The 108,020-nt window shown below is 69.8% G+C and carries 106 protein-coding genes and 1 pseudogene (1 of these 107 running past the window's edge); 39 read left to right on the top strand and 68 right to left on the bottom strand.

The features are described 5' to 3' along the window. A protein-coding gene (locus AC1Q9M_RS05565; RefSeq protein ID WP_492432824.1) for a GNAT family N-acetyltransferase crosses the window boundary here: on the bottom strand, window positions 1–253 show its 5' end (the start). 254 nt of this gene lie to the left of the window's left edge; 253 of the gene's 507 nt are visible here — the first part of the coding sequence; the start codon lies at window positions 251–253; its stop codon lies beyond the left edge, outside the window. Between the two features lie 36 nt (window positions 254–289). Continuing rightward, entirely contained in the window at window positions 290–1,264 is a 975-nt protein-coding gene (locus AC1Q9M_RS05560; RefSeq protein WP_492432822.1) for a GlxA family transcriptional regulator, read from the bottom strand. Between the two features lie 95 nt (window positions 1,265–1,359). Between AC1Q9M_RS05560 and AC1Q9M_RS05555 the strand changes: the two genes are divergently transcribed. Beyond that, window positions 1,360–2,244, top strand: coding sequence for a dienelactone hydrolase family protein (locus AC1Q9M_RS05555; RefSeq protein WP_492432820.1), 885 nt, complete (start codon window positions 1,360–1,362; stop codon window positions 2,242–2,244). Here AC1Q9M_RS05555 and AC1Q9M_RS05550 read toward each other — a convergent pair. From AC1Q9M_RS05550 to AC1Q9M_RS05530, 5 genes are read right to left on the bottom strand one after another with little or no spacing between them, the layout of a single operon-like run. Then, on the bottom strand, window positions 2,183–2,608 hold the full coding sequence (locus tag AC1Q9M_RS05550) for a hypothetical protein (RefSeq protein ID WP_492432818.1): 426 nt from the start codon (window positions 2,606–2,608) through the stop codon (window positions 2,183–2,185). The two genes, AC1Q9M_RS05555 and AC1Q9M_RS05550, sit on opposite strands and share 62 nt — an antisense overlap. Window positions 2,609–2,634: 26 nt before the next feature. After that, window positions 2,635–4,209 carry an MFS transporter gene (locus AC1Q9M_RS05545; RefSeq protein ID WP_382161866.1) on the bottom strand — a complete coding sequence of 525 codons (1,575 nt, stop codon included), beginning with the start codon at window positions 4,207–4,209 and terminating at the stop codon, window positions 2,635–2,637. A 51-nt stretch (window positions 4,210–4,260) separates the two neighbouring features. Further along, window positions 4,261–4,647: a DUF2845 domain-containing protein gene (locus AC1Q9M_RS05540; RefSeq protein ID WP_382323216.1), complete on the bottom strand. Its 387-nt coding sequence runs from the start codon at window positions 4,645–4,647 to the stop codon at window positions 4,261–4,263. 10 nt (window positions 4,648–4,657) lie between these two features. After that, a complete protein-coding gene (locus tag AC1Q9M_RS05535; RefSeq protein ID WP_382161880.1) occupies window positions 4,658–5,287 on the bottom strand; it encodes a response regulator in 630 nt (209 codons plus the stop codon). Then, on the bottom strand, window positions 5,265–6,413 hold the full coding sequence (locus AC1Q9M_RS05530; protein ID WP_382161883.1) for a hybrid sensor histidine kinase/response regulator: 1,149 nt from the start codon (window positions 6,411–6,413) through the stop codon (window positions 5,265–5,267). Before AC1Q9M_RS05530 ends, AC1Q9M_RS05535 begins: the two co-directional genes overlap by 23 nt. Before the next feature lie 159 nt (window positions 6,414–6,572). Here AC1Q9M_RS05530 and AC1Q9M_RS05525 point away from each other — a divergent pair, with 159 nt between their 5' ends. The 6 genes from AC1Q9M_RS05525 (at window position 6,573) to AC1Q9M_RS05500 (ending at window position 12,315) form a co-directional block, all read left to right on the top strand. Next, entirely contained in the window at window positions 6,573–7,016 is a 444-nt protein-coding gene (locus AC1Q9M_RS05525; protein WP_444688506.1) for a hypothetical protein, read from the top strand. 61 nt (window positions 7,017–7,077) lie between these two features. Then, window positions 7,078–7,440 carry a response regulator gene (locus AC1Q9M_RS05520; protein ID WP_291113599.1) on the top strand — a complete coding sequence of 121 codons (363 nt, stop codon included), beginning with the start codon at window positions 7,078–7,080 and terminating at the stop codon, window positions 7,438–7,440. A 40-nt stretch (window positions 7,441–7,480) separates the two neighbouring features. After that, window positions 7,481–9,610, top strand: a complete 2,130-nt coding sequence (locus AC1Q9M_RS05515) for a chemotaxis protein CheA (RefSeq protein ID WP_382323214.1) — start codon at window positions 7,481–7,483, stop codon at window positions 9,608–9,610. Window positions 9,611–9,667: 57 nt separating this feature from the next. Further along, on the top strand, window positions 9,668–10,558 hold the full coding sequence (locus tag AC1Q9M_RS05510) for a CheR family methyltransferase (protein ID WP_382323213.1): 891 nt from the start codon (window positions 9,668–9,670) through the stop codon (window positions 10,556–10,558). Continuing rightward, window positions 10,545–11,204, top strand: a complete 660-nt coding sequence (gene cheD / locus AC1Q9M_RS05505) for a chemoreceptor glutamine deamidase CheD (protein ID WP_382161895.1) — start codon at window positions 10,545–10,547, stop codon at window positions 11,202–11,204. Before AC1Q9M_RS05510 ends, cheD begins: the two co-directional genes overlap by 14 nt. A gap of 13 nt (window positions 11,205–11,217) precedes the next feature. Continuing rightward, window positions 11,218–12,315, top strand: a complete 1,098-nt coding sequence (locus tag AC1Q9M_RS05500) for a protein-glutamate methylesterase/protein-glutamine glutaminase (RefSeq protein ID WP_444688508.1) — start codon at window positions 11,218–11,220, stop codon at window positions 12,313–12,315. Window positions 12,316–12,319: 4 nt separating this feature from the next. Here the strand turns inward: AC1Q9M_RS05500 and AC1Q9M_RS05495 are convergent, their stop codons facing one another. Further along, on the bottom strand, window positions 12,320–13,057 hold the full coding sequence (locus AC1Q9M_RS05495) for a hypothetical protein (RefSeq protein WP_382323212.1): 738 nt from the start codon (window positions 13,055–13,057) through the stop codon (window positions 12,320–12,322). A 142-nt stretch (window positions 13,058–13,199) separates the two neighbouring features. Beyond that, window positions 13,200–13,712 carry a cupin domain-containing protein gene (locus AC1Q9M_RS05490; protein WP_382323211.1) on the bottom strand — a complete coding sequence of 171 codons (513 nt, stop codon included), beginning with the start codon at window positions 13,710–13,712 and terminating at the stop codon, window positions 13,200–13,202. A 104-nt stretch (window positions 13,713–13,816) separates the two neighbouring features. Here AC1Q9M_RS05490 and AC1Q9M_RS05485 point away from each other — a divergent pair, with 104 nt between their 5' ends. Together AC1Q9M_RS05485 and AC1Q9M_RS05480 are read left to right on the top strand one after the other, a co-directional pair. After that, a complete protein-coding gene (locus AC1Q9M_RS05485; protein ID WP_382323210.1) occupies window positions 13,817–14,386 on the top strand; it encodes a DUF2889 domain-containing protein in 570 nt (189 codons plus the stop codon). A gap of 339 nt (window positions 14,387–14,725) precedes the next feature. Continuing rightward, a complete protein-coding gene (locus tag AC1Q9M_RS05480) occupies window positions 14,726–15,427 on the top strand; it encodes an ArsR/SmtB family transcription factor (RefSeq protein WP_382323209.1) in 702 nt (233 codons plus the stop codon). Window positions 15,428–15,433: 6 nt separating this feature from the next. On the opposite strand, the gene AC1Q9M_RS05475 is transcribed toward AC1Q9M_RS05480, so the two are convergent. From AC1Q9M_RS05475 to AC1Q9M_RS05455, 5 genes are all read right to left on the bottom strand, one after another. Beyond that, window positions 15,434–16,519, bottom strand: coding sequence for a hypothetical protein (locus AC1Q9M_RS05475; protein WP_382323208.1), 1,086 nt, complete (start codon window positions 16,517–16,519; stop codon window positions 15,434–15,436). 99 nt (window positions 16,520–16,618) lie between these two features. Then, complete coding sequence (locus tag AC1Q9M_RS05470; protein ID WP_291118152.1) at window positions 16,619–17,065, bottom strand: universal stress protein; 447 nt, start codon at window positions 17,063–17,065, stop codon at window positions 16,619–16,621. A gap of 25 nt (window positions 17,066–17,090) precedes the next feature. Continuing rightward, a complete protein-coding gene (locus tag AC1Q9M_RS05465; RefSeq protein ID WP_492432809.1) occupies window positions 17,091–17,522 on the bottom strand; it encodes a response regulator in 432 nt (143 codons plus the stop codon). Then, entirely contained in the window at window positions 17,519–20,170 is a 2,652-nt protein-coding gene (locus AC1Q9M_RS05460; protein ID WP_492432807.1) for a PAS domain S-box protein, read from the bottom strand. Before AC1Q9M_RS05460 ends, AC1Q9M_RS05465 begins: the two co-directional genes overlap by 4 nt. Continuing rightward, on the bottom strand, window positions 20,167–21,132 hold the full coding sequence (locus tag AC1Q9M_RS05455) for an ABC transporter substrate-binding protein (protein WP_382323206.1): 966 nt from the start codon (window positions 21,130–21,132) through the stop codon (window positions 20,167–20,169). Before AC1Q9M_RS05455 ends, AC1Q9M_RS05460 begins: the two co-directional genes overlap by 4 nt. A 336-nt stretch (window positions 21,133–21,468) precedes the next feature. Between AC1Q9M_RS05455 and AC1Q9M_RS05450 the strand changes: the two genes are divergently transcribed. The 4 genes from AC1Q9M_RS05450 to AC1Q9M_RS05435 all read left to right on the top strand — a co-directional run bounded on the left by AC1Q9M_RS05450 (window position 21,469) and on the right by AC1Q9M_RS05435 (window position 25,913). Continuing rightward, window positions 21,469–22,515, top strand: a complete 1,047-nt coding sequence (locus tag AC1Q9M_RS05450; protein ID WP_492432805.1) for an extracellular catalytic domain type 1 short-chain-length polyhydroxyalkanoate depolymerase — start codon at window positions 21,469–21,471, stop codon at window positions 22,513–22,515. Continuing rightward, entirely contained in the window at window positions 22,512–23,324 is an 813-nt protein-coding gene (locus AC1Q9M_RS05445; protein ID WP_382161927.1) for a trypsin-like peptidase domain-containing protein, read from the top strand. The genes AC1Q9M_RS05450 and AC1Q9M_RS05445 overlap by 4 nt, the downstream gene beginning before the upstream one ends. Continuing rightward, window positions 23,321–24,397: a pyridoxal phosphate-dependent aminotransferase gene (locus AC1Q9M_RS05440; protein ID WP_492432803.1), complete on the top strand. Its 1,077-nt coding sequence runs from the start codon at window positions 23,321–23,323 to the stop codon at window positions 24,395–24,397. Before AC1Q9M_RS05445 ends, AC1Q9M_RS05440 begins: the two co-directional genes overlap by 4 nt. A gap of 262 nt (window positions 24,398–24,659) precedes the next feature. After that, window positions 24,660–25,913, top strand: a complete 1,254-nt coding sequence (locus AC1Q9M_RS05435) for a hypothetical protein (protein WP_444688513.1) — start codon at window positions 24,660–24,662, stop codon at window positions 25,911–25,913. Window positions 25,914–25,919: 6 nt separating this feature from the next. On the opposite strand, the gene argP is transcribed toward AC1Q9M_RS05435, so the two are convergent. Then, window positions 25,920–26,825 (bottom strand): HTH-type transcriptional regulator ArgP, encoded by a 906-nt coding sequence (gene argP, locus AC1Q9M_RS05430; RefSeq protein WP_444688514.1) that lies wholly within the window; start codon window positions 26,823–26,825, stop codon window positions 25,920–25,922. Window positions 26,826–26,866: 41 nt separating this feature from the next. Here argP and AC1Q9M_RS05425 point away from each other — a divergent pair, with 41 nt between their 5' ends. Then, window positions 26,867–27,310, top strand: coding sequence for an ACT domain-containing protein (locus AC1Q9M_RS05425; protein WP_492432801.1), 444 nt, complete (start codon window positions 26,867–26,869; stop codon window positions 27,308–27,310). Here the strand turns inward: AC1Q9M_RS05425 and AC1Q9M_RS05420 are convergent. Then, complete coding sequence (locus AC1Q9M_RS05420) at window positions 27,307–28,566, bottom strand: LysR family transcriptional regulator (RefSeq protein ID WP_492432799.1); 1,260 nt, start codon at window positions 28,564–28,566, stop codon at window positions 27,307–27,309. The genes AC1Q9M_RS05425 and AC1Q9M_RS05420 overlap by 4 nt on opposite strands. 110 nt (window positions 28,567–28,676) lie before the next feature. Here AC1Q9M_RS05420 and AC1Q9M_RS05415 point away from each other — a divergent pair, with 110 nt between their 5' ends. Next, on the top strand, window positions 28,677–29,663 hold the full coding sequence (locus AC1Q9M_RS05415) for a Bug family tripartite tricarboxylate transporter substrate binding protein (RefSeq protein WP_492432798.1): 987 nt from the start codon (window positions 28,677–28,679) through the stop codon (window positions 29,661–29,663). A gap of 2 nt (window positions 29,664–29,665) precedes the next feature. Further along, the gene (locus tag AC1Q9M_RS05410; protein WP_492432796.1) at window positions 29,666–30,631 is read left to right on the top strand and encodes an MBL fold metallo-hydrolase; all 966 of its coding nucleotides are present in this window, start codon (window positions 29,666–29,668) and stop codon (window positions 30,629–30,631) included. Window positions 30,632–30,646: 15 nt separating this feature from the next. Here AC1Q9M_RS05410 and glxR read toward each other — a convergent pair whose 3' ends face one another. The 5 genes from glxR to AC1Q9M_RS05385 form a co-directional block, all read right to left on the bottom strand. Further along, on the bottom strand, window positions 30,647–31,531 hold the full coding sequence (gene glxR / locus AC1Q9M_RS05405; protein WP_444688518.1) for a 2-hydroxy-3-oxopropionate reductase: 885 nt from the start codon (window positions 31,529–31,531) through the stop codon (window positions 30,647–30,649). Between the two features lie 34 nt (window positions 31,532–31,565). Further along, the gene (locus AC1Q9M_RS05400) at window positions 31,566–32,354 is read right to left on the bottom strand and encodes an HpcH/HpaI aldolase family protein (protein ID WP_382327441.1); all 789 of its coding nucleotides are present in this window, start codon (window positions 32,352–32,354) and stop codon (window positions 31,566–31,568) included. Window positions 32,355–32,391: 37 nt separating this feature from the next. Then, entirely contained in the window at window positions 32,392–33,738 is a 1,347-nt protein-coding gene (gudD, locus tag AC1Q9M_RS05395) for a glucarate dehydratase (protein ID WP_492432793.1), read from the bottom strand. A gap of 7 nt (window positions 33,739–33,745) precedes the next feature. Next, window positions 33,746–34,696: a Bug family tripartite tricarboxylate transporter substrate binding protein gene (locus AC1Q9M_RS05390; protein WP_382323194.1), complete on the bottom strand. Its 951-nt coding sequence runs from the start codon at window positions 34,694–34,696 to the stop codon at window positions 33,746–33,748. 425 nt (window positions 34,697–35,121) lie between these two features. Beyond that, the gene (locus AC1Q9M_RS05385; RefSeq protein ID WP_382323193.1) at window positions 35,122–36,156 is read right to left on the bottom strand and encodes a LacI family DNA-binding transcriptional regulator; all 1,035 of its coding nucleotides are present in this window, start codon (window positions 36,154–36,156) and stop codon (window positions 35,122–35,124) included. Between the two features lie 87 nt (window positions 36,157–36,243). On the opposite strand from AC1Q9M_RS05385, the gene garD reads away from it, so the two are divergent. Next, window positions 36,244–37,884: a galactarate dehydratase gene (garD, locus tag AC1Q9M_RS05380; RefSeq protein ID WP_444688521.1), complete on the top strand. Its 1,641-nt coding sequence runs from the start codon at window positions 36,244–36,246 to the stop codon at window positions 37,882–37,884. Between the two features lie 17 nt (window positions 37,885–37,901). Here garD and AC1Q9M_RS05375 read toward each other — a convergent pair whose 3' ends face one another. After that, window positions 37,902–38,780: a hypothetical protein gene (locus AC1Q9M_RS05375; protein ID WP_444688522.1), complete on the bottom strand. Its 879-nt coding sequence runs from the start codon at window positions 38,778–38,780 to the stop codon at window positions 37,902–37,904. A gap of 259 nt (window positions 38,781–39,039) precedes the next feature. Here AC1Q9M_RS05375 and cls point away from each other — a divergent pair, with 259 nt between their 5' ends. Next, window positions 39,040–40,467 (top strand): cardiolipin synthase, encoded by a 1,428-nt coding sequence (cls, locus tag AC1Q9M_RS05370; protein WP_382323190.1) that lies wholly within the window; start codon window positions 39,040–39,042, stop codon window positions 40,465–40,467. Between the two features lie 8 nt (window positions 40,468–40,475). Here cls and AC1Q9M_RS05365 read toward each other — a convergent pair whose 3' ends face one another. From AC1Q9M_RS05365 to AC1Q9M_RS05350, 4 genes are all read right to left on the bottom strand, one after another. Further along, entirely contained in the window at window positions 40,476–41,021 is a 546-nt protein-coding gene (locus AC1Q9M_RS05365) for a hypothetical protein (protein WP_382323189.1), read from the bottom strand. A 114-nt stretch (window positions 41,022–41,135) separates the two neighbouring features. Then, on the bottom strand, window positions 41,136–41,567 hold the full coding sequence (locus AC1Q9M_RS05360; protein ID WP_382323188.1) for a hypothetical protein: 432 nt from the start codon (window positions 41,565–41,567) through the stop codon (window positions 41,136–41,138). A 109-nt stretch (window positions 41,568–41,676) separates the two neighbouring features. Continuing rightward, window positions 41,677–42,720 carry a TRAP transporter substrate-binding protein gene (locus tag AC1Q9M_RS05355; protein WP_382323187.1) on the bottom strand — a complete coding sequence of 348 codons (1,044 nt, stop codon included), beginning with the start codon at window positions 42,718–42,720 and terminating at the stop codon, window positions 41,677–41,679. A 54-nt stretch (window positions 42,721–42,774) separates the two neighbouring features. Continuing rightward, window positions 42,775–44,385, bottom strand: a complete 1,611-nt coding sequence (locus AC1Q9M_RS05350; protein ID WP_444688524.1) for a flavin-containing monooxygenase — start codon at window positions 44,383–44,385, stop codon at window positions 42,775–42,777. A gap of 142 nt (window positions 44,386–44,527) precedes the next feature. On the opposite strand from AC1Q9M_RS05350, the gene AC1Q9M_RS05345 reads away from it, so the two are divergent. From AC1Q9M_RS05345 to AC1Q9M_RS05335, 3 genes are read left to right on the top strand one after another with little or no spacing between them, the layout of a single operon-like run. Beyond that, the gene (locus AC1Q9M_RS05345; protein WP_444688525.1) at window positions 44,528–45,286 is read left to right on the top strand and encodes an SDR family NAD(P)-dependent oxidoreductase; all 759 of its coding nucleotides are present in this window, start codon (window positions 44,528–44,530) and stop codon (window positions 45,284–45,286) included. Between the two features lie 26 nt (window positions 45,287–45,312). Next, complete coding sequence (locus AC1Q9M_RS05340; RefSeq protein WP_444688526.1) at window positions 45,313–46,260, top strand: alpha/beta hydrolase; 948 nt, start codon at window positions 45,313–45,315, stop codon at window positions 46,258–46,260. A 6-nt stretch (window positions 46,261–46,266) separates the two neighbouring features. Then, on the top strand, window positions 46,267–46,710 hold the full coding sequence (locus AC1Q9M_RS05335; RefSeq protein ID WP_382161992.1) for a MarR family winged helix-turn-helix transcriptional regulator: 444 nt from the start codon (window positions 46,267–46,269) through the stop codon (window positions 46,708–46,710). 18 nt (window positions 46,711–46,728) lie between these two features. Here the strand turns inward: AC1Q9M_RS05335 and AC1Q9M_RS05330 are convergent, their stop codons facing one another. Further along, window positions 46,729–48,147: a sensor histidine kinase gene (locus AC1Q9M_RS05330; RefSeq protein ID WP_382161995.1), complete on the bottom strand. Its 1,419-nt coding sequence runs from the start codon at window positions 48,145–48,147 to the stop codon at window positions 46,729–46,731. Between the two features lie 259 nt (window positions 48,148–48,406). Here AC1Q9M_RS05330 and atpE point away from each other — a divergent pair, with 259 nt between their 5' ends. Both atpE and AC1Q9M_RS05320 read left to right on the top strand, forming a co-directional pair. Beyond that, on the top strand, window positions 48,407–48,646 hold the full coding sequence (atpE, locus tag AC1Q9M_RS05325; protein ID WP_291119650.1) for a F0F1 ATP synthase subunit C: 240 nt from the start codon (window positions 48,407–48,409) through the stop codon (window positions 48,644–48,646). Continuing rightward, window positions 48,646–49,194 carry a hypothetical protein gene (locus AC1Q9M_RS05320; protein ID WP_492432787.1) on the top strand — a complete coding sequence of 183 codons (549 nt, stop codon included), beginning with the start codon at window positions 48,646–48,648 and terminating at the stop codon, window positions 49,192–49,194. Before atpE ends, AC1Q9M_RS05320 begins: the two co-directional genes overlap by 1 nt. A gap of 21 nt (window positions 49,195–49,215) precedes the next feature. On the opposite strand, the gene AC1Q9M_RS05315 is transcribed toward AC1Q9M_RS05320, so the two are convergent. Continuing rightward, a complete protein-coding gene (locus AC1Q9M_RS05315; protein WP_382162000.1) occupies window positions 49,216–50,253 on the bottom strand; it encodes a Rieske 2Fe-2S domain-containing protein in 1,038 nt (345 codons plus the stop codon). Between the two features lie 67 nt (window positions 50,254–50,320). Continuing rightward, a complete protein-coding gene (locus tag AC1Q9M_RS05310; RefSeq protein WP_492432785.1) occupies window positions 50,321–50,800 on the bottom strand; it encodes a MarR family winged helix-turn-helix transcriptional regulator in 480 nt (159 codons plus the stop codon). Between the two features lie 179 nt (window positions 50,801–50,979). Between AC1Q9M_RS05310 and AC1Q9M_RS05305 the strand changes: the two genes are divergently transcribed. Then, window positions 50,980–51,636: a hypothetical protein gene (locus AC1Q9M_RS05305; RefSeq protein WP_382323180.1), complete on the top strand. Its 657-nt coding sequence runs from the start codon at window positions 50,980–50,982 to the stop codon at window positions 51,634–51,636. Here the strand turns inward: AC1Q9M_RS05305 and AC1Q9M_RS05300 are convergent. From AC1Q9M_RS05300 to AC1Q9M_RS05250, 11 genes are all read right to left on the bottom strand, one after another. After that, window positions 51,623–52,690: a Kelch repeat-containing protein gene (locus AC1Q9M_RS05300; protein ID WP_492432784.1), complete on the bottom strand. Its 1,068-nt coding sequence runs from the start codon at window positions 52,688–52,690 to the stop codon at window positions 51,623–51,625. The two genes, AC1Q9M_RS05305 and AC1Q9M_RS05300, sit on opposite strands and share 14 nt — an antisense overlap. A 41-nt stretch (window positions 52,691–52,731) precedes the next feature. Then, window positions 52,732–53,100 carry a YciI family protein gene (locus AC1Q9M_RS05295; RefSeq protein WP_382323178.1) on the bottom strand — a complete coding sequence of 123 codons (369 nt, stop codon included), beginning with the start codon at window positions 53,098–53,100 and terminating at the stop codon, window positions 52,732–52,734. Between the two features lie 203 nt (window positions 53,101–53,303). After that, window positions 53,304–53,750 carry an NYN domain-containing protein gene (locus AC1Q9M_RS05290; protein ID WP_492432782.1) on the bottom strand — a complete coding sequence of 149 codons (447 nt, stop codon included), beginning with the start codon at window positions 53,748–53,750 and terminating at the stop codon, window positions 53,304–53,306. Between the two features lie 252 nt (window positions 53,751–54,002). Then, window positions 54,003–55,646, bottom strand: coding sequence for an FAD-dependent oxidoreductase (locus AC1Q9M_RS05285; RefSeq protein WP_492432780.1), 1,644 nt, complete (start codon window positions 55,644–55,646; stop codon window positions 54,003–54,005). Next, window positions 55,643–56,782, bottom strand: a complete 1,140-nt coding sequence (locus tag AC1Q9M_RS05280) for an alpha-hydroxy acid oxidase (RefSeq protein WP_492432778.1) — start codon at window positions 56,780–56,782, stop codon at window positions 55,643–55,645. Before AC1Q9M_RS05280 ends, AC1Q9M_RS05285 begins: the two co-directional genes overlap by 4 nt. A 4-nt stretch (window positions 56,783–56,786) precedes the next feature. Beyond that, window positions 56,787–57,911 carry a mandelate racemase/muconate lactonizing enzyme family protein gene (locus AC1Q9M_RS05275; RefSeq protein WP_492432777.1) on the bottom strand — a complete coding sequence of 375 codons (1,125 nt, stop codon included), beginning with the start codon at window positions 57,909–57,911 and terminating at the stop codon, window positions 56,787–56,789. A 16-nt stretch (window positions 57,912–57,927) separates the two neighbouring features. After that, window positions 57,928–58,650, bottom strand: coding sequence for an arylmalonate decarboxylase (locus AC1Q9M_RS05270; RefSeq protein ID WP_492432775.1), 723 nt, complete (start codon window positions 58,648–58,650; stop codon window positions 57,928–57,930). Continuing rightward, window positions 58,647–59,627: a Bug family tripartite tricarboxylate transporter substrate binding protein gene (locus AC1Q9M_RS05265; RefSeq protein ID WP_444688536.1), complete on the bottom strand. Its 981-nt coding sequence runs from the start codon at window positions 59,625–59,627 to the stop codon at window positions 58,647–58,649. Before AC1Q9M_RS05265 ends, AC1Q9M_RS05270 begins: the two co-directional genes overlap by 4 nt. Window positions 59,628–59,652: 25 nt before the next feature. After that, window positions 59,653–61,242 (bottom strand): benzoylformate decarboxylase, encoded by a 1,590-nt coding sequence (gene mdlC, locus AC1Q9M_RS05260; protein ID WP_382323172.1) that lies wholly within the window; start codon window positions 61,240–61,242, stop codon window positions 59,653–59,655. Next, window positions 61,239–62,684 (bottom strand): NAD-dependent succinate-semialdehyde dehydrogenase, encoded by a 1,446-nt coding sequence (locus AC1Q9M_RS05255; RefSeq protein WP_492432772.1) that lies wholly within the window; start codon window positions 62,682–62,684, stop codon window positions 61,239–61,241. The genes mdlC and AC1Q9M_RS05255 overlap by 4 nt, the downstream gene beginning before the upstream one ends. Window positions 62,685–62,686: 2 nt before the next feature. Then, on the bottom strand, window positions 62,687–63,649 hold the full coding sequence (locus AC1Q9M_RS05250; RefSeq protein WP_492432770.1) for a Bug family tripartite tricarboxylate transporter substrate binding protein: 963 nt from the start codon (window positions 63,647–63,649) through the stop codon (window positions 62,687–62,689). A gap of 107 nt (window positions 63,650–63,756) precedes the next feature. Between AC1Q9M_RS05250 and AC1Q9M_RS05245 the strand changes: the two genes are divergently transcribed. After that, a complete protein-coding gene (locus tag AC1Q9M_RS05245; RefSeq protein ID WP_382323168.1) occupies window positions 63,757–64,698 on the top strand; it encodes a LysR family transcriptional regulator in 942 nt (313 codons plus the stop codon). Here the strand turns inward: AC1Q9M_RS05245 and AC1Q9M_RS05240 are convergent. Further along, on the bottom strand, window positions 64,695–65,591 hold the full coding sequence (locus tag AC1Q9M_RS05240; RefSeq protein ID WP_382325871.1) for a LysR family transcriptional regulator: 897 nt from the start codon (window positions 65,589–65,591) through the stop codon (window positions 64,695–64,697). The two genes, AC1Q9M_RS05245 and AC1Q9M_RS05240, sit on opposite strands and share 4 nt — an antisense overlap. A gap of 95 nt (window positions 65,592–65,686) precedes the next feature. Between AC1Q9M_RS05240 and AC1Q9M_RS05235 the strand changes: the two genes are divergently transcribed. Further along, the gene (locus AC1Q9M_RS05235) at window positions 65,687–66,682 is read left to right on the top strand and encodes a tripartite tricarboxylate transporter substrate binding protein (RefSeq protein ID WP_444688538.1); all 996 of its coding nucleotides are present in this window, start codon (window positions 65,687–65,689) and stop codon (window positions 66,680–66,682) included. Window positions 66,683–66,707: 25 nt separating this feature from the next. After that, window positions 66,708–68,330 carry an FAD-dependent monooxygenase gene (locus tag AC1Q9M_RS05230; RefSeq protein WP_492432767.1) on the top strand — a complete coding sequence of 541 codons (1,623 nt, stop codon included), beginning with the start codon at window positions 66,708–66,710 and terminating at the stop codon, window positions 68,328–68,330. Window position 68,331: 1 nt separating this feature from the next. Here AC1Q9M_RS05230 and AC1Q9M_RS05225 read toward each other — a convergent pair whose 3' ends face one another. Genes AC1Q9M_RS05225 through AC1Q9M_RS05215 form a run of 3 tightly spaced genes read right to left on the bottom strand, consistent with a single transcriptional unit; the run spans window position 68,332 to window position 71,529 of the window. Next, window positions 68,332–69,960, bottom strand: a complete 1,629-nt coding sequence (locus AC1Q9M_RS05225) for a CocE/NonD family hydrolase (RefSeq protein WP_492432765.1) — start codon at window positions 69,958–69,960, stop codon at window positions 68,332–68,334. Then, on the bottom strand, window positions 69,957–70,466 hold the full coding sequence (locus AC1Q9M_RS05220; protein ID WP_382162057.1) for a VOC family protein: 510 nt from the start codon (window positions 70,464–70,466) through the stop codon (window positions 69,957–69,959). Before AC1Q9M_RS05220 ends, AC1Q9M_RS05225 begins: the two co-directional genes overlap by 4 nt. A 28-nt stretch (window positions 70,467–70,494) precedes the next feature. Beyond that, a complete protein-coding gene (locus tag AC1Q9M_RS05215; protein ID WP_492432762.1) occupies window positions 70,495–71,529 on the bottom strand; it encodes a CDP-6-deoxy-delta-3,4-glucoseen reductase in 1,035 nt (344 codons plus the stop codon). 141 nt (window positions 71,530–71,670) lie between these two features. Here AC1Q9M_RS05215 and AC1Q9M_RS05210 point away from each other — a divergent pair, with 141 nt between their 5' ends. Further along, window positions 71,671–72,615: a LysR family transcriptional regulator gene (locus tag AC1Q9M_RS05210; RefSeq protein WP_492432760.1), complete on the top strand. Its 945-nt coding sequence runs from the start codon at window positions 71,671–71,673 to the stop codon at window positions 72,613–72,615. Window positions 72,616–72,625: 10 nt separating this feature from the next. Here AC1Q9M_RS05210 and AC1Q9M_RS05205 read toward each other — a convergent pair whose 3' ends face one another. Both AC1Q9M_RS05205 and AC1Q9M_RS05200 read right to left on the bottom strand, forming a co-directional pair. Beyond that, on the bottom strand, window positions 72,626–73,585 hold the full coding sequence (locus tag AC1Q9M_RS05205; protein WP_492432758.1) for a fumarylacetoacetate hydrolase family protein: 960 nt from the start codon (window positions 73,583–73,585) through the stop codon (window positions 72,626–72,628). A gap of 7 nt (window positions 73,586–73,592) precedes the next feature. Beyond that, window positions 73,593–74,672 carry a porin gene (locus AC1Q9M_RS05200; RefSeq protein ID WP_492432756.1) on the bottom strand — a complete coding sequence of 360 codons (1,080 nt, stop codon included), beginning with the start codon at window positions 74,670–74,672 and terminating at the stop codon, window positions 73,593–73,595. A 213-nt stretch (window positions 74,673–74,885) separates the two neighbouring features. Here AC1Q9M_RS05200 and AC1Q9M_RS05195 point away from each other — a divergent pair, with 213 nt between their 5' ends. Next, window positions 74,886–75,860, top strand: a complete 975-nt coding sequence (locus AC1Q9M_RS05195; protein ID WP_492432754.1) for a Bug family tripartite tricarboxylate transporter substrate binding protein — start codon at window positions 74,886–74,888, stop codon at window positions 75,858–75,860. A 12-nt stretch (window positions 75,861–75,872) separates the two neighbouring features. Here AC1Q9M_RS05195 and AC1Q9M_RS05190 read toward each other — a convergent pair whose 3' ends face one another. From AC1Q9M_RS05190 to AC1Q9M_RS05155, 8 genes are all read right to left on the bottom strand, one after another. Continuing rightward, window positions 75,873–76,331: a hypothetical protein gene (locus AC1Q9M_RS05190; protein ID WP_492432752.1), complete on the bottom strand. Its 459-nt coding sequence runs from the start codon at window positions 76,329–76,331 to the stop codon at window positions 75,873–75,875. Window positions 76,332–76,476: 145 nt separating this feature from the next. After that, window positions 76,477–76,731 (bottom strand): DUF3325 domain-containing protein, encoded by a 255-nt coding sequence (locus AC1Q9M_RS05185; RefSeq protein ID WP_492433393.1) that lies wholly within the window; start codon window positions 76,729–76,731, stop codon window positions 76,477–76,479. Next, the gene (locus AC1Q9M_RS05180; RefSeq protein WP_492432751.1) at window positions 76,731–78,275 is read right to left on the bottom strand and encodes a PepSY-associated TM helix domain-containing protein; all 1,545 of its coding nucleotides are present in this window, start codon (window positions 78,273–78,275) and stop codon (window positions 76,731–76,733) included. Before AC1Q9M_RS05180 ends, AC1Q9M_RS05185 begins: the two co-directional genes overlap by 1 nt. Continuing rightward, window positions 78,272–78,535 carry a DUF3649 domain-containing protein gene (locus tag AC1Q9M_RS05175; RefSeq protein ID WP_382162083.1) on the bottom strand — a complete coding sequence of 88 codons (264 nt, stop codon included), beginning with the start codon at window positions 78,533–78,535 and terminating at the stop codon, window positions 78,272–78,274. Before AC1Q9M_RS05175 ends, AC1Q9M_RS05180 begins: the two co-directional genes overlap by 4 nt. Then, window positions 78,535–80,988 carry a TonB-dependent receptor gene (locus AC1Q9M_RS05170; protein ID WP_492432748.1) on the bottom strand — a complete coding sequence of 818 codons (2,454 nt, stop codon included), beginning with the start codon at window positions 80,986–80,988 and terminating at the stop codon, window positions 78,535–78,537. Before AC1Q9M_RS05170 ends, AC1Q9M_RS05175 begins: the two co-directional genes overlap by 1 nt. 93 nt (window positions 80,989–81,081) lie before the next feature. Next, window positions 81,082–82,035 (bottom strand): FecR domain-containing protein, encoded by a 954-nt coding sequence (locus AC1Q9M_RS05165; protein ID WP_492432746.1) that lies wholly within the window; start codon window positions 82,033–82,035, stop codon window positions 81,082–81,084. Between the two features lie 6 nt (window positions 82,036–82,041). After that, entirely contained in the window at window positions 82,042–82,554 is a 513-nt protein-coding gene (locus AC1Q9M_RS05160) for a sigma-70 family RNA polymerase sigma factor (RefSeq protein ID WP_492432744.1), read from the bottom strand. A gap of 119 nt (window positions 82,555–82,673) precedes the next feature. Further along, window positions 82,674–83,474 (bottom strand): IclR family transcriptional regulator, encoded by an 801-nt coding sequence (locus tag AC1Q9M_RS05155; protein ID WP_444688550.1) that lies wholly within the window; start codon window positions 83,472–83,474, stop codon window positions 82,674–82,676. Window positions 83,475–83,584: 110 nt separating this feature from the next. Between AC1Q9M_RS05155 and AC1Q9M_RS05150 the strand changes: the two genes are divergently transcribed. Genes AC1Q9M_RS05150 through AC1Q9M_RS05135 form a run of 4 tightly spaced genes read left to right on the top strand, consistent with a single transcriptional unit; the run spans window position 83,585 to window position 88,303 of the window. Beyond that, window positions 83,585–84,562 carry a tripartite tricarboxylate transporter substrate binding protein gene (locus AC1Q9M_RS05150; protein ID WP_492432742.1) on the top strand — a complete coding sequence of 326 codons (978 nt, stop codon included), beginning with the start codon at window positions 83,585–83,587 and terminating at the stop codon, window positions 84,560–84,562. A gap of 24 nt (window positions 84,563–84,586) precedes the next feature. Next, on the top strand, window positions 84,587–85,381 hold the full coding sequence (locus AC1Q9M_RS05145; RefSeq protein ID WP_492432740.1) for an enoyl-CoA hydratase/isomerase family protein: 795 nt from the start codon (window positions 84,587–84,589) through the stop codon (window positions 85,379–85,381). Next, window positions 85,378–87,477: an acetate--CoA ligase family protein gene (locus AC1Q9M_RS05140; RefSeq protein WP_492432738.1), complete on the top strand. Its 2,100-nt coding sequence runs from the start codon at window positions 85,378–85,380 to the stop codon at window positions 87,475–87,477. The genes AC1Q9M_RS05145 and AC1Q9M_RS05140 overlap by 4 nt, the downstream gene beginning before the upstream one ends. Then, window positions 87,467–88,303, top strand: coding sequence for an alpha/beta fold hydrolase (locus tag AC1Q9M_RS05135; RefSeq protein ID WP_492432736.1), 837 nt, complete (start codon window positions 87,467–87,469; stop codon window positions 88,301–88,303). Before AC1Q9M_RS05140 ends, AC1Q9M_RS05135 begins: the two co-directional genes overlap by 11 nt. Here the strand turns inward: AC1Q9M_RS05135 and AC1Q9M_RS05130 are convergent. The 4 genes from AC1Q9M_RS05130 to AC1Q9M_RS05115 all read right to left on the bottom strand — a co-directional run bounded on the left by AC1Q9M_RS05130 (window position 88,269) and on the right by AC1Q9M_RS05115 (window position 92,433). Next, on the bottom strand, window positions 88,269–89,246 hold the full coding sequence (locus tag AC1Q9M_RS05130) for a D-2-hydroxyacid dehydrogenase family protein (RefSeq protein ID WP_492432734.1): 978 nt from the start codon (window positions 89,244–89,246) through the stop codon (window positions 88,269–88,271). The two genes, AC1Q9M_RS05135 and AC1Q9M_RS05130, sit on opposite strands and share 35 nt — an antisense overlap. Before the next feature lie 4 nt (window positions 89,247–89,250). After that, a complete protein-coding gene (locus AC1Q9M_RS05125) occupies window positions 89,251–90,246 on the bottom strand; it encodes a Bug family tripartite tricarboxylate transporter substrate binding protein (protein WP_492432732.1) in 996 nt (331 codons plus the stop codon). Between the two features lie 116 nt (window positions 90,247–90,362). Continuing rightward, window positions 90,363–91,592: a nicotinate phosphoribosyltransferase gene (gene pncB, locus AC1Q9M_RS05120; RefSeq protein WP_492432730.1), complete on the bottom strand. Its 1,230-nt coding sequence runs from the start codon at window positions 91,590–91,592 to the stop codon at window positions 90,363–90,365. 25 nt (window positions 91,593–91,617) lie between these two features. Beyond that, window positions 91,618–92,433: a cysteine hydrolase family protein gene (locus tag AC1Q9M_RS05115; protein WP_492432728.1), complete on the bottom strand. Its 816-nt coding sequence runs from the start codon at window positions 92,431–92,433 to the stop codon at window positions 91,618–91,620. A gap of 162 nt (window positions 92,434–92,595) precedes the next feature. Between AC1Q9M_RS05115 and AC1Q9M_RS05110 the strand changes: the two genes are divergently transcribed. Beyond that, window positions 92,596–93,246: an NUDIX hydrolase gene (locus AC1Q9M_RS05110; protein WP_382323150.1), complete on the top strand. Its 651-nt coding sequence runs from the start codon at window positions 92,596–92,598 to the stop codon at window positions 93,244–93,246. A 19-nt stretch (window positions 93,247–93,265) separates the two neighbouring features. Beyond that, entirely contained in the window at window positions 93,266–94,279 is a 1,014-nt protein-coding gene (locus AC1Q9M_RS05105) for a fumarylacetoacetate hydrolase family protein (RefSeq protein ID WP_492432726.1), read from the top strand. Window positions 94,280–94,374: 95 nt separating this feature from the next. Here AC1Q9M_RS05105 and AC1Q9M_RS05100 read toward each other — a convergent pair whose 3' ends face one another. The 4 genes from AC1Q9M_RS05100 to AC1Q9M_RS05085 form a co-directional block, all read right to left on the bottom strand. Continuing rightward, on the bottom strand, window positions 94,375–94,932 hold the full coding sequence (locus tag AC1Q9M_RS05100) for a YceI family protein (protein WP_382323147.1): 558 nt from the start codon (window positions 94,930–94,932) through the stop codon (window positions 94,375–94,377). A 16-nt stretch (window positions 94,933–94,948) separates the two neighbouring features. Next, window positions 94,949–95,512 (bottom strand): YceI family protein, encoded by a 564-nt coding sequence (locus AC1Q9M_RS05095; RefSeq protein WP_492432724.1) that lies wholly within the window; start codon window positions 95,510–95,512, stop codon window positions 94,949–94,951. Then, window positions 95,509–96,060, bottom strand: a complete 552-nt coding sequence (locus tag AC1Q9M_RS05090; protein WP_492432722.1) for a cytochrome b — start codon at window positions 96,058–96,060, stop codon at window positions 95,509–95,511. Before AC1Q9M_RS05090 ends, AC1Q9M_RS05095 begins: the two co-directional genes overlap by 4 nt. Window positions 96,061–96,146: 86 nt before the next feature. Beyond that, window positions 96,147–97,229 (bottom strand): substrate-binding domain-containing protein, encoded by a 1,083-nt coding sequence (locus AC1Q9M_RS05085; protein ID WP_382323144.1) that lies wholly within the window; start codon window positions 97,227–97,229, stop codon window positions 96,147–96,149. Between the two features lie 132 nt (window positions 97,230–97,361). On the opposite strand from AC1Q9M_RS05085, the gene AC1Q9M_RS05080 reads away from it, so the two are divergent. After that, window positions 97,362–99,665: an FdhF/YdeP family oxidoreductase gene (locus AC1Q9M_RS05080; RefSeq protein WP_492432720.1), complete on the top strand. Its 2,304-nt coding sequence runs from the start codon at window positions 97,362–97,364 to the stop codon at window positions 99,663–99,665. 245 nt (window positions 99,666–99,910) lie between these two features. Further along, complete coding sequence (fdhD, locus tag AC1Q9M_RS05075; RefSeq protein ID WP_444688578.1) at window positions 99,911–100,726, top strand: formate dehydrogenase accessory sulfurtransferase FdhD; 816 nt, start codon at window positions 99,911–99,913, stop codon at window positions 100,724–100,726. Window positions 100,727–100,738: 12 nt separating this feature from the next. Here the strand turns inward: fdhD and AC1Q9M_RS05070 are convergent, their stop codons facing one another. Genes AC1Q9M_RS05070 through wrbA form a run of 3 tightly spaced genes read right to left on the bottom strand, consistent with a single transcriptional unit; the run spans window position 100,739 to window position 103,034 of the window. Continuing rightward, window positions 100,739–101,200 (bottom strand): carboxymuconolactone decarboxylase family protein, encoded by a 462-nt coding sequence (locus tag AC1Q9M_RS05070; RefSeq protein WP_382162147.1) that lies wholly within the window; start codon window positions 101,198–101,200, stop codon window positions 100,739–100,741. Between the two features lie 38 nt (window positions 101,201–101,238). Continuing rightward, window positions 101,239–102,411, bottom strand: a complete 1,173-nt coding sequence (locus AC1Q9M_RS05065) for an MFS transporter (RefSeq protein ID WP_382323143.1) — start codon at window positions 102,409–102,411, stop codon at window positions 101,239–101,241. Then, window positions 102,408–103,034 (bottom strand): NAD(P)H:quinone oxidoreductase, encoded by a 627-nt coding sequence (wrbA, locus tag AC1Q9M_RS05060; protein ID WP_492432717.1) that lies wholly within the window; start codon window positions 103,032–103,034, stop codon window positions 102,408–102,410. The genes AC1Q9M_RS05065 and wrbA overlap by 4 nt, the downstream gene beginning before the upstream one ends. A gap of 101 nt (window positions 103,035–103,135) precedes the next feature. Here wrbA and AC1Q9M_RS05055 point away from each other — a divergent pair, with 101 nt between their 5' ends. Continuing rightward, window positions 103,136–104,095, top strand: a complete 960-nt coding sequence (locus AC1Q9M_RS05055) for a LysR family transcriptional regulator (RefSeq protein WP_492432715.1) — start codon at window positions 103,136–103,138, stop codon at window positions 104,093–104,095. 9 nt (window positions 104,096–104,104) lie between these two features. On the opposite strand, the gene AC1Q9M_RS05050 is transcribed toward AC1Q9M_RS05055, so the two are convergent. Further along, entirely contained in the window at window positions 104,105–105,361 is a 1,257-nt protein-coding gene (locus AC1Q9M_RS05050; RefSeq protein WP_492432713.1) for an MFS transporter, read from the bottom strand. Window positions 105,362–105,438: 77 nt separating this feature from the next. Here AC1Q9M_RS05050 and AC1Q9M_RS05045 point away from each other — a divergent pair, with 77 nt between their 5' ends. After that, window positions 105,439–106,518, top strand: a complete 1,080-nt coding sequence (locus tag AC1Q9M_RS05045; protein ID WP_444688563.1) for an AraC family transcriptional regulator — start codon at window positions 105,439–105,441, stop codon at window positions 106,516–106,518. A gap of 29 nt (window positions 106,519–106,547) precedes the next feature. On the opposite strand, the gene AC1Q9M_RS05040 is transcribed toward AC1Q9M_RS05045, so the two are convergent. Together AC1Q9M_RS05040 and AC1Q9M_RS05035 are read right to left on the bottom strand one after the other, a co-directional pair. Beyond that, complete coding sequence (locus tag AC1Q9M_RS05040) at window positions 106,548–107,801, bottom strand: phenylacetate--CoA ligase family protein (protein ID WP_492432711.1); 1,254 nt, start codon at window positions 107,799–107,801, stop codon at window positions 106,548–106,550. Between the two features lie 120 nt (window positions 107,802–107,921). After that, window positions 107,922–108,020: pseudogene (locus AC1Q9M_RS05035) on the bottom strand (ABC transporter ATP-binding protein); the annotation flags it as partial.

Here is a 108,020-nt window from a genome sequence, read left to right as displayed (position 1 = left end):
TCATCCCCTTGTGCCGCAGCTTGCGCTTGTCTTCACGCCGCAGCGTCACGATGCCGATCAGCCGGTCTCCCTCGAAGGCGCCGAACGCGCCCTGGTCGGGATGCACCGCGAGGCGGGCCGCCGTCGTTTCGGGAGGGAAAACCACCTCTTCCTCATGGCTGGAACCAAACGCGGTGGGTTCCTCCTGCAAGGCGGACAGGCGCAACGCGCGAAACGGGCTCGCGTCTTGAGGGGTGAGGCGGCGGATGTGCATGCGTGATGTGAGGTGGCGTTGGAGGTGTGGGGGAGTTCAATGCGGGCCCGAACGGAAGCGGCTGGGCGAGGCCCCGGCCGACTTTCGCATGAGGCGCCGCAGGGCGGTCGCGTCTTCGTAGCCCACCTGGGCCGCCACCTGCTCGATCGTCAGGCGGCTGCGCTCGATCAGCATGCGCGCGCGGTTGAGCCGCACGCTCTGCACGAGCGCCAGCGCGCCGCGGCCGGTGGCGGCTTTGACGTGCCGCGCCAGGGTGCGCGGCGACATGGCGAAGGCCTCGGCCAGCGCCGCCACGTCAGGCGGGTGGGGCAAGGCGGATTCGATGTGTTGCGTCAGGCGGCCGATCAGCTCGTTGCCGTTGGACTGCATGGCGGGCAGCACGAAGGGCGCCTGCGCCTGGCGGCCGTCGATGAGCAGCACGCGGCTCACCGCGTCCGCCAGCGCCGGGCCGAAGCGGGTGCGCAGCAGGTGGAGCATGAGGTCGGTCTGCGCCAGCGCGGCACCGGCCGTGGTGACGGGGCCGTCGGCGCAGACCATGCGGTCCGCGTCCACGCGGCACAGGGGTGCCAGGCCTTGCAGGCGCGGCGCCAGCCACCACGAGGTGGTGGCCCGCCGGCCATCCAGCAGACCCGCCGCCTGCAGCAGGAACACAGCGGAACAGGACGCGGCCACCTCGCCGCCCCGCGCCGAGTGCCGCCGCAGGCCCTCGCTGGCGGCCCGCGCGTCGTCGCGCGCCAGGCGGTCGGCCAGCGCCGAGGCCTGGTCCACCCCCAGGCCAGGCACGATCCAGGTCGAGCTGTCGCGACCCGCTCGGGCCGGCAGGGCGTGCGTCTGCAATTGCAGGCCGTGGCCGAGCGCCACCGGGCCACCGTCGGGCGAGCACACGCGCCAGGTGGGCTGCGGCAAGGCGAGCCGGGGCGCGATGGCCGCCGCCGCGCTCAACACGTCCAGCGTGACGGCCACCCCACTCCCCCAGGCCCCGGGCAGCACGAGAACGGTGAAATCACGCATGGCAGGAATGGCTTGAAAGATGTCGAAACAGACACTGGCAGTGTAGCGCCGGCCTTGGTGCAATCAAGGCCCTTCCATCTCCAGAGAGCCAGGACATGCCTCACCCGAATCTGACCGAACACGACACCCTCGACGATTTCGAGGCGCGCGAGATCATGCTGGATGGCGTCACCAAGCGCGTGCATGTGGCCGGCCATGGGCCGGCGGTGATCGTCATGACCGAGATGCCGGGCATCAGCCCGCACGTGGCCCGCTTCGCGCGCTGGGTGCGCGACGCGGGTTTCACGGTTTACATGCCGTCGCTGTTCGGGGTGGACGGCGCGGTGCCCGAGGCCGAAGCGGGCATGGCCGTGATGCAGCGCGCCTGTGTGAGCGCGGAGTTCCGCGCGTTCGCCAACCGCAAGGGGCCCAACCAGGCCAGCCCGGTGACGCGCTGGCTGAGGCTGCTGGCCCGGCACGCGCACGCGGCTTGCGGCGGCCCTGGCGTGGGCGCCATCGGCATGTGCTTCACCGGCAATTTCGCGCTCACGATGATGCTGGAGCCGTCGATGCTGGCGCCCGTGCTGTCGCAGCCTTCGCTGCCGCTGGACGACCCAGCCGGCCTGGAGATCGGGCCCGAGGACCTGGCCGAGGTGCGCTCGCGCCTGGAGCGCGAGGACCTCACGGTGATGGCCTACCGCTTCGCGGGCGACAAGTTCTGCAAGGCCGAGCGCTTCAAGGCCTACGAAGCCGCGCTGGGCCCGCGCTTCGTGGCGCGGGTGCTGCCCGACAGCGCCGCCAACCGGACGGCCCTGCCCCCGTTCTTCGAGCAGGTGGTGAACAGCCCGCACAGCGTGGTGACGGCGCACCTGATCGATGAGGCCGGCCAGCCCACCCTCGCGGCGCGCGACGAGATCCTGGCCTTCTTCACGCAGCGGCTCAGGAATCCCGGCAGTAGCCCTCGCCCGCTCGAACCGTCAGGCAGTTCTTCTTCTCGCTGAGCCACTTCATCCCGGTCTCGGCGCCGTTGGTGGCGCGCAGGGATTCCTTCACGCCGTCGCGCTCGAACTCGATGCGCGCATCACCCGCCGCCTTGCCCGGGAACGTGCGGGGGCCGTCGAGGTTGCGGATGGTCACCTCGTACTGGCCACCGCTGCCCGCGATCTGGAGGTAGGTGCCTTCAGGCCCGTTCCATTGGCCCAACCAGGCATCGGTGGCCGGGGCGGGCGCAGCAGGTGTGGGCGCAGGTGCCGGCGCGGCCGGGGCACTCGCGCCGGCTGCTGGCGCGGCTGCGGGCGTGCGGTCCTGGCAGGCGGCCAGGGCGACGGCGATCGCGGCCATGCAGGCGAGGTGTGGGAACTTCATGGTGTGCCTTTCGGTGGGGCGCCGGATCAACGTTCGGCGATGTAGTGCGACATGCGTGCGCTCTCGCCCTCGGCCAGGAAGGCGCGCACCTCGGTCTCGATCGCGCGGTCGGCTACGGTGGCGCGCGCGCGCTGGTGCAGGTAGTCGGCCCAGGAGGTGACGATGAAGCGCTCCACATAACGCGAGGGTTCACCCAGGTCCTTGTAGACCCGCCAGAACGTGGCGCCGTCGCGGCGGCGCGGCGCTTTCATCTGGGCGATGGTGTCGAGAAAAGCCTCGTCCACACCGGGGCGGATGCGGTAGCCCACCTCCACCGCGATCGGTCCGGACTCGGGGCTGGGCTCGGCCTCCACGAAGAGCTCGTCCCACGGCGTGCCCTGGGTCACTTCGTGGTCCGCGCCCACGCGCAAGGGGAAGGGGCGCGCCAGCAGCAGGCCCGCGGCCATGAGCACGCCGGCCGCGGCGAGCGCGGCGGTGAGGCCCGCGATGTCGGACACCGCGCCCCAGAAGGCCGAACCGATGGCGAACGCACCGAGCGCGGAGACGATGTGCAGCGCCACCGCGCGCGAGCGCACCCAGGGCGGCGCGCTGGCCTGGGTGGCGGTGTTGAAGGTGGACATGGTGGCCATCCAGGCCGCGCCGCCGAACGCCATGGCCACGTACACCACCGCCGGCACACGCACCCAGGCGGCCACCAGCATCACGGCGGCGAACACCACGCAGGCCACGGCCACGATGGCGTCGAGCGAGAAACGCGCGCGCAGCCGACCGATGACAAGGCCCGAAGCCACCGCCCCGGTGCCCAGGCAGCCCATGAGCAGGCCGAAGCCTTCGGCGCCGGTGCCCAGCTGGCGCTGCGCGATCACGGGCAGCAGGGCCCAGAGCGCCGAACCGGCCGCGCTGAACGCCATCACCCGCACCAGCTGCGCCAGGATGATGCGCGAGTGCCAGGCGAAACGCAGGCCGCTGAGCGTGCCGCCCCACAGGCGCTCGGCCGGCAGGCTGGACGGCGGGTGCGCGCGCGGCGGCCAGCGGCGGATCGACTCCCACATCACCACCGTGGTGAACACCGTGACCACGAACACCCAGCCCGCGCCCAGGCGCGCGAACAGCAGGCCGGCCAGCGTGGGGCCGATGGCGCGCGCGGCGTTGTAGGCGATGCCGATGGCGGTGATGGCCTGCGGCCACTCGGGGCGCGGCACCGGGTCGACCACCGAGGAATTCCAGGCCGGCGTGAGCACCGCCGTGCAGCAGCCGCAGACGAAGACCAGGAACAGCACCGAGGCCGGCCCACCCCAGCCCGCCAGCACCAGAGCGGCCAGCAGCACGCTCGCGCCCACCTGGGCGATCAGCGCGCCCGAGATCAGGCGGCGGCGATCGGTGGTGTCGGCCAACACCCCGGCGGGCAACGCCAGCAGGAACATGGGCAGGAACACCGCCGTCTGCACCAGCGCGGCCAAGAAGGAGGAGCCGGTGAGCTCGACCATGAGCCAGGCGGCGGCCATGGTCTGCATGCCACTGCCGATGAAGAACACCGCGCCGCAGATCCAGAGCCCCCGGAAAGCGGGTTGGCGAAGCGGGCTCCAGATGGATGTGGACATGGCCCATTATTCCGCACACCCCCCGGGGTACGCGGGAGCGCGCCCCAAGCCTCAGCGCGGCGTGTGGCCGTAGGTAATGGAGAGCACCACGCCCGAGCGCAGGCGCACCGTGGCGAACAGGTTGCCGGGGCCCCGGTCGTACAGCCATTCCTCGGTGACCTGGCAGGGCAGGATGCGGCTGGCGTAGGGTTCGGGCACCGGGTAGTAGTGGGGGTTCTGGTAGAGCGGCGCGCAGTAGGTGTCGGTCAGCACGGGTTGGCCGCACTTGGCCATCAGCGAGAGTTTCGAATCGCCTTCGGCCGCGATGCCGCCGGCGCAGCGCAACGATTCCGCGCGTGCCGGGGTCGCACCAACCAGCAAGGCCACGAGCAGCCCCAGGCCCGCCAGCCACCGCCAGCCCGGCAGGGTCGAGGGCGGTCGAGCAGCTGGGGCGAACATGGCGGGCGGGCTACACGATGCCGTTGCGGATCGCGTAGACGGTGAGTTCGGCGTTGTTCGCCAGGTGCAGCTTTTCCAGCACGCGCGCGCGGTACACGCTCACGGTCTTGGGGCTGAGCATGAGTTCTTCGGCGATGTCCGAGAGCTTCTTGCCCGAGGCGATCTTCTGCAGGGTCTGCAGTTCGCGCTCGGACAGGCTGGCGTGCAGCTCCTCGCTTTCGGGGGCGTTGAGCGTGTCCACCAGCATCTGCGCCACGTCGGGCGTCACGTACTTGCGGCCCTGCATCACGGTGCGGATGGCGGCCACCAGCTCGGCCGGCTCGCCGGCCTTGTTCAGGTAGCCGCGCGCGCCCGCGCGCAGGCAGCGGATGGCGTACTGGTCTTCCGGGTACATGGAGACCACCAGGGTCTTGACGGTGGAGCCCTCTTCCTTGAGCGTGCCCAGCACCTCCAGGCCACCGCGCCCGGGCATGTTCAGATCGAGCACGAGCACGTCGCACTCGACCTTGCGCATCAGGTCGCGCAGTTCGGGGTAGCTGCCGGCCTCGCCGACCACCTGGATGTCGGTGGCTTCCGAAATGGTGTCGCGGATGCCGCGCCGCACCATGGCGTGGTCGTCACACAAAATCACCTTGATCATGGGGTTCCTCGTCGGCCTGCGCCGCATTGTCCGGGTTGCTGGAAGTCTGCAAGGGTATCGACAGAATGACCGAGGTGCCGCGGGGCGAGGAACTCACGTCGAGCCAGCCGCCCACCTTGACGGCACGCTCGCGCAGGCCCAGCAGGCCGAAGGACTTGGCCTTGCGCAGGGCCTGGGCGTCCAGGCCCTTGCCGTTGTCGGTCACTTCGAGGGTGAGCACGCCTTCGCGGTCGCTCAGGTCGATGTCGACCGAGCTGGCCTCGGCGTGCTTCTGCACGTTGGTCATGGCCTCCTGCGCGGTGCGGTAGGCCACCAGCTGGAATTCGCGCGGCACGTCCAGCGTCTCGGACGAGCGCCGCACCACCACCCGCAGGCCGGTGCGCCGCTCGAAGCCCGAGGCCAGCCAGAGCACGGCGGCGACCAGGCCCTGGTCGAGGATGGGCGGGCGCAGGTTCATCATGATGCGCTGGCTCGCGCCCAGGGCGTGCTGCAGCATCTCCATGGCCGAGCCCAGGTGGCGCTGCACGTCGCCCTGCTCCACGTGCCGGCCGACCCAGGCCAGGTCGAGCTTGACGGCGGCGAGCGCGCCGCCGATGTCGTCGTGGATCTCGCGCGCGATGTCGGCGCGTTCCTGTTCGATGCTGGTCTGCAGGTGCTCGGCCAGTTCGGCCAGGCGGCGGCGCGATTCGGCCAGTTCGGCGTCGGCCGCGGCCTTGGCGCGGCGGGTTTCGCTGATCTCGATGGCGCGCTCGATCACGTGCGACAGGCGGTGCATGCTGTCCTTGAGCAGGTAATCGCTCACGCCCCGGTGCATCACGTCGACCGCCGCCGTTTCACCAATGGCACCGGAGAGGATGACGAACGGGATCTCCAGCTTCATCGCCCGCACCTCGTCCCAGGCGTCCATGCCGGTGAAGCCGGGCAGGTGGTAGTCGGCCAGCACGATGTCGTAGTGGGCGCTCTGCAGCTCGCGGCGGAAGTCCTCCAGCGTGTCCACCAGCACCACCTCGCTGGCGAGCTGGCTGCGCTGCAGGGCGAATTTCACGAGCGCGTGGTCCACCCGCGAATCCTCCAGGTGAAGGATGCGGACAAAGCGCTTGTCCGGGGTTGGAGACGGTCCGCTCATTCTGGTGTTCTCGGGGGATGAATGCCACTTTGCACCCAGGGCTGGGCCGGCAACGCGGAAATTGGTGCTGAATTCGGCCCGTTATCTGTCGATACAGGGTCGGACAGCTGTCGAAAATTGTAATACCCACCCCAGTAGCCGAGCGCCTCACCACCCACCATGGAACTACCGACGATGCAGCAGACCCCGCCGTCTGTCTCCCTGCCCGTGAATCTGGTGGCCGACCTCCAGGATTCGCTGCTCATGGCCATGACGGACCTGCAGCGGCTCGAAGGCCTGCTCGACCACGCCACCAGCAACCTGCTGGAGCGTTTCGGTTCGGCCAACCAGGCCCTGGGCCACCTCAGCGCCGAACGGGGCGAGGAGTTCGGCCCGATCCGCCAGAGCCTGCACCAGGCCGTGACCGAATTGCAGTTCCACGACATGGCCACCCAGCTGATCGTGCACACCGGCAAGGTGCTGCAGAGCTGCGCCTGGCGCCTGGCCGACCAGACCATGGAGCCCGAGGAAGGCGAGGTGCCGATGGACATCGACCCCATGCCCGAGCGCCCCAGCCCGGTGACCCAAAGCGAGATGGACGCCGGGTCCATCGACTTGTTCTGAGCACAGGCCGATTCAAGCCTTTGCCCCAATTGCCGATATTTGATTCCAAACGGAGTAAGCCATGCGATCGATTCTTGCCGTAGACGACTCGGCGTCCATGCGAAAAATGGTGTCCTTCACCCTCACCGGGGCGGGCTACCACGTGGTCGAGGCCGTGGACGGTCAGGACGCCTGGGAAAAAGCCCAGACGCACAGCATCGACCTGGTGCTGACCGACCAGAACATGCCCAACATGGACGGGCTGGGCCTCACGCGCAAGCTGCGTGAGCACCCCAAGTTCAAGTCCGTGCCCATCCTGATCCTGACCACCGAGTCCAGCGACCAGATGAAGCAGCTCGGCCGCGCGGCCGGTGCCACCGGGTGGTTGGTCAAGCCTTTCGATCCGGGCCGCCTGATCGAAGTGATCCAGAAAGTCATCCGCTGATTGAAACGCGCTGCCCAAGAAGCGGCCAAGGAGAACCCCGATGGGTGAAATGATGAACGAAGGCCAGAACCTCGGTAACGACATCGATCTGAGCCAGTTCTATTCGATCTTTTTCGAAGAAGCCGGCGAGAACCTCGACCAGATGGAGCAGATGCTGCTCGCGCTCGACCTGGAGAAGGCCGACGACGAGGAGCTCAACGCCATCTTCCGCTGCGCGCACTCGATCAAGGGCGGTGCCGCCACCTTCGGCTTTGCCGACGTGGCCGAACTCACGCACCAGATGGAGTCGCTGCTGGACAAGCTGCGCCGCCATGAACTGACGCCCACGGCCGCCATGGTGGACGTGCTGCTGGAATCCTCCGACGCGCTGCGCGGCCTGCTGGGCGCCCACCAGGGCCGGGGCGTCGAGCCCCCCGCCACGGCCGACCTGGTCGCGCGCATCAGCGTGCTGGCCCACGGCGAGGACGCCGAAGTCGAAGAAGAAGCCCCCGCGCCGGCCCCCGTGGTGGTCGCGGCGCCCGCTCCCGTGGCCGCCCCGGCGCCGGCCCCCGCACGCAAGGCCGCCAAGGTCGAGCGCGAGCTGGAAATCCACATCGGCCCGCTGGAGAACCCGGCCTCGGCCGACGGCATCGCCGAGCTGTTCCGCGACATTCCGGGCCTGGGCACGGTCGAGGCCCTGCCCTGCGACCTGAGCACGCGCCGCGTCTGGCGCGCCCGCACCTCGGCCAGCGACAGCGACCTGATGGACCTGTTCACCTTCCACGTGGGCAAGGACGACATCCGCATCGTCGAGCAACAGGCCCAACCGGCCGCACCGAACATCACCATCGGCGAAGACGGCGAGCCCATGGGCACCGGCCACCCGAACCCGACCACCGAAGGCCGCGACTACGGCTTCTTCGAAGGCGCTCCCGGCGTGCCGGTGCGCGCCGCCGCCACCGCCGAGGGTGCCACCCCGAAGGCCACCCCCAAGGTGGAGGCCCGCGCCGCCGCCGGTGCCGGCCTCGAATCGAGCACGCTGCGCGTCTCGGTGAGCAAGGTGGACCAGCTCATCAACCTGGTGGGCGAACTCGTCATCACCCAGGCCATGCTCGCGCAGAAGAGCCGCGAACTCGACGACAAGGACAACCAGCCCCTGCTGGCCGGCCTGGCCGACCTGGACCGCAACACCCGCGACCTGCAGGAAGCGGTGATGTCGATCCGCATGATCCCCATGTCCGTGGTGTTCAACCGCTTCCCGCGCATGCTGCGCGACCTCGCCACCAAGCTGGGCAAGAAGGTCGAGCTGGTCACGCAGGGCGAATCGACCGAACTCGACAAGGGCCTGGTGGAGAAGATCACCGACCCGCTGACCCACCTGATCCGCAACAGCTGCGACCACGGCATCGAGATGCCGGAGGAGCGCCGCGCCAAGGGCAAGAGCGAAAACGGCACGATCACGCTGTCGGCCACGCACGAAGGCGGCTCGATCCTGATCGAGGTGCGCGACGACGGCAAGGGCCTCTCGCGCGAGAAGCTGCTGCGCAAGGCGCGCGAGAAGGGCATCGACGCACCCGACACGCTGACCGACACCGAGGTCTGGAACCTGATCTTCGCGCCCGGTTTCTCCACCGCCGAGGAAGTAACCGACGTGTCCGGCCGAGGTGTGGGGATGGACGTGGTCAAGAAGAACATCGCCGCGCTCAACGGCACGGTGGAGATCGATTCGGCCGAAGGCTTCGGCATGCGCGTCTCGGTGCGCCTGCCGCTCACGCTGGCCATCATGGACGGCATGTCGGTGCGCGTGAGCGACGAGGTGTACATCCTGCCGCTGTCCAACGTGATCGAGTCTTTCCAGATCAAGCCGAGCGACATCAACACCATGGCGCAGGGCGCCCAGGTGGTGAAGGTGCGCGACGAATACATGCCCGTGGTCGAACTCGAGCGCGTGTTCCAGGTGCCGCGTTTCGAGTTCAACGGCACCAGCCCCATCATGGTGGTGGTGGAGGCCGAAGGCTCGCGCGTGGCGCTGATGGTCGACGAACTGCTGGGCCAGCAACAGGTGGTGATCAAGAACCTGGAGTCCAACTACCGCAAGGTGCCCAACGTCTCGGGCGCCACCATCCTGGGCGACGGCAAGGTCGCGCTGATCCTGGACACCTCCGGCCTGGTGCGCCGCTCACGCCACTGACCTGAGTCCTTTCGCCCCGCTGCCTGGCGCCCCCCGCTTTTCCTCAGTCAGGACCCCATGCTGCTGCAGACCACGCCCCCGAAGCGCTCCCCCTTGCCCACGGGCCGGGCGAGCGCGCCCGCACCCGAAGACGGCCCCCTGACCGAAGGCCGAGAATTCGTCTGGTCCAACGACGACTTCACGCGCATCAAGGCCCTGATCTACAAGAAGGCCGGCATCAGCCTGCACGACGGCAAACACGCCATGGTCTACAGCCGCGTCTCGCGCCGCCTGCGCGAGACCGGTCACGACAGTTTCAAGACCTACCTTGACTGGCTGGAGCAGCACGACGGCGCCGAGTGGCAGGAGTTCATCAACGCGCTGACCACCAACCTCACCGCGTTCTTTCGCGAATCGCACCACTTCGGCATCCTGAACGACCTGCTGGCCGCCAAACGCACGCAGGCCTGGCGCATCTGGTGCTCGGCCGCCTCCACCGGCGAGGAGCCCTACTCCATCGCCATGACGGCCACCGAGGCGCTGGGGGCTTCAGGCTCATTCCAGATCGTCAACAGCGACATCGACACCAAGGTGCTGGCCACCGCGCAGCGCGGCATCTACAAGGCCGACGGCGTCAAGGGCCTGAGCCCCGAGCGCCTGCAGCGCTTCTTCATGCGCGGCAAGGCGGGCAACGCCGGCCTGATGCGCGTGAAGCCCGAGCTGCAGAAGCACATGGAATTCCTGAGCGTCAACCTGATCGAGAACCTGCCGTTCCGCGAACCCTTCGACGTGGTGTTCTGCCGCAACGTGATGATCTACTTCGACGCCGCCACGCAGCGCGCCGTGCTCGAGCGCATCCACCGCGTGATGAAGCCCGGCGGCATGCTGTTCGTGGGCCACGCGGAGAACTTCAGCGACGCCCGCAACCTCTTCGCCCTGCGCGGAAAGACCGTGTATGAGCGCATTTGACGCCGTGGCCACGCGCCCGTCCGCGGGCACGACATCCCGGCTGGACGCCCTCAGAGGGCGCCCCACCAAGCCGGGCGAGGCCAGCTTCTTCTACCAGGACCACCACTTCAAGCACGACGCGGTGAAGGTCCTGCCGGGCGAGTACTACGTGACCGCCGACGACCTGGTGGTGATGACGGTGCTGGGCTCCTGCATCGCCGCCTGCATCTGGGACCCGCGCGTGCGCGTGGGCGGCATGAACCACTTCATGCTGCCCGACGGCGGCAACGATTCGAGCGGGCGCTACGGCTCCTACGCGATGGAACTGCTGATCAACGAGATGATCAAGCTCGGCGCCCGGCGCGAGAGCATGCAGGCCAAGGTATTCGGCGGCGGGCAGGTGATGCACACCTTCACCACCATGAACGTGGGTGAGCGCAACACCGCCTTCGTGCTCGACTACCTGCAGACCGAGCGCATCGCCGTGGTCTCCAAGGACGTGCTCGACATCTACCCGCGCAAGGTGTGTTACTTCCCGGCTACGGGCAAGGCCATGGTCAAGCGCCTGGCGCACTCGCACCCCGAAACCATCGAGACCCAGGAACGCAAGGGCAGCGCGGCCGTCGTGGCCAAGGCCACGGCCGGCGGCTCGGTGGATCTGTTCTAAGGGAGAAAACAACATGGCAAAAATCAAGGTCATCGTGGTCGACGACTCGGCCCTGGTGCGCAGCCTGCTCACCGAAATCATCAACCGCCAGCCCGACATGGCCTGCATCGGCGCGGCCAGCGACCCGCTGGTGGCGCGCGAGATGATCCGCGAACTCAACCCCGACGTGATCACGCTCGACGTGGAAATGCCGCGCATGGACGGCCTGGAGTTCCTCTCGCGGCTGATGCGCCTGCGCCCGATGCCGGTGGTGATGGTCTCCACCCTGACCGAGCAGGGAGCCGAGATCACGCTGCGCGCGCTGGAGATGGGCGCGGTCGATTTCGTGGCCAAGCCGCGCATCGGCGTGAGCAGCGGCCTGAACGAACTGGCCGGCGACATCGTCGACAAGATCCGCGTGGCCGCCAAGGCCCATGTGAAGCGCCTGGCCGCCGCCCCGGGAACCGCCCAGGCCACGCCCACCGCTGCCGGCCACGCCGCCGAGCCGCCGCGCGCGCCGCTGCCGCGCCTGTCCACCGAAAAGATCATCTGCATCGGTTCGTCCACCGGCGGCACCGAGGCCATCCGCGAGGTGCTGGTGCCCATGCCGGCCGACGCACCGGGCATCGTGATCACCCAGCACATGCCGCCGGGTTTCACCACCAGTTTTGCCAACCGCCTCAACACGCTGTGCCGCATCCGCGTGGCCGAAGCGCGCGACGGCGAGCGCATCCTGCCCGGCCACGCCTACATCGCCCCGGGTGGCCGCCACCTGCGCATCGACCGCAGCGGCTCCAACTACGTGGCCGTGCTGGAAGACACCGAACCCGTGAACCGCCACCGCCCTTCGGTGGAGGTGCTGTTCAAGTCGGCCGCGCGCGTGCTCGGCCCCAACGCCCTGGGCATCATGCTCACCGGCATGGGGGGCGACGGCGCCGCCGCGATGCGCGAGATGAAGGACGCCGGCAGCTACAACTACGTGCAGGACGAGGCCAGCTGCGTGGTGTTCGGCATGCCGCGCATGGCCATCCAGCACGGCGCGGCGCACGAGGTGCTGCCGCTCAACCAGATCGCCAATGCGGTGTTGAACCGGCTGGCCAGCTCGCCCTCGGGCGTGCGGCACCGGATTTGATCGTTCAGACCCGCTCGCTGAGAAGCGTGCCGGCTTCCACCGGCGCGGCGCTGCCGTGGCCGTGTTCGTCGTAGGCCACCAGCTCGGCCATGGCCTCGGGGCCCACGCCATCACCGACCACGTCCAGTTCCACCGCCTCGGCGACCTCGCCGCCTTCGGGCATCACCGGCCAGGGCAGTTGCTCCATCGCCGGCCGGTCCGGGCGGTCCGCTGTCAGGGGCTTGCGCGGGATCATCGAGGCCGTCACCGCCGACAGGTCGGGCGCGGTATCGCTCTGGTTGCCGGGCAGTTCGCTGCCCTTCGCGGGCTCGATGCCCAGCGCGCGGTCCACCACGGCGGCGCTGGCCTCCCACATGCGGGAGAGCACGTTCTGCAGGTGCTCCACCGCCTTCTTGTCCTTGGCCTGGCGCTGTTCGGCCACCTGGGCGGCTTCCTGCTGGGCCTGCCGCTGGGCGGCCACGTCCTGCGGCGCCGCTGGCACACCGGAGGCGCTGCGCGAAGCCGGCAGCGCGGCGGCGTCATCGTCGGTCGCCGCGGCGCGCCCGTCCACGGCCGCGCGGGCGGCGGCAGCGGCCTGCGACGGCGTGGCGGTGCGGCCTTCGCGGCCAAAACCGGTCTGGGCCTTGCCGTCGTTGCCGCCCGCCTGCACGGGCTGCACGGCGGCGACCGGCGACACCGGCGCGACGGCGGTGGACACCGGCGTCGGCCAGGACACGGCAGTGGTGCTCGAAATGTTCAGCATGGGCTTCCCCTCACGGCGGCCACCGGGCGAGACAAGCCCGGTGTTCTTGCCGGGTTTTCGGCCGGGAACACACGAACTTGAGAACTTTCTTCGCCTCCCGGCGCGCGGGGCCGACAGACGGACGGGCCGATGGGCGGCCGCCTCAGACGCCGCCGGTCGGGTGCGTCGGGTCCACCCAGAGCACCTGCTCGGGTTTTTCCACCGGTTCGATGTCCAGGTTGACCGCCACCGCCTGCCCATCGCTGCGGCAGAGCACGCACTCCAGCGCCTCGGTGGGGCTGGCGTTGATTTCCTGGTGCGGCACGTAGGGTGGCACGTAGATGAAGTCGCCCGGGCCCGCCTCGGCGGTGAACTCCAGCTGTTCGCCCCAGCGCATGCGCGCCCGGCCGCGCACCACGTAGATCACGCTCTCCAGCGGGCCGTGGTGGTGGGCGCCGGTCTTGGCATCGGGGTGGATGGTGACGGTGCCGGCCCAGAGTTTCTGTGCGCCCACGCGCGCGAAGTTGATCGCGGCCTTGCGGTCCATGCCCGGGGTGGAGGGCACGTTGCCGTCGAGCTGGTTGCCCGGGATCACGCGCACGCCGTCGTGTTTCCAGTCCGGGTCGGCAGGGTGATCGGGGTCATGGGGCGCGTGGGGATGGTGCTCGTGGGCCATGGCGGGTGTCTCCGAATCGCGGGTCTTGAGTGTGCCAGTCTGCGCGCAAGGGCGCATGGCGGGAAAATGCGGGGTTCGACCCCACGTTGTCCGGAGAAACTGCCTTGCCCTTGCCCACCCCCGCTCCCCGCACGCCCATGCACACCCGGCGCGTCACCTACCAGGGCTTCCGGCGCGACGACGGCCTGTGGGAGGTGGAAGGCGAACTGCACGACAGCAAGCCGCACGACATCGAGATCCACGACGAAGGCCGTTGGCTGGCGGGCGAGCCCATCCACCACATGCGCCTGCGCGTCACCTTCGACGAGGGCATGGTGATCCGCGCGGTCGAGGTCGCGATGGACGCTTTTCCGCACGGTCCGTGTCCCGAGGCCATGCCCAACCTGCAGCGCATGGTGGGTGAGGTGCTGGGGCGCGGTTGGCGCCAGACCATCCAGCGCCACCTGGGCGACGTGCAGGGCTGCACGCATTTGCGGGAGTTGCTGTTCAACCTCGCCACGGCGGCCTTCCAGACCTGCGCGGGCGCGGGTGCGTTCGCGCCCAAGGGCGATGGCCGCCCACCCGCGCACCTGGGCCAGTGCGTGGGCTGGGATTTCAATGGACCGGTGGTGGAGCGGGTGTATCCGATGTTCTTTCGCTGGCAACCGCCGGTCTCGTCGTCTGTGACTTCCTAGCCGCTTCATTCGACTGCATCGCGGGCGCATGGGCCTTTGGCGCTCTGCTCCGCGGGTGTCCCCCGGCGGCTGGTGCCGCCTCCTCCTTTACCCCGCTGCGCAGAACGCCAAAGGCCCATGCGCCAGAAGGGATGCTGGATCGCCCATTCGCCGTGTGCCAATGAGGTCGTCGGTGCCCAGGGGGCGCGGCGCAGCGAAGTGAAGGAGGAGACCCGGCGAAGCCGGGTCGGGGACATTCGCGGAGCCGCTCCCCCTGGGCGCCGATGACCGGTGCAACGCTTTGGCCCCCACCGAAACAAGGCGTGTCACATGGCGCCCTGACTGCGTTACGCTGACCCCATGAAAGCCGCTCACGAACCCCGCCTCGCCCGCGTGGCCGCCATGGTGGCCGACCCGGCGCGCTCGCGCATGCTGTCCTACCTCATGAGCGGCGAGTTCGCCAGCGCGGGCGAGCTGGCCAAGGCGGCCTCGGTGACCCCCGCCACCGCCAGCGGCCACCTCGCCCAGCTGCTGGACGCGCGTTTCGTGGTCTGCGAGCCACGCGGGCGGCACCGCTACTACCGGCTGGCCGACGCCGACGTGGCGCACGCGCTCGAAGCGCTGGCCCTGGTGGCCGAACGCGACGTGCACGACCAGGCCTGGGCCCATCCCGAGCGCCAACGCCTGCGCTACGCCCGCTGCTGCTACGGCCACATGGCGGGGCGCCTGGGCATCCTGCTGCACGACGCCCTGCAGACCCGGGGCGCGCTGGCGGCCCAGGCCGGCGGCTACGCCCTCACCGAGGCCGGGCACACGTGGCTGTCCGACCACCTGGACCTGCAGCCCGCGCCACCCCGCGCCAGCCGGCGCTTTGCCTACCCCTGTCTGGATTGGTCGGAACGGCGCGACCACCTGGCCGGCCAGCTGGCCGACGACATCCTCCAGCACCTCACCACCCAAGGCTGGCTGCGGCGCGGCGGCGGTCGGGTGCTGGACCTCACGCCCAAGGGGCAGCGCGAACTGCTGCCCCGGCTGGAGCAGGCGGCCGGCCGCGCGGCCTGATGGGCCTCACACGCCCTGGAAAGCCATCGGGTCGCGGCCGCTGCGCGTGAGTTGCGAGCGGCGCGAGAGGTAGGTGACCGCGTTCAGAAAACCCGTGCAGCGCACGATGCCCACATCCAGGTCGGCCACACCCACGCTGAGCGGCAAGGCCTGAGCCCAGCCTTCGAAAGGGCCCGGGTACGGCGCCAGCGCGTAGAACTTCTCCGTGGCGGTGCGCCAGTCGAGCGGGCCCACGCGTTCGAGCAGGTAGAGCAACCAGGCTTCGGTGGGCGACAAGCGGTAGAGCGTGAAGCTCACGTTCGGCGCATGCGCGGGCGCGCAGGCATACCGCGGCGCCTCCTTGGGTTCGGTGCGTGTGCTGGGCCCATAGAACAGCGGCGGCGGGCGGGTGTCGACGACGGTGGCCGGGCCACCGGCGGCATCGGCCATGGCCAGCCAGTTGGCATAGATCTGGCGGCCGCGCGCTTCCAGCCGCGCCTGCGCGGCCGCGACCAGGCCCAGCGTGTCCGGGTGGTGGACCCAGGCCAGTTCCCCGTGCTGCGCCAGGTGTTGCTCGGCCGCGTGGCGATCGCGCAGCACCGAGGCCGGCGGCAGGCGGCAGCGAAACACCAGCTGCGCGCAGCCCGTGTCGGGGGGTGGCGGTTCGGCCTCGCCGACCGTCACGAACAGGTGCAGGTCCGCGCCGGTGTCGAGCCGCGCGCGCGCCACCGGTTCGTGCAGCGCCGCCTCGGACAGCCATTGCAGCGCGCCCATCGCCTGGGCGCCCCATTGCACGTCTTCGTGCACGTTGATCAGGGCGCGCACGATCGCCACCCGCTGCTGGTACGGCGGAAGCGAGAGCGCGCCGGCCTCGCCCCGGGCCTGCAGGTGTTCGAGCATGAAGCGGCGCAGCATGCTGGCCGCCGCCGCCGCGCATTCGGGCCGCTCCTGCGAGGCCTCGTGCGCGAAATGCCATTCGTTGGCGGCCCCCTGGCGCGCCACCAGGGCGCTGCCACACACCGGGCACCGGCAGCCGCAGTCGGCCCCGCGCTCGACTTCGCCGATGAAGCGAAGCGCGCCGGAGGCATCGGGGGCGGCAAAGAGCAGGGTCACGGGCAGGGGTGTGGAACGGGAAGTAAAGCCGAAGGGGGATCGGTGAACGAGCGAAGAGCCGGCCTGGGCCGGCTCCTCGGTGCGGCGGTGCCGCCGGCGTCAGTCGGGTGCCGCGTCTTCGGGCACCTTCACCAGGGTCACGGGCACGGGCGAGCGCTGCACCATGTCCTGCGACACCGAGCCCAGCACGGCCGAGCGCAGGCCGCCGCCGCGCGTGCTCATGATGACGGCGTCGCAGGCATGGCCTTCCAGGATCTCGGCCAGCCGGTGGGCCGGGTCGCCGCTGGCCACGGCCGACTCGACCTGCAGGCCCGCGGCGCTGAGCAAGGCGACGGCCGGGCGCACGAGGTCGCGCCCGGCGGCCTCGCTCACCTGCTGCAGGACCGCCGGGTCGTGCGCCACCACGAGCTCGTAGAGGTTGGCCGACTCCTGCACGTTGGCCACCACGAAGCGCGCCTTCAGACCGGCGCCCACGAGCCGCAGCGCGTGGTGCACGGCCAGCAGGGCGTGCGAGGAACCATCGACGGGGATGAGGATTTTCAGCATGGTCTTTCCATTCCTTGTCTTGTGGTCAGTAGGGCCGCTCGTTGAGCACGCACCAGTACAGCTCGATGCGCTCGGCCACCTCGATGAACTTGCTGAAGCTCACCGGTTTCTCGATGTACGAGCTCACCCCCAGATCGTAGGCGGACTTGAGGTCGCTGTCCTCCCGCGACGATGTCAATATCACCACGGGGATGCTGCGAAAGCGCGGATGGGTCTTGAGCTGCTGCAACACCTCCAGGCCGTTGACGCGCGGCAGGTTGAGGTCGAGCAGGATCACGGCGGGCAGGGCCTCGCCGGCTTCCCAGCGGGGCAACCAGGCCAGCGCCTCCTCGCCGTCGCGCGCGACATGGATGGTGTTGGAGAACTTCTTCTTGTTGAAAGCCCGCAGGGTAAGGTCCATGTCCATCGGGTTGTCCTCCACCAGCAGGATGGACGGCAGCGGTTTGGCGGCGCTCATGACGGGAACTCCAGATAGAACGTGGCGCCCTGGTCCGGTGCGCTCTCGGCCCACACGCGGCCGCCCATGCGCTGCACCGCCTTGGCCACCAGCGCCAGGCCCACGCCGGTGCCGGCGTAGTCCTCGGCGCGCTGCAGGCGCTGGAAGATGCCGAAGATGCGGTCGTGGTACTTCATGTCGAAGCCCACGCCGTTGTCGCGCACCCAGAGGATGCGCCGCCCCGCTTCGCTGCGCGAGCCGATCTCCACCCGGGGCGGCTGGCGCCCCTGGCTGAACTTGATGGCGTTGCCGACCAGGTTGCGCAGCACCACCGCGAGCCCCTCGCGGTCCAGCTGCAGGGTCATGGGCTCGAGCTGCAGGCGCAGCTCGGTGCGGGCGGCCGCGATGTCGGCCGCGTGGCCTTCGAGCACGAGGTCCAGCAGCGGGCGCAATTCCACCGCCTGGTGTTCCATGGTGCGGCGCTCCATGCGAGAGTAGTCCAGCAGGTCCGAGATCAGGGCGCCCATCTGCTGCACGCCGCGCCGGATGCGGCCAATGAACTGCCGGCCTTCGTCGTCCAGCCGCTCGCTGTGCTCTTCCTGCAGCAGCTGGCTGTAGCCGTCGATGCCACGCAGCGGCGCCTTCAGGTCGTGCGAGACGGTGTACGAGAAGGCTTCGAGTTCGCGGTTGGCGGCGCTGAGCTGCTCGGTGCGCTCGGCCACGCGCTGCTCCAGCCGGGCGTTGATGCGCTCCAGGTTCATCTGCGCCTGCTTGATCTGCGTGATGTCGAGCAGGGTGCCGCTGTAGTGGTGGCCGGCGTTTTCCGCCAGCGCGCGGCATTCGACGCCGCCCCGGAACCAGCGCTCGGGCCCGAGCGAGGGGTGGCGGCGGAACTCGGCGTGCAGGCGGCCCCGGTTGCTCGGCAGGGCGCGCATGAAACGCGCCACGCGCTCGCGGTCGTCCGGGTGCAGGCAGTCGAGGTAGTCCTTGAGGGTGGGCGGCGGGCCCTGCGCGATGTCGCGGCCGATGTTGCGGTACATCTGGCGCGACCACCAGATGTGTTTGGTATGCGAGTCGTACAGCCAGCTGCCCAGGCCGGCCATGGCCTCGGCCTGCTCCAGCAGGCCTTTCTGGTCGCTCAGGGCCTGGCTGGTCTGCAGCCGCTCGGTGATGTCCTGCACGATGGAGAACAGGTGCTTGAGCGCGCCGTCGGGCTCGCGCACCGCGCGCACGTGGATCTCGGTGTGCACGAAGCTGCCGTCCCGGCGCACGAAGCGCTTGTGCATCTGGTAGCTGTCGGTCAGGCCGGCCTTCATGCGGTCGAGCAGCGCGAGGTTGCGCTCCAGATCGGGCGCCGGGGTCATCTCGGACCAGGTCCGCTGCAGCAGCTCCTCGCGCGGATAGCCCAGGATCTGGCACAGCCGGTCGTTGACCTGCAGCCAGCTGGTGCTGTGGGGCGAGGAAATCGCCATGCCGATCAGGGGCAGCTCGTAGAACAGGCGCTGGAACTCGGCCTGCTCGCGCTGCGCGATCTGCGCTTCCTTCTGCACCGTGATGTCCAGCAGCACGCCACTGATGGCCGTGACCTGGCCTTCGGCATTGCGGGTGAGCGCGCTGCGGTCGTCGATCCAGATCCAGCGGCCATCGGCGCAGCGCAGGCGGTATTCCTGGCGGTAGGTGTCCGGCCCGTGCTTCAGGTAGCCGTCGATCTCGGCGTTGACCTGGCCCACGTCGTCGGGGTGGATCAGGTCGTCGTAGGTCATGCGGCCCTGCAGCAGCGGCTCGGGCGCGTAGCCCCACTGGGCGATCGAGGGACTCACGTAGCGGATCGGGCAGCCGATCACGTTGTCCCACTCGATCACCACCAGCGGCGAGCGGTCCACCACGTCGTTCATGCGCTGCAGCTGCGCGTGGCTGGCCTGCAGGCGCTCGGCCATGCGGTCGGCGGCGGCGCCGATCAGCGCGAGTTCGTCGCGCCCCTGCAGCCCGGTGCGCGCCTGCAACTGGCCTTCGCCCATGGAGGTCAGGGCACGGGCCAGCTGCTCGGCGCGCCGGAACCAGACCCAGTGCAGGAGCAGCGCGAGCAGGGCCACCAGCACGAGCAGGACCAGGCTCTCGCGCAGCACCTGCGAGCGCATGCCCACGAAGCGCACGGCCATGGGCTGGCTCAGGTCGACGACGGTGAGCAACTCGTGCCCCGGCTCCAGCGCCGCCCGGCCAAACAGGAGGGATGAACCGGCCGCGCGCCCCACCTGCAGGGTGGCGCCGGCCATGGGCTCGGCCAACAGGGGTTTCACGCCCTCGAGCTCGGGGTAGAGACCCTGCAGATCGGCGAACGGCAGGCCGATGTCGGTGCGCATCAGCGACGCCAGCACCACGCCGCGCGCATCGATCAGGTAGGCGTGCTGCATGCCGCTGTACAGGCCCAGCCCGCCCACGAGCCGGCGCACCAGCAGCGTGTTGGCGTTGCCGGTCTCGGCGCTCAGCCGGCTCTGCTCCACACCCAGGCGTTCGCGCAGGCGCCGGGTCTCACTGTCGGTCACCTGCTGATCGACCTCGCGCCACTGCATCGCCAGGTTGACGCCCGTGGTCGTGAGGGCGAAGGCGGCCAGCAGAAAAGGCGCGAGCCAGCGCGCGGGAAGGGAGAGCAGGCGGGTCACCGGCTTCATGGCAAGGGCCCCGCGGTCGGTGCGCGCAGCGCCGGTGTGGTGTCGATCAGCGCGGCCCAGTTGGGGGCCGAGCGCAGCACCCCGAGTTCCACCAGCAGGCGGGCCACGCCCTCGCCCTGCTGCGCCAGCGGGGGTGGGTTGCCGGTGAGCATGGCCAGCGACTCCTCGGGTGAATAGAAGCGCAGCCCCCGCTGCACCGCCTGGTATTGCGCGGGTGTCAGGTCGGCGCCGGGCGCCAGCGAGGTGGCCGCGCCACCCGGGTCCAGCCGCATCACGTTGAGGCCGGCGGCCCAGGCCGCCATCAGCGCGTCCACCGCCTCGGGGCGCTGGCGCAACACCTCGCCCCGCACCACCAGCACGTCGACGATCTCGCCCGGCATCTGGCGGCTGTCGAAGATGGCGCGGTAGCCCAGGGCCTGGATCGGCCCGTCGATCGGCGCGTAGCTCACCGCCGCGGCCACGCGGTCGCTCAGCAGCGCCGTCTTGTGCTGCGTGGCGTCCATGCGCAACACGGTCACGTCCTCGCGCCGCAGGTTCGCCTTGCGCAGCAGGCGTTCGAGCATCAGCGTGCCCACGGTGGCGTCTTCCACCGCGATGTGTTCACCGCGCAGTTTCTGCAGACTCGTGATGCGCGGCGCGGCCACCACCACGTCGGCACCGGCCGAGGTGTCGAGCAGCGCGACGATGCGCACGTCGAAGCCGCCGTCGACCAGGCGCAGGGCCTCGTCCATGGTGAGGCCCGCCGCGTCCAGCAAACCGTTGCGCAGATGGCGCAGGGCCTCCGCGCTGGAGATGAGCTCCACCACCTTCACCTGCTTCGCATCGGCCAGGCCCCGGTCGCGCGCGAGCACCAGCGGGTCGTAGCCGACCCAGGTGTTGAGACCGACCACCAGCGGTGGCTGGGGCGGCTCGCTGCAGGCCATCAGACCCGCCAGCGCGCCCACACAGGCCAGCCAGCCCAAGGCCGCGCGGGCGCGCAGCCACCACCCGAGGACAGCACCCTGTCCAGCGAGCCTCCCTTCGAGTCCCGAATTGCCCCGCATCCCATCTGCCATCAAAACATTCTGTCACCATCAAGGGCGGTTTCGGACCATCCCTTGGCCACGACAGGCCGCAAAACTGAACTTTTGCCCGCTTTGCCACCCCCACTGCGCATGATCGACCTCCACGGCCTGTCCCTGCACGACCTCCTGGGGCCCGCGCGCATCGACGTGCTGCGCCCGGTGAACCTGTCCGTTGCCTGGGCGCCCAGATGCGCCTGAGCCCGGCGCCACTGCCGCACCGCAGGGGCTGACGCCGTGGCACGCCGGCGCGCCACGTCCACCTGGGTCAAGGCCTTCAACCGCAACCTGCGCGCGATGGCGCGCGCGGCCCGACAACTGCCGCGCGCCCCCCGGGTGGCGCGGGCCAAGGCGACGCGCGGCGTGGCCACCGGCCCGGGCGACTGGCTGCCCGGCCTGGCCCTGGGCCCCGGCGGCGCGCGGCGCTACCGGCTCTACCGCCCGCCCGACCTGCCTGCCCAAGGGAAGGTGCCGCTGCTGGTGATGCTGCACGGCTGCGGCCAGGACAGTGCGGGCTTCGCGGCCAGCACGCGCATGAACGCCCTGGCGCGCCGCGAAGGTTTTCTGGTGCTCTACCCCGAGCAGGACCGCCTGGCCCACCCCCAGCGCTGCTGGAACTGGTACGACACGCGCAGCGGCCGCGCCCAGGCCGAGGCCTCGCTCATCCTCGCGATGATCGACCAGGCCACCCTGCTCTACCCGGTGGACCCCGCGCGCATCGCGCTGGCCGGCCTCTCGGCCGGCGCTGGCATGGCGGCGCTGCTGGCCACGCGCGAGCCCGCGCGCTTCCAGGCCGTGGTGATGCACTCGGGCGTGGCGCCCGGGGTGGCCGAATCCACCGCCACCGCGCTCGCCGCCATGCGCGGGCGCCGCCTGCCAGCGCCGCCAGGCGAAGCGCCCGCCGCCCCCGCGGCCGAGCGCTGGCCACCGCTGCTGGTCATCCAGGGCGGCAGCGACGCCGTGGTCTCGCCCAGCAACGGCGCGGCCGTGGCGCGGCTGTGGGCCGGGCAACTCGGCGCCACCGCCGGCGCGCCCCGCGAACTGCGGCGCGGCCAGCGCCACCCCATGACGGTGACCGATTTCAAGCAGCGCGGCCGCGCCCTGGTCAGCCTGGTGGAGGTGCCCCGGCTGGGCCATGCGTGGAGCGGCGGCACGGCCAGCCAGCCCTACAGCGACGCCCGGGGGCCCGATGCCTCGCGCATGGCCTGGGCCTTCGTCTCGCGCCAGTTCCGCCGGATGCCCGGCACGGAAACGCCCACGAAACCTGCCACACTGGACCGATGAGCAAACACACCCGCCACGCGCCCAAGGCCGTCGCCAAGGCCCCGGCCCCCGCCACCGCCCCCGTGCTGGTGGACCCGCTGTTCCTGGCCGCGCCCCAGGTCTCCACCTTCGTGGGCACCCAGCCGCTGACCAACGCCAGCGGCTTCTTCTTCGAGCGCGACGCGCGCCTGTACCTCGTCACCAGCCGCCACGTGCTGATCGACGAGGCCACCGACCACCGGCCCGACCGCATCGAGATCGGCCTGCACATGGACGCGGTCAACCTCACGGTCTCCACCGGCTTTTCGGTGCCCTTGTACGTGGACGGCCTCGCCGTCTGGCACCAGGGCGAGGACAGCGGTGGTGAGATCGACGTGGCGGTGATCGAACTCGACCGTGGCGCCTTCCCCGCCGAGGCCGTGGTGCGCGCCTTCACACCGGCCCACCTGCAGACCGCCTTCGACGCCGTGCCCGCCGACACCTCGCTGATGGTGGTGGGTTTTCCGCTCGGCTTCCACGACGTGGTGCACCACCTGCCGGTGCTGCGCCACGCGGCCATCGCCTCGCCCTTCGGCATCCGCTTCCAGGCCCAGGGCTTCTTCCTGACCGACGCGCGCACCCACCGGGGCACCAGCGGCGCGGCCGTGGTCATGCGCGACACCCAACCCACACCCGCCACCGCCGCCCTGCCCTGGAAGCTGCTGGGCGTGCACTCCTCGCGCATGGACATGGGCAACCGCGACCTCGTGCTCGACGAGTCGCTGGGCCTGAACTGCGCCTGGTACGCCGACATCCTGCTCACCCTGACCGAACCCGCCACCGCCGAATGAACCCGCTGCCTCCTGTCCGCCCCGCCGTCCTCGCCAGCCCCGACTACCCCTTCTCCCCGATCACGGCGCCCATCAAGCTCGACCAGAACGAATCCTTCGCCGACTTCCCCGACGAACTGAAAGGCCTCGCGCTCGAGCGCCTGCGCCAGCTGCCCTGGCACCGCTACACCGACCTCAACGCCGAAGCCCTGTGCGAAGCGATGGCGCGGCACGAAGGCTGGTCGCCCGAAGGCACCGTGGTCACCACCGGCAGCAACGTGCTGATCGCCCTGCTGATCCAGCTCAGCGCGCTGGGCGGCGGGCGCGTCGTCACCGTCAAACCCAACTTCGCGCTCTACGGCCTGGACGCGGAACTGCTCGGCGCCACCCTCACCGAAGTGCCGCTGCGCGACGACACCTCGATCAACATCGATGCCGTGATCGCCGCCCTGGGCACCTCACCGGGCCCCGCGCCGCAGGGCGTGATCTACCTGCCCCGCCCGCACGCGCCCACCGGCTCGCTGTGCGAACTCGACGAACTGGAGCGGCTCGCGCAGGCCAGCGGCCACGGCTGGCTGCTCGTCATCGACGAGGCCTACCACCACTTCACCGAACACGATGCGCGCGAACTCGCGCGCCGACACCCGCACGTGGTGCTGCTGCGCACGCTCTCCAAGGCCTGGGGCCTGGCCGGCCTGCGCATGGGCTACGCGCTGGCCTCCGACGGCGTGGCGCGCCAGTTGCGCAAGCTGGTGCCGCCGTTTGGCGTGTCGGTGCTGCAGACGGTGTGCGCGCAAGTGGCGCTGGAGCACCCCGGCTACGTGAAAGAGCGCGTGGCGCAAACCCTGCGCGAACGCGAGCGCCTGTTCACCGCCTTGCAAGGCCACCCGAGCTGGCGGCCCCTGCCCTCGCACGCCAACTTCCTGCTCGTGCGCACACACGACGCGGCCCAAGCGCATGCGCAACTGCTCGCCGGCGGCGTGCTGGTGCGCCGGCAGGACCGCCTGCACGGCCTGCAGGGCTGCTTCCGCGTGACCGTGGGCACGGTGGAAGAGAACGATGCGTTCCTGCGCGCGGCTGGGTTGATGGCCTAGGAAGAGACTCACTTCCCTTGGTTGAACGTGAGAAGGCAGGCGTGTTCAATTCTTTTGCCTCTTTCTCAAATTTTCTAAACCGATGAGAAAAAAGGCCTCGTAGACCACCGGCACCGAGAGAATGCGCGCACCCCGAAAGGCCCATCCAGGGCCAAGGGATCTCTCGGAGAAGCCCATGATTCAGAGAAGCGCCATTCTGGAAGAACTGCAACGGAGCACAGCTCTGTACCGGCCCTCGTGCGCATGAGGAGGGGCATCCAGCGTGCGCCGGACATTGAGCGCTTTTCAAGTCGCTGCATTGCTCGTGTCGGCGAGCTACGGCATCGGATTCCTGTTGGGCTCAGGCGAAATGGCGATGACCTATGGCATGGGCGGCAGCATCTACGGCCTGGCCACCGCCTTCGGCATGCTCTTGCTCACTTTTTTTGCGGCCCGGTTGTGGCGATCCGGCATGTCCATCTGGGACTTCTTCGGGGCAGCCTTTGGGGAACGCTCCAGACAGGCTGTGGCCCTCTTGTCGGTGATCTGGATGGCCGGGGTGCTGGCGGCACAAATCCATGGTGGCGTTGCCATCCTCAACCTGCTGGGATTGAGCGCGATCGCAGCCTACGCGCTTGTGTTGCTATGCATCCTGGTTGCATCCCGGCTGGATTTGAGGACCGCCTCTGCCGTGCTCTCTGTCTTCTTGTTGGCAAGTGGCGTGGTTCTCGTCCTCGCATTGATCAATGGCAACGGTGGCGCCATCTACCTGAAAAGCCCACAGAGGTTCATCGCTGACGCGCCCTTGCTGGGCGTTGGCGCCATGGTGTCCATCTCGGTCGCGGTTGCCGCGCTGGTGTGCACGGGCGCCGACTACCACCAGTTCCTTCTGGCGGCCAGGCGAGCCTCTGGCGCCGTGTGGGGTTGCCTCATTGCTGCGGGGTGTCTGATCGCCGTGAGCTTTCTTCCCGCGTCGGTCGTGCTCGGGTTCAAGGAAGGCGGCCATCTCACGAACCTCTCCGATGCGAAACAGATCATCCCGTTCATCTTGGCTCAAGAGGTCGGCCATCTCGGTGCGGCCATCGGCAGCACGCTGTTGTTGGGTTTGTCTGCCGCCGCACTGGGATCGGGGGCCGCCATCACGCGAGCCATGACCGAAGCGTTGGACTCGGCAACTCAAGGCATCGCGTTCGTCAGCGGCATCCGGGCGAGTCTTGTCGCACTGGGAATGGCAACAGCGCTGGCCACACGCGGGCAAGGGATCGTCGCCACGATGGTTTCAGTGAACGTGATTTACATCGGCAGCATCGCGATCGTCTTCGTCGCTCTGCTTGCGAACTGGAAGCTGACCGCATCACAAGCCTCCCTCATCATGGGGACTGGCTTCGTGGCTTCTGCTGGTGTCTACCTGTTGGCGTGGGCGGGGGCTCATTTCACGGACGGGGATCTCGCTTCGCTGCTGGCTGGATTGGTTGCATCCGCCTCCGTTTTTTGCATTGTCGCCATCGCGGGGAAGCTCAGAAAACTGCCATCCTGAGTGCCTCTATTTCGACGGTTCCTGCGCCAGCGTGGCGCGCGCGGCGTTGACAACAACGCGCGTCATCTCCTGAAAGACAGGCGGCTCGACTTCCCATCGATGCCAATAGAGAACGACCTTCATGACTTGACCCGGGGTCAGCTCGATCAACGTGGACGTCTCGACATCACCCTTCGCCTGCTCTGCCGGCAGGAGGCCATAGCCCGCCCCCCTCAGGATCGCTTCGCGCAAAGTGTTCGGAGCCGGAAGATAGTGCTTCACATACCGTGCGACCTGAAAGCCGAACACCTTCTCCAGAAAGTCGTCGTGCAGCGAGTCCTTCCTGTTGAAGAGGACGGCGGGTGCATCCAGCACGGCCTGAAGGCCAAGCCCATTCGGAAAGTGTCGGGCCGAGAACTGCGGCGTGGCGTAACACCGGTACTCCATGTGTCCCAGCGGCTCGGCAACGAACCCGGGCATGGCATCCGACTTGGTGGAGATGCACCCGATCACCTCCCCCTTGATGAGCCGTTCCATGGTGTGATCCTGGTCATCGATCACCAACTCCAGCGCGATGCGTTTCGTCTCAAGAATCCGCCAAAGCGCTTGAGAGAACCACGTCGCCAAAGAATCGGCATTGACGGCGATCGCAACCGGGACCGCCTTCTTCTCGCAGCTCGTGGGCACCAGATCGGTCAACACGGCTTCCTCAATCAGTCGAAGCATCTTGACGTGGCGCATCAGTGTTTCACCGGACGACGTGGGAACCACGGGCTTGGCGCGCACCAGGAGCACGTTAGAAAGCGAGTCCTCCAGCGCCTTGATGCGCTGTGACACTGCACCCTTGGTCACGTTGAGCACCGCGGCAGCACGATCAAAGCTCCCATGCTCGACGACCGACGCAAACGTCTCCAATTGCTCTCTGTTCAGCATCAACCTCTCTCCTCGCCTGTACAGTCAACGGTCTCGCACCGGTGAAGTTTTCCATCACACAACACTTTGAACTCCCCATGGCAGGCGAAAGCGATCTCGACAAACTGCTGCAACAGATGGCGCCACAGGTTCAGCCCGGCACCTTCGTCTATTGCACCCTCCGCGATGCCTCGCTACTCGACCGACTCGAACCGGTTTGCACCATGCAGGAAGCGGAAGGCCTGACGGCCATCGTGCCCAAGGAGCAGGCCCAGGCGCTGGGCATCGCCTTTCAATTCGAGTCCGTTTTGATCACCCTGTCCGTGCACTCCTCGCTGGCAGCCGTGGGCTTTCTCGCGCGAGTCTGCAGCGTGCTGGCGGCGGCATCGATCCCCTGCAACGTGGTCTCCGGCTTTTATCACGACCATCTTTTCGTGCCGTCCGACAAGTTGTCCGAAACGCTCGCCGCGCTGGGCCAGCTCTCGCGAAAAACAGCGCAGACCTAAGTGCCTGCGTCGCCCACCTGGGTTCGCTCGAACGGCGTCAGCGCGTTGAGCTGCTTCCACAGGTAGACGCAGGACGGTGGCCAGGCGAAGGCCCGCCGCACGGTGATGCCGATGCGGCGGTCCACTTCGTGCAACGTCACCGGCACGCGCACCAGCGCGCCACTCGCCAGGTCTTCCTGCACCTGCAATGGCGACATCAGCGCGATGTGGTCGCTCTTCATCAGCAGCGCGCGCACCAGCGGCGGGCTGTTGGCGTGGAACGAGGCCTGGGGCAAGGGCGCGCCGGCGGCGCGGAACGCACGCTCGAAGGCGGCATGGGCCGGCGTGTTTTCCAGCGGCGCGATCCAGGCCTGGTGGCGCAACTGGCGCAGGGAGCGCAGCCGCCCCGCCGAGGCCAGCGCATGGCCCTGGCGCACCACCGCGATCAGCGACTCCCGGAACAGCTCGCGCTCTTCCAGCTCGGGCGCCACGAGCTCGCCGCGCAGGGGGCCGAGGATCATGTCGAGGTCACCGGTCTTGAGCTGCCGGGCCATGGCGTCGTAGGTGCCGTCGCTCACGGTCACCACCACCTTGGGCATGCGCTGCAGCAGCCCGGCCAGGGCGCGCGGCGCCAGCGAGGTGCTGGCCATGGGCAGCACGCCCAGGTGCAGGCGCCCCGTGGCCTCGCCCCGGTAGGCGGACATCTGTTCCTGGAGCACGCGCAGGATGTTGAGCACGCGCTTGAGCGGCGCCAACACCCGCTCGCCGTCGCGTGTCAGGCGCAGGCCCCGCTGGGTGCGCTGCATCAAGGCGCGGCCATAGGCCTGGTGCAGGGACCGCAGCTGCTGGCTGACCGCCGGCTGCGACAGGCCGAGCGAGCGCGCGGCCAGCGTTTCGTTGGCCAGTTCGGCGCAGACCACGAAGCAGCGCAGCATGGGCACCGTGAGCACGCGGAACAGGCTCTCCACCTGGCGCCGCAGGGGCTCCGGCCGAGGATCCTGCGGGGTGCTTTCCGAGGCGCTCAGCACCAGCTCGGCGCGCATGGCCGCGCAGCCGCGCACCACCGCCAGCCCGGCGGTCGTGCACACCATGCCCCGGGTGCCGCGCTCGAACAGGGCCACCCGCAAGGCCTGCTCGGTCTGCTGGATGGTGCGCGAGACGGTGGAGGTGGAGCAGTGCAGGGTCTGCGCGGCCACGGCCGCGCTGCCACCTTCGTGCGTGGCTTCCACGGTGCGCAGCGCGCGCAACCGGGTCAGCGGGTCGTCGTGTGGGTCCATGCTGTCATAAGCAGATTGCAATTCGGGCCAAGCATATTGCAGTTGTGGCGCCGGCGGCCAGCCGCGACACTGGGTGGCGTTTCAACCCGTTCTCCTATAAACAGAATCTCATGACCTTTTCAGTCCCCCGGATCACCCGGCGCCAACTGGTGCTGGCCACCGCCGCCGGCCTGGCCGTCGGCCACGCTCAGGCTCAGGCCTCCTTGCCCAAGACCATCAAGCTGGTGGTGCCCTTCCCCCCGGGCGGCTCCACCGACATCCTGGGGCGCGCGATCGGCGCGCGGCTGGCCACGCAACTGGGCATCACGGTGGTGATCGAGAACAAGGGCGGCGCGGCCGGCTCGGTGGGCGCGGGCGAGGTGGCCCGCATGGCACCGGACGGCGCCACGATCATGATGGGCCACATCGGCACGCTGGCGATCAACCCCTCGATCTACCCCAAGCTGCCCTACGACCCGGTCAAGAGCTTCGCCCCGCTGGCGCTGGTGGCCCGCGTGCCCAACGTGCTGGTGGTCAACGAGAAGTTTCCCGCCACCGACTTCAAGGCCTTCATCGCCAAGGCCAAGGCCGAGCCGGGCCGGCTCAACTACTCGTCGGGCGGCAATGGCAGCGCGGCCCACATCACTTTCGAGTACCTCAAGCAGGAAGCCGGCATCTTCATGCCGCACATCCCCTACCGGGGCGCGGCGCCGGCCGTGAGCGATGTGCTGGGCGGCCAGGTGGAGGCGATCTTCACCGGCTCGCCGGCCCTGATCGCCCACATTCGCAGCGGGCGCCTGCGGCCGCTGGCGGTCTCCAGCCCGCAGCGCATGCCGGCCCTGCCCGACGTGCCCACGGTCGCCGAGAGCGGCTACCCCGGCTTCGACGCCGACCAGTGGTACGGCATCGTGGCCCCGGCCGGCCTGCCCGCGCCGCTGATCGCGCTCTACAACAGCGAGATCAACAAGGCCCTGACCTCGCCCGAGGTGGCGCGCGCGCTGGCGATCGAAGGCGCCGTGCCCACGCCCACCACGCCGCAGGCTTTCGCGCAGCTGATCGCGCGCGAGATTCCCCGCTGGGCCAAGGTGATCCAGCGCGGCAACGTGAAGGCCGACTGACCATGACCACCTCCACCCGGCGAGATTTCCTTCTTTGGGGTGCGGCGAGTGCCACCGCGCTCGCTTTCGGCTCGGCCTGGTCGCAGGGCAGCGGCAACCTGGGCACGGCGCCCCTGCCCACCCAGGGCTGGCGGCGGTTCTCGCTCGGTTCGGCCGAGGTGCTCGCGCTCAACGACGGCGTGGTGCGCCGCCCGCTGGGCGAAGAGTTCGTGCGCAACGCGCCGCTGGAACAGGTGAAAGCCGTGCTGGCCTCGCAGCAACTGCCCACCGAGTACATCGACGTGCCCTACAACGCCTTCCTGCTGATCGTGGGCGGCAAGCGCTGCCTCATCGACACGGGTTTCGCCGACAACGGGCCGCCCAACACCGGGCGCCTGCTGGAGAACCTGCGCGGCGCCGGCCTGGGCCCGGCGGACATCGACACGGTGTTGCTGAGCCACCTGCACGGCGACCACGTAAGCGGCCTGCGCCGCAAGGACGGCGGCCTGGTGTTCCCGAACGCCACGGTGCTGGTGCCCACGCCCGAATACGACTTCTGGATGGACCCGAAGCGCCTGGAAACGGCGCCGCCGGGCGCCAAGCCGGGCTTCGTGAACGCGCGCCGCGTGCTGGATGGCTATCCGGCCGACCAGCTGCAGCGCTTCACACCCGGAGACCGGTTGCTCGGTGCGGTGGACAGCATCGCCGCCTACGGCCATTCACCGGGGCACACGCTGTTCTCGCTGCGCGGCTCGAGCGCGAGCTTCACCTACCTGGCCGACGCGGCGCACTACCCCGCGCTGTTCACCCGCAACCCGGACTGGCAGGTGCAGTTCGACATGGACCCGGACACCGCGCGCGCCTCGCGCCGGGCCGCGCTGGCGCGCGCGGCGGCGGACCAGGGCATCGTGGGCGGGTACCACTTCCCCTTCCCGGCGTTCGGCCGCATCCAGGCCGAGGGCAACGGCTACGCCTTCACGTCGGCGTAGCCACCAGGGACGGCGTCAGCCCTTGGCCACCTCGTGGTTGGCCATCAGCTCCAGCGCCTTCACCAGCGCCGAGTGATCCAGGTCGGCCAGGCCGTTCGCGGCGCAGGCGCCCATGAGCTGGGCGGCGCTGGCGGTCTGCGGCAGGCCCACACCGAGCTCCTTCGCGCCCTGCAGCGCGAGGTTCAGGTCCTTCTGGTGCAGCTTGATGCGAAAGCCCGGGTTGAAGGTGCGCTTGATCATGCGCTCGCCGTGCACCTCCAGGATGCGGCTGGCGGCGAAGCCACCCATCAGCGCCTGGCGCACCTTGGCCGGGTCGGCGCCGGCCTTGCTGGCGAACACCAGGGCCTCGCTCACCGCCGCGATGTTGAGCGCCACGATGATCTGGTTGGCCACCTTGGTGGTCTGGCCGTCGCCGTTGCCGCCGACGAGCGTGATGTTCTTGCCCATCAGCTCCAGCAGCGGGCGCACGCGCTCGAACACGGCCTCGTCGCCACCGCACATGATGGTGAGCGAGCCGGCCTTGGCGCCGACCTCGCCGCCGGACACCGGCGCGTCGACGTAGTCGCAGCCCAGCGCGTTGATCTTCTTCGCGAATTCCTTGGTGGCCATGGGCGAGATCGAGCTCATGTCGACCACCACCTTGCCCTTGCTCAGGCCTTGCGCCACGCCGTTCTCGCCGAACAGCACGGCTTCCACATCGGGCGTGTCGGGCACCATGGTGAAGATCACCTCGGCCTCTTTCGCCACGGCGGCGGCGTTCTCGCGGCGCACGCCACCGGCGGCCTGGATGGCTTCGGGCACCTGGCTGCGCGTGTGCACGTACAGCGAGTGGCCGGCGTTGACGAGGTGCAGGGCCATGGGCGTGCCCATGATGCCCAGGCCGATGAATCCGATCTTCATGAAACTTCCTTGAAAAGAGGGGTGGGGGAGGCGCTCAGTAGCCGTCGGGCGTGGCCTTGGGCTGCGAGGCGCGCAGCGTCGAGAGCACCTGCTGCGAGCCGGCGGCCATGAGGCGAGCGTCCGAACTGATGGTGACGAACTGGAAGCCCATGGCGATGCGGCGCGCGGCCGCTTCGGGCGACCCGTTGTGGATGCCGGCCACCAGGCCGTGCGCCTTGGCGCGCGCCAGGATGTGCTCCACGGCGGCGGCGGCCTTGGGGTCGAGGTCATCGAAGGTCGGGTTGCAGCCGAGCGCGAGCGAGAGGTCGGATGGGCCGATGTAGATCGCGTCCAGCCCGGGCGTGGAGAGGATCTCTTCCAGGTTGTCCAGCGCCTGCGCGGTCTCGATCATGGCGAAGGTGACGATGGTGTCGTTCGCGTGCTTCGGGTAGTCGGCACCGCCGTAGAGCAGCGCGCGCACCGGGCCGAAGCTGCGCGTGCCGCGCGGCGCGTAGTGCGTGTACGCCACCAGCTTCTCGGCGTCCGCGCGGCTGTTCACCATCGGGCAGATCACCGCGTAGGCGCCCGCATCCAGGGTCTTCATGAGGATGCCGGGCTCCAGCCAGGGCACGCGCACCACGGGCACGGTGTCGGTGGTGGAGATGGCCTGCAGCATGCCCACCATGGCCTGGTAGTCCACCACGCCGTGCTGCAGGTCGATGGTCAGCGAGTCCCAGCCCTGGTGCGCCATGGTCTCGGCGGAAAAGCTGTTGGGAATGGCCAGCCAGCCGTTGGCCACGGCGCCGCCACGGGCCCAGATTTCACGCAGACGGTTGGGTCTCATCAGGTTCCTTCTTCTTTGCAGATGGGTCGGGGGAGTGTCAGCGGTCCAGCGCCGGGCGCTTGGGGTTGAAGGTCCAGTTCGGGATCAGGAACTGCATGGCGATCGCGTCGTCGCGCGCGCCCAGGCCATGTTCCATGTAGAGCCGGTGCGCCTTCTCCACCTCGGCCATGTCGAGTTCGACGCCCAGGCCGGGCTTCTTCGGCACCTGCACATGACCGTCCACGATCTTCAGCGGTTCCTTCGTCAGGCGCTGGCCATCCTGCCAGATCCAGTGCGTGTCGATCGCGGTGACCTTGCCGGGCGCGGCCGCGCCCACGTGGGTGAACATCGCGAGCGAGACGTCGAAATGGTTGTTGGAGTGCGAGCCCCAGGTCAGGCCCCAGTCGCGGCAGGTCTGCGCCACGCGCACGCTGCCGGCCATGGTCCAGAAGTGTGGGTCGGCCAGCGGGATGTCCACGCTCTGCAGCGCCAGCGCGTGGCTGAGCTGGCGCCAGTCGGTGGCGATCATGTTGGTGGCCGTGGGCAGGCCGGTGGCGCGGCGGAACTCGGCCATCACCTCGCGGCCCGAGAAGCCCTCTTCCGCGCCGCAGGGGTCTTCGGCGTAGGCGACCACGCCGCGCATGTCGCGCATGAGGCGGATCGCGTCCTTGAGCAGCCAGCCGCCGTTGGGGTCGAGCGTGACGCGCGCCTGCGGAAAGCGCTCGTGCAGCGCGGTGACGGCTTCCACTTCCTGCTCGCCGCGCAGCACACCGCCCTTGAGCTTGAAGTCGTTGAAGCCGTAGCGCTCGCGCGCGGCCTCGGCCAGGCGCACCACGGCCTCGGGCGTCATCGCGGTCTCGTGCCGCAGGCGGCTCCAGGCGTTGTCGGCATCGGGCTCGCTGGCGTACGGCAGGTTGGTTTTTTTCCGGTCGCCGACGAAGAACAGGTAGCCCAGCATCTCCACCGCGTCGCGCTGCTGGCCTTCGCCGAGCAGCGCGGCCACGGGCACCTCCAGGTGCTGGCCGAGCAGGTCCAGCAGGGCCGACTCCACCGCCGTCACGGCGTGAATGGTGGTGCGCAGGTCGAAGGTCTGCAGCCCGCGCCCGCCCGCGTCGCGGTCGGCGAATCGGGTCTGCAGCTGCTGCAGCACCTTCTGGTGCGCCCCCAGGGGCTGGCCCACCACCAGCTCGCGCGCGTCCTCCAGCGTCTGGCGGATCTTCTCGCCACCGGGCACCTCGCCCACGCCGGTGCGCCCGGCGCTGTCGGTGAGGATGAGGATGTTGCGCGTGAAGAACGGCGCGTGCGCGCCGCTCAGGTTGAGCAGCATGCCGTCGCGGCCCGCGACGGGAACGACGCGCAGCTCGGTGACGCGGGGGGTGGAGGACACGGTGGCGGGGTTCAGCATGAGCGGGTCAATCTGCCTTGATGTTGCGGGCTTCGATCAGTTTTTTCCAGCGCGCGAATTCGCTGGCCTGGAAGGCGGTGAACTGCTCGGGCGTGTTGGCCACGATCTCGAAGCCCAGCTCGAGCAGTTTGGGCTTGATGGCGGGGTCGTTGAGCGCGTCCTTGATGGCGGCCTGCAGCTTGTTCTTCAGGTCGGCCGGCATGCCTTTCGGGCCCGAGACGGCCTGCCAGGAGTACACGTTGGCGTCCTTGATGCCGAGTTCCTGCAGCGTGGGCACGTCGGGCAGCAGGGGCGAGCGCTGGGCGCTGGTGATGGAGAGCGCGCGCAGCTTGCCGGCCTTGATCTGCGGCATGGCGGTGTTGATGTTCATGAAGGACGAGTCCACCTGGTTGCCCAGCAGGTCGGTCATCACGGGGCCGCCGCCCTTGTAGGGCACGTGCACGCCGGTGGTGTTGGTCTGCTGCCAGTAGAGCTCGGCGGTGAGGTGGTCGCTGCTGCCGTTGCCGGAGGAGGCGAAGGTCATCTTGCCGGGGTTGGCTTTCTGGAACGCGAGCACGTCGGCCATGCTCTTGTGCGGCGAGGCGGCGGGCACGACGAGCACGTTGGGCGCCTGCACGGCGACGGTGATGTAGTCCATCTCCTTGGTGGCGTCGTAGGGGACTTTGGTGAGGTGGGGCGCGATCACGTAAGGGCCGAGGGAGGCGACGAGCAGGGTGTGGCCGTCGGGTGCGGAGCGCACGACCTGGGCGGCGCCGATGGTGCCGGTGGCGCCGGCCTTGTTGTCGACCACGAAGGTGCCGCCGAATTTTTCCTGCAGTTTGGGTTGCAGGGTGCGGGCGATGAGGTCGGTGGAGCCGCCGGGGGGGAAGGGCACGATGATGGTGACGGGTTTTTCCGGCCAGGCCATGGCCGCGGTGAGGGTCATGGACGCGCCGAGCGCGCACAGCAGTTTCTTCATGGTGTCTTGTCTCCTGTCGTTGGGAATCTTGCGGCAAGGGACTCCGATTTGGTACCGGTACCAAATGGAGGTGATGCGGATGGTACCGGTACCAAATTGGGGCGTCAAACGGTTTTTTTGGTTGAGCTTTTTGGGTGGGGATTGGTTGTGAGACACCTCGCGGGCTCAGGAGCGCCGGGCGCTCTGCTCTGCGGGTGTCCCCCGGCGGCTGGTGCCGCCTCCTCCTTTACCCCGCTGCGCAGAACGCCCGGCACTCCTGAGCCGAAGCAATGCTGGCACGCCCACGGACCGAGTACCACGAGGTCCTCGGCGATCGGGGTGGCCGGCGCAGCGAAGTAAAGGAGGAGAACCGGCGCAGCCGGTTCGGGGGACATGAGCGGAGCCGGCCACCCCGATCGCCGAGGACCGGATCAGCCGGAGAAAAATCAGGTGGTATCCCGCTCGACGATGGAAAACCCCACATCCACCACCCGCTGGGCCACCTCCCGCCCCTCGGCCCGGTCGATCAGACACCGCCCCGCCATGCGCCCGATGTCCGCGCCGTTGATGTGCACCGTGCTCAGCGCCGGCACCATGTCCGCCACGAAAGGCACATCACCGAAACCCACGATGGCCAGACGGCCCGGGATGTCGATGCCGCGCACCCGCGCCTCCGTCACCACCCCCGAAGCCAGCAGATCCGAACTGCAGAACACCGCGTCCACCTCGGGCTCGATCTCCAGCAGGCGGGTCAATGCATCCCGCCCGCTCTTGATCGTGCGCGAAGCCCCCACGTCCACCACCTCCACCTTGGCCTCGGCCAGCCCACTGCGCGCTACCTCCGCCGCAAACGCCTTGGCACGCCGGTCGGCGCGCTCGTCGTCCGCGCGAATCATCGCCAGGCGCCGCCGCCCTTTGCCGATCAGGAACTTCGCCACCTCGCGGCCGATGTCGGCGTGCGAAAAACCCACCAGCATGTCGATCGGCGCGGGCGTCAGGTCCCAGGTCTCCACCACCGGAATGCCCGAGGCCAGCAAACGCGTGCGGCCCTTGCCCGAGTGCAACACGCCGGTGAGGAAAATGCCGTCCGGTCGGCGGCCGATGATGGCCTCCAGCAGCGACTCCTCGCGACTGGCCGAGTAGCTCGACTGGCCCAGCATCAGCTGGTAACCCGCGTCGAACAAGGTGCCGTTGAGCGACTCGATGGTCTCCATGAACACCGACATCACCGTGCTGGGCACCACCGCCGCGATCAGCCGGCTGCGCGAGGACGCCAGCCCGCCCGCCATGCGGTTGGGCACGTAACCCGTCTTCTGCACCGCGTCCAGCACCTTCTTGCGCACGTCCACCGACACCTGCTCCGGCGTGTTGAGCACGCGCGAGGCGGTGATGGGCGCCACGCCCGCGAGCTTGGCCACGTCGCGCAGGGTGATGGCCCCGCTGCCACGGCGCGAACGCCGGGTGTTGTCGGTTTCTTTCATTTGCGGCTTAAAATGGTACCGGTACCAAATTGATCACATCGTAGCCTCAAAAGGCCTGCGATGCGCGCTGAATCATAGGAGATGCGCATGCCCGAGACCCTGGCTTCCCCCCCGGCCCTTGCGCCGCTGACCATCCGCATGCACGCCGCCGACAACGTGGCGATCGTGGCCAACGATGGCGGCCTGCCGGCCGGCACCGCCCTGCCCGGCGGCGCCGTGGTGTTGCGCGACCGGGTGCCGCAAGGGCACAAGGTGGCGCTGGTGGATCTGGCGCGCGGCGCGGCGGTGCTGCGCTACGGCGTGCCCATCGGCCACGCGCTGGACCACATCCCGGCCGGCAGCTGGGTGCACGAGCGCCTGCTGCAGATGCCCGAGGCGCGCGGCCTGGAGAACCTGCCCATGGCCACGGTGAAGCCCGCGCCGCAGCCCCCGCTGGAGGGTTACACCTTCGAGGGCTACCGCAACCCGGACGGCTCGGTCGGTACGCGCAACATCCTGGCCATCACGCAGACGGTGCAGTGTGTCGCCGGCGTCACCGATTTCGCGGTGCAGCGCATCAAGGCCGAGCTGCTGCCCCAATACCCGAACGTGGACGATGTGGTGGCGCTGGAACACGGCTACGGCTGCGGCGTGGCCATCGACGCGCCCGACGCCGTCATTCCCATCCGCACCCTGCGCCACATCAGCCTGAACCCGAACTTCGGCGGCGAGGTGATGGTGGTCAGCCTGGGCTGCGAGAAGCTGCAGCCCGAGCGCCTGTTTCCCTCAGACGCGATCCCCATCCAGGACGCCCGTGGAACCGGCTTCGCCGGGCCACAGGGGGTGCCCCCCCTGCCAGGGGGGGAGCCGCGCAGCGGCGCAGGGGGGTTGGACACCATTTGCCTGCAGGACGAGGCGCACGTGGGTTTCATGTCCATGGTCCAGTCCATCCTGCGCCAGGCCGAAGAGCACCTGGAGCGCCTGAACGCGCGCCGGCGCGTGACCGTGCCGGCCAGCGAACTCGTGGTGGGCGTGCAGTGCGGCGGCAGCGACGCGTTTTCCGGCGTCACGGCCAACCCGGCCGTGGGCTTCTGCACCGACCTGCTGGTGCGCGCGGGCGCGAGCGTGATGTTCTCCGAAACCACCGAGGTGCGCGACGGCATCGCCCAGCTCACCGCGCGCGCCACCACGCCCGAGGTGGCCCAGGCCATGGTGCGCGAGATGGCCTGGTACGACGCTTACCTGCAACGCGGCAGCGTGGACCGCAGCGCCAACACCACACCGGGCAACAAGAAAGGCGGCCTGTCCAACATCGTGGAAAAAGCCATGGGCTCGATCGTGAAGTCGGGCAGCGCGCCGATCAGCAACGTGCTCTCACCCGGCGAGAAGCTCAAGGCCAAGGGCCTGACCTACGCCGCCACGCCCGCGAGCGACTTCATCTGCGGCACGCTGCAGCTGGCCGCGGGCATGAATCTGCACGTGTTCACCACCGGGCGTGGCACGCCTTACGGGCTGGCGCCGGTGCCGGTGATCAAGGTCGCCACGCGCAGCGACCTGGCGCGGCGCTGGCACGACCTGATGGACATCAACGCCGGCACCATCGCCGACGGCACGGCGAGCATCGAAGACGTGGGCTGGGAGCTGTTCCACCTCATGCTCGAGGTCGCCAGCGGCCGCCAGCAGACCTGGGCCGAGCGCTGGAAGCTGCACAACGCGCTGGTGCTGTTCAACCCGGCGCCGGTGACTTGAGCACCGGCTGGGCGAGATCAGTAGGTCAATGCGCGGACACAGCGTACCGGCGTCAAATCACCGGCTTTGTTTCCGGCCCACTGTGTTCCGCTGGCCAGACCAATCGCGAATTCCTGTTGCCAGGCAATGGATGTGGACGTTTGCGTTGAACTCCAATAGCGCGGAGGCAAACCCGTCAAGGTGCCATCAGCGACCAGGTTCGACTGCATGTTCTCGGCAAGCGGGGTGCCAGCGGAACCACAACCCGTTCCAGCGCCAGCCTGGTCGTGCCCCATTTCGCAGATGGCTGGCAGATACCAACCGGAGACCCCGCCGTTGGAAGAAAGACTGCACAGGCCGGCCGCATGGTTGACGGGCAGTTCAAGTCCTGAATAAAAGGCCAGGATCGCCGCCGTGTTTGCTTTGCCATCGGTGAGGCTCGTGCTGGCGACCACATCGTCGTTGCTGGTGCTCCACGGCTTCGTCGGTACGGGGGTGCCTCCCGCGTCCTCCAGCGCAGCCACCTTGCCACCCACGCTGCCGGTATCGGGCGTGTTGTCGTCAATGGCGAACACATAACCGCCTTGGTACACGTTGGCATAGCCCACCACCTGCACGGTCGGCGAGAGCAGGTTGGTGTTGCTGCCGCCAACACTCAAGGTGACGGGAACCGGATTGGTGTCGCCTCGGGCCGACGACGGTGTCGCGTCGGGCGTCACCGTGATCGTGCAACTGGCGCCGGGCGCCAAGGTCGTGCAGTTCGACAGTGTCGTGGTGCCGGTCGGGAGAGCCGGGCTTCCCGTGGCGACAGCGTAGATCACGGCCAATGCAGGTGCGGTGCCCGTGTTCGTGATCGTGAATTTGCGGGGCTTACCCGTGAGAGTGAGCGATCTCGCCGTGTCCTTGACCGACAGCACCAGCGCCGAAGGACTGATCGACAGCGTGGTCGAGGGCGTCGGCCCTGGCCCCGTGGGCGCTCCAGCCCCTCCCCCGCTCCCGCCACAAGCCGCCAACAGCACAGCGGAACACAAGGACATCCAACGGGCGGAGGAAAGGTGATGCAACATGATGAACACTCAACAAAATGTCAATGCGTTGAACATACCATTCGTTACAACTCGCCTGCACGCCATGCCCGCCGCTGTTCACAACAAAGTCACAAAAGAGGTTCAAAGCATGTTGCACCAGCCCCACGGTTCGTGGCGAAGGGCCCAGGGCTTGACGGCGGGCCTGCTGCTCGTCTTCGGCCTGGTCGGCTGCAAAAGCCTGCCGCGGGTGGTGCCGGATCTGGACCGGCGCCCGCCCCCGGTCCGCCTCGAAGGCTCCCAGGGCCCGCTGTCGGCCGAGCGCAGCCGCGCGATTCTGGAGCGCCTGCGCGCGGGTGGCCAGGGCAGCGACGTGCTCTCGCGGCACCTCGCACTGGAAGAGGCCATCGTCGGCAGCCCCTTGACGGCCGGCAACAAGGTGGACCTGCTGGAGGACGGCCCGGCCACCTACAAGGCCATGCTCGCAGCCATCGACACGGCCAAGGACCACATCCACCTGGAGACCTACATCCTCGACGACGACGAGGTGGGGCAGCAGTTCGCCAACGCGCTGATCGCCAAGCAGCAGCAAGGCGTGCAGGTGCACCTGATCCACGACAGCGTGGGCACCATCGGCACGCCCGACGAGTTCTTCAAGCGCCTGACCGACGCCGGCATCAAGGTCATCGAGTTCAACCCGATCAACCCCGCGCTGGCGCGCAAGGAATGGGAGCTCAACGAGCGCGACCACCGCAAGCTGCTGATCGTGGACGGCCGCATCGCCTTCCTGGGCGGCATCAACATCAGCGGCGTGTACTCCAGCGGTTCCCTGTCGATGGGCTCGGGCAGCAGCGGCAAGACGGATGGGAAAAAGAGCGACATCGACGGCATCCCCTGGCGCGACACGCATGTGCAGCTGCAGGGCCCGGTGGTGGCGGAGTTCCAGAAGCTGTTCCTGGAGACCTGGGCGGCGCAGAAGGGCGAAGCCATCGCCGCGCGCAACTACTACCCCACGCCGGTGCGCGCCGGCTCGGACGTGGTGCGCGCCATCGGCAGTTCACCCAAGGACAGCTACAGCGCGATCTACGCCACGCTGCTCTCGGCCATCGCCAGCGCGGAAACCACCGTGCACCTCACCAACGCCTACTTCGCGCCCGACCCGCAACTGCTGACGGCGCTGGAAGACGCGGCGCGGCGCGGTGTGGACGTGAAGCTCATCCTGCCGGGCAAGACCGACTCGTGGCTGATCTTCCACGCCGGGCGCAACTACTACACGCAGTTGCTCAAGGCCGGCGTGAAGATCTATGAACGCCAGGGCGTCATCCTGCACACCAAGACGGGCTCGGTCGATGGCGTGTGGTCCACCATCGGATCCACCAACCTGGACTGGCGCAGCTTCCTGCACAACTACGAGCTGAACGCGGTCGTGCTGGGCGCGGAGTTCAACGCCCAACTGCAGAAGCTGTTCGACGCCGATCTCGCGGCGTCGAAACAGGTCACGCTCGCCGAATGGCAGCGGCGCGGCCTGAACCTGCGCTTCAAGGAGTTCTTCGCGCGGATGTGGGAGTACTGGCTCTGACCTGAAGCTCAGCGCGACAGCGGCGGGGCCGTCGGTGGCAGCGGCGCGGGCGTCGGGTTCATCGAGGGCGGTGGCGAGAGCGACGGCGGTGGGGACATGGGCGCCGGTTGCAGCGGCGGCGACAACACGGGCGCCTGGGGCGGCGGTGGTGGCGGCACCGGCAGGGTCTCCTGCGTCACCAGCTCGCGGATCGTGCCGCCGCCTTGAACGGAACCGGAGACCGAGCCTTCGCCACGCGCCATGCGCTCGCAGATCGTGCGTTGTTCGCCCGTGTGCCGCTGGCAGCGTTGCAGCGCGTTGCGCTCGAGGTCTTGCGCCGATGAGCCACCCCGGATACCGGATTTCAGTGCCTGCGCGCGGTGCGCGCCCGCATCGCGCAGGCAGCTGGTGCGGTCCTGCGTGGGGCTCAGGGCCTGGCAGGCGGCGCGGTCGCGCTGGTAGGCGGCTTCGATCGCGGCCTTGTCGGGGCCCGCGGCCCAGGCCGCAGGCAGGCAGACGGCGAGTGCCGCTGCGGCCACCCAGCCGCGTGGGTGGTGACAAATGGATGCAAACATGGTGTGAACCTCCTGAGAGCCAGGCGGTGCGGGGGGCACCGCCCCTGGATTCACCATGCTAGGAAGGGGTACCCGGAGCGTCTGTAGGCCCAGTCCGACCCGGGCCTCGGACATTCACTCCCAATGCAGTTCGATCAGCTTCCATTCGCCGCCGTCCAGCCGCCATTGCAGCTGGACGGCATAGGGTTCGGCGCGCTCGGGAATGAGCCCCTGCGCGCCCGTCACCACCACCTTGGCCTCGGTGTGGCCCACCTGCGAACTGCCACTGTCGATGCGGCTGCTGCGCGTGACGGCGATGATCTTGATGTTCGCGTAGCGCATGAACATCAGTGTCATCGTGCGCTTGGCCCACTCGCGGTCCATGCCCTCGCCCGCCTGGAAACTCGGGTGCAGCTGGTCCATCACGGCCCCTGTCTTTTTTGCCTCCAGGTTGTCCTGCAGCTTCTGCACCGCCGCTTCGAGCGCGGCCTGAGGATCGGTCTTGCCGCAACCCACCAGCAAGAAGGGCACCAGCAGCAAAGTCCAGACAAATCGGCGGGCCAGCATCGAACATCCTTTCAGCGTTGAAGAAAAACGCGCGACCATAACACCGGTCGGTGACACCCGAAAAAAAGCCCGTGCTGGACGGGCTCTCTCACGCGACGCGCGGAAGCCTTCAGGCCTTGGGCTTGTACTTGTTGATCAGGTCACGCCCGCCCTGCAGCAGCTTCTTGCCGTCGAAGCCGCGCTTGTCCATGTCGGCCACCCATTCGTCGGTGATGGGCGCGGTGAGCTTGATGAACTCCTCGGTCTCGGCCTTGCCCATCACGTGCACGGTGTTGCCCCGGTCGATCGCGCCCTTGCGCACCACCGGATCGGCGTCGGCGATCACGCGACCGAACAGGCCCGAGGCCTCCAGGCCCGAATTCCGGTCGATGATCTGCTTGAGGTCGGGCGCGAGGTTTTCGTAGCGTGCCTTGTTCATCACCATGTACTGGATGCTGTTGTTGAAGCCCGGCATGCCCTTGGCGAACTCGGTGTGGAACTTGGTCAGCTCGTCGAGCTTGGCCGAAGGCACGGTGTCCCAGGGAATGATGGCGCCATCGATCACGCCCTTGGAGAGCGAGTCCGGGATCTGCGGCAAGGGCATGCCCACCGGAATCGCGCCGACCGCGCTCAGGATCTGCGTCGCCTTGCGCGAGGGGCCGCGCACCTTCAGGCCCTTGAAGTCGGCCGCCCTGGTGATCAGCTTGTTCTTCATGTGCAGCACGTTCAGGCCATGGGTGTGGAAGGTCAGCACCTTCACTTCCTTGAGCTCGTCGGCGGAATAGGTCGTCATGTACTCCCAGGCGGCCTTGGACGCGCCTTCGCCGTCGTAGGTGAAGAACGGCAGCTCGAAGACCTCGGCGCGCGGGAAGCGGTTGGGCGTGTAGCCGGCGAGCGACCACACCATGTCCACCACGCCTTCGCGCGCCTGGTCGAACAGCTGGGCGGGCGCGCCACCCATCTGCATCGCCGCATAGTGCTCGAACTTCAGGCGCCCGTTCGATTCCTTCTCGACCTTGTTCATCCATGGCACCAGCACGCGCGAGTACACGTTGGAGGTCGCCGGCACGAAGGTCTGGAAGCGCAGGGTGATGGGCGATTGCGCTCGGGCCACGATGGCCGGGGCGGCCACCAAAGCGGCGGCGGACTGGAGCAGGGTTCTGCGTTGGATCATGGTGTCTTTCTCGGGTGGATAGGTTCGGATGCTGGTGTGGTGGTGGCATGTGGCTCAGGCCATCTCGAATCCCTGGTAATTCCGGGCGGCGACGTCCTCGATGATCCGGCGGTACAGCGGCACGCCCGCGACAAAGGCCATGAACACCCTCGGCTTGCCCGCGATGTTGGCGCCCATGTACCAGGAGTTCGCGCGCGGGTAGAGCGTCTTGTCGGCCTCCTCCGCGCAGCGGCGCACCCAGCCGTCCTCGGCTTCCTGCGTGGCCTCGATGCGGCGCACGCCGGCCGCGCGGGCCTGCTGCAGCAGCCGCGCGATCCAGTCGACGTGGGTCTCGATCGAATGCACCATGTTGCTCAGCACCGAGGGACTGCCCGGCCCGGCCACCACGAACATGTTGGGAAAACCGGCGATGCCCAGGCCCAGGTAGGAGGTGGGGCCGTGCGCCCATTTGTCGCTCAGCCGCGCGCCGCGCGCACCGCGGATGTCGATCGCCTTGAGCGCGCCGCTCATGGCGTCGAAGCCGGTGGCGAAGACGATGGCGTCCACCTCGTGCTCGCGCTCATCGGTGCGCACGCCGCGGGCCGTGGCCTCGATGATCGGGTGGGCCGCCGCATCGACGATGTCCACGTGCTCGCGGTTGAAGGTCTCGTAGTAGTGCGAGTCCACGCACAGGCGCTTGCCGCCGAACGGCAGGTCGTCCTTGGGGCACAGCAGCTCGGCCTTGACCGGGTCCTTCACCACGCCGCGGATGCGGTTGCGCGCGTAGTCGGCCACCATGCGGTTGGTGTCCAGGTTGCTCATCTGGTCGGCGAAGGTGCGCAACATGCGGAAACCGCCGCCCGCGCCCCGCCAGCGGTACTCGAGCTCGGCGCGCTGTTCCTCCTCGGTCATCTCGGCGGCGGTCTTCGTGTTGGCGTTCAGGAACTGGCCGGTGATCGCTTCACGCCCCATGGCGCGGCGGTCCGGGTAACGCGCCTTCGCCGCCGCCAGCGCGGTTTCGGTGAAAGGCACGTTGTGCGCCGGCACGCTGAAATTCGCGGTGCGCTGGAACACCGTGAGCTGCGCGGCCTGCTCCGCGATCACGGGCACCATCTGCACGCCGCTGGAGCCGGTGCCGATCAGGGCCACGCGCTGGCCGGTGAAGTCCACACCCTCCTTGGGCCACTGCGCGCTGTGGTACCAGCGGCCCTGGAAGCTCTCCAGCCCGGGCAACTGCGGGCGCTGCGGGATCGACAGGCCGCCCGTGGCCATGACGAGGTAGGTGCACTCCAGCACATCGCCGGCCTCGGTGCGCACCGTCCAGAGCAGGCGCTCGTCGTCGAACACCGCGCTGGCCACCCGCGCGTTGAGCTGGATGCCGTCGCGCAGGCCGAAGCGGTCCACCACGTGTTCGATGTAGCGCAGGATCTCGGCCTGCGGCGCATAGCGCTCGCTCCACACCCATTCTTCCTCGAGCTCGCGGCTGAACGAGTACGAGTAGTCCAGGCTCTCCACGTCGCAGCGCGCACCGGGGTAGCGGTTCCAGAACCAGGTGCCGCCCACGCCGTCGCCCGCCTCCAGCACGCGCACCGACAGCCCCATCTCCCGGGCCTTGTAGAGCTGGTAGATGCCCGCGAAACCCGCGCCCACCACCAACATGTCCAGCCGACCAACCGAATCCGCCATCGTTCCACTTTCCGTCTTGAATCACCGCCGCGGATCGCGGCACGGGTCGGACTATGATCGCATTAGGTTGACATGTCAACACAACAGATCCAAGGGTTTACCATAGGTTGACCCATCAACCTGATGCCAATTCAATCCCCGCATGCCTTCCTCTGACGCGCAACGCCCCTTCCCTGAATTCGCCGGCCGGCACGTGCTCATCACCGGCGGTGCGGGCGGCATCGGCCAGGCCTGCGCCCGGCACTTTCTGGCCGCGGGTGCCTCGGTGCACCTGATCGACGTGGACGCCGCGCGGCTGGACGGGGCGCGCCATGCGCTTCAAGGCCACGCGGCGGTGAGCTGCAGCACCTCCCGCCTGGCCGACCACACGGCCTGCGAGCGCGCCATCGACGAGGGCGGGCGCCCGCCCTTCGCGCTGGTGCACATGGCCGGCCTGTTCGAGACCGACCGGCTCGATCCCGCCGACCGCTCGGGCTGGGACCGGGCGATCGCCAGCAACCTCACCACCGCCTACGACATGGCCCTGGCCTTTCGCGCCGCGCGCGACCGGCGGACGCCTTCGCGCATGGTGCTCTGCACCTCGCGCGCCTTCCAGCGCGGCACGCCGGGCCGCGCGGCCTACGCCGCGGCCAAAGGCGGTATCGTCGGCCTGGTGCGCGCCTTCTCGCGCGATTTCGCGCCCGACATCCTGGTCAACGCGGTCTCGCCGGGCCTGATCCAGACGCGCATGACCGAAGACCTGATCGCCCACCACGGCGAACAGCGCCTGGCCGAGATTCCATTGCAGCGCTTCGGCACGCCGCAGGACGTCGCCGGCGTCGTCGGTTTTCTCTGCGGCGAGGCCTCGTCCTATGTGACGGGCCAGGTGATCACCGTCGATGGCGGCGTGATCAACGGTTGAACCTTTCTTTCCTGAACCCTGCACCCATGACCTTCGACGCCCCCACCCTCGATCTGCTCGAACGCGTTCGCACCGCCGGCCGCAAACCCTTCTCGGCCTGCACCGCCACGGAGGCGCGTGCCTTCCCCACCCTCATGAAAAGCCTGTTCGGCGAGGGCCTGCCGGTGGCCCGGGTGCAAGACCTCGCCCTGCCCACGCCCCAGGGCCACCCACTGCCCGGGCGCCTCTACGTGCCCGAAGCCTGCAACGGCGACCTGATCGTCTACTTCCACGGCGGCGGCTGGGTGCTGGGCTCGGTGGCCGACCACGACCCGTTCACCGCCACGCTGGCGGCCCGAACCCACGCGGCCGTGCTGTCGGTGGACTACCGCCTGGCCCCGGAGAGCCCCCACCCCGGCCCGGTGGACGACGCCATCGCCGCGTTGCTGCAAGGCGGCCAGGCCGGTGCGACCTGGCTGGGCCAACCCCTGCGGCGCCTGATCGCCATGGGCGACAGCGCCGGCGCCACCCTGGCCACCGTGGCCACGCGGCGCCTGCGCGAGCTGCCCGGGGCGCGGCCGGTGGACCTGCAGGTGCTGGTCTACCCGGTGACCGACGCCGGCTTCGACACCGCCAGCTACCGCGACTTCGCGCAAGGCCACCTGCTGAGCGCGGACGACATGCGCTGGTTCTGGGACCACTACTGCCCCGACACGGCGGCGCGCCGCCACCCCGACGCCTCGCCGCTGCAGGCCAGCGACCTCGCCGGCCTGCCGCCCGCGCGCATCTTCACCGCCGAATGCGACCCGCTGCGCGACGAGGGCGAGGCCTATGGCGAGCGCCTGGCGGCCGCGGGCGTGGACTGCGAAACCGTGCGCTGCCCCGGCCTGCTGCACGCCTTCCTGTCCATGATCCACTATTCTCCGAATGCCGCCCGGGCCTTCGAGCGCATCGTGCAAAGCCTGGCGGCGCCGGACGACGAACACCGCCCCTGAAAGCCCATGCAACTCGATCTCGATACCTACGTTCCCGGCCTGCTGCTGTGGTTGTCCAACCGGGTGTCCAGCAGCGCGTCCAGCCTCTACAACGAGAAGTTCGGCATCGGCGTGACCGAGTGGCGCATCCTGTCGTACTTCAAGATCTACCCCTGGTCCACCGCCTCCAAGGCGTGCGAACTGATGGGGCTGGACAAGGGCGCCGTGAGCCGGTCGATCGCCTTCATGGTGGAGAACGGCTGGCTCGAGCCCCGGCCGCAGGGCCTGCGCAAGATCGAATACCACGTGACCCCGCCCGGCAACAAGCTGCACAACGCGGTGTTCCGCCTGGCCATGGCGCGCGAGGAAGCCTTGCTGGAAGGCTTCAGCACCTCGGAACGCGAGCAGGTCATCGCCCTGCTCAAGCGCATGCTGGGCAACCTCGAAGGCGTGCAGCGCGTGGGCCGCTGAAGGAGACGAAAAGCGCCGTCAGCCCTGGGGGGCGGCCGTCACCGGCAGGGTCCACCAGAAGGCCGCGCCCTCGCCGGGCGAGGACCACGCGCCGACCGTGCCGCCGTGCCGCTCCACCGCGCGCTTGACCACCGTGAGCCCCAGGCCCGTGCCGCCGGCCTGGCGCTCGTCCAGTCGGGAAAAAGGCTTGAACAGCTCGCCGCTCTTGTCGGGATCGAAGCCCGGCCCGTTGTCCGCCACCGAGAAGCGCCAGAAACCGCCCTCCTCGCGGGCGTCGAGCGCGATGTGCAGGTCGCGCCGCTCGGCACCGAACTTCAGCGCATTGCCCAGCAGGTTCATCAGCACGTGGCGCATCAAGCCCGCATCGGCCTGCACCACCGGCAGGGGCGCGGCCTGCACCGCTTCGGGCGCCTGCGGGAACTGCACGGCCAGCGACTGCAGGCATTCGCGCAGCAGGGCCTGCATGTCCACCGCCTCGGGGCTGGGCGGCCCCTGGTCCACCTTGGCCAGCGTGAGCAGGTCGTTCACCATGTCGGTGGCGCGCTGCGCCTCGCGGCGGATCAGCTCCAGCGAACGCTCCGCCCCGGCGGTGTTGCCCGCGCGGTAGTCCTCCAGCGCCAGATCGGCCAGGCCGGCGGTGTTGCGCAAGGGGCCGCGCAGGTCGTGCGAGACCATGCCCGCGAACGAGCGCAGGCCCTGGATGATCTCTTCCAGCTGGCGCGTGCGGCTGCGCACGATCTCTTCCAGCGAATCGGTGAGCTGCTGCAGGGCCTGCTCGGCCCGCACGCGCTCGCGCAGCTCGCGCGCGAGGATCAGCGAGTCGCGCTGCAGGATCAGGGTCATCACGAACACGTAGGCGATGCTCACCGGCAGCGGCGTGACCTGGCGGAACTGCAGCAGGCTCATGTCGGAGAGCATGGCGACCACGAACAACACGGGGTAGCCCAGGCACAACACGGCCAGCACCAGCTGCCCGCCCCAGCCGTCGCGCGTCCACAGCCAGGCCAGCCAGCAGGCGGCGGCCGTGAAAATGAGGGCGATCGCCGCCGGCCCGGCGAAGGCCCAACCGTCCATCAGGCCGCTCATTGCCACCACCAGCACCGGGGCGCCCACCAGCACGGCGGCGAACACGCGCGAGGGCGGTGTGCCACCCGGGGTGAAGCAGGCCTGCAGGCCCGCCAGCAGGGCGGCCAGGGCGCCCAGGCCCATCGCGGAGCCCACCGGGCCGGCGACCTCGCCCGAGATCCAGCCCAGCGCGTCCGCCGACACCAGCAGCCCCTGCGTGACGCCGAACACCAGCGCCGAACCCGCCAGCCATTTCACGTACGGCCATGAGCGGGCGCTGGCGTGCGCCAGAAAGGTCATGCCCAGCATCGCGATCAGGATGGCGGACAGGATGCGGATGTCGCTGAAGAAACTCAGGACCGGGTGGGTCACGACGGCCTCCTCCGTGATGAGCTTGGGCTCGGCAAGCTTGCGCCCACGTCTGCCGGGCGCCACTTGCGCAGTGTAGGGCAGCCGGCCCGGCAGCGCGAGACCCCCATTCGGATCCTCTCGGGCGGGGCCAGTCGGTGCATGATGGTCAGGTTTCGGGGTGGAAGAAGCGGGTGATCGTAGCGCCATGACCTCCCGCGTCATGGATTTCATGTCGCTCCTCCGACACAGTGAAACCAGTCCAACCAGAAAGGAGTTTCACATGTCAGACCTCAGCCAGCTCCCCCTCGCCGTCGGCCACATGATCGGCCTGGGCGCCCTCGGTTCCTGCATCGGCATCGGCGTGATGGCCAGCAAGTACCTGGAGGCCTCGGCCCGCCAGCCCGAGATGATGGAAGCCCTGCAGCCCAAGGTCTTCCTGCTCGCCGGCCTGCTGGACGGCGCCTTCATCATCTCGGTGGCGCTGGGCGTGTGGTTCGCCCTGGCCGCGCCGTTTGCCTGATGCGGCCCGCCCCGCCCGAGCGGCACGTGGTGGTGATCGGCGCGGGCGGCGGTGCCGGCGGCGCCGCCTTGCACGCCGCGCTGGGCGACGCCCGGTACGACCAGGTCACGGTGCTGACCACGCACCGCTTTCTGCGCATGCCCCCGCGCCTGGCCGATGCCGTGGTGACCGCAAACGACTGGGCCGCCGCCCTGCCGGCGGCGGGCCACGCCGTGATCGTGTTCGACACGGTGCGGCGCGCGCGCGAGCGGGTCTACTGGCCGCCCGCGCGGGCCGACCTGGTGCCGCTGGCCACGGCGCTGCACGCCCAGGGTGTTCGCACGCTGGAGGTGGTGATCGCCGACAGCCCGGACCCGAGCCCGGCCGAACGCCAGGCGCTGGCGTCCCTGGGCTGGGACCGGCTGGACATGCACCCGGCCGTGGTGGCCGTGCCGCCGCCCGCCCCCACCGGGCCCTGGCTCGAGCGGCTGGCGCTGTGGCTGATCCGCACCCTGATCGCGACCCTGCAGATGGCGCAGGCCGCCTACGGCCGCCGCCCGCCGCGCTGAGCGGCGCGCGGGCCCGGCACCTTAGGCCGGCACGGCTTCCTTCGCGATGTGCTCGTCGATCACGCGCCGTGCCTGCACGCCGCCCGCGTCGATGTTGAGCTTGAGCAGCTTGCGTTGCGCGAAGGCGTCCAGGTTCTGCTGCTGGCGCTCCAGCACTTCGAGGTCTTCGGAGAAGATGCCGTGCTGCCCGGCGCGGATGCGATCGGTGAGCGCGGCGTCCTGCGGCCGGAAGCGGCGCGCCATGCCCCAGAAGTACCACATCGAACCATCGACCTCGGGCGTGATGAAGTCGGTCACCACGCTGTAGACCTTCTTGTCGTCGGGCGCGTCGTAGCCGCCCTGGCCGGCCAGGGCCACACCCACCTCGATCAGCACATGGCTGGGCGGCGAGAAGCGGCAGACCTGCCAGCGGTCCACCCGGGGGTTGCCCTCCACGCCGATGGCGCGCAGCGCGTCGAGCCAGAAGGGCGGCGCCTCGATGTTCTCCATGAAGCGGCTGGTCACCACCGTGGTGCCCTCGCGGCGCGTGGTGCAGGGCGTCTCGTCGATCTCCTGCTGGCCGATGCTGGTCGAGTGCACGTAGGTCTCGTGCGTGAGGTCCATCAGGTTGTCGATCATCAGGCGGTAGTCGGCCTTGATGTGGAACAGGCCGCCGCCGTAGGCCCAGGCCGGGTTGTCGTGCCATTCGAGCACCGGAATGGTCGAGGGATCGGCCTGGTCGGCCTCGCCCGCCCAGACCCAGATGAAACCGTAGCGCTCCTCGACCGCGAAGCGCTGGATGCGCGGGAACGCCGCCACGCGCTGGCCGGGCATCGAGCGGGTCACGCCGTCGCCGCCCATCACCAGGCCGTGGTAGCCGCACACCAGCTCACCCTTGCACACGCGGCCCAGCGACAGCGCCGCGCCCCGGTGCGGGCAGAAATCCTCCACCGCCTGCACGCGGCCTTGCGCGTCGCGGAAGAAGGCCATGCGGGCCCCCAACAGGCGCCGGCCCAAGGGGGCATCGCCGACTTCCACCGAGGTGGCACCCACATACCAGGCATTGCGCATCCAGCTCATGTCGTCTCCTTCATTCAGTACACTGAATCAAATGGTAGCCCAAGCCGGGGCCGGTCGTCAACCGGGTTCAGGCGGGGGGTTTGCCGAGCAGCTTGTGCATCAGGCCCATGAGCACCCCGCGCTCGCCGGCGTCGAGCGTGGTGAGGATGCGGTCGGCCAGCACCGCCTCGGACCGCAGCATCTCGTTGATCACCCGCTGCCCTTCGGCGGTGAGCTCCAGCCGGCGCTGGCGGCGCGCGCCCAGCTCGCGCACGATCCAGCCATCGCGCTCCAGGCGCACCGCGATCTCGGCCGTGGTGGAGGTGTCCAGCGCGATGGCCGCGGCCAGCGTGACCTGGTCGATGCCCGGGTGCTCCTGCAGCACCCGCAGCGCGGCGTACTGCAGCGGCGTGACGGCCCGCCCGAACACCGCGTTGAAGCACGACACCGAGTGCTGGTGGGCGCGCCGGAACAGGTGGCCGGGCTCGTGCAGGCCCAGCGTGGCTTCCGGGTGGCCATCGGCGGAGGCAGAGGCCAGGGTGCGGGGGGTACGGGACGGAGCGGGCATGGTGAAGCGGTGTTGGAACGCCCGGTCGGGTGGACGCACCGCCGATTGTCACCCCGGCCGCGACCGCTCATGCCGCCACCGCCACGCTTCGTGCCACCCGCGGCGCACTTGAAGCATGTGGCGATCGGCATACCCCCCATGGTACGAAGATGGCGCCATCCCACACCGGAGTGAGCCCCATGCAGCAGACCGTGGCCCTGCACCGATCCGACATGCGCACCCTGCTGGCCGAATTCTCGGCCCACGACGCGCCCCTGCTGGTGAACGAATACCTCCGCAAGGTCTGGCTGTTCGTCAGTGCGAACACCGAGTCGCGCACCAAGGACCTGCCCATCGAACGCCAGCTGGCGCTGCGCCTGCTCATGCGCCAGGCGCAGATCGGCAGCCGCTTCGCGGCGCTGTTCCTCAACGAACTGCAAGGCCCGCTCTCATCGCCCGTGCGCTCCAACAACGTGCACCGTCTGTCCAAGCGCATCTGCGCCAACACCCACGACGAGGCGGCGGCCCTGGAGCGCATCCTTCAGCAGGAAGACGCCGGTTTCCATCTGTCGCTCAGCGCATTCGATGCGGTGCGCTACGCCCACTGCCTGGAAGGCGGGCTGCAGGACGCCATCGCCCTCGCCCCGCTGGAGAAGGACATCGTCTTTCGCGCCTGGTCGGGCCTGTTCGCCGAAACCGTGCGCGAGTCCTACATCCAGTACATCCAGGTCCTGCTCAGCGGGAGCGCGCTGGCGCCCAAGGTGCAGCAGGACTTCGTGGACACCATCCCCTTCTCCATCGAGACCCGCACGGGCCCGCCGCCCACCCGCTGCGCCGGCGGAGTCAGCCCAGGGTGAAGGACTCGTTGATCGCGCTCTTCACGCCACCGCCCATCTGAGGCCCGCCACCGGCCACGATGATTTCGTCGCCGATCACCACCGCGCCCATGCCGTGGCGCGGTGTGATCATCGGCGCGTGCGACGCCCAGTGATCAGCCACCGGGTCCCAGGCCTCGTTCTGGCCGAACACGCGGTTCGTGCCCTCGCCGCCCATCACGAACACCTGGTCGCGGTACAGCACACAACCGTGGCCGCTGCGCGGCGTGGGCATGGGCGTGCGCGCGACCCAGCGGTCCGCCTGCGCGTCGTAGCTGTGGTGCAGGCTGCTGTTGGTGTGAAAGGAATCCACGCGGCCGCCGATCACGTGAATGGACGGCCCCACCACCACGATGCCGATGTGGTCCCGCGCCACCGGCAGGGGCTGGCGCTTCTCATAGCGGTCGCTCGCGGGGTCGTAGACGATGTGCCAGTCGATCGAGCGCCGCCAGTCGCTGCCGATGGCGCCGCCGATCAGGTGGATGCGCGAACCCAGCGCGATGCAGGCCATGGCCCCGCAGGCCTCCGGCAGGCGGCGCACGCGCTCCCAGCGCGCGCCGTCGAAGCGGAAGGCCTCGTCGTGCGGCGTGCGGTTCTGCTCGATGAAACCGCCGAACGCATAGAGCCGGTCGCCCAGCGTCGCCACACCCACGTGGTTCGCGCCGCGCGGCAGCTGGGGCAGTTCCTCCCAGCGATCGGTCCTGGGGTCGTAGGCGTGGTGGTACGGCTTGTCCACCCGCTGCTCGGCGTAACCGCCGACCAGGTGCACGCGGTTGCGGTACGCGGCGGCCCAGGCCATCTCGGTGCGCGGAATCGGCAGCGGCGCGCGCGCCCGCCAGGCACCGGCCTTGGCCGCGCGCGGCGCGGGGCTGTCGCTGACGGCCTGCTGCGCGTGGATCTCGGGCAGGTCGATGCGCCCGGGCTGGTTCAGGCGCTCGAACTGGCCGCTGTGGTGGCCGTGGTGCTGGGCGCGAAGCAGTGTGGGCGCGGCCAGCGCGGCGGCGGCGGTGACGAGGACGTGACGACGGAGGGCCATGCGCGTGATCTCCTGGTGACCGGGGGGTGAGACAGCGTACCTCAGCCCAGGAAGAAATCCAGTGGAATCAGCTCGACGCCCCACCCGCCCGCCTCCCCCAGCGTGGCGGCGGGGTGCATGGCCGCCAGGCGCAGGGCCTCGTCGCGGTTGTCCGCCTCGATGATGAACATCCCGCCCACCATTTCCTTGGCTTCGGTGTAGGGGCCATCGGTGATCTGCGGCTTGCCGCCGCGTGGGCGCAGCGTGACCCAGTCTTTCGGCTCGGCGAGCGACGCGGACACCAGCATCTTCCCGGTGGCGCGCATCTTCTCGTCCAGCGGCGGGCATTGGCTCACCAGGGCCTGCACCTCGGCGGGCGCCATGGCGGCGAACTTTTCGGGGTTGTAGTACGCAAGACCGAGGTACTTCATGAACGACTCCTTTGGGTTGGTGATGCCTTCACGACGAAGCAGGGGTCCCGCGATCGACAGGCCCGGCAAATGCCAGCAGTTTCATGAAGCCCGGCGGGAAGGCCCCATGGCGCTGCGTCTCCTCCGCCAGGATTCGTCTTTGTACCGTTGACATACTGACCCAACAACATGAATTCCTGCCAGTTTCGAAAAGCACTGAGCGGCTACAGGAACACGAAGTGGTTGCACGCGGCCACGAAGGCCGGTGAGGCGTCGGGCCGGCCAAAGCCGTAGACCGCGATGTCGGCTTCGCGCAGGCGCCCGGCGATGCCGGTGAAGTCGCTGTCGCACGAGGCGATGCAGATGCCATCCAAGCGAGGGCGGCGGGACCGCAGCTCCATGGCGTCCATGATGAGCGCGGCGTCCGAGGCGTTCTTCTGGTGGGCGTAGTGGAATTGCTGGATGGGGCGGATGGCCAGGGTGTGCAGCATCCGGCGCCAGGCGAGTTGTCGGGGGTTGGTCCAGTCCGCGTAAGCGCGGCGGACGATGGCCTCGCCACGGTCGGAGACGTGGGCCATGAGCCGCAGGGCCTTGCGGGCGCTCATGTTTTCGGCGTCGATGAGCAGGGCCAGGCGGGGTCGCCGTGTGGCCACGAAGGGAGCTTGTTGCATGTGCCTTCCTGTTGCTTTGCGGGTGATGTCACCGCCACCCTTGTGAGGTGGCGGTGGCCCAAGCAGGTTGGCGTACCGTGCACTGCGGTCAGTTTCGGCGAGACTCGCGTCTCCCCACTCGGGCCACCATGAAAGAGGCACGAATGTGAGAAAGCCGCAGGGCTCAAATCGAGTTGCGGCTTTCAAGCCGCAGTGCACGGGACGCCAATCCCGGTCGCATTTTTGTACGACAGAAGCAGTATATCCACAGCACTAAGCGCCGCGCACCCGATCGATCAAGGCCAGGACATCGGCCGGCAATTCATCCCCGCGCCAGGCCACATGCTGGTCCGGCCGCGACAGCACCCACCGGTGGCGGTACAGGCCCGTGGCTTCGGCCGGGCTCAGGTCCACCACGCGCAGCGGCAGGCCGCGCTGCTTCGCGGCGTCGAGCAAGGGGCTCGCATCGGCCTGCGGGTCCAGCCGCAGCAGCGCGAAGCCGTCGCCCATCGCGTCGTAGAGCGAGCGCCCGCCGTCCAGCCACACGTGCGGCGTGCGGCAGCCCGGCACGGTGGACGGCGTGAAGGTGTCCATGGTGTAGCCGGGCGGGCTTTCGCCGTCGGGGACGATCAGGGGCGAGGCGTCGTAGAAGTAGCCGAAGTTCAGGCCCGCGCAGCAGTACTGCTTCACGTTGAGGTCGTACAGGGTCTTGCCGGCGGCGGCGCGCAAGGCTTCACCGGCCGGGCCTTCGGCCTCCAGCTCGGGCGGCACACTCTCGCGTTCCTTCTGCAGCGCGATGGAATGGTTCATCGCGAAGCGCGACACCTGCTCGGTGATGGGCAGGCGCTCGGCTTCGTAGGCATCGAGCGCGCGCGGCCCGGCCCAGCCCTGCAGGTGGCCCGCGAGCAGCCACGAGAGGTTCATGGCATCGGCGATGCCCGCGTTCATGCCGTAGCCGGCCATGGGCACCCAGAGGTGCGCGGCGTCGCCGCAGATGAAGATCCGCCGCTCGCGCAGCTTGTCGGCCACGAGGCGGCGGCCGATCCAGTCTTCCTTGGAGATCACCTCGTACTCGAAGTCGGCCCCCACGCCGAGGATGGTGCGGATCGAGGCGTCGCGGTCCACCGACTCGAAGTCGGTCTCGCCGGGGCGCAGGTAGTTGTGCAGCACGAATTTCTCGATGCCGTCGATGGCGTACACGTTGCCGCTGCGGCGCGGGTTGTACGAGAAGGTGGCCCAGGCCGGCGGGTGCTGAGCGCGCCGCAGCAGGTCGGGCGCGCGCAGGAAGGTGGACTGCACGCGCTGCACCACCTCCACGCCGTGCAGCGCGGCACCGATCTTCTTGCGCACCAGGGAGCGCCCGCCGTCGCAGCCGATGAGGTGGTCGGCGCGCAGCGTCACCGTGGCGCCGCTGCCGAGGTCCACGGCCTGGGCGCTCACGCCCGTGCCGTCCTGCGCGAGGTCCTCGATGCGGGTGTGCGTGAGGATGCGCAGGCCGGGCGTGGCCAGCGCGTGCTCGAACAGCACGGGCTCCAGGTAGATCTGGTTGATGCGGTGCGGCGGCTCGGGCGTGGGCCAGCCGGTGTCCGGGCCTTGCGTGGCGGTGTAGCGGTCGCGCCGCGAGGGGATGGGGATGCGCGAGAGTTCGTCGCCGGTGAAGGTGGTGCGGTAGGCCACGTCGGCGGGGTGGTCCGCCGGCAGGCCGGTGTCGCGCAGGGTCTTGGCCACGCCGAGGCGGCGGAAGATCTCCATGGAGCGCGCCGAGACGTGGTTGCACTTGGCCTCGGGCCGTTCGCCGCGCGGGCGCTGCTCCACCAGCAGCACGTCGATGCCGCGTTGCGCGAGGTCGATGGCGAGCGTGAGGCCGACCGGGCCGCCGCCCACGATGAGGACTTGAGCTGAATGGGTGTTCGTCATGGGGCTCGAAGGTGGGAAGGCCGCAGTTCGTCGATGCGGGTGCAGCCGAGCAGGGCCAGGCTGGTCTGGATCTCGCTCTGCAGGATGCCGATCGCCTGCTCGACCCCGGCCTGCCCGCCGACGGTGGCGGCGTAGAGCATGGGCCGGCCCACGAAGACCAGGCGCGCCCCGAGCGCGAGGGCCTTGAGCGCGTCGGTGCCGCGCCGGATGCCACCGTCCAGGCACACCGGCAGCTCGCCCGCCGCGTCCAGCACCTCGGGCAGCACGTCCAGCGGCGCGGCCGCGCCGTCGAGCTGGCGCCCGCCGTGGTTGGAGACGATGAGGCCGTCCACACCGGCCTCGCGGGCCAGGCGCGCGTCGTCGGCGCTGAGCACGCCCTTGATGAGCAGCGCCCCGCCCCACTGGCGGCGGATGAAGGCCACGTGCGCCCAGGTGAAGCGGTCGCGGTCCGAGCGCGCGGCGGCCGTGGGGGTGGCGATGATGGGTCGGCCTGTGGCCTCGCCACCGAAGTTGGGCAGGCGGGGAATGCCGTCGGCCAGCAGGGTGCGCGCGAAAGTGCCGCACAGCCAGCGCGGGTGCAGCACGCCGTCCACGGCGAGCGAGAGGCGCGGCTTGAGCGGGATGGTGAAGCCCAGGCGCCGGTCGCGGTCGCGGTTGGAGGCGATGGGCACGTCCACGGTGACCACGAGCACGCCCACCTGGGCGCTGCGCAACCGCGCGAGCAAGGCGGTGATGCGCGCTTCGTCGCCGGGAATGTAGCCCTGGTACCAGCTGCCCGGCGCGGCTTGCATCACCTGTTCCAGCGGCACGCTGGAGGCGGCGCTGAGCACGAAGGGGATGCCGCCGGCGCGCGCGCCCTGCGCGAGCGCGAGGTCCGCGCGGTGCGCGAACAGCGCGCAGCCGCCCATGGGCGCGATGCCGAAGGGCGAGGCGTAGGGGGTGCCGAACAGCGTGGTGTTCTGCCTCACCGAGGCCACGTCCACCAGCGTGCGCGGCACGAAGGACCAGCGTTCGAACGAACGCGCGTTGGCCAGCACCGAGGCGCCGCGCTCCGAGCCGTTGGCCGCGAAGCCGTAGAGCGCGCGCGGCAGGCGCGAGCGCGCGGCGGCGTCGAAGTCGTCGAGGTTGAGGACCACGGGGTCAGGCCCGCAGCGCCTGCACGGCGCCGGGGATCAGGTCGAAGCCCAGGCCCGGCGCTTCCGACATGGTGATGCGGCCCCCCACGGGCTCGGGGAAACCCTGGTAGAGGCGCTTCATCATGGCCACCACCGGCAGGTGCCACTCGACCTTGGTGCCGTTGCCCACGCCGGCCTGCAGGTGCATGTTGTGCAGCGGGTAGGCGCCGCCGCTGGTGATGGACACGTTGAAGGCGTTGGCCAGCGCGGCGATGCGCACGCACTGCGTGAAGCCGCCGGTGATGACCACGTTGGGCTGCACGAAGTCCACGCTGCGCGCCATCAGCCAGTCGCGGAAGCGGTAGGCCAGGCCTTCGTTCTGGCCGCAGGTCAGCGGCATGCCGGTGCGCGCGCGCAGGTCGGCCATGGCCAGCACGTCGTTCTGCGTGATCGGTTCTTCGAAGAAGCCGAGGTTGCAGTCGGCGGTCAGGCGGATCAGGCGCTCGGCGTGGTACGCGTCCAGGCCGCAGTTGGCGTCGATGTAGAGCGAGACCTCGTCGCCCGCGGCCTCGCGCACCGCGTGCACGCGCTTGGCGTCCTCCTTGATGACCGACATGAGGCTGCGGCTCTCGCGGCGCGGCAGCGCGCGAAAGCCCACCACCATCTTCAGGTGCTCCACGCCTTCGGTGGCCAGGGACTTGACCGCGCCGCGCAGGCCGTCGATGTCGAGGAACTCGAAACCGAAGGTGGCGTAGATGTCGAGCTCCTTGCGCGCCGCGCCGAGCAGGCGCCAGATCGGCTGCTTGAGCGCCTTGCCCTTGATGTCCCACAGCGCCACGTCGATGGCGGCGATGGCGTGCTGCGCGTAGCCGGTCTGGCCGCGCGAGGCGGTGAGCCAGTACATCTGCTCCCAGCGCGCCTCGTGCGCCAGCGGGTCGGTGCCGATGAGGGCCGGCGCGAGCACGTGGGTGATGATGGACTCGGCCACCTTCTCCTGCGTGATCGCGGTCAGGCCGTGGCCGATCAGGCCTTCGTCGGTCTCGACCTCGACGACGCAGCAGCCGAGCGCCTCCTGGTGCCGGCCGCCGCCGGGCACGTCGAGCGTGAAGGGGATGTGGAGCGCGGTGGCGGTGATGCGGATGATTTTCATGGGCGAAGGGTGGAATTCAGGCCAGGGTGAACAGGCGGCCGCCGGCGGTGCGGCTGCGTGGGTCTTCGCCCGCCGCGCGCACCACGTCCCGGAAACCGCTGGGCGAGCTGCCGATGGCGGGAAGGCCGAGCTGCTCTTCCAGCGTGGCGATGGCGTCGAGCGTGAGCAGGCCGCCGCAGGACATGAAGATGCCTTGCGCGCCAGGCGCCTGGGCGTGCACCTTTCGGCTCAGCGCGACCAGGCGTTCGGTGGAGACCTCGGCCGCGCCGCCGACCGGCTCGATGCCCAGGCCTTCGATGGCGGTGACCTCGAAGCCCAGGGCGCCGAGGTAAACAACCAGGCGCTGATTGAGCTCGTCGATGTACGAGGTGGCCACCGCCACGCGCTGCACACCCAGGGCCCGCAGCGCCGAGACGACGGCGTGGCTCATGGTGGTGCAGGGCACGCCCGTGGCCTGCTGCATGGCGTCGCGCAGCTGGTCGGTGAAGGCCGGGCCCTGGTAGAAGCTGAGCGAGGTGCCCATGAGCGAGATCGCCTGCGCGCCGTCCGCTCGCAGGGCGCGGGCGTGGTCGACGATCTGGTTCACCACGGGCGCGAAGCCCCGGGGCGACACGCCGTCGATGCCCAGGCCGCGCGCGATGAAGTCGAAGCGCTCGCCGTACAGCAGGGGCGCATCGGGCGGCACGCGCCCGTGGGCCGGCGGCACGATCAGGCCGATGCGGGGGCGCGGCGCGCTCATTCGGCCGAGATGCCCTGGGCCTTGATGACCCGGCCCCACTCCGCGTACTCGCGCTTCACGTCGGCCGCCAGCGGGCCCGGCGCCAGGTAGGCGGTGGTGACGCCTTGCGCGGCGGCGGCGCTGGCCGCTTCGGGCGTGGCCAGCAGCTCACCCACGGCCGCGCTCAGGCGGTCGATGACGGCCTGCGGCGTGCCGGCCGGCGCCAGCAGCATCTGGCGGGGCGCGACGTGAAACCCCGGCACCACCTCGGCCAGGGTGCCGATGTCGTCCGCGCCGGCCAGGCGGGTCGAGCTGAACATGGCGATGGCCTTCACGCGCCCGCTGCGAACCTGCGGCACGCCGGCCGCGGCGCTCACCACGCCGAACTGCAACTGGCCATTGATCACGTCGGTGACGAGCTGCGACGCGCCGCGGTAGGGGATGTGCAGCAGGTGCGTCTTGGTGCGCGACTTGAACAGCTCCACGCCCAGGTGGTGCACGGTGCCGATGCCCGAGGTGCCGTAGGTGAAACGGCCCGGGTTGGCCTTGACCAGCGCGAGGAACTCGGCCGGGTTGCTGGCCTTCACCTCGTTGTTCGCCACCAGCAGCAGGCGCGACTGGAACAGGCCGGCCACGGGCACGAGCGATTTGATCGGGTCCAGCGAGGAGGTCTGGTTCTGCAGCTGCGGTGCGATGAGCAGCGCGCTTTCGCCGTGCAGCAGCGTGTAGCCATCGGCCGGCGCCTTGGCCACGGTGTCGGCGGCCAGCAGGCCGGCCGAGCCGGCGCGGTTCTCCACGATGACGGACTGGCCCAGCGCGGTGGTGAGTCGCTGCGCGACGATGCGCGCCATGGTGTCCACCGCGCCACCGGCGGCGTAGCCGACGAAGATGCGGATCGGCCGGTTGGGGTAGGGGCCGGCCTGGGCGAAGGCCAGGGGCGCGGCGCCGGCGGCGAGGGCCGCGCCCACGAAGCTTCGTCGGCGGAGGTTGGGGTTCATCGTCTTGTCTCCTGGTGGTGGTTGTTCAGGCGACCCGCACTTCCACGAGCGAGGGGCCTCTCGAGGCGAGGGACGCTTTCAAGGCCGCGTGCAACTGGCCGGCGTCTTCCACGCGCTCGCCGGGCACACCATGCCCTTGCGCCAGCGCGACGAAGTCGATGCCCGGCAGGTCGGTGCCCGGCAGCACGGCGCCGGCCGGGAAACCGAGCACGCCGCCGAAGCGCTTCATCGCGCCGTAGCGGCGGTTGTTGACCACGACGAAGCTGATGTTCAGGCCGAGCTGCGCGGCGGTCCACAGCGTCTGGATCGAGTACATGCTGGAGCCGTCGCCGATGATGGCGATCACGCGGCGCTCGCGCCAGGCCAGGGCGATGCCGGCGGCGGCCGGCATGCTGTGGCCCAGGCCACCGCTGGCCATGGTGAAGAAGGAGCGCGGCTTCAGGATGGGCAGGTGCTGGTGCATCACCACGCGGGCGGTGGGCGCCTCTTCCACGATCACGTCGTCGGGCGAGCGCAGTTCCGCGATGGTCTGCAGCAGGTAGGCCACCTGGGTCGGCGCGCCCGGTTCGGCGCGGGCTTCGCGCACCCAGGCCGGCGGCGGGGTGCGCGCGCGCTGCGGTTGCGCGCCCTGCAGGGCCTGCAGCGCCAGCGCCACGTCGCCCACCACCGAGGTGCCCACCGGCGAGCGCGCGGCGGCATCGGGGTCTTCGGTGAGCTGCCACAGCGTGGCGCCGTCGGGCAGGTGCGGGCCGTCGCCTTCCACGTGGTAGGTGAACACCGGCGCGCCGATCACCACGACGAGGTCGTGGCCGGCCAGTTTCTGCACGATCTGCGCCTTGACCGCGGGCAGGAAACCGTGGAACAGCGCATGGTCCTCGGGGAAGCCCGCGCGCGCCGACATGGGCGCGTTGAACACCTTGGCGCCGTGGCGCTCGGCCAGGGCGACGATGCCGTCCCAGGCCCCGGTGCGGTCCACTTCCGCGCCGGCCACGAACACCGGCCGCTCGCAGGCCGCGAGCGCCTGCGCCAGCGCGGCGATGGCCTGCGGTTCGGGCGCCGTGCGCCGGCTCATGGCACGCTGCACCACCGGCTCGGCGGGCTGGTCCCAGTCGTCCGAGGGCACGGAGACCAGCACCGGGCCGCAAGGCGCCTGCAGCGCGCGGCGGCAGGCGGTGGCGATGGCCTGGGGCACGTCCTGCGCGCGCGCCGGTTCGATGCTCCATTTCACGTACGGCTGCGGCAGCTCGGTGGCGCGCTCCGAGGCCAGGTAGGCGTCCAGCGGCTGGATCGAGCGCGACTGCTGGCCCGCGATGACCACCAGCGGCGTGCGGTTCTTGAACGCCGTGTAGAGGTTGCCCATGCCGTGGCCCACGCCGGCGGCCGAGTGCAGGTTGACGAAGCCGACCTTGCCGGTGGCCTGGGCATACCCGTCGGCCATGCCCACGCACACGGCTTCCTGCAGGCCCAGCACGTACTGGATGTCGCTGGGGAAGTCGCGGAACATGGGCAGCTCGGTGGAGCCCGGGTTGCCGAAGATGGTGTCCACGCCGAACTGGCGCAGCACGTCGTACACGCCGTCGCGCACGGTGAAAGGGGTCGGGGAAACGGGGCTCATGCGGAATAGCTGCGGTTGACGAACTTGGTGTGGAGGTAACTGTCGAGGCCCTCTTCGCCGCTCTCGTAGCCGTAGCCGCTGTCGCGCACGCCGCCGAACGGCGCCTCGGCGACGGTGACGACGGTGCTGTTGATGGCGACGCTGCCCACCTCCAGGTCGGCGATCATCTGGCGTTGCAGGCGCGCGGAGTCGGTGAACACGTAGGAGCCCAGGCCGTAGCGCGTGGCGTTGGCCAGCTCGATGGCCTGCGCGGGCGTGTCGAAGGCGCGGATCAGCGCGACCGGGCCGAAGGGCTCCTCGCGCATGGCCTTGGCATCGGGGTTCACGTCGGCGAACACGGTGGGCTGGTGGAAGTAGCCCTGCTCGCCCACGCGCTCGCCGCCGGCCACCAGCGTGCCTTCGGTGCGTGTCGCATCGACGAGCTCGCGGATCGCGCCCAGGCGCCGGCCGTTGGCCAGCGGCCCCATGTCGGTGCCCTCGGCCAGGCCGTCGCCCACGCGCAGTTGCGAAGCGGCGGCCGCGAAGGTGTCGACGAAGCGCGCGTAGGCGCCGCGCTGCACGAAGAAGCGCGTGGGCGCGTGGCAGAGCTGGCCGGCGTTGCGGAACTTGGCCGCGACCAGCTGGCGCGCCACGGCGTCCACGTCGGCGTCGTCGAACACGATCACCGGCGAGTGGCCGCCGAGCTCCAGCGTGAGGCGCTTGAGGCCGGGCGCGGCCAGGCGGGCCAGGCCCTGCCCCACCGCCACCGAGCCGGTGAAGGAGACCTTGCGAATCACGTCCGACGCGATCAGGTGCGAGGACACGAAGGACGGCACGCCGAAGACGAGGTTGATCACGCCGTCGGGCACGCCGGCTTCGATGAAGCACTCGACCATCTTCGCGACCGAGGCCGGGGTTTCCTCGGGCGGCTTGAGGATGCAGGAGCAGCCCGCCGCGAGCGCGCCGCCGAGCTTGCGCGCGGCGAGGATCACGGGCACGTTCCAGGGCGACATCAGCAGGCAGGGGCCCACAGGTTCCTTGCGCACCTCGTAGTCGGCGCCCGGCTGCGGCGCTGGCAGGATGCGGCCGTAGACGCGCTTGGCCTGCTCGGCGTACCACTGCACCATGTCGGCCGCCACATCGACTTCCATGCGCGCCTGGGCCAGGGGCTTGCCCTGCTCCAGCGTGAGCAGGCGCGCGATGGCCTCGCGCTGCGCGCGCAGGTTCTGCACGCCCTGCAGTAGCACGCGCTGGCGCGCCGCCGCGGGCGTGGCGCGCCAGACCTTGAAGCCCTGGGCCACCGCCGCGAGCGCGTCGTCGAGGTCGCGCGCCGAGGCGTGCGTCAGCTCGTCGAGCACGGCTTCGGTGGCGGGGTTGATCACCGGGCTGCGGGTCTCGGCGCTGCCCGCGCGCCACTGCCCGCCGATGAACAGGCGCGGCGCGCGGTAGGTGATCTCGCTCATGCTCACTGATCGGCCTTGATGTTGTTCTTGCGCGCGACCTCGGTCCAGGTGGGGATCTCCTGCGCGATCTGGCGGGTGAAGGCTTCCGAGGTGCTGGAGGCCGGCGTCAGGCCCAGCTGGGCCATGCTCTTGAGCGTCTCCGGGTGCTGCACCGCCTTGGCCACTTCACGCTCCAGCAGCTTCACGATGGGCGCGGGCGTGCCGGCGGGCGCGAACAGGCCGATCCAGAACTGGATGCTCAGGTCGATGCCCTGCTCCTTGAGCGTGGGGATGTCGGGGAAGGACGGGTTGCGCACGTCGGAGGACACGGCCAGGCCCCGCACCAGCTTGCCGTTGATGGCGCCGGCCGCCGGGCCGGGGTCGAGCATGCTGAAGGTGGTCTCGCCGCCGGCCACGGACTTCATCGAGTCGCCGCTGCCCTTGTAGGGCACGTGCTGCGACTGGATGCCGGTGCGCTCCTTCAGCAGCTCGGTGGCGAGCTGGAAGGTGGAGGCGCTGGAGGCGTAGTTGGAGAGCTGCGGGTTGTCCTTGGTGTACTTCACCAGGTCGGGCATGGACTTGAACGGCGAGTCCGCCTTGACCGAGACGATCAGCGGGAAGGTCGCGATCGTGGAGATCGGGATGAAGTCCTTCTGCGGCGAGTACGGCAGGTTGGCATAGGTGGCGGCGTTGATCACCAGCGGGCCGCTGGCGCCGATCATCAGCGTGTAGCCGTCGGGTGCGGCCTGCTTGGTCACCACGGCCCCCACGATGGCGCCGGTGCTGGGGCGGTTCTCCACCACCACCGGCTGGCCCAGGCTGTCGCCCAGGCGTTTGGCGACGATGCGCGCGAGGATGTCGTTGGAGCCGCCGGGCGAGTAGCCCACGACGAACTTGATGGGCTTGGACGGGTAGGTGTCCTGGGCCTGCACCGCCATGGCAATGGCGGACAGCGCGACGCAGGCCAGAAGGCTTCGGCGAATCATGGTCTTGTCTCCTGTTCTTGAAGGTGTCGAGTATTGGCCCGATGCCATGCCTCGTAAAATGGTGAATTGCTCTCATCCATAACTTTTTGAACATAGCAGGACGGCCCATGGACTGGACGAATCGACTGCGCCTGCGGCACCTGCAGATCCTGGTCAGCCTGGCGGAGACGCAGAACATCAGCCACTCCGCCGAGCGGCTGCACATGACGCAGCCCGCGCTCTCGAAATGGCTCAAGGAGCTGGAGGCCGACATTGGGCTGACGCTGTTCGAACGCCACGCGCGCGGGCTTCGCCCCACCGCCCACGGCCAGATCCTGCGCGAGTTCGCGGTGCACATCGGCAACGAGCTCGACCGCGCGCGGGAAGAGATGGCCGCGCTGCGCGACGGCGGCAGCGGCCGCGCGGTGATCGGCGCCTCGGGCGCCACCATCGCGGGCGTGGTGCCGCAGGCGGTGCTGTCGCTGCTGGCCCGCATGCCCAACGCGAGCGTGGAGCTGGTCGAGGCGCCGATGGACCGGCTGTTCCAGCAGCTCACGCAGCGCGAGATCGACATCGCGGTGGGCCGGCCGGCGGCCAAGTACCACGACCCGGGCATCGCCTCGGAGGTGCTCTACGAGGAGCGGCTGCATTTCGCGGTGCGGCCGGACCACCCGCTGGCGCAGCGCAAGTCCCTGCAGTGGTCGCACCTGCTGGCCCAGCGCTGGGTGGTCTGGACGCGCGACATCCCCGCGCGCGACCTGCTCGAATCGGCGCTCTCGGCCGCCGGCCGCACGATCCCGGGCGCGAGCGTGCAGTCGAACTCCCTGCTCGCCACCATCGCGCTGGTGGCGGAAAGCGACATGGTGGCCGTGGTCTCCGAGCGCGCCATCGAGCTGCCCGAGCGCTGGAAGATGCTCAAGCGCCTGCCGCTGTTGCTGGAGACGCCCAGCGCCATGACCATGTACTGGCGCAAGGACGCGCTCGGCTTCGCGGCGGTGGACGGCCTGCTGGACGCGCTGCGCGAGGTGGCGCGGCAACCGGCGCGCACCGTGCGCCCTCGCAAAGCCTAACCGGGCAGGCGCGAGGCCGCCTTCTTCACGGCAGACGCGAAGGCCGTGGCCGCCAGCTTGGGCTGCGTGCCGCGCAGCGACACCACGTGCAGCTCGATGTGCACCGTGGGGTTGCTGAGCATGGACACCTTGAGCCCCTGGCGCAGGCAGTCCTCCAGCGCGAAGGACGGCACGATGGCGTGGCCTCGGCCGGCGCGCACCATCGCGATCAGCGTGCCGATCAGGTTCATGCGCGGCCGCTCCTCGTGCGCGCGCCCGATGCGCGCGAGGTGTTTTTCGATCACGGCCTGGATCGGGTTGTCGACCGGCAGGCTGATGAGCGGCAGCTCCGCCAGGCTGCTCCAGGTCTGGCTGGGCCCCAGGCCGCCCGCGCCCTTGCCCGGCGGGCTGATGCGCATCAGCCGGAACTTGCACAGCGGCTGGCGCTGCAGGCCCACGGCGGGCTTGATGAAGAAGCCCAGGCCGATGTCGGCCTCACCCTCCAGGATGCGCTGGCGCACCACGCTCACGTCCACGTCCGCCAGGTGGATCTGCACCTGGGGGTGGCTCTGGTTGAAGGCGCTGATCACCTCCGGCAACAGGCTGGCCGAGACCATGGGCGTGGCCGCCACGTCGATGCGCGAGCGCACGGCCGCCTCGGTGCCGCCGATCACGTCGTCGATGGCGCGCAACTCGGCCACGATGCGCTCGGCCACCGGCTGCAGGCGGCGCCCGGCGTCGGTGAGCGTGACGGAGCGCGTGGTGCGGTCGAACAGGCGCGCGCCCACCTGGTCTTCGAGTTCCTTGACCAGCATGCTCATGCCCGAGGGCGACAGGTGCACCTGTTCGGCCGCCTTGGCGAAGCTGCGCAGGCGCGCCACCTCCAGAAAGGCCTGGAGCTGCCGGCTGCCCACATTGATCAATTTTCTTGAAGAGTTGTTCAAAATCTTCCGTTTGATGAATGTCAAAGGTGTTGCTGTAATTCTCCCTCATCAATGGAGACTGCACCATGAAAACCCCTCCCGCCATCCTTCCCCCCTCCCCGCTGCGCCGAAGCCTCGTGCTCGGTGGCCTGGCCACGGTGGCCGCGCCTTTCGTGCGGGCCCAGGGCCCGGCCAACGGACCGGTGCGCCTGGTGGTGCCGTTCACCCCCGGCACCGGCATCGACCTGATCGCGCGCCAGATCGCGCCCCAGCTGGCCGAGCGCCTGAAACGGCCCTTCTTCGTCGAGAACAAGGCCGGCGCCTCCGGCAACATCGGCACCCAGGAAGTCGTGCGCGCCACGCCGGACGGCAGCACGCTGCTGGTGAGCGTCAACACGCTGGTGATGAACGCCGCGCTGTACCCGAACGCGGGCTTCAACCCGGTCAAGGACCTTGCGGCCGTCTCGCTCACGAGCTGGGGCCAGCTGCTGCTGGTGACCCACCCCAACACCAAGATCGATTCGCTCAAAGGCCTGCTGGAGCGCGCCCGCGCGCGCCCCGGCGCCCTCAACTACGGCTCGCCCGGCGCCGGCACGCCGCACCACCTGGCGATGGAGCTGCTGAAGAACCGCGCCAAGATTTCCATCACGCACATCGGCTACCGGGGCACGGCGCCGGCCGTGACCGACCTGCTGGGCGGGCAGATCGAACTGATGTTCCTGCCGATCCACGTGGCGCTGCAGCACATCAAGGCGGGCAAGCTCAAGGCGCTGGCCATCAGCTCGAGCCAGGCGAACCCGCTGCTGCCCGACGTGCCGCCGCTCAGCAGCCTGAACCTGGGCAACCTGAACGTGGACATGTGGTACGGCGTGCTGGCGCCCGCGGCCACGCCGCGCGCGCTGATCGACCAGCTGAACAAGGAGCTGCGCGACATCCTGGCGCAGCCCGCGATCGCGACCGCGTTCGAGACCCAGGGCATGACGCCCGCCCACTCCACCCCGGAGGCGTTCCAGCAGCTGATGACCACCGACGCCCAGCGCTGGGCCAGCCTGATCAAGGCCCAGGGCATCACCGCCGAGTAAGAGAGAACAGAGAGAAGAGCCACACATGAGCAAACACAGCAACAAGGCCGACAGCACGTTCGACACCGAGGTGGTCATCGTCGGTGGCGGCCCGGTGGGCACGGGCCTGGCGATCGAGCTGGGCCAGCGCGGCGTGCGCTGCGTGGTGGTGGAGCGCTACCCGCAGCCGCAGCCGATTCCCAAGGGCCAGAACCTGACCCAGCGCACCATGGAGCACTTCCACGCCTGGGGCGCGGAGCCGGCGCTGCGCGCCGCGCGCACCATTCCGCCGGAGTACGGCATCGGCGGCCTGACGGCCTACGGCACCCTGCTGGGGCCGCACTACGACTGGCTGCAGCGCGATCTGGTCAAGCCCTATTACTTCACCGGCAACGAGCGGCTGCCGCAGTACGCCACCGAGGCCGTGCTGCGCCGCCGCGTGGCCGAGCTGCCCAGCGTGCACACCCTGTACGGCTGGGAGGCCGAGGACGTGCAGCAGGACGCCGACGGCGTGACGGTGAGCGTGGTAGAGCGCGGCGGCTCGGGCCGCCGGCAGCTGCGCGCAGCCTACGCCGTGGGCTGCGACGGCGCGCGCTCGGTGATCCGCGACAAGGCCGGCATGACCCAGACCCGCACCGACCACGACCGCATGATGGTGCTGCTGGTGTTCAAGTCCGAAGGGCTGCACGAGCTGCTCAAGCGCTACCCCGGCAAGTCCTACTACAACGTACTGCAGCCGGGCCTCAAGGGGTATTGGAAATTCTTCGGCCGGGTGGACCTGGGCAGCACCTGGTTCTTCCACGCGCCGGTGCCGCCGGGCACCACCAAGGACAACTTCGACTTCGCGGCCTACCTGCACGAAGCCGTGGGCGCACCGTTCGAGGTCGAGTTCGAGCACATCGGTTTCTGGGACCTGCGCTTCATGCTGGCCGACACCTACCGCCAGGGCCGCGTCTTCATCGCGGGCGACGCCGCCCACAGCCACCCGCCTTACGGGGGTTATGGCGTGAACTCCGGCCTGGAGGACGCGCGCAACCTGGGCTGGAAGCTGGCGTCCACGCTGCAGGGCTGGGGCGGCGGGGAGCTGCTGGACTCCTACGACGCGGAACGCCGCCCGGTGTTCGGCTCCACGATCCGCGACTTCATCGCCAAGTCGATCGACACCGACCGCGAGTTCCTGGAGACGCACGACCCGGCCGTCGACCAGGCGCGGTTCGACGCCGCCTGGCAGGCGCGCGCGAAAGGCGCGGTGGGCGAGGTGCACGCCTTCGAGCCGAACTACGAAGGCTCGCCCGTGGTGCAGCCCAACGGCAGCGGACAAGGCCCGAGCTCGGTGGGCTCGCACCAGTTCGTCGCGCGGGCCGGCCACCACATCGCGCCGGCGGTCCTGTCCTCCGGGCGCAACGTGTACGAGGCCTTCGGGCCGGGCTACACCCTGATCGCGCTGGGCGCCAGCGCCGCGGAGGCGCAGGCGTTCCGCGAGGCCGCGGCCGCCCTGACGCTGCCGCTGAACGTGGTGGAAGACACCCGGACCGGCGAGGCCGCGCGCTACGAAGCCCGCCTGGTGCTGGTGCGGCCCGACAGCTTCGTCGCCTGGACCTCGGACACGCCGGGGGTGGTGGATGCGGCGCAGGCGCGCGCGGTGCTGGCGATGGCGCGCGGCGGCTGAATCAGGGGCTGCTGGCCGCCCGTTGCGGCAGCAGCAGCCGCGACGGGTGCAGCCGGTCGTGGTGGTAGGTGTCGGTGCCGGCCTTCTGCCCATACCAGTGCGTCATCGGCTGGTCGATCATCGTGGAGTCGTTGTTCGTGATCTCCAGCCGCAGGCGCTCGCCGGGCTGCACGACGAAGCCCATGGGCATGAGTTCGATGCGCAGCTCCACCACCTGACCCGGCGCCACGGGCTCGACCTGGTCGTGGGTGTGGAAGGGGCGCAGCTCCTGCGTCAGCGCCGGGTCCTCGCGCCGGTGCGAGGCGCGCAGCCAACCCTGGCTCATCTTGCGCGCGGGCCCGGGGCGGCCCGGCGCGGGCAGCAGGCTCAGCTTGACGAAGACGTCGAAGTCGGCCTGGTCGGACGAGGCGTGCAGCACCAGGGCGCCCTGGCCGGTGAACTCGTTTTCCTTCTCGAACGGCGCCGTGGTGAAGGTGTTGACGCGGGCCACGTGGTCGGGCGCGCCATTGACGAAGGTGGTCACCCCGGCCACCCACTGTTCGTCGGGGTAGGTCCATGCGGTGGTGGCGGTGGCCTCGGCGGGCGCGGCGTCGGTCAGCGAGCCGTCGTTGAGCGAATTCACCACGCCGCTGCGCGCGCCGCTGAGGTAGAAGGCGCGTGGCGCCGCGTCGGCCGGTGGCCAGGCGTCGGTGCTCGCATAACGCCCGCGCCCGTTGACGAAATAGCGCACCGCCGCCTGGTCCATGACGCCGTTGTCCACACCCTTGAGGTGGTGGTCGTACCAGGGCAGCAGCTCCTCGCGGTGCAGGGCCTCTTCGGCGAAATAGTGCTGTGCCTTGTGGAAGGTGTCGGGCTCGGTGATGAGCAGGCGGCGCGGGCCGCGCACACCGTTGAAGCCGTTGACGTTGCCGCGCAGGTGCAGCGAGGCCTTGCCCCAGACGCCGATGGAGAACACCGGGATGTCGATGTTCCCGAGCTCCCAGAAGGCGGCGCGGCGGCGGTGCCACCCATCGTCCAGCGTGTGCGACAACACGTCGGGCAGCACCTCGTGGCGCGCGCCACCGCGCACGTCGTGCCCTTCGGCGGTGTGCTGCAGCAGCACCGAACCGATCAGCCACGAACCCAGGAAGCCCTGGATGGGCACACCCCCGTGGTACAGGAAGTCGCGGTAGGGGTCGCACGAGCCGTCGTAGGGCACGATGGTGGTGAGGTGCGGCGGGCGCGTGCGCGCGGCGTTCCACTGGCTCATGGCGTAGTAGGACTGGCCGATCATGCCGATGCGCCCGCTGGACCAGGGCTGGGTGGCGATGTGTTCGATCGCGTCGTGCGTGGCCTCGCCTTCGGCCTTGGACCACGGGTCCCAGATGCCTTCGGACACGCCCGAGCCCGGCAGGTCCAGGATGACGTAGGCGTAGCCGTGGTCCAGGTACAGCTGGATGGGGCCGTATTCGATGAAGGGGAACACGCCCATGGCGGGCAGGCGGCGCAGGGACTTCTGGTACGGCGAAGCGGCCAGCAGCGTGGGGAAGGCGCCCCGCCCGCCGGGCGGCAGGTAGACGTCGGCGCGCAGCAGCAGGCCGTCGCGGGTGCGGAACTGGATCTCGAACGGGGTCACGTTCACGGTGGTCATGCGCGGGTTTCCTCAGAGGGGGTCATGTCGAAGCGGTCGCCGAAATCGAAGTAGTCGTCGTGCACGAAGCCATTCTCGTAGTACTGGATCTCCCACCAGTTGTGGTCGAGGTCTTCGAAGTAGAACGAGTACACGCCGTGCATGTCCTGGATGGGGAGCACCTGGCGGATGCCGTAGGTGTCCTTGAACCGCAGCGCCAGCGCGTGCGCGTGGTCCACCTCGTCGCGCGAGGCGACGTCCAGCCCCCAGTGGTTGAGCACGTTGCAGGGGTGGATCTGGTCGCCCACCTCCACGCACACCACATGGAAGCGCATGCCCAGGCGGATCGACATCGCGGGCTTGGCGTGGCGCGCGCATTCGAGCCCCAGGAACTCTTCGTAGAAGCGGCGCGAGGCCGCGAGGTTGAAGCACTCCAGCGTGCCGTGGCTCAGGCACAAAGGCTTGAGCACGGAGTGGCGCGCCGGCGGTTCGACGCGGCAGTTGTCGGGGACGAATCCAGCGATCATGGCGATGGGTCTCTCTCTCGGTTGAAGGTCAGTGCGGGGCCGGCCGGCGGTCGGCCTCGGAGATGAAGGCATCGGCGAAGAACTGGTTGGCCGGCAGGCCGGCCTCGCCGAAGTCGCGGCGGGCCGCGTCCACCATGGGCGGTGCGCCGCAGGCATACACCTGGTGCCGCGACAGGTCGGGGTGGTCCTGCAGCACGGCGCGGTGCACGAAGCCGGTGCGACCGGTCCAGGCGGGGTCGTCGCCCGCTTCGCTGAGCACCGGCACGTAGCGGATGTGGGGGTGTTCGGCGGCCCATTGGCGCGCCTGCGCATCGAGGTAGAGGTCGATCCGCCGGCGGCCGCCCCAGTACACGTCGATGGGCCGGCGCAGGCCCTGGGCCAGGCTGTCTTCCACCATGGCCTGGATGGGCGCGAAGCCGGTGCCCGAGGCGAGCATGACCACGGGTTTGTCGCTCTGCGCGTCGAGGAAGAAGCTGCCCTGGGGCGCCTCCACGCGCAGCAGGTCGCGTTCGCGCAACTGCCCGAACACGTGGTCGGTGAAGCGGCCGCCGGGCATGTGGCGGATGTGCAGCTCGATCTGCCGCCGGCCACCGGCGCGCGGTGCGCTGGCCATGGAGTAGCAGCGCCGCAGTCCGTCGCCGAGCACGATCTCGAGGTACTGGCCAGCGCGCCAGTTCAACGGCTCGTTCGGTGGCGTGCCCAGCAGCAGGCGCATCACGTCGGGCGCGAGCCGCTCCATGCGCAGCACCCGCACCGGCAGCGTGCGCGCCGGCACCAGGTGGGGGTCGAAGGGTTCGATCTCGAAGCTGCAGTCCGTCAGCGGGCGCGCGCAGCACAGGTGCACATGGCCCTGCGCCTTTTCTTCGTCGGACAGGTAGTGCGGGTGCACGTCGCCGAAGTCCACCTGGCCCGACACCAGGCGGCCCCGGCAGGTGCGGCACACGCCCGAGCGGCAGCTGTAGCGCATGGCCACGCCGCTGGCCAGGCCGGCGCGCAGGATGTCGGTGCCGGGAGCACAGGCAAAGGATTGGTCGGCCGGGTGCAGCGTGATGGTGAAGCTCATGCGCGAGACTTTGGCAGCGCGCCGCGAGGCCGTCCAACAAATAGTCGTGATGGGCGCCATGTCGCTGCGAAATGGCCGCCGTGGCCTTCGTGGCTTTCCCCAATGGACGCGCGCGCCAGCCTGCCTACACTGCCCCCACCCATGAACATCAACACCGTCGACCTGAACCTGTTCCTTGTCTTTCAGGCCATCTACGTCACCGGCAGCGTGACCGTCGCCGGTGAAAAGGTCTGCATGACGCAGTCGGCCGTGAGCAACGCGCTCAAGCGCCTGCGCGAGCGCTTCGACGACCCGCTGTTCGTGCGCACGCCCAAGGGCATGGTGCCCACGCCCATGGCCAAGCAGCTCATCGGCCTGGTCGAAGAAGGCCTGGCCAAGTTCAACCAGGCGCTGGACCAGGTGCGGCGTTTCGATCCCGCCACCAGCGACCGCCTGTTCCGCATTGCCATGAACGACGTGGGGCAGCTGGTGGTGCTGCCGCGCCTGATGTCGGCGGCGCGCGCGCAGGCGCCGCACGTGCAGTTCGAGATCATCGGCACCTCGCCGGAAGAAACGCGCCACCTGATGGCGGACGGCGGCGTCGACCTGGCGATCGGCAGCTGGGCGCCCATGGGCGCGGGCTTCCATGCGCAGCACCTGTTCGACGAGACCTTCTTCGCGCTCATGCACGTGGACCACCACATCCGCTCCGAGCGCATGAGCTTCGACGAGTACTTCGGCGCCGAACACCTGGCCTACCGGCCCAGCGGCGCCAGCGATGCGGCCCTGCAGTCCACGCTGATGGCGGCCGACCTGCTGGCGCGGCGCAAGGTGGTGTTGACGGCCGCGCACTCCCTGGGCCTGTCGGCCTTGTTGAGCGAATCGCGCCTGGTGCTCACCGTGCCGTGCCGGCTCGGCCAGGCCATGATGGACTCGCGCGACCAGCTGCGCTCGGCGCAACTGCCGTTCGAGGTGCCACCGTTTTCGGTGCGCCAGCAATGGCACGACCGCGCGCACGCCGATGGCGGCAACATCTGGCTGCGCGAACTCACGCTGGCCACGCTGCACGACGGGGAGACGGCGGCATTGCCGGGCGAACCCGGCTGAAGCGCCTTCGTCAGCGCGCCGCCACCAGGGTGTTGCGCAGCGTGCCGATGCCGGAGATGGCGACCTCGATCACGTCGCCCGCCTTCATGAACACCGGGGGCTTGCGCCCGGCCCCCACGCCGGCCGGTGTGCCCGTCAGCAGCACGTCGCCGGCGTTGAAGCAGTACCAGCGCGAGAAGTGCGCGATGGTCTCGGGCAGGCTGAAGATCAGGTCGCTCACGGGCGAGGACTGCATGAGCGCGCTGTTGAGGTGGGTGGTGATGTGCAGGCGCCCCACGTCGGGCACTTCGTCTGCCGTGAGCAGCACCGGCCCCAGCGGCGTGAAGCCCTCGAACTGCTTGCCCATGATGTTGACCTCCCAGGTCTGGCGCGCCTCCCAGGGCTGCGTCGCGCCCCAGACGTCGCGCACCCAGTCGCGCGCGGAGATGTCGTTGGCCACGGTGTAGCCGGCGACGCAGGCCATCGCCTGGTCCACGCTCACGCGGTGGCAGCGCCGGCCGAAGACCACCGCGAGCTCGCCCTCGTAGTCCACGTGCGCGGGCGCGTCGGCGGGCAGCGCCACCGCGTGCTCCGGCCCGACGATGGAGGCCGCCACCTTGAGGAAACCGGTGGGCTGCCGGGGCGCGGGCGTGCCGGCCATTTCGGCCAGGTGCGACTTGTAGGCCAGGCCCGCGGCCACCACCAGGCCGGGGTTGGGCACGGGCGCGAGCAGGCGGGTGCCCGGTGGCATCAGCGCCCCACGCTGGCGCAGGCGGTCCTGCAGGCCGGGGTCGGCCTGCACACGGTCCACGAGGCCGCGCACCAGGGCCAGCGCGGCGGACCCGCCGGCCAGCAGCTCGCGCAGGCTCTCGGGCAGCCAGGCCTCCAGGCTGTCGGCCTGGGCCGCGCGCCGCAGCGCCAGCACCTCGCCCGAAGGCAACAGCGCGCCGGGCTCGCCGCCGCGCACGGAATCGATGGTCACGAGTTTCATGGGGATCTCAGAAGTGGTGGCGCATGCCGAGGGCGTAACCGGTGCCGGTACGCAGGCCGGTGGCCCGGTCGTTCATCACCACGGCGTACACATCGGTGCGCTTGGACAGGCTGTGCAGGTAACCCGCGGCCAGCGTGGTGCGATCGCGCTCGGTGGTGCCGGCCTGCGTACGTTCGGTGCGCGCCCACGAGGCGATGAAGCGCCCGGCGCCGAAGGGCACGGCCGCGTGCACACCGACGGTGTCCAGGTCGATCTCGGCCTGGCCGCGCGGGCGCAGCGTGGCCTTGGCCCACTGGCCGAACAGCTTGACCACCTGGAAGTCGTAGGACACGCTGCCGAGCGTGCTCGACTCGGCTTCGATCACGTAGGGCGCGCCCGCCGGGTCGGTGCGCGAACGCGGCACGTTGTACGCCGCCGCGCGGATCCTGCTGACGCTCAGCGCCGCCGCAAAAGGACCCGATCGGTAGTTCGCCGTGCCATCGAAACGGCGCCCTTCGGGCGCGGCTTCGCCCGGTGCGACCTGCAGCGAGCCGGAGAAGTTGCCCAGCGTGGGCGTGTTGTAGACCAGCGAGTTGTTCCAGCTGCCGTCGCTGATGCCGTGCGAGGCCAGCATGGGCTGCGAGCCGACGAAGGTGTGCAGCATGAACGGGCCCAGCGTGGTGGAGTCGCCAAAGGGCGTGAAGCTCAGCGTGTTGACGAAACTGCCGGTGGGAATGCGGCCCGCGCGGAACTGCCCGAAGGCGCCGCGCACACCGACGAAGCTGTAGCGCGAGAAGAAGCGGCCGGCGGCGTTGTCGCCCGGGTGGCGGCCGACCTCGCCGGTGTCCAGGCGGAAGTGGCCACCGAGGTCGAACAGCGCGGTGAGCCCACCGCCCAGGTCTTCGGAGCCGCGGATGCCCCAGCGCGAGGTGGTCATCATGCCGCCGTCCACGCGCGAGACGCGTGATTCGCCCGCGAGCTGTCTGGCGTAGAAGCCGCCGTCGACGGTGCCGTACAGCGTGGGGCCGGTGTTGCTCTGTGCCGTGGCGGGCAGGCCCGTGAGGGCCAGCGCCGCCGCGACGGCGATGCCGCTTTTCGTGGTGTTCAAAAGGTGTCTCCTGGTTGTTGAATACGGGCAGCGGGATGCTAGGTATTCGACTTCCGGAAAACCAATGAAAGCTCGTGATGCGGCGCATGCGTTTGCAAAATGTCGGCGGGACATTTTCAAAACGGATGGGGCGCATCACCAATCTTCGTTTGAAGCGCGCGAGCAGCCGGCCTAGCATGCGGACAGCCCAACACAAACACAGGAGACAGACCCATGCGCCTGAGCAGAAGAAGCCTTGTCGCGGCGATGGCCGCGACCTCACTCACCACCACCGCCGGCCTGGCGTTCGCGCAGGACGCGGGCCGCCCCATCCGGCTGCTGGTGCCGCTGCCGCCCGGCTCGGGCGGCGACAACATCGCGCGCATCCTCGCCACGCCCTTGCGCGATCTGCTCGGCCACCCCATCGTGGTGGAGAACCGGCCGGGCGGCGACATGATGATCGGCGCCAGCCAGGCGGCCAAGGCGCCGGCCGACGGCAACACCTTATTGATGGCGCACATGTCGACCATGGTGATGAACCCCTTCGCCTACAGCAACATCAGCTACGACCCGGTGAAAGACTTCAGCCCGATCGGCAAGATCAGCGAGAGCACCGCCGTGGTGGTGGTGCACCCCGCCGTGCCCGCCAGGACCCTGGGCGAGTTCGTGGCCTACGTGAAGGAGCGGCCGGGCCAGGTGTCCTACGGCACGGCCATCCTCATGGTGCAGATCGCCGGCGAACAGCTGGTGCACACGCGCCAGCTCCAGATGACGCGCGTGCCCTACAAGGGCGGCGCCCAGGTGATGCAGGACACGCTGGCGCGCCACATCGACATGTCGATCGCCGACACCTCGTCCTACCTCGCGCTGATCAGGGCCGGCAAGCTGCGCCCGCTGGTCACCACCGGCGCGGAGCGCAACCCCTTGCTGCCCGACGTGCCCACCGCGCGCGAGGCGGGCTTTCCGGAAATGGAGATGCGCGGCTGGTGGGGCCTGTTCGCGCCGGCACAGACCTCCAAAGAGGTGGTGACCAAGACGGCGGCGGCGCTGCAGAAGGTGCTGGCCCTGCCGGAGGTGGTGCAGCAGCTGCGCGCCATCGGCGCCGAGCCCCGGCCGCTCCCACCCGAGGCCTTCGCGCTGGAGATGAAGCAGCAGCAGGACCATTGGGGCCAGGTCATCAAGACGCTGAAGATCAAGGCCAGCGAATGACGATGAAAACGTTCAGTACAGGAACACCTCGCCGCCCCGGCTGGCGAAGAGCTTTCTCGCGAGGTCCCTCGCCCTGTGTCTTTCCTGGCTGGCGATCGCGCGCACGTAGTCCAGCTTCTCGGCGCTGAGGCCGGGGAAGTGCGTGGCGATGTCGGTGTCGCCGCGCGCCGCGCAGCGCACCGCCTCGCCGTACGACCAGCGCAGGTCGTTGCACAGCTCGAGCACCTGCTTGGCCGCCACCGCGCGGGGCAGGCGCAGGCCGTGGAACTCCAGGTAACGCGCCAGCTGGGCCTCGTCCTCGGCCTCGATGAGCAGCGTGCCGTTGTCCTCATGGGACCGCGCGCGGTGGTAGAAGTCCAGCTGGGTCAGGGCCTCCACCTCGTCGGGCCGCAGGCGCACGGGTGGGTCCGGGGGAAGTTCGGTCGGCGCGCTGTGCCGGGGGTTGCTCAACGGAAACGGAATGACGGGCATGGACAGCAGAGAAGTTCAACTGCCTTCATTCTGCAGACCCTGGCTCCGGCACGGGGCGCACACTGGCCGGGAAGCACAGAAAGCCCTGGAAAGCGTGAATTCCGCACCGCGATGCGTGCGGCGCGGACACCACCGCGCGCCACCCTCAAGCGAGCGCCAGGACGACGACCACGCCCGCGACCGAGAGCAGGCCCAGCCACAGCACCGGCCCCACGGCCCCACCGGCGCCCAGCAGGCACACGGCCAGCGCCGCCCCCAGGCCGAGCAGGCCCACCGCCCGCCCCAGCCAGCGCGTGGCGCGCGAGGCGGGGCGCTTCCACAGCCGCTGGTGGTGGCGGTCCATGGCCAGCGCCAGCCCAGCGAAGCCGACGCAGGCCAGCGCCAACGCGAGCAGCGGCATCACGCGCCGGCCTCCGTTCGCCGCGCCCGCCGGTGCAGGCGCCAGGCGATCCACACGAAGACGCTCCCCAGCGCCAGCGCGGTGAGATCGAATCCCGCCATCGCCCAGTCGCCCCGCGCCCAGGACGCACCGAGGTGCTGTCCGCCGGTGAGCGCGTTCAACACCGGCAACAGGCCCAGCGCCCCGGCGGCGAGCGCGCCCTGCTCCACCCAGGCGCGCGGTGGTGGCCGCAGGCAGGCGTGCAGCAGCGTGGCGCCCCAGGCGATGAAGAGGGCGTGCGCCTCCCAGCCGGCGCGGTCGGCCAGGTCGATCGGCAGCAGGCGGTTGGCCCAGAAGTAGGCGCCGATGGCCACGGGCAGGCCGAACACGGTGGCCACGTTCAGCCGCTCCACCAGGCGCAGTCCACGGTGCGGCCGGCCCTGGTCGCGCTCCAGTTTCTGGCGCCGCTTCACCGTCCACAACACCAGCCCCGTGGCCACCATGGCGGTGCCGAGCAGGCCCGACAGCGCGTAGAGCCAGCGCAGCACGGGCCCGGCGAACAGGCCCTCGTGCAGGCCCAGCAGGCTTTCGGCCACGGTCAGCGTGCCACGGCGGCTGGGCGCCCGGGTCTCCAGCAGGGCGCCGCTGGCGCCGTCGAACACCATCACCTCCACGTTGCGCAGCGGGCCGGTGAGCACCGGTGCGATCTGCACGCGCGCGCTGGCATCGCCGGGGTGCAGCACCTCCACGGCCTGCACGCTGCCCCGGCCCCAGCGCTGTTCGGCCTGCGCCAGCATGGGCGCCACCGGGGCCAGGGGCGCGGGTGTGCCGGAGGGCGCGGCCGGGGCCTGCCAGGCGGTGAACTCGGCGAGGAACTGGCCCTGCCCCGCCGGGCCGGCGCCGTAGTGGGCCGACACCACCCAGGGCATCAAGGTCACGGCGAAGAAGATCAGCCCCGAGTAGGTGATCATGAATTGGAAGGGCAAGGTCATCACGCCCAGCACGTTGTGGGCATCGAGCCAGGAGCGCTGCCCCTTGCCCGCGCGGAAGGTGAAGAAGTCGGCGAAGAAGCGCTTGTGCGCGACCACGCCCGAGACGAGGGACACCAGCAGGAACACCGTGGCCGCGCCCACCAGCCACAGCGCCGCGCCCGCGGGCAGGTAGTGCAGCCGCCAGTGCATGCGGTAGAGCAGCTGCCCGCCGCCCGTCTCGCGCGGCGTGGCCAGGGGCTCGCCGCTGTCGGCATCCAGCGCCTGCTCTTCCATATGGCCGTCGTGCGGCCACGAGGCCACCAGGTGCGGCGTGTCGCGGTGGCCGGGCAGCTGGATGGCCCAGCGCTCGGCACCGGCCTCGTGCGCGTTCAGGTAGCGCAGCGCCGCGTCGGCGGCCCGCGCGCTGTCGACCGGGGCGGGTGGCGGTGGCAGCTCCGGGCGCATCCAGCGGTCGATCTCGCTGTCGAAATAGCCGGCGGTGCCGGTGAGGAAGATGAAGTACAGCAGCGAGCCGAGCAGCAGGCCCGCCCAGGTGTGCACCCAGGACGTGCTCTGGCGGAAGCCACCCGTCATGGCCAGCGCCCCAGCGCCAGCAGCAGCGCACCGCAAGGCAGGCCCACCAGCGCGAGGCCGGCGCAGGCGCGCCAGGCGCTGCGCGCGGCGAAGCACCAGAGGATGGCCGCCACGTACACCGCGAAGCTCATCAGCAGGGCCAGCGCCACGGTGTCCACGCGGTCCAGGGGCAGCGCCTCCATCAGCGCCAGGGGCAGCCACTGGGCCAGCACGTAGCCACCCGCCACGCCGGCGAGCGCGCGCGCCGGGATCTGGTTCATCAGAACTTCACGCGCAGGTTCACGCCGACGCTGCGGCGCGGACCCATCTGCGCGTAGATGGGGGTGGCATCGCGGTCGATGAAGGTGTTGTAGCGCTCGTCGAACAGGTTCTCGGCGAACAGGCTGAGCTCCCAGTTGTCGTGGCGGTAGCCGACGTGCGCGTTGGCGATGAAGCGCGAGTCGATGGGGTCCTGGGGCGCGATGCCGAAGCGGCCCACGTAACCCGCCATGTACTTGGCGTCGCCGCCGACGAAGAAGCCGTTGCGCAGCTGGTAGCGCCCGCCGAAGCCCAGGGTCCATTTGGGGGCTTCGGGGAAGGGCTGGCCCGACAGGTCGCCGTAGCTGGCGTGGTTGAATTCCTTGAACCGGGTGTGCAGGTAGCCCAGCGAGGCGAACACCGAGAAGCGCCGGTTGACCTGGAAGGCCGGTTCGATCTCGAAGCCCCAGGCCCGCGAGGAAGCGGCGTTCGAGGTCTCGCGGTAGGACTGGTTGTTCGGGTCGGGCCGGATCTCGATCTGCTGGTCCTTGTAGGTGGTGAAGAACAGGTTGGCGTTGAGCGTGAGCCGCTCGTCGAGGAAGCGGCCCTTGTAATAGAGCTCGTGGTTCTGCGCGGTCTCGGGCCCGTAGTACGCGGCCCGGCCGGTGTTGTAGTTGACGTAGAAGCCGCCGGTGCGAAAGCCCTCGGAGTACGTGGCGCCCAGCAGGTGCCCCGGCGCGAGTTGTTTGGCCAGGCCGAGCTTGGGCACGAAGTTGGTCTCGCTGAAGTCGGCCCGGTTCTCGTACTGGTTGGGCACCGCGCCAAAGGGGTAGGACTCCGCGTTGCGCTGCACCGTCTTCTCGCGCAGGTAGTCCCAGCGGCCGCCCACGGTCACGCTCCAGGTGGGCACGAACTCGTGCGTGGCTTCGCCGAAGAGGGCCAGGTTGGTGGTCTTGCGGTTGAAGGTCTCGCCGAGTTGCAGGAAGGGCACGGCGATCGCGCCGAAGCGGGAGTCGTAGTTCTGGTGACTGGCGAACACGCCGCCCACCCATTTCCAGCGGTCCCGCTCGTAATTCAGCCGCACTTCCTGCGTGAGCAGGGTGTCGTTGACCTTGCCGTCGATGCCGTCGAGCAGGCCGGGTGTGCCCTGGTCCACCGAGCGGCGGCGGGTGATGCCCTTGTGCAGGCCGGTCTGCGAGGTCAGCCGCAGCTCGGGCGACAGTTCATGCGTGATCTCCATGCCACCGTTGTGCACTTTGGTCTGGCGGAACTCGGCGTAGGTGGGGATGGCGTACCAGTCGCCGCGCTCGTCGTCGAGGTCGAAACCCGGGCCGACGCCGATCAGGCGCTCGTTCGGGCGGTCGTTGGAGTACGCGTAGCTGAGCATGGCGCGCGTGCTGCCCGAGGGCTGCAGCAGCAGTTTGGCGCGCAGGTTCTGGCTGATCTCGGTGCGCAGATCGTCGTAACCCGCGAACGCCTGGTAGCCGGGATAGGCCACCGTCGTGCGCCCGCGCTCGAAGGCGCCCGACAGGCGCAGCGCCGCGGTGTTGTCCACCAGCGGCGTGTTGAGCACGAAGGCCGTGCCGGTCTGGCGGTGGTTGCCCAGCGTGGCCGAGAGCTCGGCCTCCTTGTCGAAGACCGGGTCCTTGGTCTTGATGTAGACGGCACCGGCCGTGGCCGCGCGGCCGCTGAGCGTGGACTGCGGGCCGCGGTAGACCTCGACCTGCTGCGCGTCCCAGAGGTTGCGGGCGCCGAAGCGCGAGCTGTAGCGGGCCTGCAGCACGCCATCGATGTAGATCGAGCCCATGGGCGCGCCGGAGGGCACGAAGCCTTCGGTGCTCATGCCCCGGATGACGAAGCCGGAGTTGAGGAAGGCGGCGTCCTCGACGTTGCCCAGGCGGCGCAGGGAGTCCTGCAGGTTGCGGATCTGGCCTTCCTCGATGTCCTCGGCGGTGACGATGCCGACGGACGCGCTGGAGGTGTCCAGGGTCTGGGTTTCGCGCGCGCCGTAGAGCTTGGCGGTCACGGTCACCAGGGGCAGTTCGGTCGCTTCGGTGGGTGCCTGGGCGTCCGGCGCCTGGGGTGCCGTGGCGGGTGCGGGCGCGCGGCGCAGGGAATAACCGCCGGCCGCCTCGACCAGCTCGAACCCGCTGCCCGCCAGCAGGCGCGAGAAGCCCTCACGCGGGGTGTACTGGCCCTGCAGCCCCGGGCTGTTCAGGCCGGCGAGCTGGCGCGGGTCGAAGGACAGCGGCACGCCGGCCGTGGCCGCGAACTGGGCCAGCACATCGCTGAGCTTGCCGGGCGCCAGCGCGTAGCGCTGCGCCGCCACCGCTTCGGCGGCCCGCGCCGGGGCGGGCACCAGGGCCGCCATGCCGGCCAACCCCATCAGCGCGCAGCCGATGGCCAGGCTCAGCGCCCTGAACTCGAAGACCGGGGATGCGCCCCCATGGGGGCGGCGGGCGGGAGGGAAGACCATGCGGTGAACCTTTCATCGGGTGTGCGGACGCGGAGGGGAGCGCGTGAGCGACGCGCCTTTCAACCGGTACACCGGACGAGCCCGAAAAAGGTATCAGCGGGCCTGCACCGTGATCCAGTACGGCGTGGCGCGGGCGATGCGCAAGGGCAGGGTCTGCTCCAGCAAGGCCAGGCTGGCCGGCACGTCGCCGAGCGCGAAGGCGCCGGAGACGGGCAAGGCGGCGACGGCCGGGTCGCAGCGCAGCACACCGCGGTGGTGGCGCGCGAGCTCGGCGACCAACTCAGCCAGCGGCATGTCGCGCGCCAGCAGCATGCCTTTTTCCCAGAGCGCGGCCGTGGCCTCCACGGCTTGCACCGGCTGCACGGCCCGGGCCGTGAACCGCATCTGTTCGCCCGCGCGCAGCAGGACCGCCTGGTCGGACTCGGCGGGGCGCACCTCGACCGCGCCGTCGAACACGGCCACGCGGGTGGCGTCGCCCAGGTGGCGCACCATGAAGCGCGTGCCCAGCGCGCGCACGCTGCCCTGCGCGGTGCGCACGGTGAAGGGCCGCGGCGTGGGCGAGGGGTCGCGGCCGGTGGTGATCAGGATCTCGCCGGCCAGCAGCGTCAGGCGGCGGCTCTCGGCGCCGAAGGCCAGGTTCACGGCACTGGCGGTGTTGAGCACCAGGCGGGTGCCGTCGGCCAGGTCGATCGAGCGCCGCTCGCCGACGCCGGTGCGCAGATCGGCGGTCCATTCCTGCCAGGGCGCCTCGCGCCAGCTCAACCAGGCCACGGGCGCGGCCAGGGCCAGCAGTCCCAGCAGGTGCCGGCGGCCCGGGCGGCCCAGGCGCGACAGGGTGTCGCGGCCCAACCGGGGCGGCACCCGGCGAAAGGTCTCGAGCATGCTTTCGGCGCGCCGCCAGGCGGCTTCGTGCGCGGGGCTGCGCTCGCGCCAGCGCCCCAGCTCGGCCAGTTCGCGTTCGCCGGCCTCGCCGGCCTGCAGCAGCACCATCCAGCCGGCGGCCTCGTTCAGGATCGCCGGATCGATGTCGGTCGCGGACACGGCCATGGCAGGTCAGGCCAGCGCGAGGCAGCCCGCGAAGGCCACGCGCATGTGCCGTTTGACGGTGATCAGCGAGGTGCCGAGCTGCGCCGCGATCTGGCCATAGGTCAGGCCCTCGAGCTGGGCGAGCAGGAAGATATCGCGCGTGCGCGGCGGCAGGCTGCGCAGCATCGCGTCGATGCGGCACAGCGCTTCCAGGATCAGCAGCCGCGTCTCGGGCGAAGGGGTTTCGGGCTCGGGCAGCTGGGCCAGGGCCTGCAGGTAGGCGCGCTCCACGTCCTGGCGGCGCCAGTGGTCCACCACCAGGCCCTTGGCGATGTGGGTCAGCAGCGCGCGAGGCTGCTCGCCGAGCTTGCCCGGCCGCCAGCTCGACACCATGAGGCGCACGAAGGTGTCGTGCGCCAGGTCGGCGGCCACGAAAGAGTCGCCCAGCTTGCCCCGCAGCCAACCCTGGAGCCAGCCGTGGTGGTCCACATACAGGGTGGTGAGCTGTTGCTGCTCAAGCGCGATCTCGGGGGTGGCCACGGTGCTTTCCTGCCGCTGGCAAGCAGGCGGCCCAATTGTCGGAATGAGAATTATTCCTAATATAGCAGCAAGAAACGTCGGTCGAGCGGCTCGGCGCGACGGGCGCGAATGGGCCCAGGCTAAGGCCCGGTCTCCCGCGCCAGCGCGCCTTGCAGTTCGGCCGCCAGCGCGGTGAGCGAGCCCGACAGCTCGCGCACCACGCGCGCCAGCGGCTCCTCGGTGGAGACGCTGAGGTTGAGCACGTGCACGCCCTCCACCGTGTTCAGCGGCATGGCCATCGCCACCACCTCGGGTTGCCAGGACGCCGCGCAGAAGCCCTGCTCGTGCACCTGCCGGATGGCCGCCAGGATGTCGGCCTGCACCTCGGGCCAGTGGCTGCCGCAGCGCCGCTGGAACACGCCGAACAAGGCCTTGCGCCGGCCGGCCGACACCGTGGACAGGTAGGCCCGGCCGAGCGAGGTGAGTTCCATCGGCACCCGCTGCCCCGAGACCACGTTGCGCAGCGCCACGCGGCGGTTGTAGCGGATGGATTCGAGGTACACCATCTCGTCGTGGTCGGGCGCTGCCAGGCCCACGTTGACGCGCTGGCTTTCGGCCAGCGCGCGCATGCGCGGCGCGGCCACCGCGAGCACCTGGGAACCGGCCCGCATGGCGTGCGCGAAGCTCAGCACCGGCGGCGCGAGCCGGTAGGCGCGGCGCCGGCGGTCGTGCTGCAGCAGGCCCGCGCCCACCAGGGTCTGCGTGAGGCGGCTGATGGTGGAGGGCGACAGGCCCGTGCGCTCCGCGAGGTCGCCGTTGCCCAGCCAGCTCGAGCCAGGGCGGAACGCCCGCAGGATCAGGATGCCGCGCTCCAGCGAACGGTTGGTGGGCGAGCTGCCGAAGCTGTCCTCGGACGGGGTCGGAACGGGGCTGGTCTTCATGTTCGTGATTCCACTGCTTGGAATTGGAGGGGTGCGGCCGGGAAGCATCGAACGTAGCATGCTTCCCTGAGAAAAACACCGTTTTCCCCATGGCCCTACCGGAGACAACCATGCCCCTTTCCCGTCGAACCGCCGCCGCGCGGATCAGCCTCTTCTTCGTGTCGGCGGCGCTCGCCACCACCGCCGCGCTGGCCCAGTTCCCCGACAAACCGATCCGCCTCGTCGTGCCCTTCGCGCCCGGCGGCGGCACCGACCTGATCGCGCGCACCCTGGGCCTGGGCATGTCCAAGGAGCTGGGCCAGACGGTGGTGATCGAGAACAAGCCCGGCGCGGGCACCATCATCGGCACCGACCTCGTGGCCAAGAGCCCGGCCGACGGCTACACGCTGGTGATCTCCACCTTCGCCCACGCGGTCAACCCCAGCCTGATGCCCAAGCTGCCCTACGACAACGACAAGGCCTTCGCGCCGGTGATCCTGATCGGCAAGGGCCCCAACGTGCTGGTGGTGCGCGCCGAGAGCCCGTACAAGTCCGTCAAGGACGTGCTGGACGCGGCCCGCGCCAACCCGGGCAAGCTCAACTACGCCTCGCAGGGCAACGGCACCTCGGCGCACCTGGCCGGCGAGATGTTCGACAACCTCGCCAAGGTGCAGATGAAGCACATCCCCTACCGCGGCGCGGGCCCGGCGCTCACCGACCTGATGGGCGGCCAGGTGGACATGATCTTCGGCACCGCCACCGCCGTGTCCTCGGGCCTGGAGAGCGGCAAGCTGCGCGCGCTCGGCGTGACCGGCGCCGAGCGCTCGGCGGTGCTCAAGAACGTGCCCGCCATCGCCGAGACCATCCCCGGCTACGTGATGGAGAGCTGGTACGGCCTGTACGCGCCCGCTGGCACGCCGGCCGACGTGATCGCCAAACTCAACGCCGCCGCCAAGAAGGCCGTGGCCACCGATGAGTTCCGCAAGAAGGTCGAGCAGGAAGGCCTGGTGATCAGCGCCGGCGCGCCGGCCGAGCTGGAGACCTATGTGCGCGCCGAAGAAGCGCGCTGGCGCAAGATCGTCAAAGAAAACAACATCACCTCGAACTGACCTCCCCTCTCTCTGGAACCCACCATGTCCACGCCTCCCCTGATCGATCTGCAGGTTGACACCGGCATCGCCACGCTCACGCTGAACCGGCCCGACAAACGCAACGCCATGAGCGACGCCATGCGCGCGGAGTTCATCCACGCGCTGGAGCAGGTCGCGGCCGACAAGGCCATCCGCGCGCTGGTACTCACCGGTGCCGGCAAGGGCTTCTGCGCGGGCGGCGACGTGGCCGGCATGGAAAAACGCATGAACGCCCCGGCCGGCGAGGTGGGTTTCAACGGCTGGCACCGGCAGCAGCGCGTGCACCACACGCAATCGCTGCTGCACACCATGCCCAAGCCGGTGATCGCGGCCGTGAACGGCGCGGCCTCCGGCCTGGGCGCCGACACTGCCCTGGCCTGCGACTTCGTCATCGCCAGCGAATGGGCCAGCTTCACCTGGTCGTACATCCACCGCGGCATCGTGCCCGACGGCGGCGGCATGTACTTCCTGCCGCGCCGCGTGGGCCTGTCCACCGCGAAGCAGCTGATCTTCACCGGCCGCAAGGTGGACGCCGACGAAGCGCTCTCGCTCGGCATCGTGGACCGCAAGACCTCGGCGGAGCGGCTGCTGGCCGACGCCCAGGCCTGGGCGCGCGAACTCAGCCAGGGTTCGGCCACCGCGCTCGCGCTGAGCAAGACCATCCTGAACCAGACCTTCGAGTTGCCGGCGCAACAGGTCTTCGCCCAGGGCAGCCAGGCCCAGGGCATCTGCTACACGAGCACCGAGCACCGCGACTCGGTGATGGCCTTCCTGAACAAAGCCGCGCCCCAGGCATGAACCCCGTGACCCCCATCTCCCGGCTGCTGCAGCCGCGCAGCGTCGCCGTCATCGGCGCCTCGGCCGACGCGGGCAAGACCGCCGGCCGCCCGGTGGCCTACCTGCGCAAGCACGGCTTCACCGGCGACATCTACCCGATCAACCCGCGCGCCGAGCACATCGACGGCCTGCGCTGCTACCCCGACGTGGCCTCGCTGCCCGCCGTGCCCGACGTGGGCATCGTGCTGCTCGGCGCCGAGCGCGCGCACAAGGCCGTGTCGGACCTCTCCGCGCGCGGCACGGCCGCCGCCATCGTGCTGGCCAGCGGCTACACCGAGACCGGCGAAGAAGGCGCGCGCCGCCAGGCGCAGCTGCGCGAGGCCGCGGGCAGCATGCGCCTGCTCGGCCCGAACACCATCGGCCTGGTCAACCTCACCGACAACATCGTGCTCTCGGCCAGCGGCGCGCTGGAGATGGACCACTTCCCGGCGGGCCCGGTGGGCGTGGTCTCGCAAAGCGGCGGCATCCTGGGCGCGCTGCTCTCGCGCGCGGCGGCGCGCGGCATCGGCCTGTCCAAGCTGATCTCCACCAGCAACGAGGTGGACCTGGACCTCGCCGATTTCGTGGACCACCTGGCCGACGACGAGGCCACGCGGGTCATCGCGCTGTACGTGGAAAGCGTGCGCCACCCCGAACGCTTCCGCCAGGCCGCGCTGAAGGCCGCGCGCGCGGGCAAGCCGGTGGTGGCGTTCAAGATCGGCCGCTCCGAGGCCGGCGCCCAGGCAGCCGTCTCGCACACCGGCGCGCTCGCCGGCGCCGACCGCATGTACGACGCGCTGTTCAAGGAAGTGGGTGTGATCCGCGCGCAGACCTTCAGCGACCTGCTGGACATTCCGGTGGCGCTGTCCACCGGCCGCGTGCTGCGCGGCCCGCGCGTGGCCATCCTCACCTCCACCGGCGGCGCCGGCACGCTGGTGTCGGACAGCTACGGCGTCTCCGGTCTCGAGACCCCACCGCCCGACGAGGCCACCGCCGCGAAACTGCGCGCGCTGCAGACCGGCGAGCAGGCCGCGCTGGACCGCAACCCGATCGACGTGACGCTGGCCGGCCTGCAGCCCGAGCTGCTGCGCGGCGCCATCCGCGCCCTGCTGGAGAGCCCGAGCTACGACGCGCTGACCATCATCGTGGGCTCGTCCAGCCTGGCCATGCCCGAGCTGATGGCCAATGCGATCCAGGACTGCCTGCCGCTGAGCGACAAACCCGTGATCGCCTACGTGAGCCCGCACGCGCCGCAGGTGGCCGCCTTGCTGACGCAGCGCGGCGTGCCGGCCTTCGCCGACGCCGAGAGCTGCAGCGTGGCCCTCAACAGCATGCTGCAGACCCGCCGCTGGAGCGAACACGTCGCCGCGCCGCTGGACGCGCCGGTGGCGGTGCACGACATCGGCAGCGGCTCGCTGAACGAGGCCGAGTGCAAGCAGCTGTTCACGCGCTTCGGCATTCCCTGCACCACCGAGACCGTGGTGGGCAGCCCCGCCGAAGCCGAGCAGGCCGCGCGCGCGCTGGGCGAGCGCGTGGTGCTGAAGATCCTCACGGGCGAGATCACGCACAAGAGCGACGTGGGCGGCGTGGCCGTCAACGTCACGCCCGAGCAGATCGGCGCGCGCCTGACCCGCATGGCCGACGAGGTGCGGGCCAAGGCCGGGGTGGCGCCCACGCGCTTCCTGGTGCAGGAGATGGTGTCGGGCGGCACCGAGCTCATCCTCGGCATGCACCGCGATGCGCTGGGCACGGCCATCCTGCTGGGCATGGGCGGCATCACCGCCGAGCTGTTCAAGGACACCACGCTGCGCATGCTGCCCCCACAAGGCGGTCTGAGCCGCGAGGTGGCGCACGGGATGCTGCGCGAACTCCAGACCTGGCCCCTGCTCGACGGTTACCGGGGCCGGCCCAAGGCCGACGTCGAGGCCCTGGTCTCGGCCATCGTCGCGTTCTCGCAGATGACCGCACAGCTCGGCGAGCGGCTGATCGAGGCCGAGATCAACCCGGTGTTCGTGCTGCCCGAAGGCCAGGGCGTGAAGGCCGCCGACGGCGTGGTGGTGCTCGCGCATGCGGACTGACCCGGCGCTGATCGACAGCTTGTCGGCGCGGGCCCGCACCGAGCGCGTGGCCTGGGCCGGCGGCCAGGTCTGCTGGCGCGGCTTCGGCAGCGGCAGCCCGGTGGTGCTGGTGCACGGCGGCCACGGCAGCTGGCTGCACTGGGTGCGCAACATCGAGGCCCTGGCCGCCGAGCACGCCGTGTGGGCGGTGAACCTGCCCGGCTTCGGCGATTCGGATCCGCCCGAGGGCGAAGGCCTGGCCGCGCTGCTGGCCCCGACCCTGTCGACCCTGGACACCCTCATCGGCCCCGGCACGCCGGTGCAGCTGGTGGGTTTTTCGTTCGGCGGCCTGGTCGCCGCGCACCTGGCCGCGCAGCGGCCCCAGGTGCGGCGCCTGGCCTTGCTGGGCACGGGCGGCCACCAGGGGCCGCGCCGCCCCAAGGGCGAACTGGTCAACTGGAAACCGGCCTGGCGCGCGGGCGACGCGGCGGCGGTGGAACAGGCCATGCGCCACAACCTCGCCGTGCACATGCTCAGCGGGTTGGCCCAAGACATCGATCCGCTCGCGCTGCGCGTGCACACCGAGGCCTGCGTGCGCACGCGCTTTCGGAGCAAGGAGATCTCGCGCGCCGGCGGCCTCGCCGGCGTGTTGGCGGCCTACGCCGGGCCGACCCTGCTGGCCTGGGGCGAACACGACGTGACGGCCGAGCCGGCCGCCGTCGCGGCCGCGCTGGCCTCGCCCCTGCCCGATGCCCACACCCGCCTCGTGGCGGATGCCGGGCACTGGGTGCAGTACGAGCGCGCCGACGCGATCAACCCCCTGCTGCTGGGCTGGCTTCGGGGTTGAGCACCCCGGTCAGGCGGCCTTGCGCGTAGGCCACGATGTGGTCGAAGGCGATGCCGAAGTAGCGCTCGTAGTTGTCCTTCTCCACGTAGCCGATGTGCGGCGTGCACAGCGCGTTCGGCAGGCGCAGCAGGGGATGGTCCGCGCCCAGCACCGGCTCTTCCTCGTACACGTCCACCGCCGCGAAACCGGGCCGGCCCTGCGCCAGCGCGTGTTCGAGCGCGCCGCGCGCGATCAGCTCGGCGCGGCTGGTGTTGACCAGCAGCGCCGTGGGCTTCATGCGCGCGAGGTCCTCGGCCGTCACGATGCCCACGGTGTCGGCGTAGAGCCGCACGTGCAGGCTGATCACATCGCTCTGCGCGAAGAAGGCTTCGCGCGAGGGCGCCACCTCGAAGCCGTCGGCGCGCGCGGCGGCGGTCGAGGTTTCGCGGCCCCACACCCAGACCTGCATGCCGAAGGCACGGCCATAGCCCGCCACCTGCCGGCCGATGCGGCCGTAGCTCCAGACGCCCAGGCGCTGGCCGCTGAGCTGCTGGCCCAGGTGCCCTTGCCATTGCCCATCGCGCAACCGGTTGGCTTCGCTCACCAGGTGGCGCCGGCTGGCCAGCGCCAGGGTCCAGGCGATCTCGGCCGTGGCCGAGCCCGCGCCGCTGCCCTCGGCCACCCGCACGCCGCGCGCGGTGCACGCGGCCAGGTCCACATGGCCCGCGAGCTTGCCGGTCTGGCTGATCAGGCGCAGCCTGGGCAGGCGGTCGAGCAGGGCGGCGTCGATGCGCGTGCGCTCGCGCGTGAGCACGATGGCCTCGGCGTCGGCGAAGCGCGCCGCCAGGGCGTCCGTGCCCTTCACCGAGTCGTTGAAGATGCGCACCTCGTGGCCGGCGAGCTTGGCGAAACAGTCCAGGTGCCGCACGCAGTCCTGGTAGTCGTCGGGAATCGCAATGATCATGGACTTACTGCAGGGTGATCTGAAGCTGGTCGACGGTGCGCTTCCACATGGCGAGGTCCTTGCGCACGATCTCGGTGTAGTCCTCGGGCGGCATGCCACCGGCCTCGATGCCGTAGTTCTGGAACAGCTCGCGGATCTCGGTCGATGCCAGCGCCTTCTTCACCTCGGTGTAGAGCGCCTGCACGATGGGCGCGGGCGTGCCGCTGCGCGCGAACAGGCCGTACCAGCCATGCACGTTGAAGCCGGGGTAGCCCTGCTCGGCCACGGTGGGCACGTCGGGCAGGCCGGCGAAGCGGTTGGCCGGGGCCACGGCCAGCGCGCGCAGCTTGCCGGTCTTGATCTGCGCCAGCGCCGAGCTCATGTCGAGGAACATGAACTGGATCTGGCCGCCCAGCAGGTCCTGCACCGCCGGGGCCGCGCCGCGGTAGGGCACGTGCGTGACCTTGATGTCGGCGCGCTGCGCGAACAGCGCGGCGCCGAGGTGGGCCGAGGTGCCGTTGCCCGAGGAGCCGTAGTTGACGCTGCCCGGCGCGGCCTTGGCCATGGCCACCAGGGCCTGCAGGTCCTTGGCCGGGAAATCGGGCCGCACCACCAGCGCGTGCGGGATGTAGCCCACCACCGTGAGCGGCGCGAAGTCGCGCAGCGTGTCGAACGGGTAGTTGGGCATGAGCGCCGGGTTGGTCACCGCGAGGATGGACGGAAACACCAGTGTGTAGCCGTCGGCCGGGCCGCGCGCCACCTCGCCCATGGCGATCACGCCACCGCCACCGGGCTTGTTCTCGACGATCACCGGCTGCCCGAGGGAGGTCGAGAGGTTCTTGCCGACGGCGCGCGCCATCAGGTCGGTCGGGCCGCCGGCCGCGAACGGCACCAGGATGCGGATCGGTTTGTTCGGGAAAGCCTGTGACTGCGCCAGCGCGGGTGCCGCGAACGGCAGGACCAGGCTGGCGCCGAGCGCGGCGTTGAAGCGGCGGCGCGACAAGGGGGGTTGGGTGGTCATCGGTCGGTGTCTCCAGGTCTAGGTATGGGAAGGCGGCACGGCGTGGCCGTGGCACCTCCGCGCAGCTTAGGTCGCCTGATCGCACCGCGCACCACCCCAATTCCAAGGAGTGGAATTCAGGGGTATGCCGCGATGCGGAACACCTGCCGCAGGTAGGCGAGGAAGGTCTCGTCGTCGCAGAGGGTCTTGCCCGGCGAGTCCGAGAGCTTGGCCACGGGCTGCCCGTTGCAGCTCACCAGCTTCATCACGATGTTCAGGGTCGGCAGGCCCATGTCGTTGGTGAGGTTGGTGCCGATGCCGAAGCCGGTCTGGATGCGGTCGGCGAAGTGCTCGTAGAGGCCGATCGCGGTCGGCAGGTCCAGGCCGTCGGAGAACACCAGCCGCTTGGTGTGCGCATTGATCTTCAGGCGCTCGTAATGCGCCAGCGCCTTCTCGCCCCAGGCCACCGGATCGCCCGAGTCGTGGCGCAGGCCGTCGAAAAGCTTGGCGAAGTAGAGGTCGAAGTCGGCGAGGAAGGCGTCCATGCCCACCACATCGGTCAGGGCCACGCCCAGGTCGCCGCGGTACTCCTGCACCCAGGCCTCCAGCGCCGCCTTCTGAAAGCCCTTGAGCTGCACGCCCACGGCCTGGAAGGTCTGCAGGTACTCGTGCGCCATCGTGCCGATCGGCACCAGGCCGTACTTCTTCGCCAGGTACACGTTGGAGGTGCCCTTGAAGAACTCGGGCACCTCTTTCGCGAACGTGGCCACCACCTCTTCCTGCCAGGCGGCCGAGAAGCGGCGGCGCACGCCGAAGTCGAAGAACTCGAACGGGTTCTGGCGCCGGGCGCCGACGGTGCGCAGCAGGGCGATCTTCTCGCGCAGGCGCCGGCGGCCTTCGGTCAGCACCTCGGGCGTGGCCAGGCGCCGGTAGTAGATCTCGTTGACGATGGCCAGCACGAAGATCTCGAAGAACATCACGTGGATCTGCGGCCCCTGGGCCACGATGACCAGGTGATCGCCCTCGGCGGCCACGGTCACGTAGCGGTGCTGGAGCTGGAAGATGCGCAGGAAGTCGATGAAGTCGGACTTCATGTAGCGCAGGCCGCCCAGGTACTGCAGCTCCTCTTCGGTGAAGCGCAGGGTGCACAGGTGCGCCAGCTGGCGCTCGACCTCCTCCCGGATCTCGCTCAAGGGGTAGCCGGGTTCGTTGCGGCACACGAAGCGGTACTCCGCCTGGTTGGCCGGCATCGAGTGCAGCATGGGCTGCAGCATCGTGAACTTGTAGAGATCGGTGCCCAGCAGCGAGGTCACGACGGGCGAGAACGCCGCCTCGGCCTGCATCGCGGTGTCGGTGGTTCTGCTCATGTTGCGCTCCTTGTCTTGTCTGAAGTCAACGGATCCGCGCGGCGAACTCGTCCACGCCCAGCACCAGGCTGCCGGCGGCCCGCGCGCGCTCGAAAAGGCCGTCCGCCAGTGTCTCGAAGCCGGGCACCGGGCTCATGCAGTCACGCAGCAGCACCACCTGGGGCGCGAAAGCCGGCGCGCTGGCGAGGAAGCGCATGAACTGGTCGTAGCTGGCGGCCACGCAGTGGCTCGACGCCTGCCCCGCGAACGCGACGAAGTCGGCCCCACTGGCCACCGAGGCGGCCAGCGCGCGGTTGAACTGGGTGCCCGGCACCGAGGCCACCGGGGCGTCGGCCTCGAAGACGCCGAAATGCTCGGTCAGCGGGTACTCGCCCTTGAGCACCTTGGCCACCGCGCGCTGGTGGGCCATCTCCCAGGCGGCGAGGCTGTCGGCGAGGTCGCTCTGGATGTTGTGGCCCCAGGTGGCCGTGACGCAGTGCACCGGCCACACCACCATGCCGGCCTTGCCCGCGGCGGCCAGTTGATTCAGCATGGCCATCACCTGGCCGGTGAGGCGGGCGTCGCGCGGCCGGTGCTCGCCGGCCGCCACGCTCGCGGCCGTGATGAAGGTGAACGGCGCCACGGCCTCACCCTCGCGCGTCAGCCAGAAGCTGGTGCGCTCGACCGCGACGCTGGCGTGCGAATCCAGCGTCACCGTGATATCGCTGAGGCGGGCCGACTGAGCGTCGATGAAGCGGGCCAGGCGGCGCAGGTCTTCGCGGGCGCCGGCCACCGGGAGCGCCGCGCCCTCGATGTCGCAGAAGTCGTTCTGGGGATCAATGATCAGGAGCTTGGTTCGCATGTCCATCCGTCCTTGGTGGGTGTCGATGGCCCCAGTATACCTACTTTGATTTTTTTTGCATCTTAGTCTTTCTGATTCAGGACATTTGCCGATGAATGGATCCATCCATCTATTCGGTGCGTTCTGAATCTAAGCAGTAGAATCCGGAAAAAATTCCCCACCATGGCCATCATCCTCACCGTCGACGCCGTGCTCCTGACCCTGGTCCAGGGCGAGCTGGAAGTCGCCCTGTTCAAGCGCGACGCCGAGCCCTTCAAGGGGCTCTGGGCCCTGCCCGGGGGCTACGTGCACGAGGACAAGGACGACCACGCCGGCGCGGCGGCGGCGCGCGTGCTCAAGCGCAAGGCGGGTGTCGTGAGCCCCTACCTCGAAGAGTACGGCACCTTCTCCGGCCCCGGCCGCGATCCACGGGGCTGGTCGCTCACCGTCGTCTACTACGCCCTGGTGCCGCCCAGCGTGCTGGGCGACACAGTCCAGCGGTTCCCGGTGGGCAGGCTGCCCGCCCTGCCCTTCGACCATGCGCAGATCATCGCCGGCGTGGTGGCGCGCGTGCGCAACAAGGCAGCCTACTCGTCGCTGCCGGCGTTCCTCTGCGGCGATCAATTCACCGTGCCCGAACTCCACGCGGTGTACGAGGCGGTGCTGGCGCAGCCCTTGAACCTGCCCAACTTCCGGCGCAAGCTCGATGACCTGGGCATCCTGGAAGAAGTGCCCGGCGCGACCAAGCTCGGCGGCCGCAACCGCCCGGCGCAGCTGTACCGGCTCAAGAAACAATTCCGTTCCGCGCTGAGCGTGCGCGAGCGCGGCCTCTGACACCGACCACCACCACCCCATGACCCCAAGTCCCCTGCACCTGCGACTCGCCACCCGCCACAACGGCACCCGAGACGGTGAACTCATGCTGGTCAGCCCGTCCGGCCAACAGTGGGTGCCCGCCGGCCGCGACCTGCCCACGCTGCAGGCCCTGCTGGACGTCTGGGATGCCCAGGCCCCGGGCCTGGAGCAGCGCCGCCTCGCCCTGGAAGCCGAGGGCTGGCGCGGTGCCGAGCGCATCGACCCGACCCATTGCATGGCGCCATTGCCCCGGGCCTACCAGTGGGCCGACGCCTCCGTCTACCGCAACCACGCGCGCCTGATCTACCAATGGCGCAAGGAGCCCATCCCGCCGCGTTACGACATCGAACCCCTGGTGTACCAGGGCGGTTCGGACGTGATGCTCGGCCCCGTGGAGCCCATCGTGGCCACCGATGCCGCCCACCTGGTGGACCTGGAGGCCGAGGTCGCGGTGATCACGAAGGATGTGCCCATGGGCACCACCGCCGAACAGGCCGCCGATCGCATCGCGCTGGTGGTGCTGCTCAACGACGTGTCGCTGCGCGGCCTGATCCCGGGCGAACTCGCGAAGGGCTTCGGCTTCTACCAGAGCAAGCCGGCCACCAGCTTCGCCCCCATCGCGGTCACCCCCGCCGCGCTGGGCGAGGCCTGGAAGGACCACATGTTCGACGGGCGCGTGCGCATCGAGCTCAATGGCGAGCGCTTTGGCGAGCCCCATGCCAACAGCGAGGTGGTGTTCAACTTCGCGCAGATCATCGCCCACCTGGCGCGCACCCGCAGCCTGGTGGCGGGCAGCATCGTGGGCGCGGGCACGGTCAGCAACGCCGACCCCGATTCGGGCAGCGCCTGCATCACCGAAGCCCGCGTGCGCGCGCAGCTGCAAGGCAAGCCCGAGGACCGGCTGCCGCCCTACCTTCAGCATGGCGACCGCGTGCGCATCCTGGCCGGCGGCCCGCAGGGCGAGGCCTTGTTCGGGGCCATCGACCAGGTGGTGGAGATCCGTTCGCCCTGACTCACAGCGCTTCGAGGCGCTTCGCGGTGTCCCGCATGTGGGCCAGGTAACGGTCCTTCATTTCCCGCACCGTCGTGAGGGCCGACCCCGGTCCGTCACTGCTTGATCCCTTCGACCTGCAGCACCAGCCGCACGCTGTCCGGAAAGCGCGGGATGCCGAACTCGATGCCCCAGGCGCTGCGGTTGATGGTGGCCTCGAAATCGCCGCCGCAGACCTCGCGCTTGAGCATGCCGTTCATGTAGCAGGTGAAGCGCAAGGCCTTGAGCTTGACGGGATGGGTCTTGCCCACCAGGGTGAGCTGGCCGTTGACTTCCACCACCTTGTCGCCGTTGAAGACGAACTGGTCCGCCACGAAGCGGGCCGTCGGGTGCTGCTCCACATCGAAGAAGTCCTTGGACTGCAGCTGCTTGTTGAACGGGGCCACGCCGGTGTTGATCGAGCTCATGTCCAGCGTCAGGCTGACGCTGCCCGTCTTGCCCTGCGGATCGAACTCGACGACCCCCTCCTTCTTGTCGAAGCGGCCGCGGTTGGTCGAGATGATGTGGTCGATCTCGAACATGACGTGGGTGTGCAGCGGATCGAGCTGGTAGGTGGCCGATTGGGCCGACGCGCAGGCCGATGCGGCGAGCAGCAGAGACAACAGTTTCTTCATGGTGGTTACCGGAGGGTTAAAGCGCCGCCATGCCGGACAGCGCGAGTTTGAAATTCACCTGCACTTCGTTGGCGACCAGGGAGGTGTCCGACCAGTCCCCATCGCCGACTTTGAATTCGAGCCGCTTGACGGTGAAGGCGCCGGTGGCGATGGTCATGGCGCCGCTTCGCGCCAGCGCCACCGGGATGCGCACGGCCCTGGCCGTTCCCTTGATGCTCAGCTGGCCGGCCAGTTCGTACCGGCCCGGGCCCACGGCCTGGATGGCCACGGAATCCAGGCTGGCCTGCGGAAACTTCGCGGCGTACAGCCAGTCGCTCTTGACCGCCTCGGCGTCGGTCTCCGCCGAACCGAAGCGCGCGCTGCCGGTGTCGATGCGCAGCGCGACCTTGCCGGCCTCGGGTTTCTTGGGGTCGAAGTGGACCTGGCCGCTGAACTTCGTGAAGCGCCCCGCCACGGGCACGCCCATCTGGCGGAAGGTGAAGGCGATCTCGCTCTGCGCCGGCTCCAGGGTCTGGGCCATCGCCACACTGGCGCCCGACAGGACGAAGGCGGCGATGCCGATGCGAAGGCGGTTGTTCATGCCTGGTTCTTTCCAGCCGTTCGCGGAAGCATGCGCGACAGCAGGCCGTCCTTGTGAATGAATTGGTGTTGCACCACAGCCGCCAGGTGCAGCGCGATGGCCGCCCCGAGCGCCAGCGCCAGGCCGGCGTGAACGGACTTCAAGTCCTCCGCCAGCGCCTTGTCGGGCACCACCAGATCGGGCAGGGGCAGGACGCCGAACACGACCACGGGAAACCCGGACGCGGAGCTGTAGACCCAGCCCGCCAGCGGCACGGCGAAGAACAGCGCGTACATCAGGCCGTGCGAGCAATGGGCGGCACGGCGCTGCCAGGGTGGCATGGGCAGGTCCGCCGGCGGGCGGTGCGTGGCGCGCCACGCCAGGCGGACGACGGAGAGCACCAGGATGGTGATGCCCAGCCACTTGTGCCAGTTGTAGAGCTTGAGCCGGGCCGGCGACATCGGCAGGCCGGTCATGTAAACGCCCAGGGCGATGGCCGCCAGGATCAGCAGCGCAGCCAGCCAGTGAATCGCGATCGCGGTCGAAGAGTATTTGAGGTTCGGCGTCATCGGGTGCATCCCATGGGCCGATCCTAGGTCGGGGTGTCGATACGTTCAAATACTCGTTTTGTATTCCCAGCAATACCTTTCGCGTATCAACCAGAGGGCAGTACGAACCGGTACGCATCCTGGAACGGCATCGCCCGGCCCAGGTCGGCCGGGTCGTAACCCGGCAACTGCGCGAGCGTGGCCCGAAAGCCGGGGTCGCGCAGGGCGGACAGCACCGCCTGCATCGCGGGCGCGGTCATCACGTCGTCGCGGCACAGCAGGAAATAGCGCTCGGTGGCGATGGGCACGAAGTCGAGCTTGAAGTGCCGCGCCGGGGGTTCGAGCCCGAAGCCCACATCGGCCATGCCGCTGGCCACATAGGCGGCGACGGCGGCGTGCGTGTACTCGCCCTGCTCGAAACCGGCAATGCGTGTGGGGGCGATGCCCTGCGCCTTGAGCAAACCCTCCAGCAGCAGGCGCGTGCCCGATCCGGGCTGGCGGTTGATGAAGCGCACGGGGGCGCGCGTGAGGTCGGCCAGCGCGTAGAGCTCGCGCGGGTTGCCGGGCCGCACCATCAGGCCCTGGCGGCGCGTGGCGATGTCCACCAGCGTGAGGTCCAGGCCTTGCAGCCAGGGCTGGTAGTGCGCCAGCGCCATGGCCTCCATCGGCCCGATGGGCAGGTGAAAACCGGCCACGTCGCACGCGCCTTCGCGCAGCGCGGCGGCCGCCGCGGCACTGCTCGCATACGAGAAGCTGAGCTTCAGGCCGTCCTGCGCCAGCCGGTCGATCAGCCGCTCGATGGCAAAGCCGTGGCTGGCCTGGATGCGCAAGGCCGCGGGCGCTTCGCTCAGGGCGCCGCGCAGTTCCTCGGCGAGTTCGGAAGACAGCGTCTCCAGCGCGGGCCGCAGCCGGGCGTGGATGCGCTTGTCGGCCCAGACGATGCGCGCGCCCAGCTCGGTCAGCGTCGAGCCCTTGCCGCGCTCCATCACGAGCAAGGGGGTCCCGAACTGCTGTTCGCCTTCGCGCACCACGTCCCACGCGCGGCGGTAGGACATGCCCAGCCCGCGCGCGGCGTTCAGCAGGCTGCCCTGCTCGGCCACGAGCACCAGCAACTCGATCAGGCGCGCCGGCAGGGGCGGGCCATCGGGCTCCTGGATGGTCCAGACGGGGCGGATGGAGACCTGTTTCATGCGCTTATGTGAGGCGGTGCTTATGCAGCGGGCTGCCGGTGCATCGGACCGAAAGCTTCATATTGATGGCGAACGGAAATCACGGGACGATGCCGGACAGGCCAGGACGCCTGCATTCTCACCGAGACCCTGATGAATCCACAGAAGATCGAGTTCTACACCGGCCCCGCCGGCGGCTGGGGCGCCTTGAACAGCGTGAAGAACGCGCTGCTGCGGCAGGACATTCCCCTCAAGGGCGCCAAGACCCTGCTGTCGGCCAACCAGCCCGACGGTTTCGACTGCCCGGGCTGCGCCTGGCCGGACCGCCACCACGCATCCACCTTCGAGTTCTGCGAGAACGGCGTGAAGGCCGTGGCGGCCGAGGCCACCGCGCGCCGCGCCGGGCCCGAGCTGTTCGAGCGCCACACCGTGAGCGAGCTCGCGCGGCAGAGCGACTTCTGGCTGGAAGACCAGGGCCGGTTGACGCACCCGATGGTCTACGACGGCGTGCTCGACCGGTACCGCCCCATTGGCTGGGACGCCGCCTTCGCCCTCATCGCGAGCCACCTCAATGCCCTGCCCGACCCCAACCAGGCCATGTTCTACACCTCGGGCCGCGCCAGCAACGAGGCGGCCTTCCTGTACCAGCTGTTCGTGCGCGAGTACGGCACCAACAATTTTCCCGACTGCTCGAACATGTGCCACGAGCCCAGCGGCAACGGCATGCGCCCGCAGATCGGCGTGGGCAAGGGCACGGTGACGCTGGACGACTTCGAACTCGCCGACGCGATCTTCATCTTCGGCCAGAACCCCGGCACCAACCACCCGCGCATGCTGGGCGAACTGCGCGCCGCCTCGAAGCGCGGCGCGCGCATCGTCAGCTTCAACCCCTTGCGCGAACGCGGCCTGGAGCGCTTCCAGGACCCGCAGAGCAAGATGGAGATGGCCACGCTGGGCTCCACGCCGATCAGCTCGCACTACTTCCAGCTGCGCGGCGGTGGTGACCTGGCGGCCGTGAAAGGCATGATGAAGCGCCTGCTGGAGCGGCACGACGCGGGCGAGCAGGCCTTGCTCGACCACGCCTTCATCGCCGAACACACCGTGGGTTTCCAGGCCCTGGCCGACGACCTGCGCGCCGAGTCCTGGGACCTGATCACCGAGGAGTGTGGCCTCACGCGCGAACAGATCCACACCGCCGCCGACCTCTACGCCGGGGCGAAGAACACCGTCGTCTGCTGGGGCATGGGCATCACGCAGCACCAGCACGCGGTGGCCACCATCCAGATGCTGGTGAACCTGCTCCTGATGCGCGGCAACATCGGCCGGCCCGGTGCCGGTGCCTGCCCGGTGCGCGGCCACAGCAACGTGCAGGGCGACCGCACCATGGGCATCTGGGAGAAGCCGCCGGCCGCGCTGCTGGACCGGCTGCGGCAGGTGTTCGGCTTCGAGCCGCCTCGACAGAACGGCGTGGACACGGTGGAGGCCATCCAGCTGATGCGCGAGGGCAAGGGCAAGGTGTTCTTCGCGCTGGGCGGCAACTTCGCCGCCGCCACGCCCGACACCCACGAGACCTGGAAGGCGCTGCGCCAGTGCGACCTCACGGTGCACGTGGCCACCAAGCTCAACCGCAGCCACGTGGTGCACGGCCGCGAGGCGCTGATCCTGCCCTGCCTGGGGCGCACCGAGATCGACGTGCAGGCCACGGGCCCGCAGGGCGTGACGGTGGAGGACTCCATGAGCATGGTGCACCTCTCGCTGGGCATCAACCCGCCGGCCTCGGAACACCTGCTGTCCGAGCCGGCCATCGTCGCGCGCCTGGCCGCGGCCACGCTGGGCCGGCGCAGCCGCACCGCCTGGCTGTGGCTGATCGAGGACTACGCCCGCATCCGCGACCAGATCGAAGCCGTGTTCGACGACTTCAAGGACTTCAACGCCCGCGTCGCCGTGCCCGGCGGCTTTCGCCTGCGCAACACCGCCAGCGAGCGCGTGTGGGACACCCCGGCGCGGAAGGCCACGTTCTTCCCGCACCCGGTGCCGCGCGACACGCCGGTGCACCGCGCGCGCCGGTCCATGCAGGCCCGCCAGCGCGACACCCTCGTGTTCTCGCTGCTCACCACGCGCTCGCACGACCAGTACAACACCACCATCTACGGCATGGACGACCGCTACCGCGGCGTGTTCGGCCAGCGCCGCGTGGTCTTCATCCACGCCGAGGACCTGCGCGCCCTGGGCCTGGCCGATGGCGACTGGGTGGACCTCCACACCGTGTGGGACGACGACCAGCACCGCCGCGCCGACCGCTTCCGCCTGGTGGCCTACGACATTCCGCGCGGCTGCCTGGCCGCCTACTACCCCGAGACCAACCCGCTGGTGCCGCTGTCGGCCACCGCGATCGCGGCGGGCACGCCCACCTCGAAGGCGATTCCGGTGCGCCTGACGCCCCACCTCGAGCCATGAACGGCACCACCACGCTCACCCCGCTGGCCGAAGCCATCCTGCGCGAGCTGGCCAGCACACCCGAGGCCAACGGCATGTCGCTGCCGCGCCTGGGCAAGCGCCTGGGTCAGGGCGTCAGCGTGCTCATGCGCCAGCTCACGCTGATGGGCCACGCGGTCATCGGCGGCGTGCACGGGCCCGGCTGGGTGCGCGTGGAACAGGTCGACGACCGCTGGGTGGCGCACCTCACGGCGGCCGGGCGCTCGCTGGCCGCGACGCCCCAACGCCCGCCGGCCGGCGTGCGGGCCAGCGAGGTGCAGGTGCGCCGCGACGGACTGGCCAGCCTGGCCACCGACTGGGTGGCCGACGAAGTGGCCGTGGCGCTGGTGTTCAACGGCATCTCGCATGCCGTGATGATGGCCACGCCGGCCGACCTGGAAGACTTCGCGCTGGGCTTCGCCCTCACCGAAGGCCTGTTGCTCGACCCCGGCGAGCTGCGCGGGGTGGACGTGGTGGACACGCCCGATGGCATCGAGGTGCAGTTGGAGGTGGCCAGCGCCTGCGAGTGGCGGCTGCGCGAACGCCGGCGCAGCATGGCCGGGCGCACGGGTTGTGGCCTGTGCGGCACGGACTCCCTCGCCGCCGTGCGGCAGCGGCCGCCGGCCGTGCCCGCCTTGGGCATCGCGCCCGCCGCCGTGGCCTCGGCCCTCCAGGCCCTGCCCGCCCACCAGCCCCGGCAGCAGCTCACCGGCGCCACGCACGCGGCGGCGCTCTGCCGGATCGACGATGGCGGCGTGGTGCTGGTGCGCGAGGACGTGGGGCGGCACAACGCGCTGGACAAGCTGATCGGCGCGGCGCGGCGGGCAGGCTTCGACCCTTCGCGGCACTTCGTCGCGCTCACCAGCCGGGCCAGTTTCGAGATGGTGCAGAAGACCGCGCGCGCGGGCATCTCGGTGCTGGCCGCCGTCTCCGCGCCCACGGCCATGGCGATCGACGTGGCGAACGAGGCCGGTCTGCTGTTGATCGGCTTTGCCCGGGGCGACGGCATGGTGGCGTACACCTTCGCGGACCGACTGGGCTGAGCCCGCCCGGCCTCAAGCGGCCGCAAACGGGGTGTCGGGCACGGGGGTGTGGAAGCTGGCGTTGAGCACGTTCCACGCCCGGATGGCGCCGACGGCGAACGTCAGCTCCGCGATCGCGCCGTCGCTGAAGTGCCGCCGCAGGTCTTCGAAGTCGGCATCGCTCGGCGCCCGTTGTGGCAAGGCGTTCACCGCCTCGGCCCACTGGAGCGCGGCGCGCTCGGCGTCGCTGAAGAAGCGCGGCGCCTCGCGCCAACCCGCCACGGCGTTGATGTGCCGTGGCTCCATGCCCTGCTTCACCAGGTCGGCCCAGTGCATGTCGATGCAGAACGCGCAGCCATTGATCTGGCTGATGCGCAGGTTCACCAGCTCCTTCAGCCGTTTGTCCAGCGTGGCGCCGGCCACGTGTGAAAGCTGGGCCAGCGCCTTGGCGGCTTTGGGCGCCAGCGTGAAGTAGTCAAGTCGGGGAGAGGACATCGTGAGCTCCTGGGTTGAAAAAGGGGATCCTTGTCTTGCTAGACGGGCCTCGGCGCCGTTTTGTGACAGACGGTCCAGGCCATCGCCAGTGCCGCGGCCCCCACCCAGGCCGCGGCGGCCGGCCAGCCGTGGCGGTCCACCGCGCTGCCGACCAGCACCGGCCCGAGCGCCTGGCCGAGGTTGCTGCCCTGCATGAGCAGCCCCACCACCAGGGCCGCCTGCGCGGGTGTGGACGTGACCCGCGGTACCGCGGACAGCAGGCTGGCCGGGACCAGGCCGCCCACCGCGGAGAACACCAGGCACAGGGCCAAGGCCATGCCCGGACCCAGCACAGGCAGAAAGATGCCCAGGCCACAGAGACCCATCGTGATCGCCGCGCAGGCGCCCAGCACCTCACGGCCCACCTTGCCCAGCAGGACCCCCGCGCACAGGTTGCCCACGATGTTGGCCGCACAGGCCACCGCGGCGAGCAGCCCGACGGCACCGGCGCCCACCTGCAGGCGCTGCTGCAGCAGCACGGGCAGAAAGCTGAAGAGCGCGAAGAACATCAGGCTGTAGAGCAGGAACGTGGCGGCCATCGCCAGGGGTTCGGAGCGCCAGACCTCGGCCAGGCGGGCCGGGTCGTCCGCGCGGGCAGGCCGTGGACCACGCGGCACCATGCCCACCACCAGAACCGCGAGCAGACCGGCCGCCAGCGCGGCGGTCACCCACAGGCTGCGCCAGTCGCCGAACCACGGCCCGGTGAGCATCGCCAGCGCCATGCCGGCTGGCATGAAGCAACTCCACAAGACCAAGGCGGTGGCCTGATCGGCCGCGCGCACCCGGCGCGCCAGCACCGTGGGCCCGGCCACCGTGATCAGCAGAAACCCCAGCCCCTCCACCACGCGCGACGCCAGCAGCACACCGAAGCGGTCGCTCGGCACCGCCATCGCCGCCCCCAGTGCCGTGGCCAACAGCCCGAGGACCAGCATGCGGTGGTCGCCGGCACGGGCCACCACGGAGCCCGCCACCACGCCACCCAGCGCGCCCAGCACGGCGAAGGTGGCACCGAGGGCGCCCAGCAGGCCCAGGCTGAGGCCCAGATCGGCCTGAAGCTGGGGGGCCGCGATGGCGACCTTGCCCAGGTGAAAGGCCGAGACCACCCCGGCGGCCACCACCACCCCCACGGCCCGCCAGTCGGTGCGGGCCGGGTTCGCAGAGGAGCCGCTCACGCCACCGCCATCGGCTGCGACAGCGCGAGCGCCCGCGCCACCCGCGCCACATGGGCCCCCTGGTAGCGGGCCGCTTCGATTTCATTCAGGCTGGGCTGGCGGTCGCCGCCCGACCCGTCATCGGCCAAGGTGGCCGCACCGTAAGGCGAGCCGCCGGTGATCTCGTCCATGCGCATCTGGCCCTTGAAGCTGTAGGGCAGGCCCACCACAACCATGCCCAGGTGCATCAGCACGATGTGCGTCGAGAGGATGGTCGACTCCTGCCCGCCGTGCTGGCTGCCCGTGGAGGTGAAGACGCTGCCCACCTTGCCCACCAGCGCATCCCGGGCCCACAGGCCACCGGCCTGATCGAGAAAGTTCTTCATCTGCGCGGCCATGTTGCCAAAGCGGGTGGGCGTGCCCAACACGATGGCGTCGTACGCCGCGAGCTCCTCCACGGTGGCCACCGGCACGTCTGGCGCCAGCTGGTAACCGGCCTTGCGGGCCACGGCGTCCGGCACCAGTTCGGGCACGCGCTTGACCACGGCCTGCGCGCCCGCCGTGCGCGCGCCCTCGGCCACGGCGCTGGCCATGGTCGCGATGTGGCCGTAGGAAGAGTAATAGAGCACCAGCACCTGGGTCATGACTTGAACACCTCTCATGTGGGAATGGGAGAAGTATCGGCAGCCACATTGATCTGCGGAAGGCCTAAAATTCTGCGCTTTCTGATCTACGGAATCGATCAATGCTGGACGCCCTCACCCTCGATCAGATTCGCATGTTCGTGACCGTGGCCGAGGCCGGCAGCTTTCGGGCCGGGGCCACGCGCCTGCGGCGCGCGCAGTCGGCCGTGAGCCACGCGATCGCCAACCTCGAACACCAGCTCGACGTGAGCCTCTTCGATCGCAGCGGCCACCGGCCCACACTCACGCCGGCCGGCCTGGCCTTGCTGGAAGACGCGCACGCCGTGCTGCTCAAGGTGGATTTCATGCGGGCGCGCGCGCGCGGCCTGGGCGAGGGCGTGGAGATCGAGCTCTCGCTGATGGTGGACACGCTCTACCCGCTGCCCGTGGTGGCCGCCGCGCTCAAGGCGGTGCGCGAGACCTGGCCGTCGGTTCGGCTGCGCCTGGCGGTCGCGCCACTGGGCGGTCCGCTGCAAGCGCTGCGCGAGCGCCAGTGCGACCTGGCCATCATGGCCGGCGAAGACTTTCTCGATCCGCGCATCGAGACCGAGGCGCTGCAACGCGTGCCCATCGTGGCGGTGGCCGCCGCCAGCCATGCGCTGGCGCGGCGCCGCAAGGCGCTCACCAGCGTCGAGCTGGCCGACCACGTGCAGATCGTGCTGGAGGATCCCACGCCGCTGTCCGAGGGACGCGACTTCGGTGTGCTGTCGCCCCAGACGCTGCGCGTGGGCACGCAGGACGCCAAGCGGGCCCTGATCCTGGGCGGGGTGGGCTGGGGCCGCCTGCCGCGGTGGGTGATCGAGCGCGAACTGGCCGAGAAGCAGCTGGTGCCCTTGGCCGCCACGGCGCTCGGTCCGCTGGGCGTGGCGCACACGCAGACCTACCTGGCCCGCCGCACCGACCGCGCCCTCGGTGTGGCCGCGACGGCCCTGCGCCTCGCCTTGCACCAGCACGCGTCGCCGCCGCAGGCGCGCCAGCGGCGCGTGCGCAGTGCCGCGGGTTCAGGCCCGACGACGCCCTGACGCCCTGGTTCAGTGATGAACCGGCACCGGCTGGGCGCCGGCCCGTTGGCCCTGCGGCCGGGGACCGTGGCGCAGGGTCAGCAAGGTGCCCAGCACGATGGCGACCAGCGCGAAGGCCGGCGCGCCGAGCGCGCCCACGTGATCGACCAGCAGCCCGCCACCCACCGCGCCGCTGGCGATGGCGATCTGGAACGCCGCCACCATCAGGCCGCCCGCGCCTTCGGCGTGGTCGGGCGCGGCCCGCACCACCCAGGTCTGGAAACCGACCGGGAACGCGCCGAACGCAAAACCCCAGAGCGCCACCGCCACGGCGGTCACCAGCGCCGACGAACCCGCCAGCAACAGGCTGCCCGCCATGAGGACGACCAGCGTGCCACCCGCCACGATGGCGCGGCGCTCGCTGCGCTCGGCCAGGTAGCCGCCCGCCAGGTTGCCGAAGAAACCCCCGATGCCGTAGCCCAGCAGCACCACCGAGATCGCCTGGACGGACAGGTGGGTGACGTTTTCCATCAGCGGCCGGATGTAGGTGAAGCCCGCGAAATGGCCCGAGATCACCAGCAGCACCGCCAGCAGGGCCATGCGCACCTGCGGCCGCAGCAGCAACTGGCCCAGCACGCGCAGACTGGCGTGGTCGCGCGGCGGCAGCGCGGGCAGCGTGATGGCCTGCGCGACCAGCGTCACCACGCTGACCACGCCCGCGGCGACGAAGGCGCTGCGCCATCCCCACAGATCACCCATCCAGGCGCCGATGGGGGCGGCGCACACCGTGGCCACCGACACCCCCGTGAGGATCAGCGACATGGCGCGGGCGAACCGGTCCGCGGGCACCAGCCGCAGGGCCAGCGCGCCCGCCAGGGCCCAGAAGCCGCCCAGCGCCACGCCCAGCAACACGCGGGCCACCAGCAGCACGGGCAGCGAGGTGGCCGTCGCGGCCATCAGGTTGGAGACGACCAGCAGCAGGCTCAGCGCCAGCATCACCCACTTGCGGTCCAGCCGCCGCGTCAGCAGCGGAAAGGCGGGGGCGGCGACCGCGCCCACCAGCGCCGTCGCCGTGACCGTCTGGCCCGCGGCGCCGTTGCTGATGCCCAGGTCCGTGGCCATGGCCGTCAACAGGCTGGCCGGCAGGAATTCGGCGGTCACCAGGCCAAAAACGCCCAGCGCCAGCGAGCCGACGGCGGCCCAGTGGGGCGAATCCGCGTTCGCTGGCGGCGGCGGTGCGGCCACGGCTTGGGAGGGATCGATGCAGGTGGAGCAGGAGGAGGACATGAATGGAACAGGGGGAAGCCAGCAAGACCGCCAGCTTAGGGATAAGATGCCGGCGTTTCCATGTGGGAAAAGCCGAAATGCTTGACTATTCCTCCGAATCTCCCGCCCTGCTCGAGGGGAGCGCCGCCCGTGGCGCGGCGGACGCGCCACCCCGCCCGGCCGACCTGCTGAGCCGCATCCTGCTGGGCTTGCGGCTCGACGGCGTCGAATACGGCCGTTGCGTGATGCAGCCGCCCTGGGCCGTGGCCTACCCCGCGCGGCCGGAGGCCCGTTTCCATTTCGTGGCGCGCGGCGGCTGCTGGCTCTGGCTGCCCGGTCACGACTGGGTGCGGCTGGACGCCGGCGACGCGGTGCTGCTGCCGCGGGGCAGCTTTCACATCCTGGCCAGCGCGCCCGACGTGCCGTGCGTGGACATCGAATCCCTCTCGCGCACCCCGGTGGCGGACAACATCTACCTCATCGGCGGCGCGCCGCAGCCCGCGTCCATGGCCTCATCGCCCCCAACGCCGGACGAAGGGCCTCCAGGCGCGCCGAACGACATCGTCTTCTGCGGCGCCATGCGCTTCAACCTCGATCCCCTGCACCCCCTGCTGGCGATGATGCCGGACGCGATGCGCGCCAACGAACTGGCCACGCGAGACCCCTCCGTGCCCGCGTTGCTCGAAGCGATGGAGCGCGAGGTCGCGCTGGATCGCATCGGCGCCTGCGGCATGCTCGCGCGCCTGGCCGATGTGCTGGCCGCCTGCATCATCCGCGCCTGGGTCGAGTGCGCCTGCAGCGACGCCAGTGGCTGGATCGCAGCGGTGCAGTGCCCCCGCATCGGCAAGGTGATCGCGGCGATCCACACCGAGCCCGAACGCGATTGGACGGTGCCGGCGCTGGCGGACCTGATGGGCGCCTCGCGCTCCAGCTTCGCCGAGTTGTTCACGCGCACCTTGGGCGAGAGCCCGGCGCGGTACGTGACCCGCGTGCGGATGTTCCAGGCGCGCCGCTGGATCGAGCGCGAAGGCATGCGCGTGGCCGTGGCCGCCACCCGCCTGGGTTACGACTCGGAGGCCTCGTTCAGCCGCGCGTTCAAAAGGGTCATCGGGCATCCACCCGGAGCCTTGCGGCACAAGCGGGCCGCCGCGGATCGGCGGGAGGGGCGCCAGCCCTGAAAGGGGGATCGCGTGCGCCCTCTTGCGCCTCAGGCGCAGCAACGGCTGTCCTCGATGGTCTTGCCGTCGTTGGGCAGGGAGCCTGGCTGGACGAGCTCGACCTGGGCGCGCAGCTTGGTGACCTCGCGCACGGCGGCCTCGATCTGCTGCCGCAGGCCGCTGTCGGCCTCGCTGGCCTCCACGCGCAGGCACATCTGGTCGTTGGCCATCTCGCCGCTGACCACCAGGCGGGCCTTCTTCACCTGCGGGAAGCGCCGCGCGATGTCGGCCACCTGGGCCGGGTGCACGAACATGCCGCGCACCTTGGTGGTCTGGTCGGCGCGGCCCATCCAGCCCTTGATGCGCGGCGCGGTGCGCCCGGTCGGGCAGGCGCCGGGCAGGATGGCCGAGAGGTCGCCGGTGCCGAAGCGGATCAGCGGGTAGGCCGGGTTGAGGGTGGTGACCACCAGCTCGCCCACCTCGCCCTCGGGCACGGGTTCTCCGGTGCCCGGGCGCACGATCTCGACGATCACGCCCTCGTCCACCACCAGGCCCTCGCGCGCGCTCGTCTCGTAGGCCACCAGGCCCAGGTCGGCGGTGGCGTAGCTCTGGTAGACCGCCACGCCGCGCTCGGCGAACCAGTCGCGCAGGCTGGGCGGCAATGCCTCGCCGCCCACCACGGCCTTGCGCATGCTGCCGATGTCGATGCCCTCGGCCTGGGCCTTCTCCACCAGGATGCGCAGGAAGCTGGGCGTGCCGGTGTAGGCCTCGGGCTGCAGTTCGGTGATGGCCTGCAGCTGCTGTTCGGTCTGGCCGGTGCCGGCGGGGAAGACCGAGCAGCCCACGGCGTGGGCGCCGGACTCCAGGATGAAGGCGCCCGGGGTCATGTGGTAGCTGAAGGCGTTGTGCACCAGCTCGCCGGCGCGAAAGCCCGCCGCGTACAGGCAGCGCCCGGCGCGCCAGTAGTCGCGCGTGGCGCCCTCGGGTTCGTAGATTGGGCCGGGCGAGGCGTAGACGCGCGCCATGGCCGGGCCGCGGCGCAGCGTGGAGAAACCGCCGAAGGGGTCGCTGGCGCGCGAGGCCTTCTGGCGTTCGAGCAGCTCGGTCTTGCGCGTGACGGGCAGGCGCGCCAGGGCCGCGCGGCTGTTCACCGCCTGCGCGTCCACGCCGCGCAGGATCTCGGCGAAGGCGGTGCTGTGCCGCTGGGCGTGCGCCACCTGGGTGGCCAGCTCGCCCATCTGCTCGCGCTCGCGTTGCTCGGGCGATCGGGTTTCCAGGGCGTCGAAGAATTCAGGCTGTGCCATGGCTGCGATGTGTGAAGGTGAAGTGACTGAAACCAGGATGCCGCGGAACCGGCTTTGCCGGGCCGCAGGCGTCGCCCCTGAGGGGTGACGCGCCGGCGGCGCGGCGCGGGGGGAGCCGATTTATGCCAGCCAGCGCTTTCTGCGCTTGTAGCTCTTGATGTCCTTGAAGGACTTGCGCTCGCCCCCGCCCATGCCGAGGTAGAACTCCTTGACGTCCTC

Source organism: Hydrogenophaga sp. GW823-FHT04C09, assembly GCF_058796355.1.
This window is presented reverse-complemented; position numbering and strand designations above follow the sequence as displayed.

What these genes read in the sequence shown, in the direction of transcription:
- AC1Q9M_RS05070 (WP_382162147.1), bottom strand. Translation starts at nt 101,200, where the DNA reads ATGTCCTCTCCCCGACTTGACTACTTCACGCTGGCGCCCAAAGCCGCC.
- AC1Q9M_RS05225 (WP_492432765.1), bottom strand. Translation starts at nt 69,960, where the DNA reads ATGACCACCGTGAACGTGACCCCGTTCGAGATCCAGTTCCGCACCCGC.
- pncB (WP_492432730.1), bottom strand. Translation starts at nt 91,592, where the DNA reads ATGAGCAGAACCACCGACACCGCGATGCAGGCCGAGGCGGCGTTCTCG.
- AC1Q9M_RS05460 (WP_492432807.1), bottom strand. Translation starts at nt 20,170, where the DNA reads ATGAAGCCGGTGACCCGCCTGCTCTCCCTTCCCGCGCGCTGGCTCGCG.
- AC1Q9M_RS05480 (WP_382323209.1), top strand. Translation starts at nt 14,726, where the DNA reads ATGAAAGCCGCTCACGAACCCCGCCTCGCCCGCGTGGCCGCCATGGTG.
- glxR (WP_444688518.1), bottom strand. Translation starts at nt 31,531, where the DNA reads ATGAAGATCGGATTCATCGGCCTGGGCATCATGGGCACGCCCATGGCC.
- AC1Q9M_RS05295 (WP_382323178.1), bottom strand. Translation starts at nt 53,100, where the DNA reads ATGAAGTACCTCGGTCTTGCGTACTACAACCCCGAAAAGTTCGCCGCC.
- AC1Q9M_RS05250 (WP_492432770.1), bottom strand. Translation starts at nt 63,649, where the DNA reads ATGATTCGCCGAAGCCTTCTGGCCTGCGTCGCGCTGTCCGCCATTGCC.
- AC1Q9M_RS05085 (WP_382323144.1), bottom strand. Translation starts at nt 97,229, where the DNA reads ATGAAACAGGTCTCCATCCGCCCCGTCTGGACCATCCAGGAGCCCGAT.
- AC1Q9M_RS05170 (WP_492432748.1), bottom strand. Translation starts at nt 80,988, where the DNA reads ATGGTCTTCCCTCCCGCCCGCCGCCCCCATGGGGGCGCATCCCCGGTC.
- AC1Q9M_RS05040 (WP_492432711.1), bottom strand. Translation starts at nt 107,801, where the DNA reads ATGGCACAGCCTGAATTCTTCGACGCCCTGGAAACCCGATCGCCCGAG.
- AC1Q9M_RS05300 (WP_492432784.1), bottom strand. Translation starts at nt 52,690, where the DNA reads ATGGCCCTCCGTCGTCACGTCCTCGTCACCGCCGCCGCCGCGCTGGCC.
- atpE (WP_291119650.1), top strand. Translation starts at nt 48,407, where the DNA reads ATGTCAGACCTCAGCCAGCTCCCCCTCGCCGTCGGCCACATGATCGGC.
- AC1Q9M_RS05080 (WP_492432720.1), top strand. Translation starts at nt 97,362, where the DNA reads ATGAATCCACAGAAGATCGAGTTCTACACCGGCCCCGCCGGCGGCTGG.
- cheD (WP_382161895.1), top strand. Translation starts at nt 10,545, where the DNA reads ATGAGCGCATTTGACGCCGTGGCCACGCGCCCGTCCGCGGGCACGACA.
- AC1Q9M_RS05090 (WP_492432722.1), bottom strand. Translation starts at nt 96,060, where the DNA reads ATGACGCCGAACCTCAAATACTCTTCGACCGCGATCGCGATTCACTGG.
- AC1Q9M_RS05490 (WP_382323211.1), bottom strand. Translation starts at nt 13,712, where the DNA reads ATGGCCCACGAGCACCATCCCCACGCGCCCCATGACCCCGATCACCCT.
- AC1Q9M_RS05555 (WP_492432820.1), top strand. Translation starts at nt 1,360, where the DNA reads ATGCCTCACCCGAATCTGACCGAACACGACACCCTCGACGATTTCGAG.
- AC1Q9M_RS05515 (WP_382323214.1), top strand. Translation starts at nt 7,481, where the DNA reads ATGGGTGAAATGATGAACGAAGGCCAGAACCTCGGTAACGACATCGAT.
- AC1Q9M_RS05190 (WP_492432752.1), bottom strand. Translation starts at nt 76,331, where the DNA reads ATGCCCGTCATTCCGTTTCCGTTGAGCAACCCCCGGCACAGCGCGCCG.
- AC1Q9M_RS05340 (WP_444688526.1), top strand. Translation starts at nt 45,313, where the DNA reads ATGACCTTCGACGCCCCCACCCTCGATCTGCTCGAACGCGTTCGCACC.
- AC1Q9M_RS05385 (WP_382323193.1), bottom strand. Translation starts at nt 36,156, where the DNA reads ATGAAAGAAACCGACAACACCCGGCGTTCGCGCCGTGGCAGCGGGGCC.
- AC1Q9M_RS05390 (WP_382323194.1), bottom strand. Translation starts at nt 34,696, where the DNA reads ATGAAGAAACTGCTGTGCGCGCTCGGCGCGTCCATGACCCTCACCGCG.
- AC1Q9M_RS05185 (WP_492433393.1), bottom strand. Translation starts at nt 76,731, where the DNA reads ATGCCGCTGCTCGCGTTGGCGCTGGCCTGCGTCGGCTTCGCTGGGCTG.
- AC1Q9M_RS05550 (WP_492432818.1), bottom strand. Translation starts at nt 2,608, where the DNA reads ATGAAGTTCCCACACCTCGCCTGCATGGCCGCGATCGCCGTCGCCCTG.
- AC1Q9M_RS05305 (WP_382323180.1), top strand. Translation starts at nt 50,980, where the DNA reads ATGCAGCAGACCGTGGCCCTGCACCGATCCGACATGCGCACCCTGCTG.
- AC1Q9M_RS05150 (WP_492432742.1), top strand. Translation starts at nt 83,585, where the DNA reads ATGCCCCTTTCCCGTCGAACCGCCGCCGCGCGGATCAGCCTCTTCTTC.
- AC1Q9M_RS05230 (WP_492432767.1), top strand. Translation starts at nt 66,708, where the DNA reads ATGAGCAAACACAGCAACAAGGCCGACAGCACGTTCGACACCGAGGTG.
- argP (WP_444688514.1), bottom strand. Translation starts at nt 26,825, where the DNA reads ATGCTGAACAGAGAGCAATTGGAGACGTTTGCGTCGGTCGTCGAGCAT.
- AC1Q9M_RS05470 (WP_291118152.1), bottom strand. Translation starts at nt 17,065, where the DNA reads ATGCTGAAAATCCTCATCCCCGTCGATGGTTCCTCGCACGCCCTGCTG.
- AC1Q9M_RS05540 (WP_382323216.1), bottom strand. Translation starts at nt 4,647, where the DNA reads ATGTTCGCCCCAGCTGCTCGACCGCCCTCGACCCTGCCGGGCTGGCGG.
- AC1Q9M_RS05235 (WP_444688538.1), top strand. Translation starts at nt 65,687, where the DNA reads ATGAAAACCCCTCCCGCCATCCTTCCCCCCTCCCCGCTGCGCCGAAGC.
- AC1Q9M_RS05530 (WP_382161883.1), bottom strand. Translation starts at nt 6,413, where the DNA reads ATGAGCGGACCGTCTCCAACCCCGGACAAGCGCTTTGTCCGCATCCTT.
- AC1Q9M_RS05140 (WP_492432738.1), top strand. Translation starts at nt 85,378, where the DNA reads ATGAACCCCGTGACCCCCATCTCCCGGCTGCTGCAGCCGCGCAGCGTC.
- garD (WP_444688521.1), top strand. Translation starts at nt 36,244, where the DNA reads ATGCCCGAGACCCTGGCTTCCCCCCCGGCCCTTGCGCCGCTGACCATC.
- AC1Q9M_RS05175 (WP_382162083.1), bottom strand. Translation starts at nt 78,535, where the DNA reads ATGAACCAGATCCCGGCGCGCGCGCTCGCCGGCGTGGCGGGTGGCTAC.
- gudD (WP_492432793.1), bottom strand. Translation starts at nt 33,738, where the DNA reads ATGCTGAACCCCGCCACCGTGTCCTCCACCCCCCGCGTCACCGAGCTG.
- AC1Q9M_RS05265 (WP_444688536.1), bottom strand. Translation starts at nt 59,627, where the DNA reads ATGAACCCCAACCTCCGCCGACGAAGCTTCGTGGGCGCGGCCCTCGCC.
- AC1Q9M_RS05155 (WP_444688550.1), bottom strand. Translation starts at nt 83,474, where the DNA reads ATGAAGACCAGCCCCGTTCCGACCCCGTCCGAGGACAGCTTCGGCAGC.
- cls (WP_382323190.1), top strand. Translation starts at nt 39,040, where the DNA reads ATGTTGCACCAGCCCCACGGTTCGTGGCGAAGGGCCCAGGGCTTGACG.
- AC1Q9M_RS05355 (WP_382323187.1), bottom strand. Translation starts at nt 42,720, where the DNA reads ATGATCCAACGCAGAACCCTGCTCCAGTCCGCCGCCGCTTTGGTGGCC.
- AC1Q9M_RS05255 (WP_492432772.1), bottom strand. Translation starts at nt 62,684, where the DNA reads ATGAGCGAGATCACCTACCGCGCGCCGCGCCTGTTCATCGGCGGGCAG.
- AC1Q9M_RS05315 (WP_382162000.1), bottom strand. Translation starts at nt 50,253, where the DNA reads ATGAGCTGGATGCGCAATGCCTGGTATGTGGGTGCCACCTCGGTGGAA.
- AC1Q9M_RS05205 (WP_492432758.1), bottom strand. Translation starts at nt 73,585, where the DNA reads ATGAAACTCGTGACCATCGATTCCGTGCGCGGCGGCGAGCCCGGCGCG.
- AC1Q9M_RS05445 (WP_382161927.1), top strand. Translation starts at nt 22,512, where the DNA reads ATGAGCAAACACACCCGCCACGCGCCCAAGGCCGTCGCCAAGGCCCCG.
- AC1Q9M_RS05180 (WP_492432751.1), bottom strand. Translation starts at nt 78,275, where the DNA reads ATGACGGGTGGCTTCCGCCAGAGCACGTCCTGGGTGCACACCTGGGCG.
- AC1Q9M_RS05105 (WP_492432726.1), top strand. Translation starts at nt 93,266, where the DNA reads ATGACCCCAAGTCCCCTGCACCTGCGACTCGCCACCCGCCACAACGGC.
- AC1Q9M_RS05495 (WP_382323212.1), bottom strand. Translation starts at nt 13,057, where the DNA reads ATGCTGAACATTTCGAGCACCACTGCCGTGTCCTGGCCGACGCCGGTG.
- AC1Q9M_RS05135 (WP_492432736.1), top strand. Translation starts at nt 87,467, where the DNA reads ATGCGGACTGACCCGGCGCTGATCGACAGCTTGTCGGCGCGGGCCCGC.
- mdlC (WP_382323172.1), bottom strand. Translation starts at nt 61,242, where the DNA reads ATGAGCCCCGTTTCCCCGACCCCTTTCACCGTGCGCGACGGCGTGTAC.
- AC1Q9M_RS05055 (WP_492432715.1), top strand. Translation starts at nt 103,136, where the DNA reads ATGCTGGACGCCCTCACCCTCGATCAGATTCGCATGTTCGTGACCGTG.
- AC1Q9M_RS05115 (WP_492432728.1), bottom strand. Translation starts at nt 92,433, where the DNA reads ATGCGAACCAAGCTCCTGATCATTGATCCCCAGAACGACTTCTGCGAC.
- AC1Q9M_RS05245 (WP_382323168.1), top strand. Translation starts at nt 63,757, where the DNA reads ATGGACTGGACGAATCGACTGCGCCTGCGGCACCTGCAGATCCTGGTC.
- AC1Q9M_RS05195 (WP_492432754.1), top strand. Translation starts at nt 74,886, where the DNA reads ATGCGCCTGAGCAGAAGAAGCCTTGTCGCGGCGATGGCCGCGACCTCA.
- wrbA (WP_492432717.1), bottom strand. Translation starts at nt 103,034, where the DNA reads ATGACCCAGGTGCTGGTGCTCTATTACTCTTCCTACGGCCACATCGCG.
- AC1Q9M_RS05210 (WP_492432760.1), top strand. Translation starts at nt 71,671, where the DNA reads ATGAACATCAACACCGTCGACCTGAACCTGTTCCTTGTCTTTCAGGCC.
- AC1Q9M_RS05310 (WP_492432785.1), bottom strand. Translation starts at nt 50,800, where the DNA reads ATGCCCGCTCCGTCCCGTACCCCCCGCACCCTGGCCTCTGCCTCCGCC.
- AC1Q9M_RS05215 (WP_492432762.1), bottom strand. Translation starts at nt 71,529, where the DNA reads ATGAGCTTCACCATCACGCTGCACCCGGCCGACCAATCCTTTGCCTGT.
- AC1Q9M_RS05100 (WP_382323147.1), bottom strand. Translation starts at nt 94,932, where the DNA reads ATGAAGAAACTGTTGTCTCTGCTGCTCGCCGCATCGGCCTGCGCGTCG.
- AC1Q9M_RS05335 (WP_382161992.1), top strand. Translation starts at nt 46,267, where the DNA reads ATGCAACTCGATCTCGATACCTACGTTCCCGGCCTGCTGCTGTGGTTG.
- AC1Q9M_RS05130 (WP_492432734.1), bottom strand. Translation starts at nt 89,246, where the DNA reads ATGATCATTGCGATTCCCGACGACTACCAGGACTGCGTGCGGCACCTG.
- AC1Q9M_RS05270 (WP_492432775.1), bottom strand. Translation starts at nt 58,650, where the DNA reads ATGAGCGCGCCGCGCCCCCGCATCGGCCTGATCGTGCCGCCGGCCCAC.
- AC1Q9M_RS05500 (WP_444688508.1), top strand. Translation starts at nt 11,218, where the DNA reads ATGGCAAAAATCAAGGTCATCGTGGTCGACGACTCGGCCCTGGTGCGC.
- AC1Q9M_RS05360 (WP_382323188.1), bottom strand. Translation starts at nt 41,567, where the DNA reads ATGCTGGCCCGCCGATTTGTCTGGACTTTGCTGCTGGTGCCCTTCTTG.
- AC1Q9M_RS05290 (WP_492432782.1), bottom strand. Translation starts at nt 53,750, where the DNA reads ATGCAACAAGCTCCCTTCGTGGCCACACGGCGACCCCGCCTGGCCCTG.
- AC1Q9M_RS05165 (WP_492432746.1), bottom strand. Translation starts at nt 82,035, where the DNA reads ATGGCCGTGTCCGCGACCGACATCGATCCGGCGATCCTGAACGAGGCC.
- AC1Q9M_RS05410 (WP_492432796.1), top strand. Translation starts at nt 29,666, where the DNA reads ATGACCACCTCCACCCGGCGAGATTTCCTTCTTTGGGGTGCGGCGAGT.
- AC1Q9M_RS05510 (WP_382323213.1), top strand. Translation starts at nt 9,668, where the DNA reads ATGCTGCTGCAGACCACGCCCCCGAAGCGCTCCCCCTTGCCCACGGGC.
- AC1Q9M_RS05050 (WP_492432713.1), bottom strand. Translation starts at nt 105,361, where the DNA reads ATGTCCTCCTCCTGCTCCACCTGCATCGATCCCTCCCAAGCCGTGGCC.
- AC1Q9M_RS05440 (WP_492432803.1), top strand. Translation starts at nt 23,321, where the DNA reads ATGAACCCGCTGCCTCCTGTCCGCCCCGCCGTCCTCGCCAGCCCCGAC.
- AC1Q9M_RS05045 (WP_444688563.1), top strand. Translation starts at nt 105,439, where the DNA reads ATGCTTGACTATTCCTCCGAATCTCCCGCCCTGCTCGAGGGGAGCGCC.
- AC1Q9M_RS05125 (WP_492432732.1), bottom strand. Translation starts at nt 90,246, where the DNA reads ATGACCACCCAACCCCCCTTGTCGCGCCGCCGCTTCAACGCCGCGCTC.
- AC1Q9M_RS05465 (WP_492432809.1), bottom strand. Translation starts at nt 17,522, where the DNA reads ATGAGCGCCGCCAAACCGCTGCCGTCCATCCTGCTGGTGGAGGACAAC.
- AC1Q9M_RS05350 (WP_444688524.1), bottom strand. Translation starts at nt 44,385, where the DNA reads ATGGCGGATTCGGTTGGTCGGCTGGACATGTTGGTGGTGGGCGCGGGT.
- AC1Q9M_RS05220 (WP_382162057.1), bottom strand. Translation starts at nt 70,466, where the DNA reads ATGATCGCTGGATTCGTCCCCGACAACTGCCGCGTCGAACCGCCGGCG.
- AC1Q9M_RS05110 (WP_382323150.1), top strand. Translation starts at nt 92,596, where the DNA reads ATGGCCATCATCCTCACCGTCGACGCCGTGCTCCTGACCCTGGTCCAG.
- AC1Q9M_RS05545 (WP_382161866.1), bottom strand. Translation starts at nt 4,209, where the DNA reads ATGTCCACATCCATCTGGAGCCCGCTTCGCCAACCCGCTTTCCGGGGG.
- AC1Q9M_RS05285 (WP_492432780.1), bottom strand. Translation starts at nt 55,646, where the DNA reads ATGACGAACACCCATTCAGCTCAAGTCCTCATCGTGGGCGGCGGCCCG.
- AC1Q9M_RS05535 (WP_382161880.1), bottom strand. Translation starts at nt 5,287, where the DNA reads ATGATCAAGGTGATTTTGTGTGACGACCACGCCATGGTGCGGCGCGGC.
- AC1Q9M_RS05145 (WP_492432740.1), top strand. Translation starts at nt 84,587, where the DNA reads ATGTCCACGCCTCCCCTGATCGATCTGCAGGTTGACACCGGCATCGCC.
- AC1Q9M_RS05520 (WP_291113599.1), top strand. Translation starts at nt 7,078, where the DNA reads ATGCGATCGATTCTTGCCGTAGACGACTCGGCGTCCATGCGAAAAATG.
- AC1Q9M_RS05320 (WP_492432787.1), top strand. Translation starts at nt 48,646, where the DNA reads ATGCGGCCCGCCCCGCCCGAGCGGCACGTGGTGGTGATCGGCGCGGGC.
- AC1Q9M_RS05365 (WP_382323189.1), bottom strand. Translation starts at nt 41,021, where the DNA reads ATGTTTGCATCCATTTGTCACCACCCACGCGGCTGGGTGGCCGCAGCG.
- AC1Q9M_RS05525 (WP_444688506.1), top strand. Translation starts at nt 6,573, where the DNA reads ATGGAACTACCGACGATGCAGCAGACCCCGCCGTCTGTCTCCCTGCCC.
- AC1Q9M_RS05345 (WP_444688525.1), top strand. Translation starts at nt 44,528, where the DNA reads ATGCCTTCCTCTGACGCGCAACGCCCCTTCCCTGAATTCGCCGGCCGG.
- AC1Q9M_RS05415 (WP_492432798.1), top strand. Translation starts at nt 28,677, where the DNA reads ATGACCTTTTCAGTCCCCCGGATCACCCGGCGCCAACTGGTGCTGGCC.
- AC1Q9M_RS05420 (WP_492432799.1), bottom strand. Translation starts at nt 28,566, where the DNA reads ATGGACCCACACGACGACCCGCTGACCCGGTTGCGCGCGCTGCGCACC.
- AC1Q9M_RS05275 (WP_492432777.1), bottom strand. Translation starts at nt 57,911, where the DNA reads ATGAAAATCATCCGCATCACCGCCACCGCGCTCCACATCCCCTTCACG.
- AC1Q9M_RS05095 (WP_492432724.1), bottom strand. Translation starts at nt 95,512, where the DNA reads ATGAACAACCGCCTTCGCATCGGCATCGCCGCCTTCGTCCTGTCGGGC.
- AC1Q9M_RS05400 (WP_382327441.1), bottom strand. Translation starts at nt 32,354, where the DNA reads ATGAGACCCAACCGTCTGCGTGAAATCTGGGCCCGTGGCGGCGCCGTG.
- AC1Q9M_RS05560 (WP_492432822.1), bottom strand. Translation starts at nt 1,264, where the DNA reads ATGCGTGATTTCACCGTTCTCGTGCTGCCCGGGGCCTGGGGGAGTGGG.